The following is a 107285-nucleotide window of genomic DNA, read 5'->3' as shown; positions in this document are numbered from 1 at the left end:
CCCCCGTTTTCCGAAAAACAAAACACAAGAAAAAAGCATCAACCCCCAACAAAACACAACCAACCCTTTGTTGGCGGGAACCCCCCAACAAGCGCCCTTCTCCTCCCCCCTCCCCCCCGCCCCCGCCCCTCGGTGCCTCGCCTGCCGCACGCTCTCAGACCAGCGCGGGCTCCTTCTCCTGCGCCGGGTCCTCCGCCCCGCCCCCTTCCACGTGCTGGGCCGGCCGCCTGGGCAGCGCGAACATCAGCAGGAAGATGACGGCCAGCACCGCGGCCACCCACCCCAGCGCGTTCTGGAAGGCGTCCACGTAGGCGGGGCCGATGCGGGCGGGGGTGAGGTGGTCGCTCATCGTGCCGAAGAAGACCACCGACACCAGCCCGAGTCCGAGCGCGTTGCCCATCTGCTGCACGGTGTTGATGAGCCCCGACGCCGCCCCGGCGTGCTCGCGCGGCACCTGGGAGAGCACCGCGTCGGTCAGCGGCGCGACGATCAGGCCCATGCCGAGCCCCATCACGACCAGCGGCGGCGCCATCTGCCAGGACGTGATGGCGAGCCCGTAGCGCCCGGACTCCCAGACGTAGAGGAGCACCCCGGCCGCCATCACCAGCGCGCCCGCCTGGAGCACCTTGCGCCCGAAGCGCGGGACCAGCTTCTGCACCGAGATACCGGCGGCCGTGGACACGGCGATCGAGAACGGTACGCCGGTCAGGCCGGCCCGCAGCGGGCTCCAGCCGAGCCCGTACTGCAGGTACAGCGTCCACACCAGGAAGAAGATGCCGAGTGCGACGCCGAAGACGGTCTGCACGGCGATCCCGGCCGCGAAGCTCTTCACCCTGAACAGCGACAGCTCCACCAGCGGCGAGCCGTCCCGCGCGCTCTTGCGCCGCTCGTAGGCGACCAGGACCGCGAGGACCACGACCGACCCGGCCATGGAGAGGAACCCCCACAGCGGCCAGCCCAGCTCCTCGCCCCGGGTGAGCGGGTAGATCAGCATCAGCAGTCCGAGGGTGACCAGCGCGACCCCGACCAGGTCCAGCCGCAGGGCGCGCGGCGCCTTCGACTCCGTGATGAAGCGGCTTCCGAGGACGAGGCCCGCGATGCCGACCGGCAGGTTGATGAGGAAGATGGGCCGCCATTCGAGCCCGAAGAGGTTCCACTCGGTGAGCAGGGCGCCCAGCAGCGGACCGGAGACGGCCCCGAGTCCGACGATCGCGCCGAACAGCCCGAAGACCTTGCCGCGTTCGTGCGCCGGGAAGGTGGCGTGCACGATCGACAGCACCTGCGGCACCATCAGCGCCGCCATGCCGCCCTGGAGGATGCGGGAGGCGACCAGCATCTCCGGGTTGGCGGCGAGCCCGCACAGCGCCGAGGCCAGGGTGAAGCCGCCGATGCCGATCAGGAAGACCCGCTTGCGGCCGTGGATGTCGCCGAGCCGTCCGCCGGTGATCAGACCGGCCGCGAAGGCGAGGGCGTAACCGGCGGTGATCCACTGGATCTGGCTGAAGGAGGCGCCCTCGTCCTTCTGGATGGAGGGGATGGCGATGTTGACGATGGTGACGTCCACCAGGTCCATGAACGCCGCGGTCATCACGATCGCGAGCGCGAACCAGCGACGCCGGTCGCCCGCGGCGGGCACGGCCGGCGCGGCGGGCGCGGCGGGCGCGGCGGGCGGGACGGGAGCCGGGCCGAGGGCCGGGTCGGGGGTCTGCTTGAAGGTCATGGAAGGAACCTAGGGGGCCAGTAGGTCGGATCGTGTCCTAGATCTGAGGCATCCTCGGACGCATGACGACGGACACTCCAGCCCGGCTGCTGACGCTCCTCTCGCTCCTGCAGACGCCCCGCGAATGGCCTGGCGGCGAGCTGGCCGACCGGCTCGGGGTCTCCCGGCGCACGGTCCGGCGGGACATCGACCGACTGCGTGAACTGGGCTATCCGGTCCAGGCGACGATGGGTGCCGACGGTGGCTACCGGCTGGTGGCGGGCAAGGCGATGCCCCCGCTCGTCCTCGACGACGAGGAGGCGGTGGCCATCGCGGTCGGGCTGCGGGCCGGCGCGGGCCACGCGGTCGCGGGCCTGGACGAGGCCTCGGTGCGGGCCCTGGCCAAGCTGGAGCAGGTGCTGCCGTCCCGGCTGCGGCACCGGGTCACCACGCTCCAGTCCGCGACCACGCCGCTGACCAGCGGGGACGGGCCGAGCATCGCACCCGAGACGCTGACCGTGATGGCCTCGACGGTGGCCGGGCACGAGCGACTGCGGTTCGCCTACCGCGCGGCGGACGGCAGCGAGACGCGCCGCGTGACGGAGCCGTACCGGCTGGTGTCGACGGGACGGCGCTGGTACCTGGTCGCCTTCGACCTCGACCGGGACGACTGGCGGACCTTCCGGGTCGACCGGGTGAGCGAGCCCTTCGCCACGGGGGCGCGGTTCGCTCCGCGGGAGCTGCCGACCGGGGACGCGGCCGAATACCTACGGCACTCGATGCAGCGCCGCAACGACTCCTACGAGATCGCGGTCGTCTTCCACGCACCGGCCGAGACCGTCGCCTCACTGCTGCCCCACTGGCTGGGAACGCCGGAGGCGGTGGACGGCCACTCGGCGTGCCTGGTACGGGCCACGGTGTCCGGCTCGGTGGAGTGGATCGCGGCCCGCCTGGCGACGACCGGCCTGGAGTTCCGCGTCCGCGAACCGGCGCAACTGGTGGACTGCGTACGGGAGCTGGGCGCCCGACTGGGCCGGGCGGCGGGGGCCGACTGACCGGCGGCGGGGCGAGCCCCAGGTCTCACCCCTGTTCCGAGGCGCCGTCCCCCCACGCGAACCCCCGCAGCACCTCCAGGTTGAGCAGTGCCTGGTCGAGGGGGCTGCGCGTCTCCTGGGAGGACGACGACGCCCAGTGCTCCGTCGCGACGCGTACGGCCGCGCCCGCCACCGCGGCCGCGAAGTGCAGCCGGGGTGAGGCGGCCAGCCGTGCGGCAACGTTGTCGTCGCCGCCGGACATCCGCGCGGCCAGCGCCTCCACCAGCCCCCGCTCCGTGGAGTGGCAGACCTCCGCCCACACCTTGCGCAGGGCCGGACTGCCCTCGGCGAGGCGGATGAGGACGCGGGCCCACTCCCAGGAAGGCGCCGACACACCGGCGCCGGGGGTCAGCGTGTGCCGCACGGCGTGTTCCAGGGCCGCGGACGGGGGCAGTTCGGCCGGGGCCTCGCGCACCGCCCGCACCCAGCGCTCGGCGCCCAGGGCGTAGAGCGGGGCGACCGCCTCCTCTTTGGCGGCGAAGTAGCGGTAGAAGGTGCGCGGGGCGACGCCCGCCGCCTTGGCGATGTCCTCGGCCCGGGTGGCCCGCAGGCCCTGGCCGGCGAAGAGGCGGGCCGCCGCGCGGGCGATCTCCATCCGGGTCTCGGCCTTGCGCCGCTCGGTCAGGGAGACCGACCCGACCGGGCCGACCGGGCCGACCGGCGAAACCGACCCCGGTCCGGGGTCGGGAAGTGCTGGAACCGTGCTGCTCACTTCGGCAGGCTATGCCGCTGTGGCAGAATCTGCCATCCGGCGGGCCACCCCGGGGTTCAGGTTCGGGGTGGCCCGCCTTCCGCTCCGCCCCGGCTCGCGGCCGGCCTCGTGCTCGCAAAAGAAGGAGCCGGGCTGCGGCACCCCGGGGGGGAGGGGCGCCGAGCCCGGCTCGGGAAGTCCCGGCGCCGGGGGGAGTGCGTCGGGACCTGGTCCAGTGTGCTGCGGTGGTGGCGCGGTGCGGGTGCGGGGTCGTCGCCCGGCCGCTGACCGGGGGGCCCGAACGTCTTGTTCCCGGCCCCCGCGAGTTGAAGCAGCGTTGTACAGCCATGTTTGCGCGGGGTTCGACCACCGGCGTACGCCCCATCCGCCACGTCACGCCCCCGCGTCACGCGGCGGCCGGGCCGCACGCCCGGCCGTCGTCCGGGCCACGTTACGCCGCGGCCTCGAAGCCGGTGTCGCGGGCCAGCTTCTTCAGCTCCAGCAGCGCGTGCTTCTCGATCTGGCGGATGCGCTCACGGGTGAGGCCGTGCTCCTTGCCGACCTCGGTCAGCGTGCGCTCGCGGCCGTCGTCGATGCCGTACCGCATCTTGATGATGGAGGCCGTGCGCGGGTCGAGGCGGCCGATGAGGTCGTCCAGCTCCTCGCTGCGCAGCAGGGTCAGCACCGACTGCTCGGGCGACACCGCCGAGGTGTCCTCCAGCAGGTCGCCGAACTGGGTCTCGCCCTCGTCGTCCACCGACATGTTCAGCGAGACCGGGTCGCGGGCCCAGTCGAGCACGTCGGTGACGCGCTCCGGCGTCGAGCCCAGCTCGGCCGCGATCTCGGCGGGCTCCGGCTCGCGGCCGTGCTCCCGGTTGAACTCGCGCTGCACACGACGGATCCGGCCCAGCTCCTCCACCAGGTGGACGGGCAGCCGGATGGTGCGCGACTGGTCGGCGATGGAGCGGGTGATGGCCTGGCGGATCCACCAGGTCGCGTACGTCGAGAACTTGAAGCCCTTGCGGTAGTCGAACTTCTCGACCGCGCGGACCAGGCCGGCGTTGCCCTCCTGGATCAGGTCGAGGAGCGGCAGACCGCTGCGCGGGTAGCGGCGGGCGACCGCGACGACCAGGCGGAGGTTGGAGCGGATGAAGACGTCCTTCGCCCGCTCGCCCTCGTCGATCAGGGCCTGGAGTTCCTCACGGGTGGCGTCCGCCCCGGTCTCCTCGTACCCTTCGAGGACCTGCCGCGCGAACACACCCGCCTCGATGGTCTGGGACAGCTCGACCTCCTTGGCGGCGTCGAGCAGCGGTGTCCGGGCGATCTCGTCGAGGTACATGCCGACCAGATCGCGGTCGGCGAGCTCGCCGCCGTTCGCGCGGACGCTGGTTGCCGAGCCGGAGGTCTCGCCGGTGGCGGACTTACGACGGGCGACGGCACGGGTTGCCATGCGTGCTCCCTTGCGATGGTGGTTCAGCGGGTGGTCCGGTGGACGCCCTGGCGCCTTGCGGGGTTGTCTCCGTGTCCCCAGCCCCTCTCGGGACTCTCCTCGGGTGCCCTGCATCCGATGGAAACAACGACTGGAATCCGGACAGAATTCCCAACCCGTCCCTCAATTTTTCTGATCATGCAGTACCCTGTGCCGCCACACGAGGAGGGGCGATGCTGTCAGGAACTGCGGAGGTCCAGGTCAGACCGGGAGGCGAGGACGATCTCAAGGCCCTCACCGCCCTCTACAACCACTACGTATGTGAGACGCCCATCACGTTCGACACCGAACCGTTCACCCCGGAAGAGCGCCGCCCTTGGCTGCTCTCCCACCCTGAAGACGGCCCGCACCGGCTGAGGGTTGCCACGGACGCGGACTCGCAGGAGATTCTGGGGTACGCCACATCCAGCCCTTATCGCGCGAAGCCCGCCTACGCGACCTCCGTGGAGACCACCGTCTACGTCGCTCCGGGGGCCGGCGGCCGCGGCATCGGCTCGCTCCTCTACACGTCCCTCTTCGACGCCCTGGCCGGCGAGGACCTCCATCGCGCCTACGCGGCCGTCGCCCAGCCCAACGAGGCGTCCGCCCGGCTGCACGCGCGCTTCGGCTTCCGGCACGTGGGCACCTTCCGCGAGGTGGGCCGCAAGTTCGGGCGGTACTGGGACGTGGCCTGGTACGAGAAGCCCCTGCAGTCACGGTAGGCACGTGGCCGGGCGGGGGCGCGCCCCGCCCGCGCTCAGCCGAACTGCACCGACCGCTTGGCCAGCCCCATCCAGAACCCGTCGATCACCGACCGCCGCGAGTCCAGCTCACCGGCCGCGTCCGCCGCGCCCATGGCCACGAACAGGGGGGCGAAGTGCTCGGTGCGCGGGTGCGCGAGCCGTCCCGCCGGGGACTTGTGGGCGAAGTCGAGCAGCCCGTCCACGTCCCCGCCCTCCAGCGCGTGCCGCCCCCAGTCGTCGAACTCCGCGGACCACGAGGGGATGCCGCCCTGGCGCAGTGCGGCGAGGTTGTGGGTGAAGAACCCGGAGCCGATGATCAGCACGCCCTCGTCGCGCAGCGGCGCGAGCCTGCGGCCGATCTCCATGAGCCGCGCCGGGTCCAGGGTCGGCATGGAGACCTGGAGGACCGGGATGTCGGCGCCCGGGTACATCTCGACCAGCGGGACGTAGGCGCCGTGGTCGAGGCCGCGGTCGGGGACGTCCTGGACGGGCGTGCCGGGGGCGCGCAGCAGCTTGCGTACGGACTCGGCGAGCGCGGGGGCGCCGGGCGCTGCGTAGCGCACCTGGTAGTAGTGCTCCGGGAAGCCCCAGAAGTCGTAGACGAGGGGGACGGTCCGGGTGGCGCCGAGGGCGAGCGGGGCCTCCTCCCAGTGGGCGGAGACGACGAGGATCGCCTTCGGGCGCGGCAGGTCCGCGGCCCACGCGGCCAGTTCGCCGGGCCAGACGGGGTCGTCGGCCAGGGGCGGGGCGCCGTGGCTGAGGTAGAGGGCGGGCATGCGCTCCGGGGCGGCGGTCATGGCCACCTCCAATGCTTGAACTCTCAATCTTTACGTGCCACCAATCTACGCCCAGTTTGTTTAACATTCAAGGAATCGTTTCGTACAGTGGGACCCATGAACGACGAACCCCGTTGGCTCACCGCCGAGGAGCAGCTCGTCTGGCGCTCCTACATCGAGGCCGCCACCCTCCTCGAGGACCACCTCGACCGGCAGCTCCAGCGCGACGCGGGCATGCCGCACGTCTACTACGGCCTGCTGGTGAAGCTGGCCGAGTCACCGCGCCGGCGGCTGCGGATGACGGAGCTGGCCAAGTACGCGAAGATCACCCGCTCCCGGCTCTCGCACGCGGTGGCCCGCCTGGAGAAGAACGGCTGGGTCCGCCGCGAGGACTGCCCCTCCGACAAGCGCGGCCAGTTCGCCATCCTCACGGACGAGGGGTACGAGGTGCTGCGCCGGACCGCCCCGGGCCATGTGAACGCCGTACGCCAGGCGGTCTTCGACCGGCTCACCCCCGAACAGCAGAAGTCCCTCGGCGAGATCATGCGGATCGTCGCCGAGGGACTTCAGCCGAGCGAAGCGGGTGCGGACCTGCCCTGGCTGCGCTGAGCGCGCGGCCGGGGCAGGTCCGGGGGAACCGTGCGTACGGGGCGTCCCCTCCCCGTACGCACGGGTGGAACAGGGGCCCGAGCGGGTATCGGGTACGGCGTCAGTGGGCGACGACCGGCACCCGCAGCTCGTCCTCGGCCCCGTCGCCCGCGCCGGAACCGGCGACGGCGTTGCCGCTGCCCGGCCGCCCGGCGTTGACGAAGGTCAGGGCGATCGCGGACGCCACGACCAGGATGCCGACGGCGAACCAGATCGCGCTGGTGTAGCCCTGCACCTGGCCCTGCAGCTGGACCAGCTGCTGCTGCGAGCGGGAGGACGCGCCCCCGATGTGGTCGGCGATGTACGACGTGGTGGCCGAGGCGGCGATCGTGTTCAGCAGCGCCGTACCGATCGCACCGCCCACCTGCTGCGAGGTGTTGACCATCGCGGAGGCGACACCCGCGTCCCGCGGCTCCACGCCCATGGTGGCCAGGGACATGGCCGGCATGAACGCCGTACCCATGCCGAGACCGAGCAGGAGCATGCCGGGCAGCAGCACGGCGGCGTAGGAGGTGTCGACCTCCAGCTGGGTGAGGAACAGCATGCCGAGGGCGGCGACCAGGAAGCCGGGGCCCATCAGCAGCCGGGGCGCGACCCGCGTCATCAGGCGCGTGCCGATCTGGGTGGAGCCCGTGATCATGCCCGCGATCATCGGCAGGAAGGCGAAGCCGGTCTTCACCGGCGTGTAGCCCTTCACGATCTGCAGGTAGTAGGTCAGGAAGAGGAACAGGCCGAACATCGCGATGATGGCCAGACCCAGCGAGAGGTAGATCCCGCCCCGGTTGCGCTCGGTGATCACGCGCAGCGGCAGCAGCGGGGCCTTGACCCGGGACTCGACGAGCACGAAGGCCAGCAGCAGCACGGCCGAGCCGACGAACATGCCGACCGTCAGGGCGTCACTCCAGCCGTTGGACTCGGCGCGGGTGAAGCCGTAGACGAGCGCGACCAGACCGAGGGTGGACAGGATCACGCCGGGGATGTCGAGCGGCGAGCGGTTGCGGCCGCCCTTGGGCTCACGGATGACGAAGTACGCGCCGGCCGCGGCGACGATGGCGAACGGAACGTTGACGAAGAACGTCCAGCGCCAGTTCAGGTACTCGGTGAGGAAACCGCCGAGGATCAGACCCACGGCGCCACCGCCACCGGCGATCGCACCGTAGATGCCGAAGGCCTTGGCGCGCTCCTTGGCGTCCGTGAACATCACGGCGAGCAGCGAGAGCGCGGCGGGCGCGAGCAGGGCGCCGAAGACGCCCTGGAGGGCGCGGGAGCCGAACATCATCGCCTCGTTGGTGGCCGCGCCGCCCAGCGCGGAGGCGACAGCGAAGCCGGCCAGGCCGGTGACGAAGGTGCGCTTGCGGCCCCACAGGTCGGCTATGCGGCCACCGAACAGCAGCAGACCGCCGAAGGCGAGGGCGTAGGCCGTGACGACCCACTGCCGGTTGCCGTCGGAGATGCCGAGGTCCTGCTGTGCGGAGGGAAGGGCGATGTTCACGATGGTGGCGTCGAGGACCACCATCAGCTGGGCGAGCGCGATGAAGACCAGCGCTCTCCAGCGACCGGCGTCCGGGGCGTCGGCGACGCCGGAGGCCTTGACGGCTGCTTGAGACATGGGGATACCCACTTCGGACTTCGTGACGGAAAAAGACGAGAAAAGGGACGACTGAACCCACGCCGACGGCCCGCTGTCAGCCACATCGCTGACGGCTCGGCCTCGGTGACGGAACTGGTGGAACTGGTGGAACTGGTGGAACTGGCTGATCTGACAGATCTGGCTGACCTGACGGAACTGGCTGCTCTGGCGGAACTACTGGTCGCTGAACTACTGGTCGCAGGGCCGGCGCAGATCCTCCATAGTCACGGCCGCCCCCGGGAGGACGGAGCGGGCGGGAGCCCGCAGCCCGTCCAGGAACAGCTGCAGATGGCGATGGACGAACCGGTCGGCGCTCACGCACCCCGTACCGGCCGGAGGCCGGCTGAGCTGGGCCGCGGCGATCATCAGATCGCCCACACCCACGTCGTCGCGGAGCTGACCGGCCGCCTTCGCCCGGTCCATGACCTCGGCGACGAGCCGCTCGCACCGTCCGCGCGCCGCCTCCAGGTCGGGGTGGTGCTGGTCGAACGTGCTGGCCACCATGGGACACAGGGCGCTGATCCGCTCGTCGGCGGAGGCGTGCACGAAGCGCTCCAGCGCCTCGAACGCGTCACCGGTCTCCGCGAGGGCCAGTTCGGCCGCCCGAGCCGTACGGTCCATGACCGAGCAGACGACCTCGCGGACGAGGGCGTCACGGTCGGGGAAGTTGCGGTACACCGTGGCGTTGCCGACGCCGGCCCGGCGGGCGACGTCGTCGAGCGGCACGTCCGGCCCGTTCTCGACGAACATCTCCCGGGCGGCGGTGACGATCCGCTCCCGATTGCGCAGAGCATCGGCGCGCGGCCGGGCCACCTTGCGCTGATCGGGGATCGCGGTCTGCACGGCGTACTCCTTGAGGTCAGTGGTGTCTGTGAGGGTGTCGGTCACGGGTGTGACGACTGGGTTCACGATCCGGGGAGGGAATCCCCGTTTCGCTCGGACACAGGTCTAAACGGGGAAACGATCCCCGGTTATTTCCCGCTTCCGAAGAACTTTCCGGTGACCTGGGTCACATCGCGGTTCCGGCCCGTCCCCCGGTCGGCGGCTACCGGCGAGAAACCCACGATCGGCCGCTCCAGCGCGCGCCCGCCCACCCCTCGGCACAGGGTGAGCGCATGGGTGCAGCCGGTGTCGGGCGGCTGCCGTGGCCGGGGAGGTCCGCATGCAGCCGCCGCAGGCGCAGCCGCCGAGCCGTCGCATACGCCCGCGCAGACTGGCCGCGGCCGGGACCGTCGCCGTCCTGACCCTCGCGCTCAGCACCTCGGCCGGCACCGGCCGGCTCGCGCCCGGCACCTCGACCGCGGGCTCCGGCCCCGCCGCCCTCTCCCGCTCCTCCGTGCACGGTCCCTGCATGATCAGCGGCGGCGCCGAGATCCAGATGTCCGAGGGCGTGCCGACCTCGACCGGTTACGCCCGCTCGACCGGCACCGTCCGCGCCCTCAACCTGATGGTCGACTTCTCGGACGCGCCCGGCGAGGGCAACGCGCTCGACCGGTATGCGGAGTTCTTCCCGCAGACCGAGGAGTGGTTCCGCACCAGCAGTTACGGCCGCCTCGACTACCACCCCGAAACCCCGATCCGGGACTGGCTCAGGATGCCCAAGTCCTTCGCGGAGTACGGCATAGAACGCGGCGCCCCCTTCGAACCCGGCTACCGCAAACTGGTCCAGGACCTGGTCGCGACGGCCGACGCGAAGGTCGACTTCCGCTCGTACGACCTCCTGAACGTCCTGGTCACCCCGAACGCGGGCCCCTCCGCCCTGGACACGGTCCTGTCCGTGACCTTCGCCGGGAACCAGGAGGCCCCGGTCGCCGACGGCGTCCCGGTGGCCAACGCCTCCTTCGTCTACTCCCGCCAGGACGACGGCTCCGGCTCCTACGGCGAGACCGGCTACCGCGTACTCCCCCACGAGAACGGCCACGTCTTCGGCCTCCCGGACCTCTACACCCAGGAGGGCGGAGGAGCCGTCGGCCACTGGGACATCATGAGCGAGGACTGGGGCGCCAACAACGACCTCCTCGGCTGGCACAAGTGGAAGCTGGGCTGGCTCGACCCGTCCCAGGTGCACTGCGCCTCCGCGCCGGGGACGACGGAGTACACGCTGACGCCGCTGGCCCGCAAGGGCGGCGACAAGCTGGTCGTCCTCCCGCTGAGCGGCACGTCCGGCTACGCGGTCGAGCTGCGCACCCGCGAGGGCAACGACGAGACGGTGTGCCGGCCCGGCGTACTGATCTACAAGGTCGACGCGGACGTCGACACCGGCATGGGCCCGGTACGGGTCTACGACTCCCGGCGCGACAGCGGCGGCTGCACCCGCAGCCCCAACGTCCACGCCGAACTCTCGGACGCCACCTTCACCTCGGGCGAGACCTTCAAGGACCCGCGCAAGGGGGTCACGATCAAGGTGTCGGAGAAGGACGGAGAGGGAGACGTCCGGGTCCGCATCACCCGGAAGTGACGGAGGGGGCAGGGGGCGCCGGGGGTCGCCGGGGGCACCGAACGGGATCGGGATGCTCGGAGTGCTCGGGGTGGTATCGGGCTACCGTAGGCGACCTGCCGTGATCGCCGTTCCGGAGAGCCGATGCCCGCCCACACCACTCACGACGCCCCCCGTGACGGGGCCGCCACCGCACCGGCGGACACGGTCGCACGGGCCGAAGCAGTCGCACGGGCCGAAGCGGTCGCACCGGCGGAGGCGGTCACCCCACTCCTCCGCGGCATCGCCGTACTCCGCCGGCTGACCGGGGCGAGCGACGGCACCCTCAGCCTCAGCGCCCTGGAGAAGACCACCGGCCTGGCCCGCTCCACGGTCGACCGCCTCACCGCGACCCTCGCCCGCATGGGATACGTCCGCCTGGACGGCCGCGACGTGACCCTGGCCCCCCGCCTGATGGAACTGGGCAACGCCTATCTGGCCGCCCTCCGCCTCCCCACCCTGCTCTCCGCCCGCGCCGACGCCCTGGCCGACGAAATGGACGAGTCGGTGTCGTTGGCGGTCGGCGACCGGGACGGCATCCGCTTCATCCACCAGGCCACCCGCCGCCGCGCCATGTCCCTGAGCTTCCGCATCGGCGACCTGCTCCCGGCCGAACGCACGGCCCCCGGCCCCCTCTTCGCCACGGAGTGGACGGACCCGGACTGGCACCGCTGGCGGAGCCGCCGGGCCACGGACCCGGCGGACCGCACCTTCCCCGCCGTACCACCCCGCGAACACCTCACCCCCGACGAGGACTTCACCCTCCGCACGGCGAGGGCGGCAGCGGACGACTACGCACTGGACGACCAACTCATCGAACCGGGCCTGGTGGCGCTCTCGGTCCCCGTACGGGACCCCGGCACCGGCCGGGTGGCCTGCGTGGCGAGCGTGGTGAGCCACACCAGCCGCCACACGGCACCGGACCTGCGGACGACCCTGCTCCCCCGCCTGCGCGCGGCGGTCGTGGCGATGGAGGACGACCTGCGCACCGCCCCGCCGCCGGAACCGGGGCCGCCCCGGGCGGGCCTCGCCACCTGGACGGGCGCGTCCAAACAGGAACTGGGCCGGGAGTTCGTGGAGTCCCTCGCCCGCGGCCTGACCGTACTGACCGCCTTCGGCGAGGGCCGCTCCGCGCTGACCCTGACCCAGGTCGCGCAGGCGACCGGCCTGGCCCGCGCGACCGCCCGCCGGGCGCTCATCACCCTCGGCCACGCGGGCCTGCTGACCCCGGCCCCCGACCACACCTTCACCCTCACCCCCCGGGTCCTGTCCCTCGGCTTCCCACCCCTCTCCCGCACCTCCCTCCCCGAGATCGCCCAGCCCCACCTGACCGCTCTGGCCGACCGCGTCCACGAGTCGGCGTCCCTGGCCGTCCTGTCGGAGTCGGGCGAGGAGATCCAGTACACGGCCCGGGCGTCCACGACCCGCGTCCTGAGCGCCCGCGTCACGGTCGGCACCCGTCTCCCGGCCCGGGCGACGGCACTGGGCCACGTCCTGCTGGCCCTCCCCGAGGCCCGGACGCAGGGTTACGCCCTGGTCGACGAGGAGCTGGAGGCCGGCCTGCGCTCCCTCGCGGTCCCGGTACGCGACCGCACGGGGAGGGTGGTGGCGGCCCTGAACGTCGCGATGCACGCGGCCCGCCGCACGGCACTGTCCTGCCGCACGGAAATCCTCCCGGAACTGTCCCGGACGGCCACCCGCATCGAGGCGGACCTCGCGGTGGCGGGCCGCTTCGTCCACGTCCCCCCGACCTGACCCGCACCGACGCCCACCTCCACCTCCACCCCGGCCCCCGATCCGCTAACCTGTTGTCACCGCCGCCCAGCGACGGCACGCCTTCGTAGCTCAGGGGATAGAGCACCGCTCTCCTAAAGCGGGTGTCGCAGGTTCGAATCCTGCCGGGGGCACAGAGAAACACCTGGTGAGAGGCCCTTCCGTTCATCCGACGGGAGGGCCTTCGTCCTCGCGGCACACATATGGCACACGCGCGGCTGCGGGCAGAGGTGGGGGCTGCGCGAGATGTCCGCAAAGGACGAGCCGGCCCGACGCCGGTACGAGAAGCTGGGACGTCGGGCCTCAACCGTTGCTGTGCCGGAGAGGGGCCGTCAGGCGGCCAGGGCACATCGGTTTTGCTGGGGGTACTGATGGATGCCCCGGGTGGCGGCCGTCCGCCCGCCCGGTTGACCCACCAGAGGGAACCATACGTCCTGCGGGCGTGAGCGGTGGCTGGAAAGCACCGGTGGTCAACAGACTGGGAGCCACGTCTGCGCTCGTCGCCCGAGAACGGGTTACCCCGGCGGCGCGAGTCCCCTCGGCCTCAGGAGGTACGCCCCATGACGTTCAATCCGCTGGAACAACGGGGTATCCCGTTGGACCGCCAGGTACGCAACTGGCGTGAGCTGAACGTGGCTCCGATCGACCCGGACCACTGCGACCCGTACACCCGGTGCCGGATCATCACGATGAACGGGATCGAGGTGGAGGCGATCATGTTCAGCCACCAGCTCGCCCGGAACACTGTCGATCCGGAGGTCAAGCGGCAGCTGGCGCGGGTGCGCTACATCGAGGCGCAGCAGCAGAAGGTCGTGAACTGGCTGCTCCCGGGCGTCTCCTCGGTGCTGGAGACGACCATCGCGTACGAGCAGGTCGCGGTGGACCTGACGGCGTGGGTGGCTCGTATGGAGCCGGACCCCTACCTGAAGCAGGCGTACCAGTTCGGCGTGCTGGAGGACTTCGACCACCTGTACCGGTACGCGAACCTGTACGAGATGATCGAGCACCGCAAGGCGGAGTCGATCGTCGACGGACTGACCGAGGTCATGCCGGGACGGCCCACCAGGCTCCACCACCGCAATCCGGTCGACAACGTCCGTGACCCGTACGCCAAGGACGAGACGAACCCGCTGTCCAAGCTGCACGCGCTGACGATCATGTCGGCTGAGCAGCAGACCATGAACTTCTACATGAACACCGGCCCTACCTACATGGAGCCGATCGCCCGCCAGCTCTACCAGGAGATCGGGCTGATCGAGGAGGAACACGTCACCCACTACGAGTCCCTCGTCGACCCGGGTGAGACGTGGTGGGAGCAGCTCGTCAACCACGAGTACAACGAGTGCTACCTCTATCACTCCTTCATGGAGCAGGAGAGCGACCCCAAGGTCAAGGCGATCTGGGAGCTGCACCTGAACATGGAGCTGGAGCACCTGCACGCCGCCTGCGACCTGATGCGCCGCCACGACGGCCGCGACCCAGCCTCGGTGCTGGCCCCCGAGCTGCCCAACGTGCTCACCTTCGAACCGAACAAGGGCTACCTGCGCGAGCTGCTCGACACCCAGATGGACCTCACGACCCTGGGCGCGGGCTACGTACGGGAGGCGCACGAGCGGTTCGAGCAGATGCAGGAGCAGATTCACGGCGGCGAGGCGCCCCCCAGCGACCGGGTGATGACCGAGCACGACGAGATGTTCGGCCGCGAGTACCGCGTCCAGTCCGAGGGCGAGCACCCCGACCCGACGCAGCGTGAGAAGTAGGGAGGCCGGGATGTCCGAGCTGAAGACCCCGCACGCCGGAGACGACATGGCCGAGGACGACGACGTCGTCTCCCTGCTGATGCGCCAGCACGGCGACATCCGCAACCTCTTCGACGAGGTCGAGGCCACCGAGGGCGAGGAGCGCCGGGACGCCTTCCGGCGGTTGGTGCGGTTGCTGGCCGTGCACGAGACCGCCGAGGAGGAGGTCGTGCACCCCTTCGCCCGCAAGGGCTTCCCCGGCGGAGAGCAGGTGGTGAAGGACCGTCTCGCCGAGGAGAAGGCGGCCAAGGAGACGCTGGCCGCGCTCGACGAGATGGACACCGACGACCCGAAGTTCATGCCGCGGCTGCTCAAGCTGCGCAAGGACGTCCAGGCCCACGCGCGGGCCGAGGAACGCTACGAGTTCACCCACATCCGCCGCAGCACCGACGTCACCAGCCTTGCCTCGATGGCCAAGGCCATCAAGGCCGCCGAGGCGATGGCACCCACCCGCCCCCACCCGGGCGTCGAGTCCGGTGCGAAGAACATGGCCCTCGGACCGGTCGCCGCGCTCATGGACCGCACCAAGGACACCGTCCGCAAGGCCATGGGCAAGTAGGTCCGAAACAGCCGCGTCCCGGGCCGGGCCCACGAGCCCGGGGCACGCGATCTGCGGACGACACCGGATGACGTCACGCGCCTGTCGGCGTCTGTGCGGGACGCCGTCGACAAACTCGGTGCCTGGCTTCACCCCGGGCCACCGCGGCATACGTCCACCGCCCCTGGGCTGCATGTGATACTCCCGCAGCCCGCGGACGTCAGTCGCTGAGCGCCTGGCGGAGCGTTTCGCGGCAGTCGATCACGGCGTCGACACCCACGAGGCTCAGCGTGCGCATCACCGCCTCGCCGGGCGCGGCCAGACGCAGCCAACCGTCGGCCTCACTGACCTTACGGTGAGCGGCGATGAAGATGTTGATGCCGCTGGAGTCCATGAAGGTGACCTGACGCAGGTCGACCACGATCCGGGGACGGGGAGTATCGCAGGCGGCCAACGCCCGGCTGAGGATGTCGCCGGAGTCGTGATCGATCTCTCCGGCCAGTGACACCACGCGGACCCCGTCGGTGGCCGTGGCCACGACCGACAATCGGCCAGCCTTCTCGGCACGTTCGGTACCCGTCTTCTTCCCCTCCGCCATGCCAGTGATCCTGGCACACCCAGACCCTGCCAGGGCGTCACCCGGAGCGGCAGAGGCCCCTTCGACGTGTGGCGTAGGCGACAGGAATCGTGTGGCATGGCTTGCGGCAATCCGGGTATCGGGCGAGAAGTGCGAACGGGGGAGCAAATGACGGCAGTCGTGGCGGGACCACATCCGCTGCAGGAAAACGAGGCGGCGCTGGACGGCCGATCGGCCCATTTCGCCGTGGCGCTGGCCGGCGAGGGACCGTGCATCGCCCAAGCCCGTCACAAGGCAGCGGCCTTCCTCGCCCGTGCCCAGGCCGAGCACGGTCTGCCGGTGTCGCAACGGGCCACGGACCTCACGCAGTTGGTGGTCAGCGAACTGGTCACCAACGCACGCAAGTACTCACCGGGCCCGATACTGATGACCCTGCGCATCACGGGGGAGACGGTCGAGGTCTCGGTGTGGGACTCCGATCCGGTGCTGCCGGTGGCCCGCGCCGCGGATGCCGGCCGGGTGGGACAGCACGGTCTGGAGATCGTCATGGCCGTCGCCCAGAGCTTCGAGGCGCGGCGCGAGCCGGTCGGCAAACGCATCAGTGTAGGCGTAGCCCTCCTGGACGCACCCATCCTCGGAAGCGCTGCCGCCTGACACGGCCCCTCGTACGGGTCGCAGCCGGCCACCTGCACTCAGGAACCGGCGCGTGGGCCGGCGTGGCGGGCCAGGACCGCGTGCGGCTCTCCGAGCAGCGCCCCGGGCAGATCCGCACCCTGCGCGCGCTTGAGGAGGTACTCAGCCACGATGGAGAGTCTGGGCGTGCCGCCCGTGTCCGTTCAGCGGGCCAACGTACACAGTGCACCGCTGACGCCTGCCGCGCAGGCCAGCAGGGCCGATGCCCAGGCACCGTGGCGTCTGAGCAGGTCGCGTCGCAGTCGGAGGTACCGGGCCTCGTACTCCCGTCTCAGCTCCTCGGCACGGGCCAGGCTTGCCTCGAACATCTGGCGGGAGAGGCGGAGACGGTGGGCGACGTAGTACCGCGTGAGGTCCTCCGCCTGCGCGGTGGTCAGCCACGGGAGGGCATCGCAGAGGGTCTGCGCCTCCCGGTGCGCGGCGCGCCGGTGTTCCTGTGCCAGGAGGAAACCCTCCGCCTCCGCCGCGATGCTCGTCGTGGCGTCGGGAGACGGAGACGGATGACGGAGGTGTCGGCCCGTCATCTCCGGTCGCCCTTGTGACCGCTCGTGTCCAGCGCGTCGCGTTGCCCGGTGTTCTCCGCCTGGTCGAGGCCGGCGAGGCCGGGGTGGTGCAGGTCGAAGGCGGGGGACTCGGAACGGACCCTGGGCAGGGTGACGAAGTTGTGGCGGGGCGGCGGGCAGGAGGTCGCCCATTCCAGCGAGCGTCCGTAACCCCAGGGGTCGTCGACCTCGATCCGCTCGCCGCGCTGGGCGGTCTTCCACACGTTGTAGAGGAAGGGCAGCGTGGACAGGCCGAGGAGGAAGGCGCCGATCGAGGAGATGGTGTTGAGCGCGGTGAAGCCGTCGGCGGCCAGGTAGTCGGCATAGCGGCGGGGCATGCCCTCGGCGCCGAGCCAGTGCTGGACCAGGAACGTGGTGTGGAAGCCCACAAACAGCGTCCAGAAGTGCACCTTTTCCAGCCGGTGGTCGAGCATGGTGCCGGTCATCTTGGGCCACCAGAAGCTGAAGCCGCCGAACATGGCGAAGACGATGGTGCCGAAGAGCACGTAATGGAAGTGGGCCACGACGAAGTAGCTGTCGGTGACATGGAAGTCGAGCGGTGGCGAGGCCAGGAGGACACCGGTCAGGCCGCCGAAGAGGAACGTGACCAGGAAGCCGGCCGCCCACAGCATCGGCGGCTCGAACGACAGGGATCCCTTCCACATGGTGCCGATCCAGTTGAAGAACTTCACCCCGGTGGGGACGGCGATGAGGAAGCTCATGAACGAGAAGAATGGCAGCAGCACCGCGCCGGTGGCGAACATGTGGTGCGCCCACACCGTCACCGACAGGCCGGTGATGGCGATGGTGGCGCCGACGAGTCCCATGTAGCCGAAGATCGGCTTCCGGGAGAAGACGGGGATGATCTCGCTGATCACCCCGAAGAAGGGCAGGGCGAGGATGTACACCTCGGGGTGGCCGAAGAACCAGAACAGGTGCTGCCACAAAATCGCCCCGCCGTTCTCCGGGTCGAAGACGTGCGCACCGAACTGGCGGTCCGCCTCCAGCACCAGCAGGGCGGCGGCCAGCACGGGGAAGGCCAGCAGGACGAGCACCGAGGTCAGCAGCACGTTCCACGTGAAGATCGGCATGCGGAACATGGTCACGCCGGGCGCCCGCATGCAGATGATGGTGGTGATGAAGTTGACCGCGCCGAGGATGGTGCCGAACCCGGAGAGAGCCAGCCCCATGATCCACAGGTCGCCCCCGGTGTACGGGGTACGCTCACCGCCGCTGAGCGGTGGATAGGCGGTCCAGCCGAAGTCTGCGGCGCCCTGCGTGGTGAGGAAACTGCCGAGCACGATCAGGCCACCGAAGGCGAACAGCCAGTACGACAGCATGTTCAGCCTCGGAAACGCGACGTCCGGCGATCCGATCTGCAACGGCATGATCGCGTTGGCGAACCCGGCGAACGTCGGAGTGGCGAACAACAGCAGCATGATCGTGCCGTGCATCGTGAAGGACTGGTTGTACTGCTCCGTCGACACGATCTGGAGACCGGGCCGCGCCAGCTCCGCCCGCACCACCATGGCCAGCGCTCCCCCGATCAGGAAGAACGCGAACGACGTGATCAGGTAGAGGTGCCCGATCTTCTTGTGGTCCGTCGTGGTCAGCCAGGTGACCACGACGTGGCCTCGGCCACGGCGCTCGGCCACGGGGACGGGAGCCACCGGCTCGGTATGGGTCGCCATCACGTTCCTCACTCGGCGGAGCGCCTGGTGGTCGGCCGTTGGACGGCGACTGTCCGCCTCTCCGGCCCTGTGTCTCGGGCAGCGTGTGTCCAGCCCTCGTGGAAGGTAGTCCGCTCCGGTACGGGACCGCGCCCGCACCCAGCCGATCGCAGGCCGAACGGCCCCATCTTCCAGTCGGACGGGTGACGACGGGGCAGCGCTGAGTACCGGCCTCGGTGCCCGCAACCGTTTCGTCCGCGGGGCTACGGAAACCCGGCGCCGGACGGTGACCGCCGGGACACCGGAAGCGGAGGGCGTTCGATGAGGAAGCTGTGGTGGGCGGTTCCGGTCGCGGCCGTCGGGGCGGCGGCCGTACGGCGGTCCCGGCCGGCGCACCGGGCCGACGAGCGGGCGGGCGACCGCTGACTCACCGTGACGGTCAACCGGCCGCCCACGGACGTGGGGTCGGAGGGGAAGTTGCCACCGCCTCTGGACGAACTGGCGGAACGGATCGACGTGCGGATCCGGCCGGCGCCGGGCGACCGCGGCACGGAGCTGGCCGCGCGCTTCAAGGAACCCGATTCTGCCGCGTCGGCCTCCGTGCCCGCGCGGCTGGCCGGCCAGGACCCGCGTCAGGAGCTGCGGCGCGCGTTGCGCGACGCCAAGTCCCTGCTGGAGGCGGGTGAGGTGCTGCGGCCCGACACGCCGCCCACGACCCGCCCCACGCCGGGCGGCAAGCTGGTCGAACTGTTCACCCGCCGCTCCGGTGGGGAGGGAGTGCTGTGAAGGCGCTGTGCTGGCAAGGCGTGAACAAGCTGTCCGTCGAGCAGGTCCCGGACCCCGGAACGGCGCAACGACCAGGATGTCATCATGCGGCTGATCGCGGGCACCACCTGCGGCTCCGACCTGCACCTCATCGGCGGCTACATCCCGGCGAAGCGCGCCGGTGACGTGATCGGCCACGAGTTCGTTGGCGAGGTCGTCGAGACCGGCTCCGCCGTGCGCAGGCACAAGGTCGGCGACCAGGTTGTCGTCTGCTCCTTCGTCGGCTGCGGGCGCTGTTGGTACTGCGCCAACGACCTGTGGTCCCTGTGCGACAACACCAATACCAACCTGGGCATCGGCCAGGCCCACTTCGGCTACGAGACCGCCGGCGTCTTCGGCTACTCGCACGCCATGGGCGGCCTGCGCGACAGCCACGCCGAGTACGTCCGCGTGCCCTTCGCCGACTACGGCGCCTTCAAGGTCCCCGAGGGCATCGACGACACCAGCGCCCTGTTCGTCTCCGACTCCGTGCCCACCGGGTGGATGGGCGCGCGGGGCGGTCGCCGGGGGTGGGCTCGGCGGGGGCGGCGCCCAGCAGCAGTGCGGCGATGGCGTCGGACCGGATCACCGGGTCCGGCGGGGCCGCACGGGCCGCCGGGTCCGTCGCGGATGCCGGGTCCGGTGGCGCAGGGGCGGTGGCCACGTCGAGGGGGTGGCCTTGCGGGAAGGCGTCCCACAACCGGCGCTCATGGGCGTTGAGTTCGTCGATGCGCACGAGTGACGATCTTCCTGGTGCGGCTGCGTGCCGGACAACCCCGTATCCCTCCGCTCCGTCCGCCTCCCGCTCAGGCCGGGCGACGTGCCCCGCGGGTCAGGCGGAGGGCGGAGACCAGGAAGAAGACGCCGCCGAGGAAGGCGTAGCCCGCGAGGCTGCCCAGCGACGGGTCGTCGGCGCCGGCCTGCGTGACGAACGAGAGGCCGGCGAGCGTCGAGATGGCGCCGCTGACGATCATCGGCCACTGCCCGCCCAGGTGGCGGCGGACGGCGCCCGCGACGAGCTGGACGATGCCCGCAGTGACGGCCCACGCGCCCCAGACGCGCAGGACGGCCGGGATGCCCGAAGTCGCGGCGAGCGCCAGGGCCAGGACCGTCAGGGAGCTGATCGCGATGTTCGCGTACAGGAGGGTGACCGGGCCGCCGTTGGCCTTCGCCGACCGGACGTCGACGACCGCGGCCGCCACGTCGAACAGCGGGTAGACCAGCAGCAGTGCCGTGCTCAGCGGGCCCAGCTCGTCGGCGGTGGTGAAGAGCAGGGCGGCCCATACGGCGGCGAACGCGAAGCGGAGGAAGTACAGCTTCCGGAGGGTGACGGGGACGCTGGCGGGCGGAGCGGCGACAACGGTGTCCACGAGTGGGGCCTTTCGTGAGGCGTGCACGGAGAGTTGCAATGAGGTAGAACGTTCGGTCTCTTCACGCAGTCAACGGCCTCCCCGCCACCGCTGTCAAGACCGAACGTTCTACCTCGCCACCTTGGTACGGTGGCCGCATGAGTCCGAGCGCAGAAGCCCGCCCCACCTCCGCAGCGCGCGCCCGCCTGCTCGGCACGGCCACGAAGATCTTCTACGCCGAGGGGATCCACTCCGTCGGCATCGACCGGATCACCGCAGAGGCGCAGGTCACCCGGGCCACGCTGTACCGGCACTTCTCGGGCAAGGAGGACCTCGTCCTCGCCTACCTCGACCAGGCCGACCAGGGCATCCGGGGGCAGGTGGCCGCGGCCGTGGGCAGTACTCCGTCGGCCGTCGGGCGGGTCCGGGCCGTCGCCCGGTCCATCGTCGACGGGATCCGGTCTCCCGGTTTCCGCGGCTGCGCCTTCCTCAACGCCGTGGCCGAGTACCCCGACCCCGCCCACCCGGTGCACCGAGCGGTACTGGCCCACCGGCAGTGGTTCCTGGAGACCGTCACGGAGCTGCTGGCACGGGTCGGCGACAGCGACAGCGACAGCAGTGACCGCGACCGCGACGTGCCCGCCGACGCCGCCGGGCGGCACCTCGTCATGCTCCGGGACGGTGCGATGGCCGCCGGGTGCCTCTTCGATCCGGAGCTGGTCTCCGAGACCTTCCTGCACGGCGTGGAAGGGGTGCTGAGGGAGATCTCGGCACCCGTCCCGGAAGAAGGCTGAGGAAGTTCCGGAAAAAAATTCCGTCCGGCCGTCCCGCCGTGTCGAGAACGCGCGTCCCGCTCCGTCCCAGGGGTGAACGAGGCCACAATGGGCCGCATCAGCACCTAGGAGACGATCATGGCCAAGTACCTGCTGCTCAAGCACTACCGCGGCGCCCCGGAGGCGGTCAACGGCGTGCCGATGGACCAGTGGACGCCGGAGGAGATCTCCGCCCACGTGCAGTACATGCAGGACTTCGCGGACCGGCTCGAGAAGACGGGCGAGTACGTCGAGGGGCAGGCGCTCGCCCCCGAGGGGGCGTGGGTCCGGTACGACGGCGAGGGCAGGCCGCCGGTCACCGACGGGCCGTTCGCCGAGACCAAGGACCTCATCGCCGGCTGGATGGTGATCGACGTCGACAGCTACGAGCGCGCCGTCGAGCTGGCCGGGGAGCTGTCCGCCGCCCCGGGCGCGGGCGGGAAGCCGATCCACGAGTGGCTGGAGCTGCGTCCGTTCATGGGCGCGCACTCCACCGTCACGGAGTAGACCACCGATGGACGAGGCCCTGATCAGGAGCCTCACGCCCAGCGTGCTGACCGTCCTCGTCCGCCGCGGAGCCGACTTCGCGGCGGCCGAGGACGCGGTCCAGGAGGCGCTGGTCGAGGCGGTCCGCGGATGGCCGGACGATCCGCCGCGGGACCCCAAGGGGTGGCTGGTCACCGTGGCCTGGCGGCGGTTCCTCGACGCGGCCCGCGCCGACACCGCCCGCCGTCGGCGCGAGGACCGCGTCGAGGAGGAGCCGGTGCCCGGCCCGGCGCCCGACGTGGACGACACGCTCCAGCTCTACTTCCTGTGCGCGCACCCCTCGCTGACGCCGTCCTCTGCCGTCGCGCTCACCCTGCGCGCGGTCGGCGGGCTGACCACCCGGCAGATCGCCCAGGCGTACCTGGTGCCCGAGGCGACCATGGCGCAGCGGATCAGCCGGGCCAAGCGCACCGTCTCCGGCGTCCGGTTCGACCGGCCCGGCGATGTCGCCACCGTGCTGCGCGTCCTCTACCTCGTCTTCAATGAGGGCTACTCCGGTGACGTCGACCTCGCCGCCGAGGCGATCCGGCTCACCCGGCAGCTCGCGGCCTCGGTCGACCACCCGGAGGTGGCGGGGCTGCTGGCGCTGATGCTGCTCCACCACGCGCGGCGGGCCGCCCGGACCGCGCCCGACGGCAGTCTGGTGCCGCTCGCCGAGCAGGACCGCGGCCGGTGGGACACCGCGTCCATCGCCGAGGGCGTACGGATCCTGCAGGCGGCGCTCGCCCGGGACCGGCTGGGCGAGTTCCAGGCCCAGGCCGCCATCGCCGCCCTGCACGCCGACGCGCCCACCGCCGGGGAGACCGACTGGGTGCAGATCGTGGAGTGGTACGACGAGCTCGCGCGCCTCACCGACAACCCCGTCGTCCGGCTCAACCGCGCCGTCGCCGTCGGGGAGGCCGACGGCCCGCGCGCCGGACTGGCGGCGCTCGCCGCGCTGGACGACGCGCTGCCCCGCCACACCGCGGTGGCGGCGTACCTGCACGAGCGCGACGGCGACCTGGACACGGCGGCGCGGCTGTACGCCGAGGCGGCCCACAAGGCGCCCGACCTCGCCGAACGCGACCACCTCACGCGCCAGGCCGCCCGCCTCAACTCGCGTCGCCGGCAGGACCGTTGAACGGGCCGTCGGGGGCCGCCGGGCGCGCACCGGAATCGTTGGCAGCGGAGTCCGCCCCGGCCACCCGGCCGCCCGGGTGCCGCAGCGCGCAGACGTAGCCGGCCGCGAGGGCGACTGCCATGCCGTAGAAGACCCACTGGTTGGCCTCGGCGAAGTCGAGGCGGACGGCGGACATCGCGTCCCGCATGGCCGTCTGGGCCGGGCCGTCGCCCGTCGGGGTGCGGGCGTCCGCGTTGCCGGTGATCGCCTCCGTGACGTCCCGGGCCATGGAGTGCCGGGCGTCGGGCGGTACTCCGCGTGCGCCGAGGGTCTCCTCGACCCGGTCGGTCATGGAGTGCGTCAACAGGGTGCCGAAGACGGCCAGGCCGACGCTGGCGGCGTAGTTGCGGACGGTCTGGGTGATGCCGGTGACCTCGCCGTACGAGGAGTTGATCGAGCGGTTGACGGCGTCCGTCGACGCGGGGGCGAGGACGAAGCCGATGCCCGCGCCGGCGAGGGCGGCGTACGGCCACTGGTCGTGCATGGACAGGTCGGTGAGTTTGCCGGCCCACAGGGCGAAGCCGATGGCGCCGAGGGCGCAGCCGATGCGCATCGCGGGCCCGGCGCCCCGCTTGTCGAGGATGCGGCCGCCCCACTGGGAGGCGAGGGCGAACCCCGCGAAGAAGTACAGCAGGTACAGGGCGGCCTGGTTGGGCGAGGCGCTGAGCGAGACCTGGGCGTAGACCGAGGCGAAGAAGAACAGCGGGACGAACGCCAGCATGGCGAAGAAGAGCACCAGCGCGTCCACGGTGAAGGCGCGGTCGCGGAAGACCGCGAGGTTGACCAGGGGGTGGCGGGTGCGCAGTTCGTAGCGGCAGAAGGCGTAGAGGATCGCCAGGCCGCCCGCGATGCAGGCCCAGGTCGCCGCGTTGTCCCAGCCCCAGGCCGCCGACTGCTGGAAGCCGAGCACGCTCAGGCCCATGCCGGCGACGATCAGGAGGGCGCCGCGCACGTCCAGCGACTCGTCGCGCCGGCGGTCGGGGATGCCGGCCAGCGCGGTCAGCACCAGCGCCGCGATCGCCACGGGGACGTTGACCCAGAAGATCGCCCGCCAGGTCCACGCGGTGAGCCAGCCGCCGAGCAGCGGTCCCACGGCGGTCAGGGCGCCGGTGAGGCCGAAGAAGAGGGCGAGCGCGCGGCCCCGGCGCTCGACGGGGAACACCGCGACGACCACGGCGAGCGCGGCCGGGAAGAGCAGCGCGGCGCCCAGGCCCTGGACGGCGCGGAAGACGATGAGCCAGGTCAGCGCGTAGTCGCCGGAGGGTACGCAGCCGCACAGGACCGAGGAGAGGACGAAGACCAGGGTGCCGAGTACGACCACGCGGCGTGGGCCCCACAGGTCCGCCAGACGTCCGCCCAGGGCGAAGAAGGCTGCCAGGGCCAGCAGGTAGGCGTTGATCACCCACTGCATGCCCGTGGCCGACAGGCCGAGTTCGGAGACGATGTCGGGGGCCGCGATCGAGACGATCGTCTGGTCGATGAACGTCATCGCCACCGTGAACATCATGGCGGCGAGGGCCAGTGACTGGGAGGGGGCGCGGCGTCCGGCACCGGGCGTGCGCCCGTCCCGCTTCGTGTGCGTTCGGCTCACCCGGCCAGTCTGCGTCCGCCCCGGTGGCCGCGCATCCGCACGCCGGACCGCGCCCGCACGGCCCGTACGACACCCCTACGCCGGGCGTCCGTACTCCGCGAGGGCCGGGGTCAACAGGTCGAAGGCGCGGGGGGCCTCCCGTGCCAGCACCTCGGCGATCTCCGGGTTGGTGCGCCCCGCCAGGGTCAGTTCCTGGATGCGGGTGAACAGGACGCGGTGGACGCCGCCCAGCAGGGCCGCGGCCGTGCGGGGGGTGATGTCGTCGGGCGGGGCGTCCGTCGCGTCGGCCAGGGCCGCGGTCAGCGCCTCCTCCCGCCGGTCGTGGAGGCCGCGCAGGCACGAGGTGAGCGTGGGGCTGTCGGCGATCATGCGGGTGAAGGCCCGGCCGGCGAAGCCCGCGACCGGGTCCTGGGCCGCCACGGCCGCCAGGAAGGCGCGGCGCAGGGCCGTCAGGGGGGTCTCGTCGGTTCCGCGCGCCGTCACGGTGGTGGCCAGGGCGGCGACGAACTCGTCCTGGTGGTCCAGGGCCAGGTCCTCCTTGCGCGGGAAGTAGTTCGTCACCGTCTTCTTGGCGACCCGTGCGGCGTCGGCGATCTCGGCGATCGTCGTCTGCTCGAAGCCGCGCTCGATGAAGAGCCTGGTGGCGTGGTCGGAGATCAGCTGCCGCGTCTCGCGCTTCTTGGCCTCGCGCAGGCCCAGCACCGGTGCGTCGTTCGGGTCCATGGGCGAATCTTACCTCGGTAGTATTTTTATGTTGACGGTCAGAGTAGCCCTTGCGTAAACTTACCCTCGATGAATGAATTCAACGAGAGGTACGACAGCACCGACTCCGTACGCGAGTTCACCGTGAGCGACGCGGACGCCGGCCCCTACGCGCTCGCCGAGGGTCCGGACGGCGCCCTGTGGTTCACGCTCGTCCACCGGGGCGCCGTCGCCCGCAGAGACCCGGACGACGGGCGGGTCACCGTCCACCCGGTCGGCGACGGGCCGACCGTGATCGCGCCCGGACCCGACGGCGCCCTGTGGTTCACCGAGTACCGGACGCACCGCATCGGCCGGATCACCCCGGACGGCGACTACTCCTCCTTCGCGCCCCTCACGCCCGGGGGCGGGCCGTTCGGGATCACGGCCGGGCCGGACGGGGCCATGTGGTTCACGCTCTCCTCGGCCGACCGCGTCGGCCGCGTCACGGTGGAGGGCGACGTCACCGAGTACGCGGCGCCCGGCGCCTTCCCGTCCGCCCTCACCACCGGGCCGGACGGCGCCCTGTGGTTCACCCTCAACCAGGGCAACGCCGTCGGGCGGCTGACCACCGACGGCCACGGCACCGCGTACCCGCTGCCGACGCAGGGCGCCGCGCCGGTGGGCATCGCCGCGGGGCCCGACGGCGCCCTGTGGTTCACCGAGATCGGCGCCGGGCGGATCGGCCGGATCACCGTGGCCGGAGACATCACCGAGTACCCGCTCCCCGACCCCGGGGCCAAGCCGCACGCGGTGACGGCGGGGCCCGACGGGGCGCTGTGGTTCACCGAGTGGGGCAGCGGCCGGGTCGGCCGGATCACCGTCGACGGCCGCATCGCCTCGTACGCGCTCTCCCGTGCCGACAGCGAACCGCACGGCATCGCCGCGCACGGCGGCGCCCTGTGGTGCGCCCTGGAAACCGGCTCCCTGGCCAGAATCGAGGTCCCGTCCTGACCGGTCCCGCGCCCGCTCCGGATGCCGTCCCCGACCCCGGCGTGCTGCACCCCCTCGCGCAGCACCCGCGCGTCGTCCTCCTCAAGCCGCTCGTCACGGACGAGCGCATCCAGGTGGGCGACTTCACCTACTACGACGATCCCGACGACGCCACCGCCTTCGAGACCCGCAACGTGCTCTACGCCTACGGCCCGGAGCGGCTGATCATCGGCAAGTACTGCGCGATCGCCACCGGCACCCGGTTCCTGATGGCCGGCGCCGAGCATCCCACCATGGGCGTGTCGACGTTCCCCTTCACCATGTTCGGCGGCGCCTGGGGCGAGGCCACGCTCGATCTGGTCACCGGCATGCCCAGCCGCGGCGACACCGTCGTCGGCAACGACGTGTGGTTCGGCTACGGCGCCACCGTCATGCCCGGCGTGCGCATCGGCGACGGCGCGATCATCGCCGCCGGGTCGCTGGTCACCGCCGACGTACCGCCGTACACCGTGGTCGGCGGCAGCCCGGCCCGGCCGATCCGTACCCGGTACGACGCCGAGGACGTCGCGCGGCTGCGGCGGGCCGCGTGGTGGGACTGGCCGGTCGAGCTGGTCACCCGCCACGTACGGACGATCATGTCGGGCACTCCGGCCGAGATCGAGGCCGTCGCGGCGAAGGAGCGCCCCTGACCACCGGACGTCCCAGAGGAAGCCGCGCGGAGGGCCGCACGAAACACCCGACGCAGCACCCCACTGAAGGCCCCACGGAAGGAAGCACCCGCTTGACCGACTCGACGCACTCCCCCGCCTTCGACGCCGCCGCCGAGTTCGACCGGCAGGTCGCCGGCCTGATCGCGCTCGACTACCCGGCGCTGTCCGGCCGCACCCCCGACCGGTTCGCCGAACTGGTGGCGCCGCTGCGCGCCGAGGCCGTGGCCCGCACGGACTCCTCGGCGTACGCGGGGCCGGCGGGGTCCGGCGGCCACGAGCCCGCCGTCACCGGCCGGATTCCCTTCGTCCTGGTCGTCGGACGCGAACTCGCCCCGGTCGAACGGACCATGGCGCTGACCACGCTGCACGGCGGCCGACTGCCCGGCTTCGTCGACCACAGCTTCGAACCGGGCTCCCTGGAACGGTTCGTCGCCACCGAGTCGACCCGGCCGCCCGGACCGGACGGTGTCCACCTGCTGTTCGACGTCGAGCGCGGGGAGGAGTTCTGCGGGGTCGTGCCGGGTGACGCGCTGGCCACGGTCGCCGAGCGGGGGCGGACGCCGCTCACCGTCGAGGAGGGCATCGCCCTGCTGACCCACGTGCCGGAGGTCCTGGTCAAGAACAAGTGCTTCTCGCTGGGCGGTTCACGGTGCGGCGACCGCCGGGTCCCGGCGCTCTGGATCAGCAAGCGCGCCCCGAAGCTCGGCTGGTGCTGGGAGGGCAACCCGCACACCTGGCTCGGCATGGCGTCGGCCGGTGCGCGCCACGCCTGAGCACCGTCACGCCGGGGTGGTCCGGGGCTCGGGACCCTCGGGGCGCCGCCGTCCCCTGCCTGGTGGCGCAGCAGCATCGCCGCGTCGTCGTGGTGGGGTCCCGCCGCGTGCCGTACCGGGTCCCCGCGCAGGGCTTCCAGGGCGCGGTGGACGTCGGGGTCCTTCAGGAGGTGGGTGCGCTCGGCGAGCGGGTAGCAGCCGCCCGGGTCGGCAGCAACCCGCCGTCGGGCGCGTCCCGCCGGCTCGCGACCGTCAGTGTGAGCGTCACCGCGAGCGAGGCGAGCGCCATCACCGACATGGCCGTCGCCGGTGAGGTGAACTGGGCCACCGTGCCGGCCAGGGTCGCGGCGACGCCCTGCATGGTGAGCATCCCGGAGGAGTGCAGTCCGAGGGCGTGCCCGGAGAGTTCGTCGGGGGTCACGGCGATCAGGCGCTCCTGCTGCACCAGAGTCGCGCCGAAGCCCACGGAGGCCACGGCGACCAGGACGGCCGTCAGCGGCAGCGGCGGGCGCAGGAAGAGGACGAGGTACGGCGTGGCCAGCAGCGCCAGGAGGGGAACGCCGAGGCGCGGACGCAGCCGGGCCGGGAGCAGCCGGCCGACCGTCAGGTCCCCGGCCAGCATGCCCAGCGCGGCACAGGCGAACAGCGTGCCCGCGCCCCGGGGGTCGTAGGAGACGTACAGGGACTCGCAGCCGACGACGAGGCCGTTGGGGATCCACAGGGCCAGGTAGAGGTGGCGGCGCGGGCGGGCGGACCACAGCAGGGAGTTGGTGTGCCAGGTGGCCCGTACCGAGGGGCGGCCGGCGGTGCGCGGCGGGCGGCGGCTCAGCCGGAGGGCGAGGCCGGCGGCCGTGGCGTACAGACCGGCCGCGAGCAGCAGGCACAGGCGTGGTGACAGCACCGCCACCAGGACACCGCCGACCGCGTACCCGACGATCTGCAGGAGGCCGTGCATCATGTTGAAGAGTGAACGCCCCGTCAGATACCCGTCCTTGGACAGGATCTCGGTCAGCAGCCCCCAGCGGACCCCGCCGCCGACGGAGGCGATCAGGCCCTTCACGAGGACGATGGCGAGCATCGCCCACACTGGCAGGCCGGGCAGCGCGAGAGCCGCGGTGGTGACGGTGAAGGCCAGCGAGAGCCCCGCCAGCGTCGCCCGCGGTGGCAGCCGGTCGGCGGCGGAGAGAAAGAAGGTGGCGCCCAGCACCTGGGCGAGCGCCGGGCCGAACATGCTGACCGCGGAGAGCAGCGGCGAGTTCGTCGCCCGGAAGACCAGGGTGCCGAGGGCGAGGCCGCTCACGGTCTGGGCGGCCACGTTGGCGGCGGAGGAGAGGAAGAGGGGGCTGAACTCGGGGGTGCGGAAGAGGTCCGCGTAGCTTCTGCGGCTCGTGTCTGGCATGCGGGGAGTGTGGGGTGGACGTCGGACCGGCCGTTAATGTTTCGCCCGGACGCGAAAGGTGGCAGGGGAGGGGACCGCATGGGCTGGTGGGAGGTCAACGCCGACACGCTCGCCCGCAGCCGTTTCGTCGTCTCGCCGCTCGACGAGGCCCTCGCCTGCCTGAAGCTGCTGCACGCCGGGGTGGCCGGGCATCCCGGCGAACGGGCGTGGCTCGACGCCCACCGGCCCGCCCATCTGCGCCGGATGGCGGCCGACCCGGTGACCGCGCTGCTCGTCGACGCGGGTCTCGGCCGGGGATGGAACGCCGACTTCCTCACCCCCGCGCCGGTCGAGGGCCTCAGCTTCGAGGAGGGCGTGGCCCGGATCCGGGCGGCCCGCCCCGACGAGGCCCGCGCCGGCCTGTCCGTCTCCGTCGGAGGCCCGCTGCCGGCCGCCCTGGACCGCGACGACCTGCCGGAGCGGGCCGCCGCGCTCCTCGAGCAGGTCTGGGACGAGGCGGTACGGCCGGACTGGGACCGGCGCCGCCGGGTCCTGGAGGCCGACGTCGTCGCGCGGACCGCGCAGGTGAGCCGGGGCGGCTGGGCGACGGTGCTGGACGCGCTGCGGCCCGGCACCCGCTGGCTGGGCGACAACCGGCTCCAGATCAACCTGAACCCGTACCCGCCGCGCGAGCTGTCCGGGGCGGAGCTGATCCTCGTCCCGATCACCCCGCAGCGGCACGGCTGGGTGGCGTGGGAGGAGCCCGAGCGGTACGCGATGGTCTACCCGTGCGCGGGCGCCCTCGCGGACGACGGTGCCCGGCGCGCGCCCGCCGCCCTCGGCGCGCTGCTCGGCCCGGCCCGCGCGGGCGTGCTGACGCTGCTAGGCACCCCGATGAGCACCAGCCAGCTGGTCGGTGTGACCGGGCAGGGCCTCGGCTCGGTCGGACGGCATCTGCGGGTGCTCCTCGACGCGGGTCTGGTGGAGCGGCGGCGCGCGGGCCGCTCGGTGCTGTACTCGCGGACACCGGCCGGTGAGGTGCTCGTCGAGGCGGGCGGCGGGGGCGGTGGGGTGCCGGACTAGCATCCGGTGCATGACGACCTCACCGAACACGCGGAACGACGACAGCCTCCCCCTCGACGTCGAGATCGGCGCCCTCCAGGGCGGGGCCGCGGACCTCTCCCAGTACGCCGGCCGGGTCGTGCTGGTGGTCAACGTGGCCTCCAAGTGCGGACTGACCCCGCAGTACTCCGGCCTGGAGCGGCTGCACGAGCGGTACGCCGAGCAGGGGTTCACCGTGCTGGGCGTGCCCTGCAACCAGTTCATGGGCCAGGAGCCGGGCAGCGCCGACGAGATCGCCGAGTTCTGCTCGGCGACGTACGGGGTCACCTTCCCGATGACCGAGAAGATCGAGGTCAACGGGGCGGGCCGGCACCCGCTGTACGACCGGCTGACCGGCTTCTCGGACGCCGAGGGCCACAGCGGCGACATCCGCTGGAACTTCGAGAAGTTCCTGATCGGGCGGGACGGCAAGGTCGCCGCCCGCTTCTCGCCGCAGACCGAGCCGGAGGCGGCCGAGGTCGTGGCGGCCGTCGAGGAACGCCTCGCCGGTTGACCTTGCCCCTGGGGGAAGGCCCAGCGTCTCCGTCGCCGGGCGGAACGGCCGCCCGGCGACGGAGGATGACGGCGTGGACGACTACGCGGACGACTACGTGGGCGGCGGCGTGGACGAGGTGGGCGACGACGAGTTGCTGACCATCGGCGCGTTCGCCACGCGGGCCCGGCTGTCGGCCAAGGCCCTGCGGCTGTACGACCGGCTGGGCCTGCTGGCCCCCGCCCACGTGGACGAGGCCACCGGCTACCGCTACTACCGCGCCGGGCAGGCCGAACGCGCCCGGCTCGTGGCCCTGCTGCGCCGACTGGACATGCCGCTCGCGCGGATCGCAGAGGTGGTCGGCGCGGACGGCGACCGGGCGGCCGGTCTGCTCGACGTCTACTGGGCGGACGTGGAGGCCCGGCTGGCCGGGCAGCGCACGCTCGTCGCGTACCTCCGTGGACGGCTGACGGGAAGGGATTCCGACGTGTACGGAAAGTTCGCGGTCGAGACGGTGGACGTGCCCGAGCAGGTGGTGATCAGCGAGACCCGGCACACGCTGGCGAGTGAGCTGCCCGCGTGGATCGGTGCCTCGCTGGGCCGCCTGGAGGAGGCGGCCCGGGGCTGCGGGGGCGTGACGGCGGCGCCGTACGTCGTCTACCACTCGGACGTGTCGATGGAGAGCGACGGCCCGGCCGAGTCCTGCGTGCCGGTCGCCGACGAGGCGGCGGCGCGGGCCTGGAGCGAGGGGCGGGGGCGGGCCCGGCAGACGCGGGTGCGGGTGGAGCCGGCCGGGCGGCTGGCCTACACCCGGATCACCAAGGCGCAGGTGGCGTACCCGCAGATCCTGGCCGCCTTCGGGGCGGTGGAGGAGTGGATCGCCGCGCGGGGGCTGACGGTGGCGGGGCCGTGTCGCGAGGTGTACTTCGCCGACTGGGAGGCCGCGGGTCCCGAGGACCCGGTGTGCGACGTGGCGTTCCCGGTGAGCTGAGCTGAGCCGGCCGGCGGGCGCCCTCTCGGCAAGGTCGGCGAACTGGTCGAGAGGGCTCCGCCGGTGGTCCCGGCGGGTGTTGCGTGGCGCGCTACTCCTTGACCGACGTCACGAAGGCGGTCCACGCGTCGGCGGGGAACGCGAGGACCGGGCCGCCGGTCACTTTGGAGTCACGGACGGCGAGCGCCGCCACGACCGGTGACCGGACCTCGACGCACGCGCCGTTCCCTCCGGAGTAGGAGGACTTGGTCCACGATTCCTGGGCGCCCTGAAGAATTGCCATGTCTGCTCCGATGGCGAGTCGCGAGTGTGGTTTACGCCAATGACGTTTGATCTTTGGCGTGATCGACGCTACTCGCTGGCCCTCCCGCACGGAGCAGCCATTCACTCGACCGGGTGGCATATTCCAGATGAGTCTTCCGGTACATCGTGGCAGGGGTGTACTCTCCGCGTTCGCCCGGCTTCTCGGGCTTCAGCGGCTCAGGCGCGCGTATTCCTTCGCCACGTCCTCGATGCGCTGCCGCGACTGCTCCACGTTCAGGGCCTGGGCCCGCAGGTGCTCGTACATCACCGTGTACTTCTGCACGTCCGGCGCCTTCTCCAGGTACAGGTCGCTGGTCACGCCCTCGATGTACACCACGCTGGAGTCGGCCGTGTCGGCGAACTCCAGGATGGAGTACTGGCCGTTGATGCCGGGGTGCGCCCCGACGTCGAAGGGCAGCACCTGCACGGTGATGTGCGGCAGCTGGGACATCTCGGCGACGTGCTCCAGCTGCTCCCGCATCACCTGCCTGCCGCCCACCACCCGGTGCAGGCACGCCTCGTCGAGGACCACCCACAGCCGCAGCGGGTTGTGGTCGGCGGAGATGCGCTCCTGCCGCCGTATGCGGACCTGCACCCGTTTCTCCACGTCGGCGACCGACGTCTCGGGCAACGCGCCCTGGATGAGGGCCTCGGCGTAGGGCCGGGTCTGCAACAGGCCGGTGATGATCTGGGGTTCGTAGGTCCGCAGCGACTCCGCATCGGTCTCCAGGCCGATGTAGACGCTGTACGGGATGTCCCCGAAGGCGTGCCACCAGCCCTGCTGGCGCGAGTCCTTCGCCATCTGCATCAGCGAGTCGACGATCCGCTGGTCCTCGACCTCGTACACCCCGCACAGGTCGCGGACGTCCCGCTGGCTGATGCTGCGCCGGCCGTTCTCCAGGCGGCTGATCTTCGACTGCGAGACCAGCAGCCGCTCGGCGACCTCCTCGGCCGTCATGCCCTTGAGCTCACGGAGCCGGCGCAGCTCCTGGCCCAGCCGACGCCGCCTTACGGTGGGATTGACACTCGACGCCACGGGACGTGCACCTCCGGCTGCGTGACTCATCCTTGCCACTTTGTGTATCTGCTGCTGAGCAGACTGCCACCAAGGTGCTTTCTACCGCTGGGAAACGGTCGATATGCGCCGCGTACACGCCAGTTCGGAACGCCACCCTCACATGCGGCCGCGCGGGGTGGCGGAACCTTTCCGCGGTCCGGGTGGGCCGGACATGCGAATCGTTCCGCCGCCCCGCGCGGACCTGCGGCTCCCGTGACCGGGCTTGGGGACTGGCGGTGCGGCGGTGCTGTGGTGCGGTCGTGCTGTGATGCGGTGCTGTGGTGCGGTCTTCGGACCAGTGGCTAGTGGGCCACCGCTCGCGCCATGGATCCGTGGCGCGGTTGCGCCGGAACACCGCGGGCGGGTTCCGGGGCGGGCCTGCCCCCCGGTCCCGGGGCCTGGCGGCCGGCCGGGGCCGGACTGCGGCGTGGCTGTGCCGCAGCGCCGTTCTGGACGTCCATCACCGCGTGCGCCACCAAGCCGCCCATGGGGTCGTGCCTGATGAGGTCCCGCAGCCGGGACCGCGACGAGCGTCCTTCGTTGCCCGGATAGAGGTGCTTGCCGAGTCCGACCGCGTGGGCCAGCGCGGCGAGCGCAGCGGTCCGCGGGTCCGGCGGGACGCCGGTGCGGATCGCCGAGTCCAGCCGGGCCTTGATCTCCCTGCTGATCGCCGTGTCCGTCGCCTGGTAGCGAGTCGTCGGCAGCACCCCGCACATCTGGCCCTCCACGGCATGCACCATGCCGCATCGCTCCAGATGCGAGAGGTAGGTCTGGCGCAGCCCCAGGCGGGGCCCGCCAATCCAGTTGACCGCCCGTACGGGAGCGCCACGCCTTCGCAGCAACTCCAACGCGCAGTCCAGTGTTGGATCTCCTGTCGGCCGTGGGGCCACCACGGCGATACGATCCCCGTCTGGGGCTATCCGTCCGGCCAGCGCCAGCTCCACCAGCTGTGCTCCGGCCAGACCGAGGTCGAGCGACTGCGGCTGTGCGGTGGTACCCGTGGTCGGGTCCAACGCCAGCAGCAGAAGCTCCTCCGGAAGTGTTCTGCGGCTCCTGCCCATCCATGCCTCCCCGCGTGGATGACAGACAGGGTGACCCCTCTCACATTGGTCTGTCGAGGGTGCGTGACCGCTTCGTAGTGGAACCAGTAGGTATGTCGTTCTCGTCTACCGCGTGGGTTCCACCCGTACACAGGACACTGGTAAATGGTTTCGGTACGGGTTCGGTAGCGCGCACAGGACGTGCGGCGCATGGAGGAGGCATCGGTGGCGGGCGAGTCCCCCGACAGGTCGAAGCAGCGCGAGTCGTCGGAAGAACCGACGTCGGGGAGCGCGGGTCCGGTTCCCGAAGCCAGGACCGAGGCGAGCGAGCGGAGTGATCCGCGGCTGGCGGTGGCACGGGAGGACGCGAAGCGCTCCGCGGGGTCCGGCGCCGGGTCCCCTGGCGGCGTCGACACGGCGACCCGCGTGCTGTCGGTCCGCGAGACGGAGGCGGAGGCCTCCGGCGGCGGCGACGGGACGCCCGAGGCGGCCGACACGTCGTCGGACGCGTCCGAGGAGTCCGGGGGCGACCGCGTGGCGCCCGCCCCCGGCAACGACGGCCGGCTCCGGGACGCCGTCGCGGCCTGGGTGGCCACGGCGGACGAGCGCGCCGCCGCCAACGCACGGCTCGAAGACCCCCAGGACGCGGAGGAGCCGTCCCGGGACGACGACGAGCCCGGCGGCAAGCAGCAGACCGCCGAGGGCGCCAAGGACGCCCCACAGGCCGACGAGAGGCCCGAGGCCCCCGACGGCACCGCCGACACGGACTCGGCCAAGGACTCCGACGGCGACACGGCCACCGCCTCCGGCTCGGCTCCCGACCCGGACGCGACCCCGGACACGGACTCCGACCCGGCCTCGGGCACCGGCTCCGACGCGGGCACGGGCTCCGGCACGGGCACGGCTTCCGGGTCCGGCTCGGCTTCCGGGTCCCACGCGGACGCAGGCGCAGACCCGGACACGAGCTCCGACACGGCCTCGGGCTCCGGCTCGGGCATGGCATTGGGCCACGGCTCCGCTTCAGACGCAGACCCGGGCACGGGCTCGGGCTCCAACACCGGCACCGGCACATCTTCCGGGTCCGGCTCGGCTCCCCGCCCCGAGGCAAGTGCCGGCACAGACGCAGGCCCGGGCGCGGCTTCCCGCCCCGCATCCGGCCAGGAGGCAGACTCCGGCTCGGGCGCGGGCGTCGGCACGGGCACGGAGGAAGCCTCGGGCTCGGACGCCGTGTCCGACTCGGGCACAGGCTCCGGCTCGGGCCCGGCCCCGGACCCGAAGCCGGTCGCGGAAGCGGACCCGGAGGCCGGGTCCGGGCGGGACGACAGCGGCGACGACGGCGACACCGGCGGTGACGGTGACGGTGAGGCGCCGGTTGATCAGCCCACTGCTGTGTTCAAGGCGCCGCGGCCCGCCGTGGACCAGCCGACGACCATGCTGAAGCTGGGCGATGCCGCCGCCGCGGCCAAGAAGGCCGGGAAGGCCGGGAAGGCCGGACCGGGCGACGACGCCGAGCGGACCAGCAAGTTCGTGGCGCTGCGGAACCCGGACGACCCGGCGACCCGCAAGCCCCCGCCGGGCCAGACGCCCCCCGCCGACGCCCCCAAGGCGTCCCAGGCGCCCCGTCCCGGCACCACCACGGCCGTGCCGCACGTCGGGCCCGACCGGACCACCCAGCAGCCGCTGCCGCCCAAGCCGCCGCTCGACCTGCTGGCGGAGCTGACGAACACCCCGCCGCCGCCGGAGACGCCGCTGCGCACGACGGTGCGCCGGGTCAAGATCTGGACGCCGCTGGTCATCCTGCTGCTGATCGTCTTCGGCGTCGTGCAGTCGATGCGCCCGCTGCCCGCGCCCACCCTCGACCTCACGGCGCAGGACAGCTTCACGTTCGACGGCGGCAAGCCGGAGATCCCCTGGCCGTCCAGCGGGCAGGCCGCGCTCGACGTGCAGGGCATCGGCTCCTTCGGCTCGTCCGGCGACCAGAAGCCGGTGCCGATCGCGAGCGTGGCCAAGGTCATGACCGCGTACGTCATCCTGCGCGACCACTCGCTCAAGAGCGGCGCCGAGGGGCCGAAGATCAAGATCGACGGGGCGGCGGAGGAGCAGTCGGAGGCGGGTGACGAGTCGACCGTCCACGTCTACGAGGGCGACTCGATCTCCCAGCGCGAGGCCCTCAAGGCCATTCTGATCGCGTCCGCGAACAACGTGGCGCGGCTGCTCGCCCGCTGGGACGCGGGGTCCGAGAAGGCGTTCGTGGAGAAGATGAACGCCGCCGCGAAGGACCTCGGCATGACCAACACCACGTACACCGACCCGTCGGGGCTGAACAACACGACGGTGAGCACGGCCGTGGACCAGGTGAAGCTGGCCAAGGAGGCGATGAAGGAGCCCGCGTTCCGCGAGGTCGCCGCGATGATGTCGTACGACGACTACAAGGGTGTCAACCACTCCAACTGGAACCACCTGGTCGGCCACAACGACGTCGTCGGCATCAAGACCGGCACCACCACCTCCGCCCTCGGCAACCTCGTCTTCGCGGCGAAGAAGGAGGTCGGCGGCGAGACCCGGACCATCGTCGGTGCCGTGGTGCGCCAGCCGGCGGGCGGCGCGGACAACACCATCCTCGGTGCCGCGCTGGACTCCAGCGACAAGCTGATCCGGGCCGCGCAGGACACCCTGAAGTCGTCGACGATCCTGAAGAAGGGCAGCGTCGTGGGGTACGTCGACGACGGCCTCGGCGGCCGTACGCCGGTCGTCGCCACGCAGGACGTCAAGGCCGTCGGCTGGGCCGGGCTGACCGTGAAGCTGACGTTCACGGCGGACGAGGTGCCCCACACGGCGAAGGCCGGGACCAAGGTCGGCACGCTCACCGTCGGCGACGGCGGCACCAGCGGCGCGGTCAAGGTGCCGGTGGCCCTGCGGGACGACCTCGTCGAGCCGGCCCTGTCGGACAAGCTGACCCGCGTGGGCTGACGGACGGCCCGTCCGGGCCGCAGCGACGCCCCGTGCCCCCGCGGTCACCCGGCCGCGGGGGCCTTCGTGTCCTCGGCGGCGCCGCGGCCTCCCGCGGGGCCGCGAAAGGGAGGAGGCAACGGTGCACGGGCGCGTGCTAGCGTCGCCAAACGGGGCAGTCGCCGGTCGCGGGAACGGGACACGGCCCAAAGGAGAAGACGGGACACGGGGAGTGCCTTCAGGTGGCCACTGCGGAGCCGACACGCGCCGACGACGCCGATCCGGGTTCGGGAGCCGGCCCGCGACCACGGGTGCCCGCGCCGCGCAGGGACGACGGTGAGCCCCGTCCCGCCGGGCAACGGCCTGCCGAGCAGAAGCCGCCCTCGGCGGTGAACGCCGCCTTCCTCGCCCTGCGCGAGCGCATGCTGCGCCACCCGGTGCTGTCCGTGACCGCCCTGGCCGGGGTGCTCCACATAGCGTGGTTCTTCACGTTCGCGAACAGTGGCGGCGACCTGGCGGCGCAGGACGCGTGGGCCGAGTTCGTCGGCCGGCACCCGGACTCGGCGTACAACCTCGCCTGGTACGGCGGCATGCATCCGGTGTCGTACAGCGTGATCTCGCCGTACCTGATGTCGGTGCTCGGCGTGCGCACCACGATGATGATCGCGGGGACGGTGTCGGCCGGGCTGCTGACGATGATCCTGATCCGCAGCCGGGTGGTCCGCAATCCGCTGTGGGCGTCGCTGGCGGGCCTGTTCGCGCTGCTGGGCAACGCGGCGTCGGGGCGGGTGACGTTCGGGCTCGGCATGATGTTCGGCCTGGGCGCGGTCGCCGCCGTGTTCTGCTGGCCGTACCGCTGGCGGCACGAGCGCTGGGCCAAGGGGCTGTGCGCGGCGCCGCTGGCCGCGCTGTCCACCATGGCCTCGCCGGTGTCGGGCCTGTTCGTGGGACTGGTGGCGGTCGCCCTGTTCCTTCAGAAGCGCCGCCCGGGTGCCTGGGCGCTGGGCGTCGCGCCGAGCGTGGTCGTCGCGCTGTCGGCGGTGCTGTTCCCGTTCTCCGGCACGCAGCCGATGGGGTTCGGCTCGGCGGTGCTGCCGATCGTGTACGCGGGCCTGATCTACTGGTTCGTGCCGAGCACCTGGAAGACGGTGCGGATCACGTCGGCGGTCTACGGCCTGTCCGTGCTGCTGGTCTGGCTGATCAGCTCGCAGATCGGCTCCAACATCACGCGTCTGCCGATGCTGTTCGCCGGGGTGGCGCTGGTGGCGGCGCTGCCGTTCACGGCGGTGAAGTCGCGCAAGTGGTACGCGCTGGTGGTCTCGATCGTCGGCTTCGTGGGCTGGATCGGCTTCAAGTCGGCCGACGACATCGTGCACACCACGCCCGCCGCGTCCTGGGCACGCGAGCTGGCGCCGCTCGTCAACGAGTTGCAGGAGGTCGGCGCGGAGCAGGGCCGGGTCGAGGCCGTCCCGGCGCGCTCCCACCGGGAGGCCTCGGCGCTCGCGCCGTACGTGAACCTGGCCCGGGGCTGGACCCGCCAGGCGGACATGGAGCGCAACCCGCTCTTCTACGACGACACGCTCAACTCGGCGAACTACCACGAGTGGCTGAAGCGCTGGGCGGTGCACTACGTGGTGCTGCCCAAGGACGAACCGGACGGCGACGGCGGCAAGCGCGAGCGGGAGCTGCTGCAGCGCGGCCTGCCGTACCTGAAGCAGATCTGGGGCGACGCCAACTGGCAGCTGTTCCAGGTGACCGATCCGACGCCGCTGGCGGAGCCGGACGCGGTCGTCCAGCGGGCCGAGCAGGACGAGTGGGTGATCGACGTGCGGCGGCCCGGCCGCGTCCTGATCCGGATGCCGTACTCGCCGTGGCTGAGCCTCGTCGACGCCGAGGGCAACAAGCTCGAGCCGCCCCAGGAGACGGAGACCTCCAAGGACGCCCCGGAGGGCACGCCGAAGACGTACGAGAACGTCAACGGGTGTCTGACGGAGACCGAGGAGACCGCCGACGGCGACGTGTGGACGACGCTCGTCGCCCCCGAGGCGGGCACGTACCGGCTGGCCTCGCCGTACGGGCTGAAGCGGGGCACTCCGTGTCCGGACGAGCTGAGGTAGCGGACCGACCGGCCGCCGCGGGCCTCCTCCGCCGATGTTCACGTAGATGAACGCAGGTCAGTAAGCCGAACCTTTTTACTCCCTCTTGACCTTCCGCTTCCTTGTCGTGCCCGCGTCGTCGCACCCACGATGAGCGGGCACTTCGCGGCCTGCCACGCCCCTACCCCGCTCGTGCGAAGTGCCAACCAGCTGAGCGGAGTTCACAAGGCGGACCCCGGAAGGGGGCACATGAACGGTCTCGACTGGTCCGTGCTCATCGGCTACTTCGCCGTCATGGTGGCGATCGGTGTCTGGTCGCACAAACGCGTCGACGACGTCAGCGACTTCTTCACGGCCGGCGGCAAGATGCCGTGGTGGCTGTCCGGCATCTCGCACCACATGTCCGGCTACAGCGCGGTGATGTTCACCGGCTACGCGGGCATCGCCTACACCTACGGCGTCACGTCCTTCGTGACGTGGTCGTTCCCGATCGCGCTCGGCGTCGCCATCGGCTCCAAGCTGTTCGCGCCGCGCATCAACCGGCTGCGCTCACGGCTGCACGTGGCCTCGCCGCTCGAGTACCTCAAGAACCGGTACAACCTGCCCACCCAGCAGGCGCTGGCCTGGTCCGGCATGCTGCTGAAGATCGTGGACGTGGCCGCGAAGTGGGCGGCCATCGCCACGCTGCTGTCGGTCTTCACCGGCATCACGCTCAACCAGGGCATCCTGATCACCGGCGTCATCACGGGCATCTACTGCACGATCGGCGGTCTGTGGGCGGACGCGCTGACGGAGCTGGGCCAGTTCATCATCCAGCTGCTGGCCGGCGTCGCAATGTTCGTGGCCGTCGTCATGAAGCTCGGCGACCACGGCGGCTTCTTCGGCGTCTGGGACGAACCCGCCCTCCAGGGCCATGGAAAACCGCTGGTCGGCCCGTACGGGACGGTGTTCCTGCTGGCGTTCCTCTTCATCAAGCTCTTCGAGTACAACGGCGGCATGCTCAACCAGGCCCAGCGCTACATGGCGACGGCGAACGCCCGCGAGGCGACGCGGTCGGCGCGGCTGTCGGCCATCCTGTGGCTGGTCTGGCCGTTGGTGCTGTTCTTCCCGATGTGGATGTCGCCGCTGCTGGTGGAGTCGCAGAAGCCGGACGGTTCCGACTCCTACGCCCTGATGACCGAGCAGCTGCTGCCGCACGGGCTGCTCGGACTGGTCATCGTCGGCTTCTTCTCGCACACCATGGCCATGTGCTCCTCGGACGCGAACGCCATCGCGGCCGTGTTCACCCGTGACGTGGCGCCGGTGCTGTCGAAGCGGGCGCGCGGCTGGGGGCAGCGGTCCGGGCTGCTGGCGGCCCGGCTGACCACGGTGATCTTCCTCGGTCTTTCGATGGCGGTGGCGACGCAGGTCGACTCGCCGACGTTCAAGGACATCATCACCGTCGTGATCAAGTGGGTCGCCGGGCTGATGGGCCCGATCGCGATCCCGATGATGCTCGGTCTGCTGCGGCCCTTCCGCCGCTCGGGCCCGACGGCGGCGCTCACCAGCTGGGGTCTGGGCCTGGTCGCGTTCTGGCTGGTCAACTACCCGATCAACTGGAACGTGGACGGCGGGGTGCCCCTGGAGTACCAGGTCTCCGTCCCGCTGGCGGTCTCGCTGATCCTGTACATCCTGGTCGGCTACCTGAAGCCGGAGGACACCCCGGAGCGGCTGGCGATCATCGAGCGCGTCAACACGGACGGGGACGGCGACGCCTCCGGCGCGGCGGCCGCCGTCCCGGCGCCCGCGGGCGGGGTGGACGACGCGGTGGGGCGCAGCCGGGTGGGCGACTGAGCCCCCGCCCGGACGGCGTACGACCGGTGTCCGGCCGGTGGCCACGGTTCGTGGTCACCGGCCGCCCCGGTCAGCGCAGTTCCTGGATGCGGATCTGGTTGCCCGCCGGGTCCCGGAAGGCGCAGTCCCGGACGCCGTACGGCTGCTCGGTCGGCTCCTGGACGATCTCGGCGTGCCCGGCGCGCACCTTCTCGAAGGTGCCGTCGAGGTCCTCGGTGGCAAGGAGGAGCCACCCGTAGGTGCCCTTGGCCATCATCTCGGCGATGGTGCGGCGCTCGGCCTCGGTGATGCCGGGGTCCACGGCGGGCGGCGACAGGAGCAGCGAGACGTCCGGCTGGCCGGCCGGTCCGACCGTGATCCAGCGCATCTTGCCGTTCCCGACGTCCTTGCGGACCTCGAAGCCGAGGACGTCCCGGTAGAAGGCGACAGACGCCTCCGGGTCGTCGTGCGGGAGAACGGTGGTGTGAATGCTGATGTCCATGGCTGCCACGCTAGCCGCGGCCCACGGGGCGGCGCTTCTCGAAACCTGACCGTCGCCGCCGGGGTCTTCGTGGGGCCTACGCCCGCGGGTACCGCCTCAGCCACCCGGGGGACGAGCCCGCCGGGCCGTGCAGGGCGGGGCCCTGGGTCATCTCCATGGCGAAGTCGTCGGCCAGTTCCAGGAGGGTCGGGCGGCCCTCCAGTTCGGCCAGCCAGGCCGGGGGCAGGGCCGTCTCGCCGTGCAGGGCGCCGAGCAGGCCGCCGGTCAGGGCGCCGGCCGCGGCCGAGGGGCCGTCGTGGTTGACGGCGAGCCGCAGCCCGTGCCGTACGTCCTCGCCGACGAGGGCGCAGTACACGGCGGCGGCGACCAGGCCCTCCGCCGTACCCGCGCCGATCAGCCCGGTCACCCGGTCCGGGACCGGCAGCCCCTGCCGTACCGCGCCGAGGGCGTGCTGCAGGGCGTCCGTCACGGGCTCGTGTCCCGGCCGGGCGACGAGCAGCGCCAGGGCCCGCTGCACGGCGGCGTCCAGGCTCTCACCGCGCGCCAGCCCGTGCACGATCACGGCGTACGCGCCCGCCGCCAGGTAGCCGGTGGGGTGGCCGTGGGTCTGCGCCGCGCACTCCACGGCGAGCTGGGCGACCAGCTGCGGCTCCCAGCCGACCAGGAGCCCGAACGGCGCCGAGCGGGCGGCCGCCTCGGGGCCGCGCTCGCCGGGGTTCTTGGGCGACTCGGGGGTGCCCATCGTCTCGTCGCCGAGGCCGAGCAGCAGCGCACGCGGCGGGTCCCGGCGGACGTACAGCCACTCCTCGTGGGCCAGCCAGCCGTCGTCCTTGCGCCGCAGGTCGGGGCCCCAGTCGCGCTGGGTGGCGGCCCAGCGCCGGTAGGCCCGGTGCAGGTCGGTCGGCGGGTGCCAGGCGCCGGTGTCCCGCCGTACCTGGGCGCGGATCAGCCCGTCCACGGAGAACAGGGTGAGCTGGGTGAGGTGGGTGACGGCACCGCGCCTCCCGTAGGCGGCGGCGAGGTCGGACAGTCCCTCCGCGCCGTGCGCCTCCCGGATCGCGTCGAGGCCGAGCCCGGCGACGGGTGCGCCGAGGGCGTCCCCGACGGCCGCGCCGAGCAGCGTCCCGCGCACCCGGCTGCGGAAGTCCTGCTGCTCGGCACGCCCCCAGACGGCGCCGGCTGTCCCGCCCACCTGGACCCCCCCTCGGCACTGTCCGTATGTACGACGTCCAGCACTGTATGCGAACGGAAGTGGTCGGTCAGGGCCGGAACCGTGTGGAAACGTTCACGAGCCGGCACACACCGCGCGGCACGGGCGGGCGGCCGCGAAGGGCTCCCCCGCCACGGGAGGGGAGCCCGGAACGCTTCGAAGAGATCACGTTCGCGGACCCTACCTACTCGCGGGGTTCCGGGCTTGGGGATAGTGCTGCCATGACCAAGAACCCCCGCAGCACCCTGTTACTCGCCTCCACCGTGCTCACCGCGGTCCTCGCCCTCTACATCGCCCTCGTCGCCCTCGGGAACATCACCGACTTCGACAACAACCAGCAGTACGTGCGGCACGTCCTCGCGATGGACACGACGTTCAAGGACGACGACCTGATGTGGCGGGCGATCACGAGCAAGGGTCTCCAGGACACCGCCTACGTGGCGATCATCGTGTGGGAGACCGCGGCCGCGCTCGTGCTGATCTGGGCGACCTGGCTCTGGATACGCCGACAGCACGCTCCCGCACGGCGTTTCACCACGTACGGCACGCTCATGCTGATGCTGTTGTTCGGGGCCGGGTTCCTCGCGATCGGCGGGGAGTGGTTTGCGATGTGGCAGTCGGAGGACTGGAACGGGCTGGACGCGGCGACCCGGGTGCTCCTCTTCAGCGGCGTCGTGCTGATCGTGGCGCACCTGCCGTCCGGGGAGGCGGAGGCCACGAGACCACAGTGACCTACGCGACCACAGTGACCTAGGCGACCACGGTGACCGTCGTGCCCGACGTGCCGAAATCCCAGAGCGCGTCGCCGTCCGCCTTGGGCAGCCGTATGCCGCCCGTCTTGGCGCCGTCGGCGGGCGGCGGCGGGGAGGAGCCGTCCACGGCGTTGGAGAAGGCGACCCAGACGCCGTCCTCCTGGGTGAAGTACAGGATCTGCTCGATCCGCACCCCGTCGGAGCCGGTCGTCGGGTCCTGGCGGCGGGTGCCGACGCTGTACTTGCCGGGGTCGGGGTCGACCGTGCCCGGCCAGACCTTGAAGGACCGCCGGGTGGCGTCGCTGGCGTCGACCAGCCACACCCGGTCCTGGCCGACCGAGTAGACGACACGCCGTCCGGTGCCGGAGCCCTCCGGTACCGGGGCGGGCGCGGTCTCCTTCGGCGTGGGGTGCGCGTCCGCCGACGCCGACGGCTTCGGCTTCGTCGCCACGGCGGTGGGGTGGGGCCCCTGGTCCGCCTGCACGGCCAGGACGGTCACCGCCGCGATCGCGCCCACGGTCAGACCGGAGACCCACGCCCATGAGGGAAGTCGGGCAGGCACGGGCACGCATCTCCTCAGCTACGAGAACCCCGACACACCGGGGGCCCGATCATCGTACTGCGCGTCCGCCGCACCCCCGAAGCGCGCGCCCGCGCCCACCGCTCCTCAGTCCAGCACCGGCAGCAGCTGAGGCAGGTGCCCGTCCGAGTCCCGCGCCGCGCGCTGCCGCTCCTCGGGCACCGGGCCGTAGAGCGTGGTGCGCGGCTTCGCCGGGCGGCCCGCCGCGTCCGCGACCGCGATCAGGTCCTTGACGGACTTGTACGACCCGTAGGACGAGCCGGCCATGCGGGAGATCGTCTCCTCCATGAGGGTGCCGCCCAGGTCGTTGGCGCCGGAGCGGAGCATTTCGGCCGCACCCTCCGTGCCCAGTTTCACCCAGCTTGTCTGGATGTTGGGGATGTGCGGGTGCAGGAGGAGGCGGGCCATCGCCGTCACCGCGCGGTTGTCCCGGAGGGTGGGGCCGGGCCGGGCGATGCCCGCCAGGTACACCGGCGCGTTGGTGTGGATGAAGGGGAGCGTCACGAACTCCGTGAAGCCGCCCGTGCGCTGCTGGATCCCGGCGAGGGTGCGCAGGTGGCCCAGCCAGTGGCGGGGCTGGTCGACGTGGCCGTACATCATCGTGGAGCTGGACCGGATGCCCAGCTCGTGGGCCGTCTCGATCACCTCGATCCAGGTGGCCGTCGGCAGCTTGCCCTTGGTGAGGATCCAGCGGACCTCGTCGTCGAGGATCTCGGCCGCCGTGCCCGGGATCGAGTCCAGGCCCGCCTCCTTGGCCGCGCCCAGCCACTCGCGGATCGACATCCCGGTGCGGGTCGCGCCGTTGACGACCTCCATCGGCGAGAAGGCGTGCACGTGCATGCCGGGCACGCGCTCCTTGACCGCCCGCGCGATGTCGAAGTACGCCGTGCCGGGCAGGTCGGGGTGGATGCCGCCCTGCATGCAGACCTCCACCGCGCCCACCTCCCAGGCCTGTTGGGCGCGGTCGGCGACCTGGTCCAGGGAGAGCGTGTAGGCGTCGGCGTCCGTGCGGCGCTGGGCGAAGGCGCAGAAGCGGCAGCCGGTGTAGCAGACGTTGGTGAAGTTGATGTTGCGGGTGACGATGTACGTGACGTCGTCGCCGACCACCGACTTGCGCACGTCGTCGGCGACGGAGCACAGGGCGTCCAGCGCCGGGCCGTCGGCGTGCAGCAGGGCGAGGGCCTCGTCGTCCGTCAGCTTCGTGGGGTCGTCGGCCGCCGTGGCCAGCGCCGCCCGCACGTCGGTGTCGATGCGCTCGGGCGCCATGCCGGGGGCGGCGGCCTCGCGCAGGGCGCCCCAGTCGCCGTACACCTCGTCGAAGTCGTCGCGGCGGTCCGACGTACGGCCCTCGGTGTCGATGGTGGCGTGCAGATCGGTGCGGCCGGTGGCGGCGAACGCCTCGTCCGGCTCCTGCCACGCGTGCCCCTCGACCACCGCGTCCTCGCGGGCCAGGCCGGTCTCCGGGTCGGCGAGGGCCGCCACGTGCGGGCGCAGCCGCGGGTCCAGCCAGGGCTCGCCGCGCCGGACGAACTCCGGGTACACGCAGAGACGTTCCCGCAGCTCGAACCCGGCTGCCCGGGACTTCGCGGCGAGTTCCTCGATCTGCGGCCAGGGGCGCTCGGGGTTGACGTGGTCGATGGTGAGCGGGGAGACCCCGCCCCAGTCGTCGATGCCGGCGCCGATCAGCCGCTCGTACTCCGCGTCCACCAGGTTCGGCGGGGCCTGGAGGCAGGCGGACGGGCCCATGATGTGCCGGGCGACGGCGACCGTGGCGACCAGCTCGTCCAGTTCCGCGTCCGGCATGCCGCGCATCGCGGTGTCGGGCTTGGCGCGGAAGTTCTGGATGATCAGTTCCTGGACGCCGTGGTAGGCGCGGGAGACCTTGCGCAGGGCGAACAGGGACTCGGCCCGCTCCTCGTAGGTCTCGCCGATGCCGATGAGGATGCCGGAGGTGAAGGGGACCGAGGAGCGCCCGGCGTCCTCCAGGACGCGCAGGCGTACGGCGGGCTCCTTGTCCGGGGAGCCGTGGTGCGGGCCGCCGGGCTCGGACCACAGGCGGGTCGCGGTGGTTTCCAGCATCATGCCCATGGACGGCGCGACGGGCTTGAGCCGCTGGAAGTCCGTCCAGGTCAGGACGCCCGGGTTGAGGTGCGGGAGCAGCCCCGTCTCCTCCAGGATGCGGATCGAGATCGCGCGGACGTAGGCGATCGTGTCGTCGTACCCGTGCGCGTCCAGCCACTCCCTGGCCTCCGGCCAGCGCTCCTCGGGCTTGTCGCCGAGCGTGATGAGGGCTTCCTTGCAGCCGAGGGCCGCGCCCTTGCGCGCGATGTCGAGCACCTCGTCCGGCGACATGAACATCCCGTGGCCCGCCCGCCGCAGCTTGCCGGGGACGGTGACGAAGGTGCAGTAGTGGCACTTGTCCCGGCACAGCCGGGTCAGCGGGACGAAGACGCTCTTCGAGTAGGTGATGACCCCGGGCCGCCCGGCCGCCTCCAGGCCCGCGTCCCGGACCCGGGCGGCGGACGCGGTGAGGGCGTCGAGGTGCTCGCCGCGCGCCTGGAGCAGCACGGCGGTCTCGGACACGTCGAGGGCGACGCCGTCCCGGGCGCGTTTGAGGGCGCGACGCATGGAGTTCTCGGTGGGGCCGGTGGGGTCGGCGGGTCCGGTTCCGGAGGTCGCGGAAGTCGTCATCCTTCGAGCATACGAGCGCCGTGATCAAGCCGGGTGTCCCGTCACGGCCGCCCACCGCACGGTTCCCGGCCCTCTACGCGCCGAACCCCTTTCCTTGCCCGGGAGTTCACGGCTCAATACGAGGGTTGCACGCACCACCCCCTGCACCACCGATGTCATGTCACCGATGTCATGTCACCGACGACACTGGGAGCAGCAGCATGTGCGAGGACGACAACGGGCACGACCACGGGCACGACCGCGCCGGGATCGGCAGACGCGCGGTGTTCGCGACGGGAGCCGCCGCCGCGCTTACCTTGGGAAGCGTGAGCTTCGCCTCGGCCGCCCCCCGGGAACAGCGGACCAGAACCGTGCGCGGCACCCTGCCGCCCGGCTCCCCCGACTTCGTGTACGTCCCGGTCGAAGTCCCCCGGGGCGTGCGCGAGATCCACGTCGCCTACACCTACGACCGCCCCGCCGTCCCGGCCGGCACCCAGGGCAACGCGCTCGACATCGGCCTCTTCGACGAGCGCGGCACCGAGCTGGGCGGCCGGGGCTTCCGCGGCTGGTCGGGCGGGGCGCGCACGGAGTTCTTCGTCCGCGCGGACGAGGCCACCCCCGGCTATGTCCCGGGACCGGTGCGGGCGGGCACCTGGCACATCGCGCTCGGCCCGTACACGGTGGCCCCGCAGGGCCTGTCGTACGAGATCACGATCACGCTGACCTACGGCGAGCAGGACGACGCCCCGCGGCCGGTCTACCCGCCCGAGCGGGCCAGGGGGCGGGGCCGGGCCTGGTACCGGGGCGACTGCCACCTGCACTCCGAGTACTCCGACGGCCGCTACACCCTCGCCGAGATCGCGGAGCTGGCGCGGGCGGCCGGCCTGGACTTCATCAACTCCTCCGAGCACAACACGCACTCGGCGCACGCGCACTGGGCCGGCCTCGCCGGGGACGACCTGCTGATCCTGCTCGGCGAGGAGGTGACGACCCGCAACGGCCACGTCGTCGCCCTCGGCACCGACCCCGGCACCTTCGTCGACTGGCGCTACCGGGCCCGCGACAACCGCTTCGGCCGCTTCGCCCGGCAGATCCGCCGCGCCGGGGGCCTGGTCGTGCCGGCCCACCCGCACGCCACCTGCATCGGCTGCAACTGGAAGTTCGGGTTCGGGGAGGCGGACGCGGTCGAGGTGTGGAACGGCGCCTACACGCCCGACGACGAGGTGGCGCTGGCCGACTGGGACGGCATGCTGGTCGCCTCGGTGCGCGACGGGCGGCGGGACTGGATCCCGGCGATGGGCAGCAGCGACTCCCACCGCTCCCCCGACGTGATCGGCCGCCCGCAGACCGTCGTCCTCGCCGACGACCTGACCCGCGAGGCGATCCAGGAGGGCATCCGGGCGGGCCGGTCGTACGTGGCCGAGTCCTCCAAGGTGTCCCTGTCCTTCACCGCGTCCGGCGGCCGGGGCGAACACGCCGGGATCGGCGAGCGGCTGCGCGTGGCCGCCGACACCCCGGTCACCGTCCGCCTGGAGGTGACGGGCGCCCCGCGCTGCACGGTGCGCCTCGTCACGGACCAGGGCGTGCTGTTCACCGGCGGTCCGCTGCCGGTGTCCGGCGCGGGCGTGGTGGAGTGGCGCACGACCGCCTCGTACGCGGCCTACGTACGGGCGGAGGTGCGGCACGAGGCGGCGGCGGGCCCGGTGCCGGGCGCGCTGGCGGCGTTCACCAACCCTGTGTTCCTGGGGAGTTAGTCTCCAGGAACACCGGACCACCGGGGCTCCCGGACCGACCGCGGAGCCCCCGAGCGAGACGGAGCGCGGACCCACGATGCCGAAACCGCCGAACCCCGAGCGGAAGTACCGGACCGTCACGGCCTTCCAGCGCCGGCTGAACGCCGTCGTGCGCCGGCTGCCCGGCCAGACCCTCCTGGAGACCACCGGCCGCGTCTCCGGTCTCCCCCGCCGCACACCGGTCGGCGGCCGCCGGGAGGGCGACTCGTTCTGGCTGGTCTCGGAGTTCGGCGAGCGCTCGCAGTACATCCGCAACATCCGGGCCGACCCGCGCGTACGGGTGCGCATCCGGGGCCGCTGGTACCCGGGCACAGCCCACCTCCTTCCCGACGACGACCCACTGGCCCGGCTGCGCCGCCTCCCCCGCCTCAACAGCATGGCGGTACGGGCGATGGGCGTCGGAACGGGGCATCTGACGGTACGGGTGGAGCTGGAGGGGCAGGGGTAGGGAAGCTCATGAAGAACCTGTGATCGGCGTCTCCCACGGCTGACGTGGTCGGCATGAACAAGGCAAACTGACGTGGTTGCTCAGGATGTCTAGGGGGACGGCATGGACGGTGGACCGCGGGTTCCGGAGCAGCGGCGTCCCGGATTCCCGGCGGAAGAGGAGGAATCGGGCGCGCTGCGCTTCGGTGTGCTCGGACCGGTGCGCGCCTGGCGGGGCGGGGAGACGTTGGCCACCGGCTCCCCCCAGCAGCGCGCGCTGCTGGCCGCCCTGCTGCTGCGCGAGGGCCGTACGGCCACGGCGGCCGAGCTGATCGACGCCCTGTGGGGCGAGGAACCGCCGTCGCAGGCGCTGGCGGCGGTGCGCACCTACGCGTCCCGGCTGCGGAAGGTCCTCGACCCGGGCGTGCTGGTCAGCGAGTCGGGCGGGTACGCCGTACGGGGCCTGGCCGAGGGGGCGTTGGACCTGGCCGCGGCCCAGGAACTGGCCGCCCGGGCCGAGAAGGCCAGGGCCGCCGGGGACCTCTGCCACGCCCGTGACCTGCTGCGCCGCGCGCTGGCCCTGTGGGACGGCGAGGTGCTGGCCGGGGTGCCGGGGCCCTACGCCCAGACGCAGCGCGTCCGGCTCGACGAATGGCGGCTCCAACTCCTGGAGGCCCGCCTCGACATGGACCTCGAACAGGGCTGCCACGCCGAGGCGGTATCGGAGCTGACGGCGCTGACGGCGGCCCACCCGCTGCGCGAACGCCTGCGCGAGCTGCTGATGCTGGCCCTGTACCGCAGCGGCCGCCAGGCGGAGGCCCTCGCCGTCTACGCGGACACCCGCCGCCTGCTCTCCGAGGAGCTGGGCGTCGACCCGCGCCCCGGCCTCCAGGAACTCCAGCAGCGCATCCTCCGGGCCGACCCGGGCCTGGCCGAGCCCTCGGCCCCGGCCGCGGAGACGGCGACGGCGACGGTCCGTCCGGCGCAACTCCCGGCGACGGTGTCCGACTTCACCGGCCGCGCGGCCTTCGTCCGTGAGCTGAGCGGCGTACTGTCCGCGGCGTCCGGGGGGCCGGCGAGGGGCCGCGTGATGGCGGTCTCGGCGCTGGCCGGCATCGGCGGCGTCGGCAAGACGACCCTCGCCGTGCACGTCGCCCACGAGGCGCGGGCCGCCTTCCCGGACGGGCAGCTGTACGTCGACCTCCAGGGCGCGGGCGCGCGGCCCGCGGAGCCGGAGGCGGTGCTCGGCTCCTTCCTGCGGGCCCTGGGCACGGCCGACTCGGCCATCCCCGACTCCCTGGAGGAGCGCGCCGCCCTCTACCGCTCCGTCCTGGACGGCCGCCGCGTCCTGGTCCTGCTGGACAACGCCCGCGACGCCGCCCAGGTACGGCCGCTGCTGCCCGGCACGGACGGCTGCGCCGCGCTGGTGACGGCACGGGTGCGGATGGTGGACCTCGCCGGGGCGCACCTGGTCGACCTGGACGTGATGTCGCCCGAGGAGGCGCTGGCCCTCTTCACGAAGATCGTGGGCGAGGAGCGGGTCGCCTCGGAGCGGGAGGCGGCGCTGGACGTGGTCGGCGCGTGCGGCTTCCTGCCGTTGGCGATCCGCATCGCCGCGTCCCGGCTGGCCGCCCGCCGCACCTGGACCGTCTCGGTGCTGGCCGCGAAGCTGGCGGACGAACGCCGCCGGCTGGACGAGCTGCAGGCGGGCGACCAGGCGGTCGAGGCCACCTTCGAACTGGGCTACGGCCAGCTGGAACCGGCCCAGGCCCGCGCGTTCCGCCTGCTGGGCCTGGCCGACGGCCCGGACATCTCCCTGGCCGCGGCGGCGGCGGTCCTGGACCTCCCGGTGGAGGACACGGAGGACCTCCTGGAGTCCCTGGTGGACACCTCGCTGCTCGAATCGGCGGCGCCGGGCCGCTACCGCTTCCACGACCTGGTCCGCCTCTACGCGCGTGCGTGCGCGGAACGGGACGAGGACCCGCCGAGCGAGCGGGAGGCGGCGCTGTCCCGGCTGCTGGACTTCTACCTGGCGACGGCGGCGGGGGTTTTCGCCATCGAGCGGCCGGGTGACCGACTTGTCGATCACCTGGAGCCGACGCAGTACGCGGGGCTGGGATTCGGCGACCGGCAGGTCGCCCTCGACTGGCTGTACTCCGAGGCGAACTGTCTCCTGTCCTGCGCACGGCAGGCCCTCGGCACCGGCCGCCTTCGCCGCGGCGTGGACCTGATGTGGGCCGCGAAGGACCTGGGAGAGTCGGGGGCGAACTCGAAGCAGTACGAATCCGCCGCGCTCGCGGCCAGGGACGCTGCTCGGGCGGCAGGGGACCCGCGGGCAGAGGGCCGGGCCCGTACGGCACTCATCAACGTCCATCTGGTGGCGGGCCGGTACGACGACGCCGAGGACGAGGCGAGGCGGGCGATCCGGCTCGCGGATTCCGTGGGGGACCTCATCCCGCTCTACTGGGCCAGCAACGACCGCGGAATCATCGCTCTGATCCAAGGACGCAACGAGGACGCCGAGAAGCACCTGCTCACCGCCATCGAAGGATCGCGGGACGACGGAAACGCTCCGCTTGAGGCCAGTGCCCTGTGCAACCTCTCCCGCGTCCATCTCGCCATGGGGAACACCTCCAAAGCGGTCAGGCTCGCCCAGGAGGGCATCCGGATCTACGACCGGCTGGGCCTGACCCTGCGCCTCGCCAACGCCAGATACGCCCTCGGCCTGGCCTTCACGTCCGCCGGTCGCGAGACCGAGGCACTGGACGAACTGACCGAAGCACTGGGCATGTTCCAGGTAAATCGGCAGCGGCTCTGGGAGGGCACCACCCATTTCCGCATCGCGCAGGCCTACTTCGCCGCGCGCCTGCCGGCCAAGGCCGCCCAGCACGCCGAGCAGGCACTCGCAGTCGGCTGCATCGGAGGCGACCGGATGAGGGCCAACGTCCTGACCACCCTCGGCCAGTCCCTCGACGCGTTGGGCCAGGTGGACCGTGCGTGCGCCTGCTGGCGAGAGGCGCTGTCCCTCTACGAGCAGACCGGCGCCCCGGAGTCCGAAGGCGTCCGAGCGCTGCTCGCCCCCGCGGCCGCGGCCTGAGGTCCTCTCCTGGGCGTTCATCGAACGTTTATGCCTCGCTGCCAGGCTGAGCGCACCAATCCGTCGCGACGGGGGGCAGACGGGTTGCCGGGACTCACCACCTAGGGTGGGGGTCCACAGGGCCCTTGCCCGGCAATACTCGGGGGAGTTGCCGGGCAAGGGCGGCCGGAACAGCCACTCGAACACGGGGAGACCTCGCAGCATGAGCGACGCCGAGACGAAGCAGGGCGAAGAGATCACCACGCTGGACAACCACGCACCCACTCCGCCCGCGGACGACACGATCGTCACCCTCGACAACCACGCACCCACTCCGCCCGCGGACGACACGATCGTCACCCTGGACAACCACGCGCCCGCTCCGCCGGCCCTGGGGCTGGACGGCAAGTAGACCTCATCCCAGCGGGGATCGGCCGCGGCGGCGCGGAGGGGAGCCGCCGCGGCCGAGGTGTGTCCGGCGTCAGCCGAGGAGGGCCTGGGTGATCTGCCGGGTGGTCTGCGCGGCGACCCGGCGATCGGCGGCGGCGTGGGCGACGTGGGCGTTCAGGCCGGTGGCCAGGGCCCAGCCCCGGCCCCGCGTCCAGGTGGCGTCGTCCACGCCGAGCGCGTCGCGGAAGACGGCACGAGTCGCGGGCGACAGCAGGGTGAAGGCGATCACCAGGTCGCGGGCCGGGTCGCCCCGGCCGAGCCCCTCGAAGTCGATGACGGCGCTGGGGCGGCCGTCGACGGTCAGCACGTTCCCGGTGTGGAAGTCGCCGTGGAACCAGACCGGGGGCCGGTCCCAACCGGGGGCGGCCATCGCCTCGTTCCACAGGTCCGTGAGGGCCTTGGCGTTGAACTCGCCGTCGGTGTGGGCGATCGCCTCCCGCGTCGCGCGGTCCCGCTCGGACAGGGGGCGGCCGGTGAGGTCGTCCCCGGTGCGGCCCGCGGGGGCTTCGAACCGCTGCAGGGCGGTCAGGAATCCGGCCAGTTCCACGGCGGCGTCGGCAGAGTCGCCGAGCGCCGCCACGGTCGCCACCTCGCCGTCCAGCCAGCGGGACACCGCCCAGGGCCACGGATACCCGAGGCCGGGCTCGCCGACCGCCACGGGCACCGGGACGGCCAGGGGAAGGTGCGGGGCGAGCCGGGGAAGCCACCGGAACTCCTTCGCGGCCTGCCCGACGGCGCCCGCGTGGCGGGGCAGCCGGACGGCCAGTTCGTCGCCGAGCCGGTGGATCACGTGGTCGGAACCGGCCGGGTCGACCGGTTCGAGCGGGAGGTCCGACCACTGCGGGAACTGCGCGTGGAGCAGTCGCCCGACCAGCGTCGCGTCGATGCGCGGACCGGGGTTCGCCGGGGTCACAGCGGTGCCGCCACGGTGTGGTCCAGCTCGCAGTGGTCCGGGTCGGCGGAGCCGTCGTAGGGGACGCGGACCGCGGCCGTACCGTCCGCGGGGACGGTGACCTCCTCGGTGCCTTCGTCGATCGTCGTGCCGCCCGCGTCCTTGAAGAGGACCGTGACGGCGAACGTGTACGCGGTGGCGTTCGGGTTGGTGACCTCGACGGTGGACCACGGCTGGTCCTCCCTGACGCAGGTGACCAGGTTCAGGACGGCCGCCTCGGCCTCGGCGCTGCCGCCGGTGCCGCCGCTGCCCGTGTCGTCGCCGTAGGTGTCGTCGTCGTAGTCGTGGTAGCCGCTGCCGCCGGTGCCGTACGTGTCGTCGTCGTCCTTGTAGGCGTCGCCGCCGCCCGACGTGGACGACGAGGTGTCGTGGTCCTGGCCGGAGCTGCTGCAGCCGCCGCCCCCGTCGCCGCCGTGACCGTGGCCGTGGCGGCCGGTCGAGAAGCCGGTCAGGCTGAGGACCACCAGTGCCGAGATCGCCGTGAACCTGAGTGCTCGCCCCCGTGTCGTCATGAAGATCACGCTAGTGCGCGGATGTCACGGACACGTCACCGGCCGGGCACGGCCCCTCACGCCGTACGGCCGCGCCACGCTCACGTCGTACGAGCCGTCCCCGTGCCCTTCTCCGCATCCAGGGCGTACACGCAGCGGTCCTTGCTGCACGCGTACACGATGCCGTCGCGGACGACCGGGGAGCCGGTGATCTCGCCGCCGGTGGCGAGCTTCCAGCGCAGGCGGCCGTCGTCGGCCTTCAGCGTGTAGAGCAGGTGGTCCGTCGAGCCGAAGTGGATGCGGCCCTCGGCGACCGCGGGCGCGCCCACGATGTCGCCGCCCGCCTGGAAGCGCCACTTGGGGGTGCCGGTGACCGCGTCCAGCGTGTAGAGGCCCTTGCCGCTGCCCACGTGGACGTGTCCGGCGGCGACCAGGACCGGGTCGGTCGAGGAGCGGGCCTCGGTCGCGATGCGCCAGCGGTCGCGGCCGTCGGTGGCGTCGAGGGCGTAGACGGTGCCGAGGTAGTCGGCCAGGTAGACGCCGCCGCCGGTCACGGCCGGGCCCGGCACGAAGGTGGGCGGGGCCAGGAAGACCGCCGGGGCCTCGAAGTGCCAGCGGACGTGGCCGGAGGCGACCTCCAGGGCGAGGACCCGGGTGCCGGCCGCGACGTACACATAGCCGTCGGCGGCGTGGCCGAGGCGGACCGGGACGCCGCCGCAGGAGGCCGCGTCGCCGATCGGGTACGACCATCTCTCCTCGCCGGTACGGGCGTCCAGGGCGCGCAGGCGGGCGTCCTGCCAGACGTAGGCCGTGCCGTCGTGCAGCGCGGCGCCCGCCTCTGCGGACTCGAAGTCGCTCTGGGCGCCGGTGACCTCCCACAGCTTCTGCCCGCCCGACGCCTCCCAGGCCTGGACGCCGCCGCCGCGGGTGGCCGTGAGGACGGTGCCGCGGTCGGCCTGGAGCGAGTACACCCAGGCGTCCGTCTGGACGCGCCAGAGGTCGGCGCCCTCGCGGGCGTCCAGGGCGAAGAGGGTGGGTCCGTCGGAGGCGTGGATGCGGCGGTCCGCGACCGCCATCGACCAGGCGACGTCCCGGGTCTTGAAGCGGCGCCGTCCGGTGCCCACGTCCAGGGCGTGCACCTCGAAGGAGGTGACGTAGACCAGGTCCTCGGCGACCCGCGGCGTGCCCCAGACGTCGTTGGACATCCGGAACCGCCAGGGGCGCCACCCGGCCGGCGAGGCCTCCGGGGGCGCCGGGGACGACGGGGCCGGTACGGCGGGGTCGGCGCCGTTGACGCCGGGGCGCGGGCGGGACCAGGAGGCGGCGAGGGCGGACTCCGGCGGGGGCGCGGCGACGGCGGCGACGCGCATGTCGGCGACGCGCGGGCCGGGGCCGATGGGCACCGCCGCGCCGGGCAGCCGGACCGGCCCGCCGTCGGGGGCGCCGACGGGAGCGGGCACCGCCGGACCGTGCGCGGGCGGCGCCGGTACGACGGGGTCGTGCGCGGGCGGGGGCGGCGGCGCGTGGACGGGGGCGCGGGCGCCGGACGGGCCCGGGCCGCGGCCGCCGCCCGTGGTGGCGGGCTTGACCGCGGGGCGGCCGTTGCGGCGTCCCTCGATGAGGCCCACGGCCCGTTCGGGCAGCCACGCCGACGCCGTACCGCTGTCGTCGGAGCCGGAGCCGAAGAGGTGCGGGGCGAGCTGGGACTGGAGGTCGGCCGGGTTGGGGCGGCCGGTGGCCTCCATCTGCATGCAGGACTCGATGAGCGGACGCAGCTCGTCGGGCAGGCCCTCCAGGTCGGGGCCCTCGCGCAGCAGCATGAAGACCGTCTCGACCGGGTTGGCACCGTGGAAGGGCGGGTGTCCGGTGGCGGCGAAGACCAACATCGAGCCGAGCGAGAACACGTCGCTGGCCCCGGTGACGCTGCGGGAGTCCTTGGCCTGCTCCGGGGACATGTAGGCGGGGGTGCCGACGGCGACGTTCGTCATGGTCAGACGGGTGTTCGAAACGCCGGACGCGATACCGAAGTCGATCACGCGGGGGCCGTCCTCGACGACGAGGACGTTGGAGGGCTTCAGGTCGCGGTGGACCAGGCCCGCGCCGTGGATCGACTGGAGCGCCTCCGCGACACCGGCGGCCAGCCAGCGCACCGCCTGGGCCGGCAGCGGCCCGCACTCGTTCACTATCTCCTCGAGGGAGGGTGCGGGCACGTAGGCCGTGGCCAGCCACGGCACCGCGGCGCGGGGGTCGGCGTCGACCACGGCCGCCGTGTAGAAGCCGGAGACCGCGCGGGCCGCCTCGACCTCGCGGGTGAAGCGGACGCGGAACAGCTGGTCCTCCGCCAGTTCCGTGCGCACCGTCTTGATCGCCACGCGCCGCCCGGACGCCGAGCGCGCGAGATAGACCAGCCCCATGCCGCCGGCGCCGAGCCGGCCCAGCACCTCGAACGGCCCGATCCGCCGCGGATCGTGCTGCGTCAGCTGATCCACCACTTGCCTGCCACCTCCCCGTACGGGCCGCGCCACCCACATATGTACGCGACCGAAGTGCAGCGTCTCACCACCGCACCTCCGTGGCGCCACGCACCCCGATTCTTCCTGTCCGAGGCGCTGGTGGCGAACCTGGCGACAATCGGGGTGTCTAGCCTGATTCCGGGCAAAGAACCCTCACGAGACCGTTCCCGCCCCCGTTCGGGCTCGCGGCCGCCGCTCAGCGTCGCAGCAGCGCGAACGACGCCCCCTGGTCGTCCGAGACCACCGCCACCCGCCCGTACGACGTCCCGAAGGGCGGCACCCGCACCCGTCCGCCGCGCCGGGTCACCGCGGCGAGGGCGGCGTCCACGTCCTCGACCAGGAAGTGGACGAGGAAGTGCGGCGGCATCTCGGCGGGGAAGACGTCCGAGACCCGGGCGCGGCCGAAGTCCGGGGACGCGTCCGGGCCGAAGAGCGCGTCGTGGAACAGGTCGCCGTAGAAGGCGTTGGCAGCCTCCGTGTCCCGGGTGTACAGCTCGGCCCAGGCGAAGGTGCCCGGCTCGTGCCGGCGCCCGAAGCCGGTACGGCGGCCCGGCTGCCAGAGCCCGAAGACCGCACCGTCGGGGTCGGCGGCGAGGGCGGCGGTGCCCAGGTCGCCGACCGGGTGCGGCGGGATGACGACCTGACCGCCGCCCGCCCGGATCCGCGCGGCGAGCGCGGCGGCGTCCGGGGTGTGGAAGTACACGGACCACACGGTGGGCATCCGGCCGTCCGTCTTGCGGACCAGCGCGGCGACCGGCTCCCCGTCCAGGCACGCCCGTACGGACTTCCCCGCCGCCCGGTAGGGGTTCTCCCCGGTCTCCCCCTCCTCTTCCTCTTCCTCCTGGAAGGTCCAGCCGAACAGCCCGCCGTAGAAACGCCTGCCCGCCTCGACGTCGGAGAGCTGTGCGTCCACCCAGCAGGGGATTCCCTCCCGGCGGGCGGACGGACGGTCCGACGACTTCGGCGACCTCTTCTCGAATGCCCCGTTTTCGGCCATGCCGTCAAAGTAACCGCGTCGCCCGCACCGCGCAGACCAGGCACACCAGCCTCTCTCCGCGCTCACACCCCATTTGCAGTCGGCCGAATCGCGCTCGGATCACCCGTCGGTAAGCTGACGGCATGACAGGACAAGTGCGTACCGTCGACGGCCGCGTGGCCGGTCGACGTGGGCAGGCGACCCGGCAGAAACTGCTCGACTGCCTCAGCGAAATGCTCAGCTCCTCCCCCTATCGCGATGTCAAAGTCATCGATGTCGCACGCAAGGCGGGCACCTCGCCCGCGACCTTCTACCAGTACTTCCCGGACGTCGAAGGTGCCGTCCTGGAGATCGCCGAACGCATGGCCGCCGAGAGTTCCTCGCTGGCCGAGCTGACGGCGGGCCGTTCGTGGGTCGGCAAGGCCGGCTGGCAGACGGCACAGGAACTCGTCGACGGATTCCTGGAGTTCTGGCGGAAGAACGACGCGATTCTGCGCGTGATCGATCTCGGTGCGGCGGAGGGCGACAAGCGATTCGCCAAAATCCGCATGAAGATCCTTAACTCGGTGAATTCCTCCCTCTCGGATTCCGTCGCCGATCTCCAGGCAAAGGGCAAGGTCGACAAGGACGTGAACCCGGCGGCGATCGCCGGATCACTGGTCGTCATGCTCGCGGCCGCCGCCTCGCACCAGAAGGGCTTCTCCTCCTGGGGTGTGAAACAGGCGGAACTCAAGCCGCATCTCGCCCTGTTGACGTATCTCGGCATCACCGGAAAGAAGCCCACCAAGTAGTTCGCCGCGCGGCAGCCTGTCATCTCCGCTCCGCCGCGTCGCCGCCCGCCGCACTTGAGCAGATCTCCGGGTCTCCCGGTCTCCAGCAGCCCTCCAGACCTTTGCCGCCCCGTCGGCCGCCCGCTCGAACTCGGCGACCGTGCCCCGGCCCTCCGGCCGCTCCGGCACGACGTCCAGCGCCTCGAAGTTCAGCCTCGCGACGGCCTCGGCCGGGGAACAGCCGTCCACCCGGCCGACGTTGTGTTCAGCATCCAGAACCGACCCGCACAGCATCCGCATCCGCTGGAGGAGACCGCCGTGGCCCTGACCCGCGAAGAGCGTGAGACGTTCCTGGCCGAGCCGCACATCGCCGCGCTCGCGGTCGACGCGGGCGCGGGCCGTGCCCCGCTGACCGTGCCGATCTGGTACCAGTACGAGCCCGGCGGCGAGGTGTGGATCATGACGGGCCTCGACAGCCGCAAGAACGAGCTGATCAGCAAGGCGGGCCGGTTCTCACTGATGGTCGACCGGCTGGAGCCCACCATCCGCTACGTGTCGGTGGAGGGTCCGGTCGTCGAGACGGTCCCCGCGACGGAGGAGCAGCTGCGGGAGATCTCCGCGCGCTATCTCCCGGCGGAGAAGGTCGACGGCTACGTCGCCTTCGCCTCGGCGAACCACGGCGAGCAGGTCGTCGTCCGGATGCGCCCCGAACGCTGGGTCTCCTCCGATCTCGGCTCCGTATGACGCCCCGGCGCCCCTGACCGCACGACAATCGGGGTATGGGAACCGATCTTCACGAACTGCTGAGGTCGCTGCGGGTGTGGGACCCCGCGGTCACCGAACTGCCGTCCCTCGACCCGGCCGGCGCGCCCGGCGACCCGCTGGAGCTGTTCACCCGGTGGTTCGCCGAGGCGGTCGCGACCGGTGAACGCGAGCCGCACACGGTGTCGCTGGCGACGGCGGACGCCGAGGGCCTGCCGGACGCGCGCGTCGTGATGCTGCACGGCGCGGACGCGGACGGCTGGGCCTTCGCCACCCACGCCGACAGCCGCAAGGGCCGCCACCTCGCCGCCCGCCCGTACGCCGCCCTCGTCTTCTACTGGCCGGTGCTGGGCCGCCAGGTGCGGCTGCGCGGACCGGTCGCCGCCGCCCCGGCCGAGGAGGCGCGGGCCGACCTGCACGCGCGGTCGACCGGCGCCCTGGCCGCCGCGCTCACCGGCCGGCAGAGCGCGGAGCTGGGCTCGTCGGACGAACTGGCCCGCGCCTCCCAGGCGGCCTGGGAGCGGGCCGAGCGGGAGCCGGATGCCCCGGTGGCGTCCTGGACGCTGTACCGGCTGCGCCCCGACGAGGTGGAGTTCTTCCAGGGCGAGGCCCGTCGGCGCCACGTACGGCTGGCCTACCGGCGGACGGAGGACGGCGGCTGGGACCGGCGGCTGCTGTGGCCGTGAACCGCGCTCACCGCGCGCCGGGCGGCGTCGGCTCCTCGTCCGTCGCCAGGCGCGCGTGCAGGTGCACGTCCCGGAACGCGTCGTGCCGGCCGGCCGCGAACATCGCCTCACGCAGGGTCCCCTCGGCGCGGTAGCCGCTGCGCTCGGCGACCCGGCAGGAGGCGTCGTGGCCCACGGCGTGGCCCAGTTCCAGTCGATGCAGGCCGAGTTCGGCGTAGGCCCAGCTGGAGGCGAGGAGCAGGGCCCGGGTGGCGACGCCCCGGCCGCGGGCCTCGGGGAGCACCCAGTAGCCGACCCGGGCCACCTTCATCTGCCGGCTGATCTCGTTCAGACCGATGTGCCCCAGCGTCGTACCGCTCTCGTCGTCGGTGATCCGGAACGACGCCGACCTGCCGTCCGCCGCGTCCCGCGCCCGTCCCCGCAGCGACTCGCGGGCCCCGGCGAGGTCGGTCCACAGCTTGAGCGGCGTGTTCCAGCGCTGGAACTCGGGGTCCAGGCAGCCGCGCAGCCACGTCTCCGCGTCGGCGTCCGAGGCGGCGTCCCAGGCGCGCAGGCGCAGTCCGTGACCGCGGGGTTCGGAGTGGGCGAGGGACGCGTCGAGGGTGTACATGCGTGTGTGGGCCATCCGGCCATTCAAGCGGACCCGTCCCGGTCGTGACCGATCCGCAACCGATTCCGGTCTTGACCGAGACCCATCAAGCGGGGGCGCGATTACGCTCGCCGCATGGCCGACTCCACCGTGTCCGCTGAACCGCAGCGGCCCGCCCACCCCGCGGGCCTGCCCGTGTACGTCATAGGCGCCGGTCCCGGCGGTCTCGCCGTCGCCCAGGCGCTGCGCGCCCGCGGTCTGCGGGCCGTAATCCTGGAACGGGCCGAGGGCGTCGGCTCCTCCTGGCGGCGGCACTACGACCGGCTGCGACTGCACACCACCCGCCGCCTGTCGGCGCTGCCCGGCCTGCCGATGCCGCGCCGCTTCGGCCGGTGGGTGGCCCGGGACGACGTGGTGCGGTACCTGGAGAAGTACGCCGAGTACCACCAGCTGGAGATCGTCACCGGCGTCGAGGTCTCCCGCGTCGAGCGCACCCCCGACGGGACCGGCTGGCTGCTGCGCGCCTCCGGGGGCCGGGAGCTGACCGGCGCCGCGGTGGTGGTCGCCACCGGTTACAACCACACCCCGCGCGTGCCGGACTGGCCCGGCCGGGACACCTACACCGGCGCGTTCCGGCACGCCGCCGAGTACCGCTCCCCGGCCCCGTACGCGGGCCGGGACGTCCTGGTGGTCGGGGTGGGCAACACCGGCGCCGAGATCGCCGTGGACCTGGTGGAGGGCGGGGCCGCCCGGGTCCGGCTCGCCGTGCGCACGGCGCCGCACATCGTCCGCCGCTCGACCGCCGGGTGGGCCGCCCAGTACACCGGCATCCTGTGCCGGCGGCTGCCGGTCGCGCTGGTGGACCGGCTGGCGAGGCCGCTGGCCCGGATCAGCGTGCCCGACCTGTCGGCCCAGGGGCTGCCGCGCCCGGACACCGGGCTCTACAGCCGGGTGGCCGCGGGTGCCATCCCGGTGCAGGACGTTGGCCTGATCGACGCGGTGCGCTCCGGCCGGGTGGAGGTCGTCGCCGCGGTGGAGGGCTTCGAGGACGGCAAGGTCCTGCTGGCCGACGGCACCCGCGTCGCCCCCGACGCGGTGATCGCGGCCACGGGGTACCGGCGGGGGCTGGAGGGCCTGGTCGGACACCTCGGCGTCCTCGACGGCACCGGGCGCCCGGTCGCGCACGGGGGACGCACCCCGGCCGCCGCGCCCGGCCTGTACTTCACCGGGTTCACCAACCCGATCAGCGGGATGCTGCGCGAACTGGCGATCGACGCCGGCCGGATCGCCGGAGCGGTGGCGAAGCGGGAGGCGGGCCGCGTGTCGCGGCTGCCGGGCTAGTCGCGGGTGAGGATCTTCAGGTCACCGGCGTCCGGGTCGCCGAACCGCACGAACAGCTCGGGGTCCCGTTCGGTGCCGCCGATCGTCCAGTACGTCTGCCCGCCGCACTCGCCGTCGATACGCAGGAGGACGCCGTCACGGTCGGTGTCCATGAACTCGTAGTCCCCTTCGAGCGTCCACCTGCCGGTCCCGTCGCACACGGAGAAGTCGCCCGCATCCTCGACGCCGGACTGGGCCGGGACCCGGGCCAGCTCGGCCCGCCCGCCCGGGGCGAGCCGCAGTACGGCCCCGTCATCGCCCCGCCACTCCCCGGCGAGCTGCCCTGCGGACAGCCGCGGGGGTTCGTACTCGTCGGCCAGGGAGGCCGCCGACGCTCCGCACACCACGAGGAGGACGAGGCTCGCTCCCGCCGAACGGAGCCAGACGCCGCCTCCTGACCACGGTCGTCCGCGCAGGGAGTGGAGGACCAGCACCGGCAGGACGCCGACCCCGGCGAACCACGGGAGGGAATCGTCGACCGGCCACCCCCACAGCACGCTTCCCAGCACCGACCAGCCGGCGCCGATCACTACCGACCCGGCCAGGTGCCAGACCCACTCGGGGCCGGGGGCGGCGCGGGGCCGCAGGCGGGCCAGGGCCGCGGCGGGTGCGATCTGCACGGCCGCGTGGAGGAGGCCGACGAACGGCAGGATCAGCGGCACGCAGCAGACGCCCAGGTAGCCGCCGCCCCCGTAGCCGTAGTCGTCCCGGCCCGCCTCCATGGCGAACCACCACACCAGCCACACCAGCGGCACCTGCCCCGCGCACAGCGCGATCGCCCGGTTCCAGTCGTCGTTCGGCCGGGCGGGCCGCTTGCCCCCGCCGAGCTTCCCCGTCCTTCCCCACCCCATGCCCGGGAGCTTACGACTCGCTCATGACAGGGCCGCCACCGGAGCCGGGCGCCGCCGGATCACCAGCGCCATCAGGGCCGCCGCCGCGCACAGCGCCCCGGAGGCGACCCACACCACGTCGTAGGAGCCGAAGTGGTCGCGGGCCACGCCGCCGAGGAAGGCGACGAGGGCGGCGCCCACCTGGTGCGAGGCCAGCACCCAGCCGAAGACGATCGCGCTGTCGTCGCCGTAGTGCTCGCGGCACAGGGCGAGGGTGGGCGGGACGGTGGCGACCCAGTCGAGGCCGTAGAAGACGATGAAGAAGACCATCGGCGGATGGACGCTCGGCGCGAGCAGCATGGGGAGGAAGAGGAGGGACACGCCGCGCAGGGCGTAGTAGACGGCGAGCAGGCGGCGCGGTTCGAAGCGGTCGGTGAACCAGCCGGAGGCGATCGTGCCGGCCACGTCGAAGACGCCGATGACGGCGAGCAGCGAGGCCGCGGCGGTGATCGGCATGCCGTGGTCGTGGGCGGCGGGCACGAAGTGGGTCTGGATCAGGCCGTTGGTGGAGGCGCCGCAGATCGCGAAGCTGCCGGCCAGCAGCCAGAACGGGCCGGTGCGGACGGCGGAGAACAGGACCGCGAGGGTGCGGCGGGCGGCGCCGGGGACGGGCGCGGGCTTGGGTACGAACTCCTGGGCGCCGTACGGCTTCTGGCCGACGTCGGCCGGGTGGTCGCGCAGGAGGAGCCAGACGAAGGGGACGACGGCCAGGGCGGCGAGGGCGACGGTGACGGCCGCCGGGCGCCAGTCGTACGTCTCGACGATCCAGGACAGCAGGGGCAGGAAGATCAGCTGGCCGGAGGCGGAGGCGGCGGTGAGGACGCCGGTGACCAGGCCGCGCCGCTCGGTGAACCAGCGGTTGGTGACGGTGGCGGCGAAGGCCAGGGCCATGGAGCCGGAGCCGAGGCCGACCAGCAGGCCCCAGCACAGGATGAGCTGCCAGGCGGAGTCCATCCACACGGTCAGACCGGAGCCGACCGCGATCACCAGCAGGGCGACGGCGACGACCCGCCGGATGCCGAAGCGGTCCATCAGCGCGGCGGCGAAGGGCGCGGTCAGGCCGTAGAGGGCGAGGTTCACGGAGACGGCGGCGCCGATCGTGCCGCGCGACCAGCCGAACTCCTGGTGGAGCGGGTCGATGAGGATGCCGGGCAGGGAGCGGAAGGCGGCGGCGCCGATGATCGTCACGAAGGTGACGGCGGCGACCCACCAGGCGCGGTGCACGCGCCTGCGGCGGGCCGGCTCCCGCTGGTCCTCGGTCACTGCGGCGGCGTCGGTTGTCTGGGTCACGTCACAGAGTCTCCGAGCGGGACCGCCGTCGATCCAGTGGCCCGAAGGACAGCGTTCGCTAGGATCGGGCCATGGCCTCAGACACCCCCGGCGCTCCCCGCACCGCCGACCGCCCGCACCGCGTTGTCGTGCTCGCCCTCGACGGCCTGCTCCCCTTCGAACTGGGCATCGCGCAGCGCATCTTCGGCCTGGCCCGCGACGAGCACGGGCACCGGCTGTACGAGGTCGTCACCTGCTCGGTCCGCCCGCCGGGTCCGGTCGCCACGGACGCCGACTTCGAGATCCTGGTCGGGAACGGCCCCGAGGCCCTGGCCGCCGCCGACACGGTCGTGGTCCCCGCCTCCTACGAGCTGGGCCCCGTCTACGAGGAGGGCGTGCTGACCGGGGAACTGGCCGCCGCGCTGGCCCTGGTGCGGCCCGGCACCCGGCTCGTCGCGATCTGCACGGGCGGGTTCGTGCTGGCCGCCGCCGGGTATCTGGACGGCCGCCCGGCGACCACGCACTGGGCCTCCGCCGAGCACTTCCAGCGGCTGTTCCCGCGGGTGAGGGTCGACGCCGACGTGCTGTTCGTCGACGACGGCGACGTGCTCACCTCGGCCGGGGTCGCGGCCGGGATCGACCTGTGCGTGCACATCGTGCGCCGGGACCACGGCACCGCCGTCGCCAACGAGGTGGCCCGCCGCACCGTCGTACCGCCGCACCGGGACGGCGGACAGGCGCAGTACATCGAGCGGCCGGTGCCGGATCCGCAGCAGGCGTCCACGACGGGGGCCCGCGCCTGGGCGCTGGGCCGCCTGCACGAGCCGATCCAGCTGCGGGACATGGCCGCGCAGGAGTCGATGTCGGTACGGACCTTCACCCGCCGGTTCCGCGAGGAGGTCGGCGTCAGTCCCGGCCAGTGGCTCACCCGGCAGCGCGTCGAACGGGCCCGGCACCTGCTGGAGTCCACCGCGCTCTCCATCGACCAGATCGCCCGGGACGCGGGGTTCGGCACGGCCCAGTCGATGCGGCAGCACCTGCAGGCGGTGCTCGGGGTCACGCCGACGGGGTACCGGCGGACGTTCCGCGCGGAGTTGTCCACAGCCTGTGGAGAATGATCGGGGTCCGTCCCGAACTCGTCGGCCGGCGGCGCGGCGTTGTCCGCCCCGAGCACGGCATCCCGCGCCGCCGCCCGACTCCGGCGCTCCCGCCCGGCTCCCGTCACCCCCGAGGGAACCGCCGCCGACACGACCCACGCTCGTCGAGGGCTCCGTCACCGAGCCCTCGTCGTCCCCTCGCGGCGAATCGTTGCCTACAAGCGTGAGGAAGCGGTCACGATCCGTCAACCGGCAAGGGGAGTTTCCCCACGTGCGTCCCGTTTCGCCGGGACGCGCACGGAAGCACACCCCGGCGCACGGCCGTTACACCACTTCGTACGCGAATCCCTCGTACGCCGCCACCGCGCCGCCACCGCTCGCGCAGGCCGGCGGGGTCTCCTCGCCCGCGGCGCACCGGTCCAGTTCGCACCAGATGCGCTTGCCGGTGCCCTCCCGGCTCCAGCCCCAGCGGTCGGCGAGGCCGTCCACGAGGGCGAGGCCCCGGCCGCCCGTCGCCTCGCCGCCCGCACAACGGGGCACGGGGGCACGGTCGCTGGCGTCCTCCACTTCGAGGCGGACGGTGGCCTCCTCGGTCTCCTCGGTCACCGCGCCCGGCAGCACCAGCCGCAGTACCGCCGAACGCCCGGTGTGCACCACGGCGTTGGTGACGAGTTCGGAGACGAGCAGGACCAGCGTCTCCGCGAGTGGTTCATCGGCCCGTATCCCCGAACCGGCGAGCCGTGAACGCGCCCAACGCCGGGCACGCCCCACTTCCGAGGGGTCTGGACGGACCTCCAGCTGCACTTGAAGCACCTGCACCGCTCACACCATCCGAACCGGCGGACACAAAGGCTCGCGCCTCATGAGGGCCACGATCGTAGCCATTTCCAGCATGGCCAGAACAACGGCCGGGGCAGGGATCACGGACCGTGAATCCCCTGCGGGACAGCATGGTTGACGTACAGTCACGCCAACAAGCGCTTCGGGCATATTCCAGCGCGAAGGAGTACGCGTGCGGCATACTGTGCGACGCGCTTTCCGGGGAGTCGAACAGGCGGTGGCCGACGGCCGTCGCACCCTGCGCGGCAAGGCGCACACCGCCGGTTCCGGAGCCGCCCCAGGGGCAACTCCGGCACGGCTGGCGCTCGGGACCACTCGCATCCCCCACAAGGTACCGGAGTGTGGCACCGACTCCGGGCCGTGACGGACCACTCGGCGGACACAACCCGGTATCAACGCTCCGTGATGCCTTTCTGCCACGATCCGCGGCATCCGGGCGCGTGCTCCTCCGGTACGAGCTACTCGGGCACGGTGAAGTAGCGGGCGAAGGCCGGGACGATCTCCGCCTCCCCGACCTTGCCGTCGCCGTCCGTGTCGAGCGCGGCCGCGGCCGGCCCGGCCAGGTCCTCAGGCACGCCGAACGCGGTCAGCGCCCGCGCGGTGTCCGCGACGGTGGCCGCTCCGTCACCGTCGGTGTCGGCGACGGCGAGTGCGGCGTGCAGGAAGGGGCGGGCGATCTCGGCGAACCGGTCCGGCTTGTCCCGCAGCCGCTTGACCGCTCCGGTGACGAATTCCTCGCGGGTGATGCGCTGGTCGCCGTCCCGGTCGGCGATGCCGGCCAGGCCCTGCCAGAGCGCCTCGGCTCCGCCGTACAGGGCCTGCCCCCTGTCGGAGCGGGCGGCGACGCCGAACTCGGCGAGCAGGGCCTTGGCCGCCCCGCTGAAGTCGGAACGGTCGATGTGGCCGTTGCCGTCCTGGTCGAAGGTGGTGAACCGCGCGGCGATCCTGCGCTCGTACTCGCTGTTGACCATGGTTCTCTCCGGCCGCCTCACGTCGGTGTTCGGGGTACGTCTCGCCGGGAGCGTACGTCGGCGGGCGCCGCCGCGGACGGGACTTGCCGCGATGGGCCGCGACGCGCCGTGCCGCTGCCCTCGTTGTCGCCGCTGCCGCTGCCGCCGCGCGGCCTACGCGGACAGGGGCCGCGGCTCGTCCCCGGTCGCCGAGGCGAGGTCGGGGTGGCACTCGAAGAGCCGGCGCACGCCCAGCGCGCCGAGGACGCGGTTGACGTGCGAGCCGTCGACGGCGCCCTGGGCGGGCAGTATCAGGCGCAGCCTGCCCTGGCAGGAGCGGATGAGCCGCCGCGACGCGATGAGGACGCCGACCCCGCTGGAATCGCAGAACAGGACGTCGGAGAGGTCCAGGACGAGGCTGTGCCGCCCCTCCGCGACCTCGTCGTGCACACGCTGCCGCAGCACCGGTGACGTCACCAGGTCCAGTTCGCCCGACACCTGGAGCACGGCCCACTGGCCCCGCTCGCCGCCGGTCACGTTGAACGTCACCACCATGCCCTTCATCCGTCGGAACGTCTGGAACTTCCGGGATTCGCCCGAAACGGAAGCCGTACTTACGCTTCTTGGCGGCGCGCCTGCCCACCGGCCGTTCCCGCAAACGCCGCGGCGGAAACGGCGACCGGTCGAAAGTGGCTTGTTCCAGACGCTTTCGATCCTGTTCGATCGAATTCGGTCGCACGATAGAGGGTAGTCGAGGCGCATATCACCTCCGGCCGACCGGGGGCGCGCATTGGAACAAAGGGGCGTGCGCTGTCGGACGTGCCGACTACATTCGGGGAGAGCGTGGCCGCAGGCTGGGACCGAGGAGGGGGTGGAGGGACCGCATGGCGAAGAGGGACGCACCACTGCGCTGGGACCGCAAGATGCAGCAGCGGCTCGCGCGCGGCGAGGCCGCCGCCCTGGGCGAGCTGTACGACCGGTTCGCCTCGCTGGTGCACGGCCTGGCGCACCGCGTGCTCGACGACGAGCGGGCCGCCGACCACCTCACGCGCGACGTCTTCGCGCACGTCTGGGAGCATCCCGACGCCTACGACCCCCGGCAGGGCCCGCTGCGCACCTGGATCGCCACGCTCACCCACCGTTTCGCCGTCCAGCGGCTGCGCGCCACCGAGACGGCGGCCCTGGTACGGGGCGGGCCGGGCACCGCGGAGGAGCTGGAGACCAAGGTGCGGCGCGCCTCGGTCGCCGCCCGCGCCGACTACATCGTCCAGTCCATGCCGGCTCCGCTGCGCGCGGCGCTGGAGCTGGCCTACTTCCAGCGCCGCGACTACCGCCAGACCGCCGCCGACCTGGGCGTCACGGAGGACGAGGCCCGCCGCCGCCTCCGCCTGGGCCTCCAGCTCCTGTCCACCGCCCGCGACGCCGGCACCGTCCCGCACCCGCCCGGGGCTCCGCCCGAGTACGGGGGTGCGGCATGAAGGCGTACGACGAGGACGACGGGGACAGCGGGCACGACGAGAAGGGGGCAGCCGACGACGCGGACACCGGCACCGGCACCGGCACCGGCACCGGAGCGCGTATCCCGCTGCCCCGTGCCTCCGTCGAGGACGGCGGGCGGGTACTGCCCGACCCGCCGCCGGTCGCGATGGAGCACCAGGTGCTGACGTCGCTGCTCGGCGCGTGGGCGCTGGCCGCCTGCTCGGCGCAGGAGGCGGCGGCCGTCGAGGAGCACCTCGGGGAGTGCGAGGCCTGCGCCGAGGAGGCGCTGCGCCTGCGCGAGGCCGTCACGCTGCTCCAGCGGCCGGAGAGCCTCGATCTGGACCCCGCCCTGCGCACCCGGGTCCTGGACGGGTGCCTGGAGCGGCGTCCGCCCCGCATCCCGGTGCCCGAGTGGGCCACCCCCTACGACGCCGAGACCGCGCGCCTCGACGCGCTGCTCCAGGACTTCGGGGACGCCGAGTGGCACGCCCCGGTCCGGCTGCGCTGGTTCGAGGGCGACGGCGCCGCGAGCCGCCGCACCACCGTCGCCGGGGTCATCGCCCACCTGCTGACGGTCGACGGGACGGTCGCCGTCACCCTGGGCCTGGACGACCCGCTGGGCGACATCACCGCGCCCTCCCGGGCACCGGCCGCCCGCACGGAGGCGTACTGGCGGGCCTCGCACTACCCGCCCACCCGAGCGGTGCGAGCCCCCTGGCGTGAGCAGAGTCACAGCATCGTGCGGACCGTGGCGTTCACCGGCGACGCGGGCGGGCTGCCGGTCTCGTACGGCGACTTCGAGCTGCCGCTGCGGGACGCGATGCTGGACCGGGCGTTCGAGTGCTGGGTGCATGCGGAGGACATCGCCGAGGCGGTGGACTATCCGTACGCGCCGCCGTCCGCGCGCCATCTCAACGGCATGATCGACCTCGCGGCCCGAATGCTGCCGGGCGTCCTGGCGGCCCGCCGCCGGGCCGGTCTGGCCACGCCCGGCGACCGTCCGCACCTGGTCGCCGCGGGCGAGCCGGGACGCAGCCTGCGGCTGGAGATCGAGGGCTCGGGCGGCGGCGAGTGGCTGATCCCGCTGGACTCCCCCGGCGCGGTGGGCTCCGCCGACCACGAGGTGGCCCATGTCGCGCTGGACGGCGTGGAGTTCTGCCGGCTGGCGGCGGGCCATGTGCCTCCGGCGGAGGCGGCGGCCGGCCAGGTCGGCGACCGCGAGGCGATCCGCGACGTACTGTTCGCCGCGGCGAGCTTGAGCCGGATGTAGGGGGCGGTGGCCGTTCGCCGGCGGCTGCGGGTCTGTGGGGGGCTCGCGCAGTTCCCCGCGCCCCTTGAGGGACGTGCAGTGAACGCCCTTGAAGGGGCGCGGGGAACTGCGCGACACGCCACGAGGCACCCGCAGCCGCCGACGGGACAGAAGGCCCCGCCCCGCTAGGCGAACACCACCGTGCGGCGACCGTTGAGCAGAATCCTCCGCTCCGCATGCCACTTCACGGCCCGTGCCAGCGCCTGGCACTCCACGTCCCGCCCGATCGCCACCAGCTGGTCCGGCGTGACGTCGTGGCCGACCCGCTCGACCTCCTGCTCGATGATCGGCCCCTCGTCGAGGTCGGCCGTCACATAGTGCGCGGTCGCACCGATCAGCTTCACACCGCGCGCGTGCGCCTGGTGGTACGGCTTCGCGCCCTTGAAGCTCGGCAGGAAGGAGTGGTGGATGTTGATGATCCGGCCGCTGAGCGCCTTGCACAGGTCGTCCGAGAGGACCTGCATGTAGCGGGCCAGCACGACGAGTTCGACGTTCTCCTCGCGCACGATCTCCAGGACCCGGGCCTCGGCCTCCGGCTTGGTGTCCTTCGTCACGGGGATGTGGTGGAAGGGGATGTCGTAGGACCCCACCAGCTCCGCGAAGTCGGTGTGGTTGGACACCACGGCGGCGATCTCCACGGGCAGCGCGCCGATCCGCGCGCGGAAGAGCAGGTCGTTCAGGCAGTGCCCGAACCTGCTCACCATGAGCACGATGCGCATCTTCGCGTCGGCCCGGTTGATCTGCCAGTCCATGTGGAAGGCGTCGCCGATCGCGGTGAAGCTGGCGCGCAGCTTGTCCACGGTCACCGGCTCGCCGGCCGAGAAGTGGACCCGCATGAAGAACAGACCCGTGTCGTGGTCCCCGAACTGCTGGCTGTCCTCGATGTTGCAGCCGGTCATGAACAGATAGCTCGACACGGCGTGCACGATGCCCTGCTTGTCGGGGCAGGACAGGGTGAGGACGTACTGGTCGGCCGGGACGTCGGCCGAGGGGACGGCGGCGGAGGACTGCGCGTTCATGCAGCACAGGGTCCCATATCCGGCCCCACGGGCCGCGAGCCGTCCCGTCAGGCGGACCGGGTCAGGATCTGCAGCACCTCGAGCGTGCGCGGCTCCGTCTCCGGGTCCTCGCCGTCACTGGTGGCCAGCCGTACGTGCGCGTCGCGCGCCGCCCGTACCGCCTCCGGCCAGTCGGCGTGCTCCAGGTACGCGGTGACCGGCGCGTCCGGCCCCACCTGGTGCATGATCCGCAGGACCCGCAGCACGGCGGTGTCCACCAGCGCCGCCTCCTGCGAGTCGCGGAAGACCGTGCCCACGTACTTCTCGGCCGACCAGTGGTCCAGCCAGGTGTCCTCCACCAGGCGGTACACGGCGTCGGTGACGTCCCCGTAGCCGTCGACGCCGGCCAGCCAGACGTCCCGCTGGAAGGCGGGGGAGGAGAGCATGTGCAGCGCGGAGCGCACCTGGCTGCGCCAGCGCCACCACGGCATGTCGTTGAGTGGCATGCCGCCCATGGTGGAGGAGCGACGGCCGCGACGGGAAGAGTTCTCCGAACCTTGCACGGTCATCGATCCTACGTTCCTCTTCCCCGCCCCCTTCCGGCGCCCGCAATTCACCTCCGCGTCACCACGCGTTGACCGCAGGTCACTCCCGGGTTGGCCGGGTGACGGAATCGTGCGGGTACATGACCGGCAGGCGACCCATCCGCAGCACCCTCCCCGGCGGCCTCGGCGGCCGCTCCCGGGCCACCCGCACCGGCGCCCTGGCCGCGGGCGCGCTGGTGGCGTGCGCGTCACTCGCCGTCGGTTGCGGGGTCGTCCCCGGTGCCACGGGGGGCTCCGGGGCCGACCCGATCACCGTCATGACCTGGGCACCGCAGGACACCGGCGCCACCAACAAGCCCGGCATGCCCGCCCTGGCCCAGGCCTACGCCCGCTGGGTCAACGCCGAGGGCGGCCTGGGCGGCCGCAAGCTCAACGTCCTGACCTGCAACGACCACAACGACAGCGTGGCCGCCGCGAAGTGCGCCCGCCGTGCCGTCAAGGAGCACGCGGTCGCCGTCCTGGGCTCCTACAGCCAGTACGCCGACTCCTTCTTCCCCGTCCTGGAGGGCGCCCGCATCCCGTACATCGGCGGCTACGGCCTCACCAACGCGGAGTTCACCAGTCCGCTGTCCTACCCGGTCAACGGGGGCCAGCCGGCGCTGCTCGCGGGGCTCGGCAGCGCCCTCGCCGGGTCCTGCGGGCCGGTCTCGCTCGTACGCCCCGACACCATCGCGGGCGACCAGTTGCCCGCCCTGCTGGACTCGGGGCTGGTCTCGGGCGGGCACGAGCGGGCCCACGACCAGCGGGCGGCGGAGGACGCCACCGCGTACGACGACCAGTCCGCGCGGGCACTGGCGCGGGAGGGCACCGGCGGGGGCGAGCCGGGGTGCGTGGTGCCGGTCCTCGGGGACCGCACCGGCACGTTCATGGACTCCTTCCGGCGCGCCCGCGAGGACCACCCCGGCGTACGGACCGCGACCGTGCTCGGCAGCGTCGACCAGACGACGGTCAACGCGAGCGGCGGGGCGTCCGGCCCCTACGAAGGGGCGTACGTCACCGGCTGGTACCCGTCGGTGGGCGACCCGGCCTGGGACGGGATGAAGAAGCTGATCAAGGAGCAGGCGTTCGGCGACAACGACGTCGACGCGGCGGACGCCGGAGTGCAGACCACCTGGATCGCCTACACCGTGTTCAAGGAGGTCGTCGAGTCGCTCGGCGACGGCGAGGTGAGCGCCGACACCGTACGGCGGGCCCTCGACGACGGTCTGGAGGTCGGCACCGGCGGGCTCACCCCCGACCTGAGGTGGACGTTCGCCGACAAGCTGGCCTCGGTCGGCTTCCCGCGCCTGGTCAACGCCGACGTCACCCTCCAGGTCGTGCGGGAGGGCCACCTGGTCTCGGCCCGCCGGGGCGCCGTGGACACCACCCGCACCCTGCAGAACGCAGACGTGGCCTAGGGGGCGTCCGGCGGACCGGACGGGCTCACAGCTGGGTCGGTCGGCGTTCGGTCAGGCCGTACTTCTTGGCGATGGCGTTCCAGAGCGCCGCGGCCTTGGCCTTCTCCTTGCTGGCCGTGCCGCTCGCCCGGTTGGCCTCCGAGGGCTGGGTGGCGGCCTTGCCCTTCTTGCAGCCCTTCTTGCCGGCCGTCCGGTCGGCCCAGGCCGCGTAGTGGTTGTCGGCCGACGCGGAGGCCTGCCACGCCTTGGTGAGCGCGGTGGTCAGCTCGGTGTGCCGGGGCAGCTGGTCCACCGACAGCCGGGAGAGGCTGTCGACCAGCCCACTGCGCTGCTTGGCGGCCTCGCGCAGGTCCTTGGCCGCCTGGGACAGGTTGTCGCAGGTCTTCACGTCGCCCACGGCGTTGATCACCGTGGTGCGGCCGGTGCCGCTGTCGGCGAGCAGCTTGTCCAGCTCGACGGCCTGCTGCCGGACCGGGTCGGCGGACGGCGAGGCCGGGGCGGACGCGGACTCGGAGGCGGGGGCCGTGGCGGACACCGTCTGGTTGCCGCCCTTGTCCTCGTCCTCTCCCCCGCCGGCCATCATCGCGCCGGCGCCGACCCCGACGACGGCGATGCCCACGCCGACGGCCGCGAGGAGCGGCAGCCGCGAACCGCCGCGACCACCGCGGCCGCCCCGGCCGCCGCCGTCATCGTTCCCGCGCCGCCTGCCGCCACCGCCACCGGGACCGGGACCCTGCGGGGCGTACCCGGGCTGACCGCCGGGGTGCTGCGGCTGCGGCGCGTCGAACCGGGGCATCTGCTGGGTGGCCGAGGCCGGGCCGTCGGCGCCGGGCGCGCCGCGGAAGAGGTTGTCGAACTCGGCCGGCGGCTGACGCCCCTCGTCAGCGCCGGGCCCGGCACCGAACGGGCCGCCGGCCGGGCCGCCGGGCACGGGCGCGATGTACTGCGTGGCCTCGGCGTCCGGGTTGGGCGCGGGCGCGGGGGGCGCGGGGTACTGCGGTGCCTGGCCGAGGTACTGCGTCGACTCGGCGGCGTGCGGCTGCACGGGTCTCTCCGGAGGCAGCGCACCCGGCCCCGCGGGCGGGACCGGCGGTATGTACTGGGTGGCGCCCTCGTCGGCGGGCGGCACGACCGGCGGCAGGTACTGCGTCGCGCCCTGGTCGGCGGGCGGCAGCGGCGCGGCGCCCCCGCCGTGCTGCTGATACTGCTGGTGCTGGTGCTGGTGCTGGTGCTGGTGATGCTGGTGCTGCCCGTACGTCGGCTGTGCGCCGTAGGACTGGTCGCCCGCCGGTGTCCCGTACGACGGCGGCGGCGCGCCCTCCGGCGGCAGCGGGCCGGGTCCGGCCTGCGGCGGGAGGGCACCGGGGGCCTGTGCCGCGGCGTCCTGCGCGTGCGGCCAGGCCTGCGGCGCCGACGGCGGCGCGGACTGCTGCGGAGTCTCCGGGACGCCCCACGGCTGGGCGCCGGGCGGCGTGGGCCAGCTCTGGGTGGCGGGCGAACCCTGCTGCTGGTCGGGGCCCCAGGGCCGGTCCCAGGCCTGACCGCCGGGCGGCGCCGAGGCGGGCGTCGGGCCACCGGCCTGCGGGCCGACGGGAGTGCCGGCCCGACCGGGCAGCAAGGGCTCGCCGCCGTCCGAGGGCAGCACGATGCCTTCGCGCGCTTGCCGCGGCGAGGGCTCCTCGCCCTGTCCACTCTGCGTCACCGGGACTCCTACGAATGGGGGACCTTCGGAATCGTCGGCTCACGCTACCGGGTCCCCCGAGCCCACTGCCACGCCGCCCGGGACGTCAACTCCTTCCCTGTGACCGCAGTAACAAAACCAGGCCGCGGTGCGCTGTTGATGTCTCTTTCCGCTCACCGCGGCGGAGTTTCACGCGTGTTCACTCATCCGCGCCCCGTCCGTTCACGCCGCGGCCTGGAGGTCGAGCCGGGCACCGAACTCCCTGACCACGGCTTCTTCCCGGTACGGCTCGAGCCGGGCCTGGAAGTCGTCCAGATACTCGGCGCCCCGGTTCGAGCGCAGCGTCTCCAGCAGCTCCACCGCCTTCGTCGCCGTGTTGCAGGCCTGTTCGATCTCGCGCTGCTGCACCTGCGCCGTGGCCAACAGCACATGGCCGATGGCCCGCCTGCGTGCCCGTGACTCGGGGTGCCCGTCCAGGGACTGCCGCGCGTACCGGGCGGCCGCGTCCGCCTGCCCCAGGTCCCGGTGGCAGTGCGCCAACTCGTCGGCGAGGTAGGCCTCGTCGAAGTGCGCGATCCACACGGGGTCGTCGCCGGAGGCCGGATCGGCCGACTCCATCGCACCGACCGCCCGTCCGGCCGCCTCGTGGGCCGCCCGTACGTCGCCGAGGAGCGCGTGGCCGCGGGCCTCGGCCGCGTGGAACATCGACTCCGCGCGCGGCGTCACCCGCCCGCGTGCGCCCTCCTGCGCCGCCCGCGCCAACTGGGCGATCTCGCGCGGGTTTCCGAGCTGTGCGGCGAGGTGGCTCATGGAGGCGGCGAGGACGTACCCGCCGTAACCGCGGTCCCCGGCCGCCTGGGCGAGCCGCAGCGACTGGATGTAGTACCGCTGGGCGAGGCCCGGTTGGCCGGTGTCGACGGCCATGTATCCGGCCAGTTCGGTCAGACGCGCGACCGTGGCAAACAACTCCCGCCCGACCGCCTCCCGGTAGGAGCCGGCCAGCAGTCCGGAGACGACGCTGTTCAGGTAGTGCACGAGGACCGGGCGCACGTGCCCGCTGCCGTACTGGTGGTCCAGGTCCACCAGGGCCTGGGTCATCGCGCGCACGGCCGCCACGTCGGACTGGCCCACCCGCGGCCCCGCCGAACGCGACACCTGCGGGTCGGGGGCGGAAATCAGCCAGTCCCGGCTGGGCTCGACGAGCGCCGAGGAGGCGACGGAGGAACCGGACAGGAAGTCCCGGCGCCCCACGTCGCTTCGCCACAGCTCGCAGACCTGCTCGATGGCTCCCAGTACCGTCGGCGAGAACTGGAGGCCGATGCCGGACGCGAGGTTCTTGCCGTTGGCCATGCCGATCTCGTCGATCGTGACCGTGCGGCCGAGCTTGCGTCCGAGCGCCTCGGCGATGATCGCCGGTGCCCGGCCGCGCGGTTGCTGTCCGCGCAGCCAGCGGGCCACGGAGGTCTTGTCGTACCGCAGGTCGAGACCGTGCTCGACCCCGCACACGTTGACCCGGCGGGCGAGGCCCGCGTTCGAGCAGCCCGCTTCCTGAATGAGCGCCTGCAGTCGTTCGTTCGGCTGCCGCGCGACGAGAGGCCTTGCGGCCATGGCGTAACCCCCATGCGATCTCATGCGGTCTCGATGCTGTCCCGGCGGATCGTCGGACGAGAGAGATCCGGCCGTGAAGATCAATGCCCCGTCGATGTGCCGACAATGCGAGACTTGCGAAGCTTGCGAGGATTGCCGGGGTAACGGCCGACGCCGGCCCCCCTGCTGGCTACCCAGCTCCCGCGGTGAATCCTCCTGCGCGCCCCCGCCTGTGCACCCATGCGCCCCGAGTGCGGTGCCGATGCACCTCCCCCGCGCGCACGGCGCCCGTAACCCCCGGTGAGCGCGGGAGTTGAGACCCACGTGGAAGAGACCATCCCCGGCACCGAAGCCGCCCAGATCCCGCAGCAGCGCGGCACGTCGCTGCTGGAGACCGCCGTTCGCTACGCCGAGGAGCGTCACTGGGACGTGTTTCCCGGCACCTGGCTGGTGCCCGCCGACGGGGTGCAGCGCTGCTCCTGCGGCGACCCGGCGTGCGCCGCCCCGGGCGCGCACCCGGCGCGCGAGGACTGGGCGGCGCAGGCCACGGGCAGCGCGACCGTCGCCCGGCGGATGTGGCAGAAGCAGCAGGGGGCGTCGATCCTCCTGCCCACGGGGCGGACGTTCGACGCGATCGACGTGCCGGAGACCGCCGGCTTCCTGGCGCTGGCGCGGATGCAGCGGATGGAGCTGACGCTGGGGCCGGTGACGCTGGCGCCGGACCGGCGGATGCGGTTCTTCGTTCTGCCGGGTGCGGGGGCGAAGGTGCCGGATCTCGTGCGGCGGTTGGGGTGGTCGCCCCGGGTGCTCGATCTGGGCGTGCTCGGGGAGGGGTCGTATGTGGCGGCGCCGCCGACGCGGTTCGGGTCGTGGGGTGCGGTGCAGTGGGCCTGCCGGCCTACGGCCGCGAATCGGTGGTTGCCGGATGTGGAGGAGTTGATCTCGGCGTTGGCGTACGCGTGCGGCCGGGATCGTTAGGGGCGCCTTTTCGTCTGCCTGGTTGCTCGATTTCGGCGGCTGCCGGCTGAGTGTGGCTGATCGCGCCCCCCGGGGCGGAGCCGCATACCGACACAGTCCCGCCCCCCTTCGGGGCGCTGCTCCCCCGTAGGGTTCGTGGTGACGGAGGGAGACGTGGTGAGTAACAGCGCCGTGCGGGTGCGAGGGCTCTGGAAGCGGTTCGGGCAGCAAGTCGCCGTGGGCGGGATTGATCTGGAGTTGCCGGCCGGGAAGTTCATCGGGCTCGTCGGGCCCAACGGGGCCGGGAAGACCACCACGCTCTCCATGGTGACCGGGCTGCTGCGGCCGGACCAGGGGTCGGTCGAGGTCGTGGGGCACGACGTGTGGCGCGATCCGGTCGAGGTGAAGGCCAGGATCGGGGTGCTGCCCGAGGGGCTGCGGCTCTTCGAGCGGCTGTCGGGGCGTGAACTGCTCGGCTACACCGGCCGGTTGCGCGGACTGCCCGGCGAGGAGGTCGACAAGCGCGCCACCCAGCTCCTCGACGTGCTGGACCTCGCGGGGGCCCAGCACAAGCTGGTCGTCGACTACTCGACCGGCATGCGGAAGAAGATCGGCCTCGCCGCCGCGCTGCTGCACAATCCGGAAGTGCTGTTCCTGGACGAGCCGTTCGAGGGCGTCGACCCGGTCTCCGCGCAGACCATCCGGGGCGTCCTGGAGCGCTACACCGCCTCCGGCGCCACCGTCGTCTTCTCCTCCCACGTCATGGAGCTGGTGGAGTCGCTGTGCGACTGGGTGGCCGTCATGGCCGCGGGACGCATCCGGGCCACCGGGACGCTCGCCGAGGTCCGCGGCGGGGCGGCGTCGTTGCAGGAGGCGTTCCTGGAACTCGTCGGTGCGGGGGGCCGGGACGCCGGGTCGGACCTGGACTGGCTGGGCGGCGGGTCCCGATGAGTGCGCCGACCTCACCGGCCGCGTCGGTCCCGTCCGGCTCGTCGGGCCGTCCACCGGCCGCCTCCGCCGCGTCCGTCACGTCCGTCTTCGTCCGGCTGAAGCTGTCGCTGCTGCGCAACGGGCTGCGGCAGTCCGGCGGGCGGCGGGCCGCCTACCTCGCCTCCGCCGTCCTCGTGCTGCTCTTCGCCGCGCTCCAGCTGGTCGGCCTGATCGCACTGCGCGGGTACGCGCACGTGGACTCGCTGGTCGTGCTGCTCGCGGCGGTACTCGCGCTGGGCTGGGCGGTGATGCCGCTGTTCTTCCCCGGCGGCGACGAGACGCTCGACCCCACCCGGCTGGTGATGCTGCCGCTGCGGCCCGGCCCCCTGGTGCGGGCCCTGCTCATCTCCTCACTGGTGGGCATCGGGCCGCTGTTCACGCTGTGCATGTTCGCCGGTTCCGTGGTCGCGGTCGCGCACGGCGGGGCGGCGTACGCCGTCGGGGTCGTCGGCGCGGTCCTCGCGCTGCTGGTGTGCGTGACCCTGGCGCGGGCCGTCGCCGCCGCCAACGTACGGCTGCTGACCAGCCGCAAGGGGCGCGATCTCGCGGTGCTGAGCGGGCTGGTCGTCGCGGTGGGCGCGCAGCTCGTCAACTTCGGCGCGCAGCGGCTGGGTTCCTCGGGGCTGGGCGAGCTTGACCCGGTGGCCGACGTGGTGCGCTGGGTGCCGCCGGCGTCGGCGGTCGGCGCGATGGACGCGGCGAGCGACGGGTCGTACGGCATCGCGCTGGCCCAGCTGGCGCTGACGGCCGCGGCGCTGGGGCTGCTGCTGTGGGTGTGGGCCCGGCACCTGACGCGGCTGATGACGGCGCCCGACGGTTCCACGATCCAGAGCGACACCGGGACGGTGCGCGAGCGCGGCTCGGCCGGACTCGCCCGGTGGCTGCCGGCGGGCCGTACGGGCACCACCATGGAGCGCACCCTGCGTTATGTGTGGCGCGACCCGAAGACCAAGGCGGCGTGGGTGACGTCGCTGGCCATCGGTCTGATCGTGCCGGTGTTCAACGCCTGGCAGGGCACCGGCTCGGTCTACTTCGCCTGCTTCGCCGCCGGGATGCTCGGCATCCAGATGTACAACCAGTTCGGGCAGGACACGTCCGCGTTCTGGATGGTCGCGATGACGATCTCCTCGACCCGGGACGCCTACGTCGAACTGCGGGCCCGCGCGCTGGCGCTGCTGCTGATCACGCTGCCGTACGCCACCCTCGTCACGGTGCTGACCACCGCGATGCTCGACGACTGGCGGGCCCTGCCCGAGGCGCTCGGCCTGTCCTTCGCGCTGCTCGGCGCGATGCTGGCGACGGGCGCGTGGACCTCGGCGCGTTTCCCGTACTCCATCCCGCAGGAGGGGTACAAGAACGTCGCCCCGGGTCAGGTCGGGCTGGCCTGGGTCTCGATCTTCGGCGGCATGATCGGCGCGGCCCTGCTGTGCGCGCCGGTGATCGCGCTGACGATCTGGCTGAACGTGAGCGAGCGGGCGGGGGACGTGGGCTGGGTGCTGCTGCCGGTCGGCGCGGTGTACGGCGCGGCGCTGACGCTGCTGGGCCTGCGGCTGGCCGCGCCGCGCACGGCGGAGCGGCTGCCGGAGATCCTCGCGGCGGTCAGCAAGGGGTGACGGACCGGCCCGCCCGCACGCGGGCGGCGCACGGTCGGCGGGCGGGCGCTCAGGCGTCCCCCAAGGGTGCTCAGGCGTCCCCCAAGGGTGCTCAGGCGTCCCCGAGGGTGTTCAGGAACGGCTCGATGGCCGCCCGCCATGCCTCCGGCTGGTCGTAGTGGACGAGGTGGCCGGCGTCGGCGACCTCCGCGTACTGGCCGTTCGGCAGGACGCGGACCATCTCCTGGGCCTCGGCGCGGCCCAGTTCGCCGTCGAGGCCGCGCACGACCAGGGTGGGGCAGCGCACCTGGGCCAGCTCCTCCCAGTGGGCGTCGTAGACCCAGGTCTCGCGGGAGCGCAGCATCTGCTCGGGTTCGAAGACGGGGCGCCAGCCGTCCGGGGACTCGGCCATCACCTCGGCGTAGAACTCGCCGCGGGCCGGGTTCGGCCGCTCCACCCACGGATCGTCCTCGCCGAACCACTTGCGGACGTCGGCGAGCGTGGCGAAGGGGACCGGCCAGGCGCGGAACCATTCGGTCCAGGTGTGCTGGGAGGCGGCGCCGAGGGCGGAGGCCCGCATGTCGCAGATGATCAGGCCGCGGACCAGGTCGGGGCGTTTGGCGGCGAGCTGCCAGGCGGTCAGCGCGCCCATGGCGTGGCCGATGAGGACGGCCGGGCCGAGACCGAGCTGCTCCAGGGCGGCCTCGACGTCCTCGACGTACGCCTCCCTGGTGTAGGCGGCCCGCGGGGGCTTGTCGCTGCGGCCGTGGCCGCGCTGGTCGAGGGCGACCGCCCGGTGGCGGGCGGAGAGCCAGCGGGCCGTGGCGGCCCAGTGCGAGGCGCGGCCCATCAGGCCGTGCAATAACAGCACGCCGGGCAGATCTACCGCGCCGGACCCGGAGGAGGCCGGGTCGGGCGCCCGGTCGGTCTTGGGAGGGTCGCCGAACTCCCAGGCGGCGAGGCGTACGCCGCCCGCGCCGGTCACGTCGATGCGCCGCGCCATAGGTCCTGGCACCCCCAAGCTCCGCTCGGACCCGCCCGCCCTCGCGGGCCGGCCGTCCTGTGAACCGTGTCCTGCCTGCCGTGCAGAGTAGCCAACTTATCGAATACGCATTCGAAAGAGCCGTTTCGACGAGCAACACCCCTCATTCGAGTGACACCGCTCAGGGATTGATCGCCGCCGCCCAGGGGAGATCTTCAACGGGAGGCGGACCGCTCGGGGAAAACGGTCCGAGGGGATTGACCTTGAGAGCTCGGGGCTCCAGGTCAGCACAGGGGAGGACAGGCCCCGGCGCCGCACGGCGCCGGGGCCCTCTCCGTCTCTCCGGCACGCCCCTCCCCCTCTCCGGCCGGGCGACATCGCTGTCAGCCACGGGCCAAGAGCCCCTCACGTCCGCTGCCTCACGCCACAGCCTTGCACGCGAAGCGTCCGGCCGCTGCGATTCCGCGCACTGGGATCCCGAATCGACGGGCCCCGGCCGGCGGGCCCCTCCGGGGCGCGCGGTCAGCGCTTGGCGACGAACACGTGGGAGGCGGTGTCCGCCTCCAACTCGGCGGCCTCGCCGCCGCTGCCCACCAGCACGCCGCCCGCCGACTCGGTCACGCTCACCACCGAGCCGGGCTGCACCCCGGCCCGGCGCAGCGTGTACATCAGCTGCGCGTCCGTCTGGATCGGCTCGCCGATCCGGCGCACGACGACCGTCTTGCCCTCGATCCCCGGGTCGAGGTCGGCGAGGGACACCATGCCCTCGTCCAGGAACGGGTCGGCCCCGTCCGTCTCGCCCAGCTCCTCCAGGCCCGGGATCGGGTTCCCGTACGGCGACTCGGTCGGGTGCCGCAGCAGCTCCAGCACCCGGCGCTCGACCGCCTCGCTCATCACGTGCTCCCAGCGGCACGCCTCCGCGTGCACCTGCTCCCACTCCAGGCCGATCACGTCGACCAGCAGGCACTCCGCGAGCCGGTGCTTGCGCATCACGCGCGTCGCCAGCCGCCTGCCCTCGTCGGTCAGCTCCAGATGCCGGTCCGCCGCCACGGACACCAGCCCGTCACGCTCCATCCGCGCCACCGTCTGGCTGACCGTGGGACCGCTCTGGTCGAGCCGCTCGGCGATCCGGGCGCGCATCGGGACCACACCTTCCTCCTCCAGCTCCAGGATGGTGCGGAGGTACATCTCCGTGGTGTCGATCAGTCCGGACATACGTGCCCCTCGATGAGATTGCCGGAGGCTGAGGCCCACCGGCGCGTGCGCTGGCCCTGCCACCAATTCTGACGCATACCACCGACAACCGTGCCTCGCCGCGAAAAGCCGGGCCCGGCCGCGCCCGCCCGGGCCCTCCGCGCCGCCCCGACGCCGTATTGACACCGCGCTGGTCCAGACCGCACCGTGATCCGCGACGCAGCCACTCCGAAGGGGTCCCGCATGAGCGACCACAAGCCGGCCGGTCAGTTCCTCGACGCGGCGATCGACCTCCTGCGACGTGTCCGCGACGAGGAGGCGGACAGCGTCGAGGCGGCCGGCACGCTGCTCGCCGACACCGTGCTGAACGGCGGCCGGCTCTTCGCCTTCGGCGCCGGTCACTCCTCCCTCGCCGCCCAGGACGTCGTGTACCGCGCCGGCGGACTCGCCCTGATGAACCTGCTCGCCGTGCCCGGCGTCGTCGGCGTCGACGTGATGCCGGCCACGCTCGGCTCCGCCCTGGAACGCGTCGACGGCCTCGCGAGCGCCGTGCTGGACTCCTCCCCGCTGCGCGAGGGCGACGCCCTGGTGATCATCTCCCTCTCCGGGCGCAACGCCCTGCCGGTGGAGATGGCCATGAACGCCCGCGCCCTCGGCGTCCGGGTCATCGGCGTGACCTCGGTGGCCTACGCCGCCGAGACGACATCGCGGCACGCCTCGGGCACGTTCCTCAAGGACCACTGCGACGTCGTACTGGACTCCAAGATCGCCGTCGGCGACGCGGAACTCACCCTCGACACCGTCCCGGCGCCCTTCGCCCCCGCCTCCACGGTCGTCACCAGCGCCCTCATGCAGGCCATGACGGCGACGGCGGCCGCGACCCTCGCCGACCGCGGCGTCGAACCCCCGCTGCTGCGCTCGGGCAACGTGGACGGCGGCCACGAGTGGAACGGCCGGGTACTGGAGCAGTACCGGGACCGGATCTTCTACCGTCGCTGAGCGAATCCGGCGGCTCCCCCGGCTACGGCCGCTCCAGCGTGCCGGCCAGGTCCAGCGCGGTGGCGATCCGGACCGCCACGTCCTCGGCGTACATCGCGTCCGGCCGCTCGAAGGCGCTGCGTCCCGCGCCGCGCAGGAAGGTGACGACGCCCAGCGTCCGGCCGCGGCTGCGCAGCGCCGCGCACAGGCCGTGCACGGTGTCCTCCGGCCACTGGCGGGCCTTGGCCCACCGGCGCACCTGCTCCGCCGGGACCGTCCGCACACCGGCGCTGGCCCGCACCGAGCCCGCCCGCTCCACGCACTGCACGGCGGGGTGCCCCTCGCCGTAGCGCACCGGCATCCCGGCCGTACCGGACGGCACGCTGGGCCCGGGGGCGCCGGACGGGGTGGCCGCGACCCGCACCAGCCGCACCGGCTCGGCCGCGTCGGTGTCCGGCGTCGCCCCGCCCACCACCCGGTCGATCAGCGCGTGGTCGGCGAACCCGGCCAGCGCGAAGTCCAGGTGGACGATCGCGGCCTCCGCCGGGTCCTCGCACTCGGCCGCGGCACGCGCCGCCCGGTGCAGCTGGTTGGCCCGGAAGCGCAGCAGCGACGCCTCCTGCTCGCCCTGCTTCGACTCCGTGACGTCCTGGAAGAGCCAGCCGACGCCCAACGGCACCGGCTCCTCCGCGAGCGGCGAGGCCAGCCGCACGAACCCACTGCGCCAGCACCGGCGCCGCTCGCCCTCCGGCGTGCGCAGACTCACCCAGACCTCGGCGGGGCCGGGCGGCGCTCCCTCGGCCAGGACGTGCGTCAGCGCGTTCTCCAGCTCCTCCACGCCCTGGGCGAGCAGATCGCCGAGCGGCCGCCCCAGCACGGACGTGCGTCCGGCCCCGAGCGCCCGGGCGGCGTGCGCGTTGACCACGGCGGGGCGCAGGTCCACGTCCACCAGGACGACACCCCAGCTGGCGTCCTCCAGCAGCGCCTCGCTCAGCGCGATGGAGCGCTCCAGGTCGATCTGCGCGTGCACCTCGCTGAACGCGCAGTACACCCCGGCGGGCTTCCCGTCGGGACCGCGGACCGCCGCGGACTGCGTCCGCACCAGCACCCGGCCGCCGTCCTTGGTCAGCAGCGCGAACTCGTGCACCTGGCGGCCCGGCGCCCGCATCGCGGACAGCAGCCGGTCCTCCACCTCACCGGCGTCCGCGCTGCGCACGGCCCATCCGGCGAAGCCCTGCCGCCCCACGGCCTCGGCCGCGCTCCAGCCGAGGATCCGCTCCGCCTCGCGGTTCCAATGGGTCACGACCCCGTCCGCGTCGAAGGCGCACAGGGCCGCGTCCATGCCGTCGAGGAGCGCGGCCAACAGGTCCGCGCCGTCCCGCTCGGGCTGCTCCGGCTCGTCCGGACCCAGCTCGTCGGTGGTCCCACTACGCCGCGAAGCACTCACCTGGACCCCCTGCAGGCTGCGTCCGCCGTACCGTACGTCGGTTCGTTCACTGGCCTTCATTCAACTCGAACGTGATGCGGCACACACCGGGTTCCCGCAAGTTCGCGGAAATCGTTGTACTGCGGAAACTCGGCATAAGCCCCCGTCATGACGGGGGCGCGGCGGATCCGGACGGGCGGGCCCCGGCGAGCCTCAGGTCGACCCACTCCTCGCGCTCGCCGTCGAGCACGTACCGCTCCTTCTCCACGAACCCACGCGCCCCGGCGAATCGCAACCCGTCGTCGTTGGCCGCCAGCACCACGGTCTCCACCGCCCCGGCGTCCAGCTCGCGCGCGTGGGCCAGCCCCGCCTCGTAGAGCGCCGTACCGATCCCCCGGCCCCGGTACGCCGGCAGCACCCGCGCGATCACGGTCGCCGCCCGCTCCTCGCCCCCGGGCGGCCGCACGGTGGAGCAGCCGACGAGCACGTCCCCGAGATAGGCGTTGGCCAGCCGGTTGCGCCCGGCGCGCTCCCGCGCCTCGTCGAGGGTCATGGCGGCCGGCGGCACGATCACGTTGTGCACGTGCCGCCACTCCTCCACCATGGCGTCGCCGTCCACCGGCTCGATCCGCAGCGCCGAGCCCGCACCGGTCGCGACCGTCCCGCGCCGCGCGTACACCTCGATCTCGATGCGCATCCGCTCGTCCGCGAGCCCGCACACCATCATCGTCGCGGCCGGCCGCACCCGCCCGAACGCCCGCCGCAGCGCGGGCCAGCAGGGCTCGAAGTCCTCCCGCGCGGGCAGCAGGTAGCGCACCCGCACCACGTCCGCGAACGTGCACCCCGCCTCGGCCAGCGCCGCCCCGACGTTGCGCAGGCACTGCTCGGCCTGTTCCACCACGTCCTCGGAGATGGTCATCAACGCGTAGTCGAACCCGGTCGTCCCCGACACGTGCACCCAGTCCCCGTCGACGACGGCCCGGGCGTACCCGATCCGCTCCTCGAACGTCGACCCGCTGACTATCGCCCGCCTGACCGGCGGCTCCCCCAGTCGTTTCGTCATGGGCGAAACCGTAGGTGACCAGCGCAGACGCGTCCATGGGAGATCGACGACGAATCCATCCGGAAATTCGATTGATCGGCGGCCGACCGGTTCTTAGGGTGGGCGCTACACGAGAAGGGAGGTGGTTCGGCAGATGTATGAGAACCGGACGCGTGAGGTGGCTGCGGGCTAGCGGCCCGGCACCACACGGAGTGCGGCGCCGGACCAGCGCGTGAGTGAAGCGTGCAGCCGGCCCAATCCCAAGCAGTCACCCGACCCGCGAGTCGCCGGTACGTCCGGCCGGCTCCTCCACGGAGGAACCAGACTCGCGGGTCGCCTGCGTTCAGGGCCGGGGCGGTCAGCCCGCGATGTCGGAGTAGCCCTCGATCTCGCGCGGGTCGCGGGTGCCGGGGCCCACGTAGCGGGCGGAGGGGCGGACCAGGCGGCCGGTGCGCTTCTGCTCCAGGATGTGGGCGGACCAGCCGGCGGTGCGGGCGCAGGTGAACATCGAGGTGAACATGGGGGCCGGGACCTCCGCGAAGTCCAGCATGATGGCGGCCCAGAACTCGACGTTGGTGGCCAGCACCCGGTCGGGGCGGCGGGCATGCAGCTCGGCCAGGGCGGCCTTCTCCAGGGCCTCGGCGACCTCGTAGCGCGGGGCGCCCAGTTCGCGGGCGGTGCGGCGCAGGACGCGGGCGCGCGGGTCCTCGGCGCGGTAGACGCGGTGCCCGAAGCCCATGAGGCGCTCACCCGCGTCGAGGGTCTTCTTGACGTAGCCCTCGGCGTCGCCGGTGCGCTCGATCTCCTCGATCATGTGCAGGACGCGCGAGGGGGCGCCGCCGTGCAGCGGGCCCGACATGGCGCCCACGGCTCCGGAGAGGGCGGCGGCCACGTCCGCGCCGGTGGAGGCGATGACGCGGGCGGTGAACGTGGAGGCGTTCATGCCGTGCTCGGCGGCGGAGGTCCAGTAGGCGTCGACGGCGGCGACGTGCTTGGGGTCGGGCTCGCCGCGCCAGCGGATCATGAAGCGTTCGACCACCGACTCGGCCTTGTCGATCTCGCGCTGCGGGACCATCGGCAGGCTCTGGCCGCGCGCGGACTGGGCGACGTAGGACAGGGCCATGACGGCGGCGCGGGCGAGGTCGTCGCGGGCCTGTGCGGCGTCGATGTCCAGGAGGGGTTTGAGGCCCCACGCCGGGGCGAGCATCGCGAGGGCGGACTGGACGTCGACCCTGATGTCGCCGGAGTGCACGGGGATGGGGAAGGGCTCGGCGGGCGGCAGGCCGGGGTTGAAGGCCCCGTCGACGAGCAGGCCCCAGACGTTGCCGAAGGAGACGTGCCCGACCAGGTCCTCGATGTCGACGCCGCGGTAGCGAAGGGCGCCCCCCTCCTTGTCGGGTTCGGCGATCTCCGTCTCGAAGGCGACGACTCCCTCTAGCCCGGGTACGAAGTCGGACATCAGGCGGCTCCTCGTGATCAGTGGTGTACGGCGACCTGGGCGGAGACGGTGCGGCGCCTCCATGGATCCACGGTCGTGTCCCGACTCGCGGTCCCGGCGGTCATCCCTGTGATGCCCCGTACGGCCGTCGGTCATCCGGCCGGAGCGGGACCAAGCACCATATCTCCGGGTGTCAGGTTTGGGGAGTGGGTGCGGCACTCGGTGCCACCCCGGTCGGGTGGTGGAGCGGATACGGCAGGATGGGCGGCGTGACCGATCGCGAAGCCGATTCCGGCCTCCCCGCCGCCTCAGTCCCCTTCGATCTCGCCTCGATGCGCAAGCAGTACCGGGCCGAGGGGCTGTCCGAGACCGAGCTGGCGGCGACGCCCGTCGAGCAGTTCGCGCGCTGGTTCAAGCAGGCGGCGACGGACGGCGGGCTGTTCGAGCCGAACGCCATGGTCGTCTCCACGGCGGACGAGCGGGGGCGGCCCAGCTCCCGCACGGTGCTGCTGAAGCACTTCGACGAGCAGGGGTTCGTCTTCTACACCAACTACGACTCCCGCAAGGCGCGCGAGCTGGACGCGAACCCGTACGTCTCGCTGCTGTTCCCCTGGCACCCGATGGCCCGGCAGGTCGTGGTCACGGGCGTCGCGCGCCGCACCGGGCGGGACGAGACCGCCGCGTACTTCCGGACCCGGCCGCACGGCTCCCAGCTGGGTGCCTGGGCGAGCGTCCAGTCCTCGGTGGTGGCGGACCGCCGTGCTCTGGACGCGGCGTACGCCGAGCTGGCGGCGCGGTACCCGGAGGGCGAGCAGGTGCCGGTGCCGCCGCACTGGGGCGGGTTCCGGGTGGTGCCTCAGGCGGTGGAGTTCTGGCAGGGCCGCGAGAACCGGCTGCACGACCGGCTGCGGTATGCGGCGGAGGACGGCGGGGGCTGGCGGGTGGAGCGGCTGAGCCCGTAATCCGGTGACAGATCGCTGGCGGCGGGACTAAAATGCTTGCATGGCTACGATCCACGTGAGGGACGTCCCGGAGGAAACCCTTCGGACGTTGAAGACGAGGGCCGCGCGAACCGGACAGTCACTGCAGTCCTACGTCCTGCAACTGCTCGCCGGTGAGGCGGCGACCCTGACCCCGGCCGAGGCGGCGCTCGAGGCGCGGGCGATCGCCTCGCGCGGACGGGTCACCGCGGACGACGTCACCGATGCCCTCCACGACCTGCGTGAGGCCCGCGCGTGAGCGTGCTCGTTCCGGACACCTCCGCGCTCGTGGAGTTCCTCGTCGGCGGCGACGCACTCGCCGAACGGGTGCGGTCTTACGTCACGGACCACCGCCTGGCCGCGCCGCACGCCGTCGACCTGGAGTGCGCTTCGGTACTGCGCGGCCTCGTGCGGGGCGGGAAGCTCCCCGAGGACGAGGCCGAACGCGCCCTCCACCTCCTGGGGCGCATGCAGCTCAAGCGGTACGACCATGCTCCGCTGCTCCCCCGCATCTGGGAACTGCGGCACAACATGTGGCCGTACGACGCCTCGTACGTGGCGCTCGCCGAAACGCTGGACGCCGAGCTCGTCACCGTGGACGCCAAGTTCGCCGGAGCTCCGCACATCCGCTGCAGGCTGAGCAACCTCCGCACCGCCTGACCGGCCGCCTCAGGCCAGCGCCGCGTCCAGCAGCCGCGCCCACTGCTCCACCACCCGTTCCCGCCGCGCCCCGTCGTCGGTGAGGAGGTTGGCGAGGCCCAGGCCGCGGGCCATGTCCAGGAGGCCCTGGACGGTTTCGCGGGCGCCGGGGCGGGTCTCGTCGGCGCCGAGGAGGTCGACGGCGATGCGGTGGCTCTCGCGGCCGACGCGGGCCTCCAGCTCGGTGACCCGGCCGCGCAGCTGCTCCTCGTTGGAGGCGGCCACCCACAGGTGCAGGGCGGCGCGGAAGAGCGGGCCGGTGTAGAGGTCGACGAGGGCGGCGACCACCGCGCGCCGGTCGTCGGCGGCGGCGCCCTCGGGGAACAGGGCGCGCAGCGCCTCGGAGCGTTCCTCGGCGACGTACTCCACGGCCGCCGTGAAGAGGTCCTCGCGGGTCGGGAAGTGGTGCTGGGCGGCGCCGCGGGAGACTCCGGCGTGTTCGGCGACGACGGAGACCGTCGACCCGGCCCAGCCGCGTTCGGCGAGACAGGCCACGGCGGCTTCCAGGAGCCGCTGCCGGGTGGCCCGGCTCCGGTCCTGCTTGGGAACGCGCTCCGCGCGGTCGGCCGTGTTCACGGCGCCGCTCACACCACCCATTCCGGATCCCGTCGTTCGAGGAAGGCCGTCATCCCCTCGCGGGCCTGCGGGGAGGCGAACAGCCGGGCCGAGAGCGCGGTCAGGTCGGCCGCGTCCCGGTCGAAGGCCTCCAGCACCCTAGCCGTGAGCAGCCGTTTCGTCTCGGCCAGACCCTGCGGTGAGGCACGGCGCACACCGTCGAGGACGGGTTCGAGTACGGCGTCCACGTCGTCGCCCGCCGCGGTGACCAGGCCGATGCGGGCGGCCTCGGCGGCGTCGAAGCGCTCGCCGGTGAGGTAGTAGCGGGCCAGCGCGCGGGGGTCGGTGCGCGGCAGCAGGGTCAGGGAGACGACCGCGGGCGCCACGCCGATGCGGACCTCGGTGAAGGCGAAGGTCGACTCCGTGGACGCCGCCGCGATGTCGCAGGCGGCGACCAGGCCGAGGCCGCCCGCGCGGACGTGTCCGGCGACGCGGGCGATCACCGGTTTCGGCACCTCGGCGATGTGCCGGAGCAGGCCGACGAGGGCGTCCGGGGCGGGCGGGTCGCGCAGGTCGGCGCCGGCGCTGAAGGTGGTGCCGGTGTGGGTGAGGACGACGGCGCGGACGCCGGGGTCCTCGGCCGCGCCGGTGAGGGCGGCGGCCAGGTCGGCGACGAGGGCGGCGGACAGGGCGTTGCGGTTGTGCGGGGAGTCGAGGGTGAGGATCTCGACGCCCCGCGCGCGTGTGCGGTCGACGTGGGCGGTCGGGGTCACCGCTGCTCCCTCAGTTGTCGGCGGAGGATCTTGCCGGACGCGGCGCGGGGGACGGCGTCGACGAAGGTGACCCTGCGGACGCGTTTGTAGGGGGCGACGCGTTCGGCGACGTACATCATGATCTCGCCCTCCGCGAGGCCCGGTGCGGCCGGCTGGCGTACGACGAAGGCGTGCGGTACTTCGTTGCCGTCGTCGTTGTAGGCGCCGACGACGGCCGCGTCGGCGACACCGGGGTGGGTGAGCAGGAGCGCCTCCAGTTCGGCGGGGGCCACCTGGAAGCCCTTGTACTTGATCAGTTCCTTGACGCGGTCGACGACGAACAGCCAGCCGTCGCTGTCGGCGTGTCCGACGTCGCCGGTGTGCAGCCAGCCGTCGGTGTCGATCATGGCGGCGGTGGCGTCGGGGCGGCCCAGGTAGCCCTTCATGATCTGGGGCCCGCGGATGAGGATCTCCCCGGACTCGCCCGCGGGGAGGTCCTTGCCGGGGTCGGTGAGGGAGACGATGCGCATCTCGGTGCCGGCGATGAGTTTGCCGACGCTGCCGGGCGGCGCGTCGGTCATGGCGTCCAGGGGGACGACGTGGGTGCCCGGGGACAGTTCCGTCATGCCGTAGGCCTGGCCGACGGGCGGCAGGCCGAGCCGCCGGGAGCAGGCGGCGGCGAGGCGCGCGTCCAGCGGGGCGGCGGCGCTGACGATGTACTTCAGCGAGGACAGGTCGTAGTCGGCGACCAGGGGGTGCTTGGCGAGGGCCAGGACGATCGGCGGGGCGACGTACAGGCTGGTGATGCGGTGGTTCTGGATGGCGGCGAGGAACTGCTCCAGGTCGAAGCGGGGCAGGACGACGACGGTGGCGCCGAGCCTGAGTGGGGCGTTCATCAGGGCGGTCAGGCCGTAGATGTGGAAGAACGGCAGCACGGCGAGGACGCGGTCGCCGGGCGCGGCGGGCATCGCCGGTTCGAGCTGGGCGAGGTTGGTGGCGATCTGCCGGTGGGTGAGCATGACGCCCTTGGGGGTGCCGGTGGTGCCCGAGGAGTACGGCAGGGCGGCGACGTCCTCGGCCGGGTCGATCGCGACGGACGGTTCGGGCGCGGCCGAGGCCAGCATGTCGACGAGTGAGCGGTGGCCGGGCGCGCTGTCGCAGACCAGGATCTCCTGGACGCCGCCCGCGAGTTCGGCGGCCCGGCGGGCGGTGGCCAGGAGCGGTGAGACGGTGACGATCCAGCGGGCCGCGCAGTCCTTCAGCTGCTTGGCGAACTCCTCCGCCGTGGCGAGCGGGTGCACCGTGGTGACGGAGGCTCCCGCGCGCGTGGCGGCGTAGAAGGCCAACGGGAAGGCGACGGTGTTGGGGCTGTGCAGAGCGAGGACGTCGCCCTTGCGCACGCCGGTCTCGGCGAGGGCGGCGGCGACGCACCGGTGGAACCGGTCCACCTGCTCGTAGGTGAGGGTGGTGCCGTCGGTGCCGTCGATCAGCGCCGGGGCGCTCCCGAAGGCGGCGGCCCCGCCGAGCACCGCGTCGTGGATGGGCAGGTCGACGGGCGGGACGTCTGCGTACTCGCTGCGGAACACGGTTCCTCCAACGCCGCTCGGAAACGGCCTAGTACGGCTAGTACGACTTGGGCAGGCCCAGGGTCTGGTGGGAGACGTAGTTGAGGATCATCTCCCGGCTCACGGGGGCGATACGGGCGACGCGCGACGCCGTGATCAGCCGGGCGAGGCCGAACTCGCGAGTGAGGCCGTTGCCGCCGAGGGTGTGCACGGCCTGGTCGACGGCCTTCACGCAGGCCTCTCCGGCCGCGTACTTGGCCATGTTGGCGGCCTCGCCCGCGCCGACGTCGTCGCCCGCGTCGTAGAGGTGGGCCGCCTTCTGCATCATCAGGCGGGCGAGTTCGAGGTCGATGTGCGCCTGCGCGAGGGGGTGCGCGATGGCCTGATGGGCGCCGATGGGCGTCTTCCAGACGGTGCGCTCGCGGGCGTACTCGACGGCTTTCGCGAGAGCGTGGCGGCCCATGCCGATCGCGAAGGCGGCCGTCATCACGCGCTCGGGGTTGAGGCCGGCGAAGAGCTGGAGGAGGCCCGCGTCCTCGTCGCCGACCAGGGCGTCGGCGGGGAGGCGTACGTCGTCCAGTGTCAGCTCGAACTGCCTCTCCACGGCGACCAGTTCCATGTCGATGGGACGGCGCTCGAAACCCGGGGCGTCGCGCGGGACGATGAACAGGCAGGGCTTGAGACTGCCGGTGCGGGCGTCTTCGGTGCGGCCGACGATCAGGGTGGCGTCGGCGATGTCCACGCCGGAGACGAAGACCTTGCGTCCGGTGAGGATCCAGTCCCCGGTGGCCGCGTCGCGGCGGGCGGTGGTGGTGATGCGGTGGCTGTTGGAACCGGCGTCGGGTTCGGTGATGCCGAAGGCCATGAGGCGGGTGCCGTCGGCGAGTGGTGGGAGCCACTCGCGCTTCTGTTCCTCGGTGCCGAAGCGGGCGATGACGGTGCCGCAGATCGCCGGGGAGACGATCATCATGAGGAGGGGGCTGCCCGCGGCGCCCATCTCTTCGAGGACGAGGGAGAGTTCGGTGATGCCGGCGCCGCCTCCGCCGTATGCCGCCGGCAGGTTGACGCCTATGTAGCCGAGCTTGGCTGCGTCTTGCCAGAGGCGGGTGTTGTCCTCGGGGTTGGTGGTGTGGGGGTGGGTCCGGGCGAAGGTGGATACCGCTGCGCGGAGGGACTTGTGCTCTTCGGATTCGAGGAGGGGGGTCATCTCTGTGCTCCTTCGGGTGCGGGCTTCGTCGTGGTTACTCGCGCAGTTCCCCGCGCCCCTGACCGGCGTCTCCCGCTACCACGGCCAAGAGGGCGCCGACCTCCACCTGCCGTCCAGGAGCCACCGGTAGCGCGGTCAGCTGCCCCGTCACCGGGGCCGTGATGCGGTGTTCCATCTTCATGGCCTCCAGCCACAGCAACGGCTGGCCCGCCTGGACGGTGGTGCCCTCGGTCAGGCCCTCCGCGACGCGGACGACCGTGCCCGGCATGGGGGCCAGGAGGGAGCCGGGGGCGTGCTCGGTGGCGGGGTCGGGGAAGCGGGGCAGCGCGGTCAGTGCGGTGGCGTTGACGTGGATCCGGTCGCCGTGGCGGGCGATGTCGAAGCGGCGTCGGACGCCGTCCGTTTCGAGGACGACCCGGTCGGCGTCGGCGTGGACGACGCGGACGCCGTCGGCGGTGAGGCCGGTGCGGGTGTGGTGGTAGCGGACCTCGTGTTCCTCGCCCGCCATGGCGTAGCGCTTGACCTGCGGTTGCGAGGGCAGGTTGCGCCAGCCGCCGAAGCGGCCCGCGCGGGTGCTCGCGTCGGCGAGGGCCGCAGCGAGCGGGGCGAGGGGGTCGGGGGCCGACTCGGTGAGGGCGGCCAAGTGGCGGTCGTAGAAGCCGGTGTCCATGCGGCCGGAGGTGAACTCCTCGTGGCGCAGGGAGCGGACGAGCAGGTCGCGGTTGGTGACCGGGCCGTGGATCGCCGCCCGTTCCAGGGCGCCGGCGAGGCGGCGGACGGCCTCCGCGCGCGTGGGTGCGTGGGCGACCGCCTTGGCGAGCATCGGGTCGTAGTGGACGCCGATGTCGTCGCCGTCGGTGAAGCCGGTGTCCAGGCGGATGCCGTCGGGCACGGTGAGGCGGTGCAGGCTGCCGGTCTGCGGGGCCCAGCCGTTCGCCGGGTCCTCGGCGTACAGGCGGGCCTCGACGGCGTGGCCACGCGCGCGCGGGGGATCGTTCTCGAGGGCGTGGCCTTCGGCGATCCGGAGCTGGAGGGCCACGAGGTCGATGCCGAAGACCGCTTCCGTGACGGGGTGTTCGACCTGGAGGCGGGTGTTCATCTCCAGGAAGTGCGCCTTGCCGTCGGCGACGAGGAACTCGACGGTGCCCGCGCCGACGTAGTCGACGGCGCGGGCGGCGCGAACGGCGAGGTCGTGGAGTTCGGCGGTGAGTCCGGCGGTCAGGCCGGGTGCCGGGGCCTCCTCGATCACCTTCTGGTGGCGGCGCTGGAGGGAGCAGTCGCGGGTGCCGAGCGCCCAGACGGTGCCGTGGGTGTCGGCGAGGACCTGCACCTCGACGTGGCGGCCGTTCTCCAGATACGGCTCGACGAAGACCTCGCCGTCGCCGAAGGCGCTCGTGGCCTCCGCGCGGGCGGCGGTCAGTGCCGCGTCGAGGCCGGCGAGGTCGCGTACGACGCGCATGCCGCGTCCGCCGCCGCCCGCCGCGGCCTTCACCAGCACCGGCAGGTCGGCCTCGGTGACGTCCGTGAGGGGCGCGATGCCCATGAGTTCCTTGGCGCGGGTCTTGGACGCCATCGCCTCGATGGCCTCGGGCGGCGGTCCGATCCACACCAGGCCCGCGTCCCGCACGGCGCGCGCGAAGTCGGCGTTCTCGGAGAGGAAGCCGTAGCCGGGGTGGACGGCGTCGGCCCCGGCGGCGACGGCGGCCTTCACGATCAGGTCGCCGCGCAGGTAGGTGTCGGCGGGGGACGCGCCCGGCAGGCGTACGGACGCGTCGGCCACGCGCGCGTGGAGGGCGTTATCGTCGGCGTCCGAGTGCACGGCGACGGTCCGGATTCCCCACGCGTGGCAGGTGCGGAAGACGCGGCAGGCGATCTCGCCCCGGTTGGCCACCAGTACGGAAGCAATCATGTGGTTCCTCACATCCGGAAGACGCCGAAGCCGCCGCGCGCGCCCTCGTAGGGGGCGGTGTGGAGGGCGGACAGGCACAGGCCGAGGACGGTGCGGGTGTCCCGCGGGTCGATGACGCCGTCGTCGTAGAGCCGCCCGGACAGGAACATGGGCAGCGACTCGGACTCGATCTGCTGCTCCACCATGGCGCGCAGGGCGGCGTCGCCCTCGTCGTCGTACGGCTGTCCCTTCGCGGCGGCGGACTGGCGGGCGACGATGGAGAGCACGCCGGCGAGCTGCTGCGGGCCCATGACGGCGGACTTGGCGCTGGGCCAGGCGAAGAGGAAGCGGGGGTCGTAGGCGCGGCCGCACATGCCGTAGTGGCCGGCGCCGTACGAGGCGCCCAGCAGGACGGACAGGTGGGGGACGCGGGAGTTGGAGACCGCGTTGATCATCATGGCGCCGTGCTTGATGATGCCGCCCTGTTCGTACTCCTTGCCGACCATGTAGCCGGTGGTGTTGTGGAGGAACAGGAGCGGGATGTCGCGCTGGTTGGCGAGCTGGATGAACTGGGCGGCCTTCTGCGACTCCTCGCTGAACAGGACGCCCTGGGCGTTGGCGAGGATGCCGACCGGGTAGCCGTGCAGGCTCGCCCAGCCGGTGGTCAGGCTGGTCCCGTACAGCGGTTTGAACTCGTCGAAGTCGGAGGCGTCGACGATCCGGGCGATCACCTCGCGCGGGTCGAAGGGGGTCTTGAGGTCGCCGGGGACGATGCCGAGGAGTTCCTCGGGGTCGTACTTGGGCGGCTCGGCCAGCGGCGGGTCGGCGTACGCCTTGCGGTGGTTGAGGCGGGCGACGACGCGGCGGGCCTGGCGCAGGGCGTCCGGTTCATCGACGGCGAAGTGGTCGGCGAGGCCGGAGGTGCGGGCGTGCATCTCGGCGCCGCCCAGCGACTCGTCGTCGCTCTCCTCACCGGTGGCCATCTTGACCAGCGGCGGCCCGCCGAGGAACACCTTGGCGCGCTCCTTGACCATGATCACGTGGTCGGACATGCCGGGGATGTAGGCGCCCCCGGCGGTCGAGTTGCCGAAGACGACGGCGACGGTGGGGATTCCGGCCGCCGACAGCCGGGTGAGGTCCCGGAAGATCGCGCCGCCGGGGATGAAGATCTCCTTCTGGGAGGGCAGGTCGGCGCCGCCGGACTCGACGAGGCTGATGCAGGGCAGCCGGTTGGCGAGGGCGATGTCGTTGGCGCGCAGGGCCTTCTTCAGCGACCAGGGGTTGCTGGCGCCGCCGCGCACGGTCGGGTCGTTGGCGGTGATCAGGCACTCGACGCCCTCGACGACGCCGATGCCGGTGACGAGCGAGGCGCCGACCGTGTACTCGCTCCCCCAGGCCGCCAGCGGGGACAGTTCCAGGAAGGGCGTGTCGGGGTCGAGGAGCAGTTCGACGCGCTCGCGGGCGAGGAGCTTGCCGCGTTTGCGGTGCCGGGCGACGTACTTCTCGCCGCCGCCCGCGAGGGCCTTGGCGTGTTCGGCGTCCAGGTCGGCGAGTTTGGCGAGCATCGCCTCGCGGTTGGCGCGGTGGTCGGGGTCGGTGGGGTCCAGGGCGGAGGCGAGGACGGTCACGGCAGGACCTCCGGGGCGGGGGCGTACGGCGGGACGGTCACAGCAGGCTCTCCGGGATGTCCAGGTGCCGGGCGCGCAGCCATTCGCCGAGCGCCTTGGCCTGCGGGTCGAAGCGGGCCTGCGCGGCGACGCCCTCGCCGAGGATGCCCTCGACGACGAAGTTGAGGGCGCGCAGGTTGGGGAGCTGGTGCCGGGTGACGGGCAGGTCGCGGGCCTCGGGGATCAGCTCGCGGAAGCGGTCGGCGGTCAGCTCGTGGGCGAGCCAGCGCCAGGCGTCGTCGGTCCGCGCCCACACGCCGACGTTGGCGTTGCCGCCCTTGTCGCCGCTGCGGGCACCGGCGACGAGTCCGAGGGGGGCGCGGCGGACGGGTCCCGGCGGGAGCGGCGGCGGCAGGGGCGGTTCCGGTACAGGTGCGAGGACGGCGGTGTCCTGGGCCGGGGGTGGCGCCACGGTCACGCGCCGCCCGTCATGGAGGACGGCCACATGGTCGACGGCCCCATGGGGGACGTACACATCCTCGAAGACCCCATAGGGCGCGCCCTTCCCGGGTGGCGCCAGCACATGGAACCCGGGGTAGCCGGCCAGGGCCAGTTCGATCGCGGCGCCGCTCAGCGCCCGCCCGACGACCTGCTGGTCGGCGTCCCGGACGACGAGCCGCAGCAGGGCGCTGGCCGTCTCCTCGGTGGGGGCGTCGGGCCGGTCGGTGCGGACCAGGTCCCAGCGGACGTCGGTGATCTTGCCGAGGGCGGGTTCCAGCTGGGCCCGGGCCAGGTCGGCCTTGGCCTCGATGTCCAGGCCGGTGAGGACGAAGGCGACCTCGTTGCGGAAGCCGCCGAGGCGGTTGAGGCCGACCTTGAGGGTGGGCGGCGGTGCCTCGCCGCGCACGCCCTCGACGCGGACGCGGTCGGGTCCCTCCTGGCCGAGCCGTACGGTGTCCAGCCGGGCGGTGACGTCGGGTCCGGCGTACCGGGCGCCGCCCGTCTCGTACAGCAGCTGGGCGGTGACGGTGCCGACGTCGACGAAGCCGCCGGTGCCGTCGTGCTTGGTGATGACCGAGGTGCCGTCGGCGTGCAGTTCGGCGAGCGGGAAGCCGGGCCGCCGTACGTCGCCGTCCTGGAAGAAGGCGTAGTTGCCGCCGGTCGCCTGCGCCCCGCACTCCAGCAGGTGCCCGGCGACGACCGCGCCCGCGAGCCGGTCGTACTCCGTGGGCTCCCAGCCGAAGTGCGCGACGGCGGGCCCGGTGACCAGCGCGGCGTCGGTGACGCGGCCCGTGACCACCACGTCCGCGCCGGCCCGCAGGCATGCGGCGATGCCGAAGCCGCCGAGGTAGGCGTGCGCGGCCAGTGCTCCCGGGTGGGCGGCGGTGAGGTCGTCGCCCTCGACGTGCGCGACCCGCACCGGGATGCCGAGCCGCTCGGCCAGTGCCCGTACGGCGTCGGCGAGTCCGGCCGGGTTGAGGCCGCCCGCGTTGGCGACGATCCGCACGCCCCGCTCGTGGGCGAGCCCGAGGCACTCCTCCATCTGCCGCGGGAAGGTGCGGGCGTATCCGGCGCCGGGGTCCTTCAGCCGGTCCCGGCCCAGGATGAGCATGGTCAGCTCGGCGAGGTAGTCGCCGGTGAGGACGTCCAGCTCGCCGCCGGTGAGCATCTCGCGCATGGCGGAGAAGCGGTCGCCGTAGAACCCGGAGGCGTTGCCGACGCGGAGCACGCTCACCGGGACTCCCCCTGCGGCGGGCGCCCGGCTCCGGGCGGTCCGGCGAAGGCCTGGGCGATGTCCAGCCAGCGGTCGGCGTCCGGGCCCTCGGCGGTGAGGGCGAGATCGGCGCGGTGGGCGCGCTGGGTGGCGAGGAGGCAGAAGTCGAGCGCGGGGCCGGTGACGCGCTGCGGGGCGTCCTCGGGGCCGTACGTCCACAGGTCGCCGCCCGGTCCGGTGAGTTCGACGCGGAAGGGCTCGGCGGGCGGGGTGAGTCCGTGGGCGGCGTAGGCGAAGTCCCGGGCGCGGACGCCGATGCGGGCGACGTGCCGCAGGCGGTCGGTGGGCGGGCGGGACACGCCGAGGGTCGCCGCGATGTCGAGGCCGTGCGCCCAGGTCTCCATCAGGCGGGCGGTGGCCATGGAGGCGGCGGCCATGGGCGGGCCGTACCAGGGGAAGCGGGCACCGGGGGCGGCGGCGCGCAGTGCCTCGTCGAGGGCGGTGCGGTCCTGCCGCCAGGCCGTCAGCAGCGCGGCGGGCTCCTGCTCCGCCCCCTCCTCGGCGCCCTCGTCGACGTATCGGTCGGGCGCGGCGAGGGCCTGCTCGACCAGTGCCTTGAACCCGTCCTCGTCGGTGACGGCGACCAGGGCGGCACGGTCGGTCCAGTTCAGGTGCGCGATCTGGTGGGTGATCGTCCAGCCGGGCGCCGGGGTGGCCAGCCGCCAGTCCTCCGGTCTCAACCCGGCGACCAGGGCGTCGAGTTCCTCGCCCTCCTCGCGCAGGTCCTCGATCACGGGCGTCGGGTCGGACACGGTCGCTCCCCTCGGGCACGGCGATGTGCGGCGCGGTGTGGGGAGGAGCATGGCAGGGCGGCAGGTAACAATCAAGCACGCTTGCATGATTTTGACCGAGGGCGGCCCCCAGGGCCTCGCCGCCCCGGGGCGCTCACCGCGTCCGTTATCTCACTCCGCCGGCCAGACCGTCAGGTCCATGGCGAGGAAGCCGATGTCCGGCAGGGCGGTCGACTTCGTCTGGATGACCATCAGCGCGATGTCGCCGTTGCGGTGCTTGACGCAGATCTCGCTGCCCGCCGCCTTGTCGGCGAGCAGGAGCGTGCGGGAGGCATCCGTCTCGGAGGTCAGCTGACGGCACGTCTCGTATGTGGCGCCGGGGCCGAGGGCGTTGTGCACCATGACGCTGGTGTCGCTCGTCAGCTCGCAGCCCGCGTTCTGGCAACCGAAGCGGATGTCTCCCTTGCGGTCCTTGCTCTCCTCGCCGTCGTGCAGGATCAGCGAGTTGTCGTGGGTCAGCAACGGGGTGAGGTGGACGTGGGCCTGCGGAGCAGTGGCCCCGGCCGTGCGACCGTCGGCTCCCGTGTCCGACGCGCCGCCGGACGAGCGGGCACCCGGCCCGGCCGACGACGCGGCGGCCTCTCCGGCCGACGCCGACCCCTCCGCCACCGGACGAGGTGTACCGGACACGGAATCAGACGGCGCGTCAGACGCCGAGCGGGACGCCGCCGCGGAGGCGGCCGCGTCCCGGGCCCGGTCGATGCCGCGTCCCGCCGCGTCCAGGAGCACCGACCCCGCCGCGATCAGCAGGCCGCACGCGACGACGGCGGAAGCCGATACCAGGACGGCGCGTCTCCTGCGCCGCTTCCGCTCCTCCGGCCCGGTGGGCCGCTGCGGCACGGTCGGTCCCCACGGTCCGGCGGCGCCCGGCCAGGGCGCCGGGGCGGTTCCCTGTGGTACGGCCACCGGCTGCGGGGCGGTCCACGGCGCCGTGTGCACCGCGGTCGGGCCCAGGGCAACGAGCGGAGCCGCGGCGGTCGCCGGTCCGGTGGCCGCGACCGGCGGCGGCACCGTCACCGGCGGCCCGGCGATCTCCCGCCACACGGCCGGACCGGTTTCCTCCGCGCCGTCCCGGCCCAGCTCCCGGCGGCACCATTCGACGACCTCCGCCGGGGTGGCCCGTTCCTCGGGGTCGGCGGCCAGGCACCGGCCGAGCAGGCCGCGCAGGCGCTCGGGCAGCCCGGACAGGTCGGGCTCCGAGTGGACGATCCGGTACAGCACGGTGGCGGCCGGGCCGTCGCCGTACAGCGGCTTGCCCAGTGCCGCGAAGGCGGCCGTCTGCCCGAGCGCGAAAACGTCGGTGGCCGCCGTGATCTCACCCGCGGACGCCTGCTCGGGGGCCATGTACTGGGGCGTGCCGATGGTGGCGCCCGTGGCGGTGTGCGCGGTGCTGTCGGCGGCGAGCGAGATGCCGAAGTCGATGACCCGGGGCCCGTCGGCGGCCAGCAGTACGTTCGCCGGCTTGAGGTCCCGGTGCACGATGCCCGTGTCGTGGATGGCCTGCAGCGCCTCGGCGACCCCCGCCATCAGCCACAGCACCGCGGGTACCGGCAGCGGCCCGCTCCGGGCGACGGCTCCCGACAGGGAGGGCCCGGGCACGTACAGCGTGGCCAGCCAGGGCGGGGCGCCGTCCGGGTCGGCGTCGATCAGTTCGGCGGTGTAGGCGCCCTTCACCCTCCGGGCGGCCTTGATCTCCCGGCCGAAACGCCGCCGGAAGGTCGCGTCGTCGGCCAGTTCCGACCGTACGACCTTGAGGGCCACGGGCCGGCCGCCCCGGGTGTGCGACAGGTAGACCCGGCCCATGCCGCCCGCTCCGAGCCGTGCCGCGAGTCGGTAACCGGCCACCGTGCGCGGATCGTCGTCCTGCAAGGGCTGGAAGACCTCGGCCGTGTGATTCATCGGTTCCCTCCCCGTGATCCCGATGAGCTGACCAGGTACGCAGCCTATGCGGTGCGACCGTCACCGGGCTCCGGAGGGGGCACCCTCCCACGCGGCCCCGCGGTCATCCGTCCGTCAGCGCGGCGAACTCGGCGTCGGCCCGCTCGGTGACGAGCGCGAGGACGCGGCCGGCGGCGGCCAGGTCCTCGGCGGGTATCCCGCCCCAGATGCGGGCGCTGACGGGCGCGACCGCCGCGCCGACGGCGGCGAGCAGTTCGCGCCCGGCGTCGGTGGCGGGCAGGCACGCGCCGTCCGCGGCCAGCAGCCCCTTGTCCAGCAGCTCGTCGACGAGGGTCCGGATGGCGGCCGGAGCGGCCTTGAGGATGCCGCGCACCTCGGCGACGAGTTCGTCCGGCGTCGGCGGGGTCTGGGCGGTGGCCGCGGCACGCAGGACCATGTGCTGCTGGAAGGTGACGCCGTGCCGGGCCAGGATCTGCTCCAGCACCCCGCGGGCGGCGTAGTGGGCCAGGCCGAGGGCACGGGCGTCCGCCGGCGGCGCGTCCGTGGTCGCCGCGTCGGCCGTGGGTGTGGTGGGCGTGGTGGTGGTCATGACGTTGTCCTCCGGGTGCTCTCGTCGTTCGGTACGGGTGGAGCGAGAGGTGCGTCGAGCAGGGTCGTCAGTTCGTCGGTGAAGGCACGCGTCCGTGCGGCGTCGAGGCCGCCGAGCGGTTCCAGCAACCGCTGGAGCAGTTCCCGGACCACCGTGACGGCCTCCCGCGTGACGGACTCGCCCCGTTCGGTGAGAGCGAGCTGCACGGCCCGCGGGTCACGGGGGTCCCGGGTGCGCTCGATCAGCCCCGCCGCCTCCAATGCTCGCGCCAGCTTCGAGACGTACAGCGCCTCCAGGCCCGTGTGGTCGGCGAGCCTGCGCTGACTGGGCCGCTCACCGGCGCGCTGCATGCCGTACAGCGAGGCGACCACCGAGTACTGGGCGTGCGTGAGGCCCAGGGGAGCCACCGCGCGGTCGACGGCGACCCGCCACTTGTTGGCGAGCCGCCACACGAGGAAGCCGGGCGTCGCGTGCCGTGAATCCTTGCTCATGGGAATACAGTACATGGCTACTATGTACATGGCTACTAATGACCCACCGTGACGGGCGTCCGTCGGCGGGACGACGCCTAGGACGGCTCGGGAAGCGTCGCCATCTTCCGCCGCCCCACCTGGGTCCGCACCGCGCCCATGCTCGCCACGACGACCAGCGCGACGGCGGCGGACTGGGTGGCGGTCAGGGCCTGGTCGAGGATGAGGAAACCGGCTGCCGCGGCGATGGCGGGCTCCAGACTCATGAGGACGGCGAAGGTCGGCGCGGGCAGGCGGCGCAGGGCGAGCAGTTCGAGGGTGTAGGGCAGGACGGAGGAGAGCAGGGCGACCCCGGCGCCCAGCGCGAGCGTCACCGGATCGATCAACTTCGCGCCCGACTCGACGACACCCAGCGGCAGGAACAGCAGCGCTCCGACCGCCATCGCCAGGGCCAGTCCGTCGGCCTGCGGGAAGCGGCGTCCGGTGCGGGCGCTGAAGACGATGTACGCCGCCCACATGGCGCCCGCCGCCAGGGCGAAGGCGGCACCGGCCGGGTCGAGGCCGTCGAAGCCGCCACCGCCCAGCAGGAAGACGCCCGCCAGGGCGAGCGCGGCCCAGAGCAGGTTGACCGCGCGGCGGGAGGCGACCACGGACAGGGCGAGCGGGCCGAGCACCTCCAGGGTGACGGCGGGGCCGAGCGGGATGCGGTCGACGGCCTGGTAGAAGAGGCCGTTCATCCCCGCCATGGCGATGCCGAAGACGACGACCGTGCCCCAGTCGGCCCGGGAGTGTCCGCGCAGCCGGGGCCGGCACACCACGAGCATGACGACGGCGGCCACGGCCAGCCGCAGGGTCACCACGCCGAGCGCTCCGGCCCGCGGCATCAGGCTCACCGCCAGCGCGGCACCGAACTGCACGGAGACGCCACCGGCGAGGACCAGGCCGACCGGGCCGAGGGCACCGAACCGTCCGCCCGGCGCACCGTCCGGCACGGACGCGTGGCCGACGGCGGGCGCGGCGGCCGGGGACGAGGTGCCGGGGGTGGCGCTGGGGGTACTCACGGGGGCTCCGGGACGGTGTGCGGGTGGGCGGCGTTCAGCATGCTGCACTGCACGGTCCAGCATAATGGACTCTGTCAGGCATGTAGTGCTTTTACGCAACTGTCAGGGCCGGGGCGTACGGCTGTCAACGCCCGTCCGCCAGGCGAGCCGGGACCGCCCGGTCCCGGCCGCGGAGCGAGCGGGTACCGTCCACCGGGTGAGCCGACTCCTGACCCGCCTCTGGCGCCTGCTGCGCCCCGTCCAGAGCCGCCTGATGTGGCTGGTGAACGCCAAGTTCGTGGTCGGTGTGACCGGCGTCGTACGGGACGGCGAGGGGCGGGTCCTGCTGCTGAAGCACCGGATGTGGGCGCCGGGCCGCCAGTGGGGTCTGCCGAGCGGCTTCGCGCACAAGGGCGAGGACTTCCGGCAGACCGTCGTCCGGGAGGTCAGGGAGGAGACCGGCCTCGACGTGGAGGTGGGCCGGCTGGTCATGCTGAACAGCGGCCTGCGCACCCGCCTGGAGGTGGCGTACGAGGCCCGGCTGGTCGGCGGCGAGCTGCGCCTGGACCCGTTCGAGATCCTGGAGGCCCGCTGGTGCCGCCCGGACGAACTCCCCGAGGACGTCCAGCCGGTGTGCCGCCCGCTGGTGCGGGGCGAGACAGTGCCCTGAGCACCGGTGGTGGAAACGGTGTCACAGCGACCGCGAAGTGATCCGGCCGACGCGCCACGGCGCCCGTGCCCCGGCCGATGGGGGAGTCCCGGCAGTGCTTTTCGACGTCACCCGCGCCGAACTCGTCGACGTCTTCGGCGAGTCCCGGCTCGCGACCCTGCCCGCCGCCGCCTTCCCGCCCCTCGCCGCGGACACCGAGGGCGCCCGCATCCTGCGGACCGTCGGTGTCCCCACCGGGACGCTCTGGCTGCGTGAGCCGGACGAGGACACCGGACGGCTGCCCGCGGTCGGGTCCGTCGTCGACACCGGGGACTTCGACGACGCCCCGCCGGACGCGGACGACTGGCCCGTCTTCGGCTGGCTCCTCAACGCCCACCTCGCCCTCGACCCGGGCTCCGGCAAGGTGTACGCCTTCGACGCCGACGCGGAGACCGTGCGGGAACTGCACACGGACGTCTCCTCCCTCGTCCGGGTCGCCGTCCGGTTCCAGCGCCTGCTGGCGGAGTTCACCTTCGACGGCGACGACGAGGAAGCAGGCTTCGAGCGGCTCGACCGCGAGGTCGAGCGCATCCGCCGGGAGACGAGCCGCATCGACCCGCTCCCCTTCCGGGACGAGGAGGACGAGGAGACGGTCTGGTCGGTGGTCGGCGAGGAGATCGCCATGGGCCGGCGCTTCGAGGACGGCAGCCCGGGGGCCCGCTCGCTCTACGGGTGATCACCCCGACGCGCCCACCGGATCCCGCTCGACCGGACCGCCGCCGGTCACCCCATGCTCTTGGCGCCGTCCAGGGACTCCCGGATGATGTCGGCGTGACCCGCGTGCTGGGCGGTCTCGGCGACGATGTGCATCAGCACCCGGCGCGCCGACCACTCGGCGCCGGCCTCGAACCACGGCGCCTTCGGCAACGGCTGCGTGGCCCCCAGGTCGGGCAGCGTGGCGACCAGTTCCTCGGTCCGGCGGGCCACCTCGGCGTAGTCGTCCAGCACACCGGCCAGCGTCTCGCCGGGCAGCATCTTGAACTCGTCGTCCCGCCGGGCCCAGTCGGCCTCGGTCATGGCGGTGAAGTCACCCATCGTGGAGGGGCCGTCCACGATGAAGCCGGCCCAGTTCCGCTCGACCGCGGTGACGTGCTTGATCAGGCCGCCCAGGCACAGCTCACTGGCGGTGGTCCGCAGCCCGGCCTGCTCGTCGGTGAGGTCACGGGTGGTGAACCGCAGGAAGTGCCGGTGCTTGGCCAGCGTCTCCAGCAGGTCCGCGCGCTCGCCGGTGAGGGCCGGGGCCTCGGTCGGCTCGCGGGGGGTCGGCTCGCTGGTGATCGATGCGTCGGTGGTCATGGTCTCCGCCTTCCGGTGTCCTGCTCCGTCGGTCGAGGACCACGCTATGGACCATGTAGGTCGGTTCAGGTCCTACATGGCGGCGCTTTTCGAGGCAGGCCGGAACCGGAAGCAGCCGCAAGGGACGGGCTGCCTAGTGGGCCAGCTCCCCGCCGCCCAGCAACAGGCCCAGCCCCTCGGTGTCGTCGAAGACGTCCCCCGACAGCCGGGTCACGCCCGCGGTGGAGGGACCCTCCGCGGTACCCGGCAGCAGGTGGACGACTCCGTCCACCGTGTCGCTCCCCGGCGCGGTCACCACGAGGTCGGCGTGTCCGTCGCCGTCGAGGTCGGTGAGGCCCACGGCGCCGCCGAAGTCGGCGTCCCCGCCCGGCGTGGCGTCCAGATCGTCCCCGTCGAACAGCCGGGCGCCCGCACCGCTGAGCCCGTCCGGCCCGCCCTCCAGGTACAGCACCTGCTCCGGTCCCGGCTCTCCGTACACGTCCCACCGGGGAGCCCCGGCGACCACGTCGGCGTACCCGTCGCCGTTGACGTCGCCCGTGTCCAGGCCGGTGAAGGCGGCGTCCTCGTCCTGGGGTTCCTCGCCGGGTACGCCCGGGGTGTCCCGGTCGACGGTCGTCGTCCTCTCCCCCGGGCCGGTCTTCGACCCGTAGACCACCGTCACCGAGCTGCGGCTCGCGTCGCCGCCCCGGGGACTGAGGACCAGGTCGTCGGTGCCGTCCCCGTCCACGTCGCCGATCGCCCCCTCGCCCGCGTCGGGGAGCCGGGTTCCCTCGGGCTGCGTGAAGCCGGCCCGGCCGCCGCGCAGGTAGCTCACCGGCTGGTTCCTCTCGCGCCAGGGCACCTCGGGTCCGGTGTCGGCGTCGTGGAAACTCACCAGGTCGTCGACGCCGTCGCCGTCGAGGTCACCGGCGAGGAGGTCGTCGTAGTTCGCGGCGGCGACGTCCGGGGCGGGACGGCGCGGGGCGGGGACGCGGCCCGTCCCGGCGGGGGTGCCGTCCCGCCCGAAGGGCCCCTTGAGCAGCCCCTTGTCGGAGCCGAGCCCGAAGACCAGGTCGGGGTGCCCGTCCCCGTCGAAGTCACCGGCGACGAGCTGCTCGTCCAGGATCGGGTCGTCGCCCCAGGCGACGTGGCTGCCGTCCGTCCCCGGCACCCGGACGGCACGCGAGAGCCCGTCCTCGGACCCCCACAAGATGATCACGCTCGGCTTCCAGTCGAAGACCGAGGCGGCGAGGTCGGTGTACCCGTCCCCGTCGAGATCGCGGGCCACGACATCGGTCCCGAAGAAGGCCTCGTCCCGGTTGCCGCCCGGTATCCCGGGGTCGTCCTGCGTCAGGTACTGGCAACGGGCGATCCCCGTCCCGTCCCCCGCCCCGTACGCGACCTCGATGCTCCCCCCGCCGGCCCCGTCCGCCACGCTGCCCATCGAGCCGAGGGCCAGGTCGGGGTGCCCGTCCCCGTCGAAGTCGGCGGCACCGTCCGGCACGGGTGCGGAGGCCGCGGTGCCGCGGGCGCCACATCCGTACGGCGCGGCGATGTCCACCGGCCCGCCATCGGCGATCACCACCCCCGCGGCGACCGCCAACGCGACGACGGCCGCACCGCCCCCGATCACCCACGGCCGCTTGCCACCCCGCCGCCGTGACGCCGCCTCCACCTGATCGCCCGAACCGTCCATACGAACGATCACGCGTCGACCGCTCCACCCGGTTCCGCCACCTCAGCCGGGCCGACGCCCAACGGCCAACAGATGCGAATGGGGCTGAACTGATCCCACGGTGCCATCCGGGACGCCGGGGATCAGTCTCCGGGCCTACGCCCAAGTACCGCTCAGTGCTGACGCGTTGGGCGGTGCCCGGCGCCTAGCTTCGGCTGCATGTCCGAGAGAGCAAGCACCTCACGCAGGACCGTTCTGACCACGCTGCTCGCGGGAGCCCTGTCCGTCCCCCTCCTGGGAGCCGCGCCCGCGTCGTCGGCTCCCGCCGCAGCGCTGGAGCTGCCCACCCCCACCGGTCCCCGCCCCGTCGGCCGCCGCACCCTGCACCTCGTCGACCGGCACCGCACCGACCCCTGGATGCCGGCGGCGCGCGGGAGGGAGCTGATGGTGTCCGTGTCCTACCCGGCACGCTCGTCCGGCGGGGCCTCGGCGGGGTACATGACCGAGAGCGAGGCGCAACGGCTCCTGGAGGTCAAGGGACTCGCCGGGGTCGTACCGGCCGCGACGGTCGCGGGCACGCGTACGCACGCGCAGGTCGACGCGCCCCCTGCGCCGGGGCGCTTCCCCCTGGTCCTGCTGTCCCCCGGCTTCTCGATGCCGCGCACCACGCTCACCTCGCTCGCCGAGGAGTTGGCGGCTCACGGTTACGTCGCCGCCGCCGTGGACCACGCCTACGAGTCCGTCGGCACGGAGTTCCCCGGGGGTCGGGTCCCGCCGTGCGCGGCCTGCGACCGCGTCGGCGTCGATGTCGAGGAGGCGACCGTCGTGGAAGGCCGGGCGGCGGACCTGTCCTTCGTGATCGACGAGCTGACCGGCCGCCGGAGAGCGGGGGCGCTGGCGCGCGTGATCGATCCGCGCCGTGTCGGCATCGCCGGGCACTCGATCGGCGGAGCGGCCGCCATGGCGACGATGGAGGCCGACCGCCGGGTGCGGGCGGGGGTCAACCTGGACGGGGGCTTCTTCGTACGGGACGCGGGGGCCGGGCTCGGACGACGCCCGTTCATGATGATCGGCGC

General features: G+C 72.9%; 98 protein-coding genes and 1 tRNA gene (1 of these 99 running past the window's edge). 46 read left to right on the top strand and 53 right to left on the bottom strand.

Annotation, left to right across the window (positions count from 1 at the left end):
* Positions 1-154: 154 nt before the first annotated feature.
* Positions 155-1720 carry an MFS transporter gene (locus tag ACZ56V_RS29770; protein WP_468946515.1) on the bottom strand — a complete coding sequence of 522 codons (1566 nt, stop codon included), beginning with the start codon at positions 1718-1720 and terminating at the stop codon, positions 155-157.
* A gap of 62 nt (positions 1721-1782) precedes the next feature.
* Between ACZ56V_RS29770 and ACZ56V_RS29765 the strand changes: the two genes are divergently transcribed.
* Complete coding sequence (locus ACZ56V_RS29765) at positions 1783-2754, top strand: helix-turn-helix transcriptional regulator (protein ID WP_398918593.1); 972 nt, start codon at positions 1783-1785, stop codon at positions 2752-2754.
* A gap of 25 nt (positions 2755-2779) precedes the next feature.
* On the opposite strand, the gene ACZ56V_RS29760 is transcribed toward ACZ56V_RS29765, so the two are convergent.
* Both ACZ56V_RS29760 and ACZ56V_RS29755 read right to left on the bottom strand, forming a co-directional pair.
* On the bottom strand, positions 2780-3505 hold the full coding sequence (locus tag ACZ56V_RS29760; RefSeq protein WP_468946510.1) for a TetR/AcrR family transcriptional regulator: 726 nt from the start codon (positions 3503-3505) through the stop codon (positions 2780-2782).
* A 430-nt stretch (positions 3506-3935) separates the two neighbouring features.
* Positions 3936-4934 carry a sigma-70 family RNA polymerase sigma factor gene (locus ACZ56V_RS29755; RefSeq protein WP_030190975.1) on the bottom strand — a complete coding sequence of 333 codons (999 nt, stop codon included), beginning with the start codon at positions 4932-4934 and terminating at the stop codon, positions 3936-3938.
* A gap of 215 nt (positions 4935-5149) precedes the next feature.
* Between ACZ56V_RS29755 and ACZ56V_RS29750 the strand changes: the two genes are divergently transcribed.
* Complete coding sequence (locus ACZ56V_RS29750) at positions 5150-5674, top strand: GNAT family N-acetyltransferase (RefSeq protein ID WP_398918601.1); 525 nt, start codon at positions 5150-5152, stop codon at positions 5672-5674.
* A gap of 35 nt (positions 5675-5709) precedes the next feature.
* Here the strand turns inward: ACZ56V_RS29750 and ACZ56V_RS29745 are convergent, their stop codons facing one another.
* A complete protein-coding gene (locus ACZ56V_RS29745; protein WP_468946507.1) occupies positions 5710-6492 on the bottom strand; it encodes a dioxygenase family protein in 783 nt (260 codons plus the stop codon).
* A 96-nt stretch (positions 6493-6588) separates the two neighbouring features.
* On the opposite strand from ACZ56V_RS29745, the gene ACZ56V_RS29740 reads away from it, so the two are divergent.
* The gene (locus tag ACZ56V_RS29740) at positions 6589-7080 is read left to right on the top strand and encodes a MarR family winged helix-turn-helix transcriptional regulator (RefSeq protein WP_007388762.1); all 492 of its coding nucleotides are present in this window, start codon (positions 6589-6591) and stop codon (positions 7078-7080) included.
* 100 nt (positions 7081-7180) lie between these two features.
* Here ACZ56V_RS29740 and ACZ56V_RS29735 read toward each other — a convergent pair whose 3' ends face one another.
* Complete coding sequence (locus tag ACZ56V_RS29735) at positions 7181-8728, bottom strand: MFS transporter (RefSeq protein WP_468946503.1); 1548 nt, start codon at positions 8726-8728, stop codon at positions 7181-7183.
* Positions 8729-8938: 210 nt separating this feature from the next.
* Entirely contained in the window at positions 8939-9592 is a 654-nt protein-coding gene (locus tag ACZ56V_RS29730) for a TetR/AcrR family transcriptional regulator (RefSeq protein WP_398918599.1), read from the bottom strand.
* A 319-nt stretch (positions 9593-9911) separates the two neighbouring features.
* Here ACZ56V_RS29730 and ACZ56V_RS29725 point away from each other — a divergent pair, with 319 nt between their 5' ends.
* The 5 genes from ACZ56V_RS29725 (at position 9912) to ACZ56V_RS29705 (ending at position 15356) form a co-directional block, all read left to right on the top strand.
* Positions 9912-11207, top strand: a complete 1296-nt coding sequence (locus tag ACZ56V_RS29725; protein WP_398918585.1) for a M6 family metalloprotease domain-containing protein — start codon at positions 9912-9914, stop codon at positions 11205-11207.
* A 123-nt stretch (positions 11208-11330) separates the two neighbouring features.
* Positions 11331-12980 carry an IclR family transcriptional regulator domain-containing protein gene (locus ACZ56V_RS29720; protein WP_468946500.1) on the top strand — a complete coding sequence of 550 codons (1650 nt, stop codon included), beginning with the start codon at positions 11331-11333 and terminating at the stop codon, positions 12978-12980.
* Between the two features lie 79 nt (positions 12981-13059).
* A tRNA-Arg gene (locus ACZ56V_RS29715) sits at positions 13060-13132 on the top strand.
* Positions 13133-13558: 426 nt separating this feature from the next.
* Positions 13559-14758, top strand: a complete 1200-nt coding sequence (locus ACZ56V_RS29710; RefSeq protein WP_358742401.1) for a hypothetical protein — start codon at positions 13559-13561, stop codon at positions 14756-14758.
* 10 nt (positions 14759-14768) lie between these two features.
* Positions 14769-15356 (top strand): hemerythrin domain-containing protein, encoded by a 588-nt coding sequence (locus ACZ56V_RS29705; protein WP_468946497.1) that lies wholly within the window; start codon positions 14769-14771, stop codon positions 15354-15356.
* A 199-nt stretch (positions 15357-15555) separates the two neighbouring features.
* Here ACZ56V_RS29705 and ACZ56V_RS29700 read toward each other — a convergent pair whose 3' ends face one another.
* A complete protein-coding gene (locus ACZ56V_RS29700; RefSeq protein ID WP_468946495.1) occupies positions 15556-15933 on the bottom strand; it encodes an STAS domain-containing protein in 378 nt (125 codons plus the stop codon).
* 147 nt (positions 15934-16080) lie between these two features.
* Between ACZ56V_RS29700 and ACZ56V_RS29695 the strand changes: the two genes are divergently transcribed.
* Positions 16081-16566: an ATP-binding protein gene (locus ACZ56V_RS29695; protein ID WP_468946492.1), complete on the top strand. Its 486-nt coding sequence runs from the start codon at positions 16081-16083 to the stop codon at positions 16564-16566.
* A 182-nt stretch (positions 16567-16748) separates the two neighbouring features.
* Here ACZ56V_RS29695 and ACZ56V_RS29690 read toward each other — a convergent pair whose 3' ends face one another.
* Positions 16749-17129 (bottom strand): hypothetical protein, encoded by a 381-nt coding sequence (locus ACZ56V_RS29690; RefSeq protein WP_468946490.1) that lies wholly within the window; start codon positions 17127-17129, stop codon positions 16749-16751.
* Positions 17126-18838, bottom strand: a complete 1713-nt coding sequence (gene ctaD, locus ACZ56V_RS29685; RefSeq protein ID WP_468946487.1) for an aa3-type cytochrome oxidase subunit I — start codon at positions 18836-18838, stop codon at positions 17126-17128. The genes ACZ56V_RS29690 and ctaD overlap by 4 nt, the downstream gene beginning before the upstream one ends.
* 456 nt (positions 18839-19294) lie before the next feature.
* On the opposite strand from ctaD, the gene ACZ56V_RS29680 reads away from it, so the two are divergent.
* The gene (locus ACZ56V_RS29680; RefSeq protein ID WP_468946484.1) at positions 19295-19603 is read left to right on the top strand and encodes an SRPBCC family protein; all 309 of its coding nucleotides are present in this window, start codon (positions 19295-19297) and stop codon (positions 19601-19603) included.
* Between the two features lie 84 nt (positions 19604-19687).
* The gene (locus ACZ56V_RS29675; RefSeq protein ID WP_468946481.1) at positions 19688-20341 is read left to right on the top strand and encodes an alcohol dehydrogenase catalytic domain-containing protein; all 654 of its coding nucleotides are present in this window, start codon (positions 19688-19690) and stop codon (positions 20339-20341) included.
* Positions 20342-20427: 86 nt separating this feature from the next.
* On the opposite strand, the gene ACZ56V_RS29670 is transcribed toward ACZ56V_RS29675, so the two are convergent.
* Entirely contained in the window at positions 20428-20991 is a 564-nt protein-coding gene (locus ACZ56V_RS29670; RefSeq protein ID WP_398918576.1) for a hypothetical protein, read from the bottom strand.
* 137 nt (positions 20992-21128) lie between these two features.
* On the opposite strand from ACZ56V_RS29670, the gene ACZ56V_RS29665 reads away from it, so the two are divergent.
* The 3 genes from ACZ56V_RS29665 to ACZ56V_RS29655 all read left to right on the top strand — a co-directional run bounded on the left by ACZ56V_RS29665 (position 21129) and on the right by ACZ56V_RS29655 (position 23448).
* Positions 21129-21764, top strand: coding sequence for a TetR/AcrR family transcriptional regulator (locus ACZ56V_RS29665; RefSeq protein ID WP_467379617.1), 636 nt, complete (start codon positions 21129-21131; stop codon positions 21762-21764).
* A 117-nt stretch (positions 21765-21881) separates the two neighbouring features.
* Positions 21882-22289, top strand: coding sequence for a YciI family protein (locus ACZ56V_RS29660; RefSeq protein WP_398918572.1), 408 nt, complete (start codon positions 21882-21884; stop codon positions 22287-22289).
* 7 nt (positions 22290-22296) lie between these two features.
* Positions 22297-23448, top strand: a complete 1152-nt coding sequence (locus ACZ56V_RS29655; RefSeq protein WP_468946478.1) for an RNA polymerase sigma factor — start codon at positions 22297-22299, stop codon at positions 23446-23448.
* On the opposite strand, the gene ACZ56V_RS29650 is transcribed toward ACZ56V_RS29655, so the two are convergent.
* Positions 23420-24994, bottom strand: coding sequence for an MFS transporter (locus tag ACZ56V_RS29650; protein WP_468946533.1), 1575 nt, complete (start codon positions 24992-24994; stop codon positions 23420-23422). The genes ACZ56V_RS29655 and ACZ56V_RS29650 overlap by 29 nt on opposite strands.
* 159 nt (positions 24995-25153) lie before the next feature.
* Positions 25154-25801, bottom strand: coding sequence for a TetR/AcrR family transcriptional regulator (locus tag ACZ56V_RS29645; protein ID WP_468946475.1), 648 nt, complete (start codon positions 25799-25801; stop codon positions 25154-25156).
* Between the two features lie 69 nt (positions 25802-25870).
* Here ACZ56V_RS29645 and ACZ56V_RS29640 point away from each other — a divergent pair, with 69 nt between their 5' ends.
* The 3 genes from ACZ56V_RS29640 (at position 25871) to ACZ56V_RS29630 (ending at position 28235) form a co-directional block, all read left to right on the top strand.
* Positions 25871-26773 (top strand): Vgb family protein, encoded by a 903-nt coding sequence (locus ACZ56V_RS29640; RefSeq protein WP_468946473.1) that lies wholly within the window; start codon positions 25871-25873, stop codon positions 26771-26773.
* Positions 26770-27441, top strand: a complete 672-nt coding sequence (locus ACZ56V_RS29635; protein ID WP_467379840.1) for a CatB-related O-acetyltransferase — start codon at positions 26770-26772, stop codon at positions 27439-27441. The genes ACZ56V_RS29640 and ACZ56V_RS29635 overlap by 4 nt, the downstream gene beginning before the upstream one ends.
* A 92-nt stretch (positions 27442-27533) precedes the next feature.
* Entirely contained in the window at positions 27534-28235 is a 702-nt protein-coding gene (locus tag ACZ56V_RS29630; RefSeq protein ID WP_467379609.1) for a DUF5701 family protein, read from the top strand.
* Between the two features lie 163 nt (positions 28236-28398).
* Here ACZ56V_RS29630 and ACZ56V_RS29625 read toward each other — a convergent pair whose 3' ends face one another.
* A complete protein-coding gene (locus tag ACZ56V_RS29625) occupies positions 28399-29634 on the bottom strand; it encodes an MFS transporter (RefSeq protein WP_468946471.1) in 1236 nt (411 codons plus the stop codon).
* A 78-nt stretch (positions 29635-29712) separates the two neighbouring features.
* Here ACZ56V_RS29625 and ACZ56V_RS29620 point away from each other — a divergent pair, with 78 nt between their 5' ends.
* The 3 genes from ACZ56V_RS29620 to ACZ56V_RS29610 all read left to right on the top strand — a co-directional run bounded on the left by ACZ56V_RS29620 (position 29713) and on the right by ACZ56V_RS29610 (position 32198).
* Complete coding sequence (locus ACZ56V_RS29620; protein WP_468946469.1) at positions 29713-30696, top strand: ArsR/SmtB family transcription factor; 984 nt, start codon at positions 29713-29715, stop codon at positions 30694-30696.
* Between the two features lie 10 nt (positions 30697-30706).
* A complete protein-coding gene (locus ACZ56V_RS29615) occupies positions 30707-31228 on the top strand; it encodes a glutathione peroxidase (RefSeq protein ID WP_468946466.1) in 522 nt (173 codons plus the stop codon).
* Between the two features lie 73 nt (positions 31229-31301).
* Entirely contained in the window at positions 31302-32198 is an 897-nt protein-coding gene (locus tag ACZ56V_RS29610) for a MerR family transcriptional regulator (protein ID WP_468946463.1), read from the top strand.
* 91 nt (positions 32199-32289) lie between these two features.
* Here ACZ56V_RS29610 and ACZ56V_RS29605 read toward each other — a convergent pair whose 3' ends face one another.
* The 3 genes from ACZ56V_RS29605 to ACZ56V_RS29595 all read right to left on the bottom strand — a co-directional run bounded on the left by ACZ56V_RS29605 (position 32290) and on the right by ACZ56V_RS29595 (position 34619).
* Entirely contained in the window at positions 32290-32481 is a 192-nt protein-coding gene (locus ACZ56V_RS29605) for a DUF397 domain-containing protein (protein ID WP_059301326.1), read from the bottom strand.
* A 189-nt stretch (positions 32482-32670) separates the two neighbouring features.
* The gene (locus ACZ56V_RS29600) at positions 32671-33537 is read right to left on the bottom strand and encodes a helix-turn-helix domain-containing protein (protein ID WP_356359357.1); all 867 of its coding nucleotides are present in this window, start codon (positions 33535-33537) and stop codon (positions 32671-32673) included.
* Between the two features lie 323 nt (positions 33538-33860).
* Positions 33861-34619, bottom strand: a complete 759-nt coding sequence (locus ACZ56V_RS29595) for a GOLPH3/VPS74 family protein (RefSeq protein ID WP_356359359.1) — start codon at positions 34617-34619, stop codon at positions 33861-33863.
* A gap of 189 nt (positions 34620-34808) precedes the next feature.
* On the opposite strand from ACZ56V_RS29595, the gene ACZ56V_RS29590 reads away from it, so the two are divergent.
* The 3 genes from ACZ56V_RS29590 to ACZ56V_RS29580 all read left to right on the top strand — a co-directional run bounded on the left by ACZ56V_RS29590 (position 34809) and on the right by ACZ56V_RS29580 (position 41476).
* On the top strand, positions 34809-37568 hold the full coding sequence (locus tag ACZ56V_RS29590) for a D-alanyl-D-alanine carboxypeptidase (RefSeq protein ID WP_468946458.1): 2760 nt from the start codon (positions 34809-34811) through the stop codon (positions 37566-37568).
* A gap of 221 nt (positions 37569-37789) precedes the next feature.
* On the top strand, positions 37790-39664 hold the full coding sequence (locus tag ACZ56V_RS29585) for an MFS transporter (RefSeq protein ID WP_468946455.1): 1875 nt from the start codon (positions 37790-37792) through the stop codon (positions 39662-39664).
* 228 nt (positions 39665-39892) lie between these two features.
* Positions 39893-41476, top strand: coding sequence for a sodium:solute symporter family protein (locus tag ACZ56V_RS29580; RefSeq protein ID WP_356359365.1), 1584 nt, complete (start codon positions 39893-39895; stop codon positions 41474-41476).
* A gap of 70 nt (positions 41477-41546) precedes the next feature.
* On the opposite strand, the gene ACZ56V_RS29575 is transcribed toward ACZ56V_RS29580, so the two are convergent.
* Both ACZ56V_RS29575 and ACZ56V_RS29570 read right to left on the bottom strand, forming a co-directional pair.
* Complete coding sequence (locus ACZ56V_RS29575) at positions 41547-41957, bottom strand: VOC family protein (protein ID WP_398918553.1); 411 nt, start codon at positions 41955-41957, stop codon at positions 41547-41549.
* A gap of 76 nt (positions 41958-42033) precedes the next feature.
* Positions 42034-43149 carry an ADP-ribosylglycohydrolase family protein gene (locus ACZ56V_RS29570; protein WP_398918551.1) on the bottom strand — a complete coding sequence of 372 codons (1116 nt, stop codon included), beginning with the start codon at positions 43147-43149 and terminating at the stop codon, positions 42034-42036.
* A 239-nt stretch (positions 43150-43388) separates the two neighbouring features.
* Here ACZ56V_RS29570 and ACZ56V_RS29565 point away from each other — a divergent pair, with 239 nt between their 5' ends.
* Positions 43389-43898, top strand: coding sequence for a DUF2165 domain-containing protein (locus ACZ56V_RS29565; protein WP_398918549.1), 510 nt, complete (start codon positions 43389-43391; stop codon positions 43896-43898).
* Between the two features lie 19 nt (positions 43899-43917).
* On the opposite strand, the gene ACZ56V_RS29560 is transcribed toward ACZ56V_RS29565, so the two are convergent.
* Positions 43918-44481, bottom strand: a complete 564-nt coding sequence (locus ACZ56V_RS29560; protein ID WP_398918547.1) for a hypothetical protein — start codon at positions 44479-44481, stop codon at positions 43918-43920.
* A 105-nt stretch (positions 44482-44586) separates the two neighbouring features.
* Positions 44587-47190 (bottom strand): bifunctional FO biosynthesis protein CofGH, encoded by a 2604-nt coding sequence (locus tag ACZ56V_RS29555; protein ID WP_468946450.1) that lies wholly within the window; start codon positions 47188-47190, stop codon positions 44587-44589.
* Between the two features lie 200 nt (positions 47191-47390).
* On the opposite strand from ACZ56V_RS29555, the gene ACZ56V_RS29550 reads away from it, so the two are divergent.
* The 4 genes from ACZ56V_RS29550 to afsS all read left to right on the top strand — a co-directional run bounded on the left by ACZ56V_RS29550 (position 47391) and on the right by afsS (position 52876).
* Complete coding sequence (locus tag ACZ56V_RS29550; RefSeq protein WP_468946447.1) at positions 47391-48923, top strand: CehA/McbA family metallohydrolase; 1533 nt, start codon at positions 47391-47393, stop codon at positions 48921-48923.
* A 76-nt stretch (positions 48924-48999) separates the two neighbouring features.
* On the top strand, positions 49000-49410 hold the full coding sequence (locus tag ACZ56V_RS29545; RefSeq protein WP_398918543.1) for a nitroreductase/quinone reductase family protein: 411 nt from the start codon (positions 49000-49002) through the stop codon (positions 49408-49410).
* A gap of 102 nt (positions 49411-49512) precedes the next feature.
* Positions 49513-52485: an SARP-family global regulator AfsR gene (gene afsR, locus ACZ56V_RS29540; protein ID WP_467379588.1), complete on the top strand. Its 2973-nt coding sequence runs from the start codon at positions 49513-49515 to the stop codon at positions 52483-52485.
* 202 nt (positions 52486-52687) lie between these two features.
* Positions 52688-52876 carry a regulatory protein AfsS gene (gene afsS, locus ACZ56V_RS29535; RefSeq protein ID WP_356359383.1) on the top strand — a complete coding sequence of 63 codons (189 nt, stop codon included), beginning with the start codon at positions 52688-52690 and terminating at the stop codon, positions 52874-52876.
* Positions 52877-52945: 69 nt separating this feature from the next.
* Here the strand turns inward: afsS and ACZ56V_RS29530 are convergent, their stop codons facing one another.
* From ACZ56V_RS29530 to kbpA, 4 genes are all read right to left on the bottom strand, one after another.
* Positions 52946-53827: an aminoglycoside phosphotransferase family protein gene (locus ACZ56V_RS29530; protein ID WP_398918537.1), complete on the bottom strand. Its 882-nt coding sequence runs from the start codon at positions 53825-53827 to the stop codon at positions 52946-52948.
* Complete coding sequence (locus tag ACZ56V_RS29525) at positions 53824-54378, bottom strand: hypothetical protein (protein ID WP_398918535.1); 555 nt, start codon at positions 54376-54378, stop codon at positions 53824-53826. Before ACZ56V_RS29525 ends, ACZ56V_RS29530 begins: the two co-directional genes overlap by 4 nt.
* Positions 54379-54458: 80 nt before the next feature.
* Positions 54459-56849 carry a protein serine/threonine kinase AfsK gene (afsK, locus tag ACZ56V_RS29520; protein ID WP_468946441.1) on the bottom strand — a complete coding sequence of 797 codons (2391 nt, stop codon included), beginning with the start codon at positions 56847-56849 and terminating at the stop codon, positions 54459-54461.
* Between the two features lie 217 nt (positions 56850-57066).
* A complete protein-coding gene (gene kbpA, locus ACZ56V_RS29515; RefSeq protein WP_468946438.1) occupies positions 57067-57867 on the bottom strand; it encodes an AfsK-binding protein KbpA in 801 nt (266 codons plus the stop codon).
* Between the two features lie 134 nt (positions 57868-58001).
* On the opposite strand from kbpA, the gene ACZ56V_RS29510 reads away from it, so the two are divergent.
* From ACZ56V_RS29510 to ACZ56V_RS29500, 3 genes are all read left to right on the top strand, one after another.
* A complete protein-coding gene (locus ACZ56V_RS29510) occupies positions 58002-58637 on the top strand; it encodes a TetR family transcriptional regulator (protein ID WP_104636391.1) in 636 nt (211 codons plus the stop codon).
* A gap of 297 nt (positions 58638-58934) precedes the next feature.
* A complete protein-coding gene (locus ACZ56V_RS29505) occupies positions 58935-59360 on the top strand; it encodes a pyridoxamine 5'-phosphate oxidase family protein (RefSeq protein WP_468946435.1) in 426 nt (141 codons plus the stop codon).
* A 35-nt stretch (positions 59361-59395) separates the two neighbouring features.
* On the top strand, positions 59396-60064 hold the full coding sequence (locus ACZ56V_RS29500; RefSeq protein WP_468946432.1) for a pyridoxine/pyridoxamine 5'-phosphate oxidase: 669 nt from the start codon (positions 59396-59398) through the stop codon (positions 60062-60064).
* A 7-nt stretch (positions 60065-60071) separates the two neighbouring features.
* On the opposite strand, the gene ACZ56V_RS29495 is transcribed toward ACZ56V_RS29500, so the two are convergent.
* Positions 60072-60689: a GNAT family N-acetyltransferase gene (locus ACZ56V_RS29495; protein WP_468946429.1), complete on the bottom strand. Its 618-nt coding sequence runs from the start codon at positions 60687-60689 to the stop codon at positions 60072-60074.
* Positions 60690-60788: 99 nt separating this feature from the next.
* On the opposite strand from ACZ56V_RS29495, the gene ACZ56V_RS29490 reads away from it, so the two are divergent.
* Complete coding sequence (locus ACZ56V_RS29490; RefSeq protein WP_468946427.1) at positions 60789-61994, top strand: flavin-containing monooxygenase; 1206 nt, start codon at positions 60789-60791, stop codon at positions 61992-61994.
* On the opposite strand, the gene ACZ56V_RS29485 is transcribed toward ACZ56V_RS29490, so the two are convergent.
* Positions 61991-62884: a hypothetical protein gene (locus tag ACZ56V_RS29485; protein WP_468946424.1), complete on the bottom strand. Its 894-nt coding sequence runs from the start codon at positions 62882-62884 to the stop codon at positions 61991-61993. The two genes, ACZ56V_RS29490 and ACZ56V_RS29485, sit on opposite strands and share 4 nt — an antisense overlap.
* A 21-nt stretch (positions 62885-62905) precedes the next feature.
* Positions 62906-64213 carry an MFS transporter gene (locus ACZ56V_RS29480; RefSeq protein WP_468946422.1) on the bottom strand — a complete coding sequence of 436 codons (1308 nt, stop codon included), beginning with the start codon at positions 64211-64213 and terminating at the stop codon, positions 62906-62908.
* Positions 64214-64284: 71 nt separating this feature from the next.
* On the opposite strand from ACZ56V_RS29480, the gene ACZ56V_RS29475 reads away from it, so the two are divergent.
* The gene (locus ACZ56V_RS29475; RefSeq protein ID WP_398914668.1) at positions 64285-65310 is read left to right on the top strand and encodes a GlxA family transcriptional regulator; all 1026 of its coding nucleotides are present in this window, start codon (positions 64285-64287) and stop codon (positions 65308-65310) included.
* 303 nt (positions 65311-65613) lie between these two features.
* On the opposite strand, the gene ACZ56V_RS29470 is transcribed toward ACZ56V_RS29475, so the two are convergent.
* The 3 genes from ACZ56V_RS29470 to ACZ56V_RS29460 all read right to left on the bottom strand — a co-directional run bounded on the left by ACZ56V_RS29470 (position 65614) and on the right by ACZ56V_RS29460 (position 67634).
* Complete coding sequence (locus tag ACZ56V_RS29470; RefSeq protein WP_398914703.1) at positions 65614-66093, bottom strand: ATP-binding protein; 480 nt, start codon at positions 66091-66093, stop codon at positions 65614-65616.
* Positions 66094-66587: 494 nt separating this feature from the next.
* Positions 66588-67100, bottom strand: coding sequence for a calcium binding protein CalD (calD, locus tag ACZ56V_RS29465; protein ID WP_356359407.1), 513 nt, complete (start codon positions 67098-67100; stop codon positions 66588-66590).
* A gap of 153 nt (positions 67101-67253) precedes the next feature.
* Positions 67254-67634, bottom strand: a complete 381-nt coding sequence (locus tag ACZ56V_RS29460) for an STAS domain-containing protein (RefSeq protein ID WP_104636406.1) — start codon at positions 67632-67634, stop codon at positions 67254-67256.
* Between the two features lie 329 nt (positions 67635-67963).
* Between ACZ56V_RS29460 and ACZ56V_RS29455 the strand changes: the two genes are divergently transcribed.
* Together ACZ56V_RS29455 and ACZ56V_RS29450 are read left to right on the top strand one after the other, a co-directional pair.
* Complete coding sequence (locus ACZ56V_RS29455) at positions 67964-68557, top strand: sigma-70 family RNA polymerase sigma factor (protein WP_356359409.1); 594 nt, start codon at positions 67964-67966, stop codon at positions 68555-68557.
* The gene (locus ACZ56V_RS29450) at positions 68554-69828 is read left to right on the top strand and encodes a zf-HC2 domain-containing protein (protein WP_468946417.1); all 1275 of its coding nucleotides are present in this window, start codon (positions 68554-68556) and stop codon (positions 69826-69828) included. Before ACZ56V_RS29455 ends, ACZ56V_RS29450 begins: the two co-directional genes overlap by 4 nt.
* A 164-nt stretch (positions 69829-69992) precedes the next feature.
* Here ACZ56V_RS29450 and purU read toward each other — a convergent pair whose 3' ends face one another.
* Complete coding sequence (gene purU, locus ACZ56V_RS29445; protein ID WP_468946414.1) at positions 69993-70886, bottom strand: formyltetrahydrofolate deformylase; 894 nt, start codon at positions 70884-70886, stop codon at positions 69993-69995.
* Positions 70887-70933: 47 nt separating this feature from the next.
* Entirely contained in the window at positions 70934-71434 is a 501-nt protein-coding gene (locus tag ACZ56V_RS29440) for an SCO4402 family protein (protein ID WP_104636404.1), read from the bottom strand.
* Positions 71435-71550: 116 nt separating this feature from the next.
* Between ACZ56V_RS29440 and ACZ56V_RS29435 the strand changes: the two genes are divergently transcribed.
* A complete protein-coding gene (locus tag ACZ56V_RS29435; protein ID WP_468946411.1) occupies positions 71551-72867 on the top strand; it encodes an ABC transporter substrate-binding protein in 1317 nt (438 codons plus the stop codon).
* Positions 72868-72892: 25 nt separating this feature from the next.
* Here the strand turns inward: ACZ56V_RS29435 and ACZ56V_RS29430 are convergent, their stop codons facing one another.
* Positions 72893-74569 carry a hypothetical protein gene (locus ACZ56V_RS29430; RefSeq protein WP_468946408.1) on the bottom strand — a complete coding sequence of 559 codons (1677 nt, stop codon included), beginning with the start codon at positions 74567-74569 and terminating at the stop codon, positions 72893-72895.
* A gap of 201 nt (positions 74570-74770) precedes the next feature.
* A complete protein-coding gene (locus tag ACZ56V_RS29425) occupies positions 74771-76156 on the bottom strand; it encodes a transcriptional regulator (protein ID WP_467379563.1) in 1386 nt (461 codons plus the stop codon).
* A gap of 303 nt (positions 76157-76459) precedes the next feature.
* On the opposite strand from ACZ56V_RS29425, the gene ACZ56V_RS29420 reads away from it, so the two are divergent.
* The 3 genes from ACZ56V_RS29420 (at position 76460) to ACZ56V_RS29410 (ending at position 79695) form a co-directional block, all read left to right on the top strand.
* Positions 76460-77113, top strand: coding sequence for a bifunctional DNA primase/polymerase (locus tag ACZ56V_RS29420; protein WP_398914659.1), 654 nt, complete (start codon positions 76460-76462; stop codon positions 77111-77113).
* A gap of 138 nt (positions 77114-77251) precedes the next feature.
* Positions 77252-78043 carry an ABC transporter ATP-binding protein gene (locus ACZ56V_RS29415; protein WP_468946403.1) on the top strand — a complete coding sequence of 264 codons (792 nt, stop codon included), beginning with the start codon at positions 77252-77254 and terminating at the stop codon, positions 78041-78043.
* Positions 78040-79695, top strand: a complete 1656-nt coding sequence (locus ACZ56V_RS29410; RefSeq protein WP_398914658.1) for a transporter — start codon at positions 78040-78042, stop codon at positions 79693-79695. The genes ACZ56V_RS29415 and ACZ56V_RS29410 overlap by 4 nt, the downstream gene beginning before the upstream one ends.
* 91 nt (positions 79696-79786) lie before the next feature.
* Here the strand turns inward: ACZ56V_RS29410 and ACZ56V_RS29405 are convergent, their stop codons facing one another.
* Positions 79787-80677 (bottom strand): alpha/beta fold hydrolase, encoded by an 891-nt coding sequence (locus ACZ56V_RS29405; RefSeq protein WP_467379561.1) that lies wholly within the window; start codon positions 80675-80677, stop codon positions 79787-79789.
* 501 nt (positions 80678-81178) lie between these two features.
* Positions 81179-81871, bottom strand: a complete 693-nt coding sequence (locus tag ACZ56V_RS29400; protein ID WP_104635278.1) for a metal-dependent transcriptional regulator — start codon at positions 81869-81871, stop codon at positions 81179-81181.
* Positions 81872-82093: 222 nt separating this feature from the next.
* Between ACZ56V_RS29400 and ACZ56V_RS29395 the strand changes: the two genes are divergently transcribed.
* Positions 82094-82849, top strand: coding sequence for an SIS domain-containing protein (locus tag ACZ56V_RS29395; protein ID WP_356359431.1), 756 nt, complete (start codon positions 82094-82096; stop codon positions 82847-82849).
* Between the two features lie 22 nt (positions 82850-82871).
* Here ACZ56V_RS29395 and ACZ56V_RS29390 read toward each other — a convergent pair whose 3' ends face one another.
* The 3 genes from ACZ56V_RS29390 to ACZ56V_RS29380 form a co-directional block, all read right to left on the bottom strand.
* Complete coding sequence (locus ACZ56V_RS29390; RefSeq protein ID WP_398914654.1) at positions 82872-84275, bottom strand: PAS domain-containing protein; 1404 nt, start codon at positions 84273-84275, stop codon at positions 82872-82874.
* A 145-nt stretch (positions 84276-84420) separates the two neighbouring features.
* Positions 84421-85317, bottom strand: a complete 897-nt coding sequence (locus ACZ56V_RS29385) for a GNAT family N-acetyltransferase (RefSeq protein WP_468946397.1) — start codon at positions 85315-85317, stop codon at positions 84421-84423.
* A 337-nt stretch (positions 85318-85654) separates the two neighbouring features.
* Positions 85655-86755, bottom strand: a complete 1101-nt coding sequence (locus ACZ56V_RS29380) for a citrate synthase 2 (RefSeq protein WP_398914651.1) — start codon at positions 86753-86755, stop codon at positions 85655-85657.
* 239 nt (positions 86756-86994) lie between these two features.
* On the opposite strand from ACZ56V_RS29380, the gene pdxH reads away from it, so the two are divergent.
* Genes pdxH through ACZ56V_RS29365 form a run of 3 tightly spaced genes read left to right on the top strand, consistent with a single transcriptional unit; the run spans position 86995 to position 88374 of the window.
* On the top strand, positions 86995-87696 hold the full coding sequence (gene pdxH / locus ACZ56V_RS29375; protein ID WP_468946528.1) for a pyridoxamine 5'-phosphate oxidase: 702 nt from the start codon (positions 86995-86997) through the stop codon (positions 87694-87696).
* 40 nt (positions 87697-87736) lie between these two features.
* Positions 87737-87973 carry a FitA-like ribbon-helix-helix domain-containing protein gene (locus ACZ56V_RS29370; RefSeq protein WP_398914649.1) on the top strand — a complete coding sequence of 79 codons (237 nt, stop codon included), beginning with the start codon at positions 87737-87739 and terminating at the stop codon, positions 87971-87973.
* Positions 87970-88374, top strand: a complete 405-nt coding sequence (locus ACZ56V_RS29365; protein ID WP_398914647.1) for a type II toxin-antitoxin system VapC family toxin — start codon at positions 87970-87972, stop codon at positions 88372-88374. The genes ACZ56V_RS29370 and ACZ56V_RS29365 overlap by 4 nt, the downstream gene beginning before the upstream one ends.
* Before the next feature lie 9 nt (positions 88375-88383).
* Here the strand turns inward: ACZ56V_RS29365 and ACZ56V_RS29360 are convergent, their stop codons facing one another.
* The 12 genes from ACZ56V_RS29360 to ACZ56V_RS29305 all read right to left on the bottom strand — a co-directional run bounded on the left by ACZ56V_RS29360 (position 88384) and on the right by ACZ56V_RS29305 (position 102571).
* The gene (locus ACZ56V_RS29360; RefSeq protein WP_398914645.1) at positions 88384-89010 is read right to left on the bottom strand and encodes a TetR/AcrR family transcriptional regulator; all 627 of its coding nucleotides are present in this window, start codon (positions 89008-89010) and stop codon (positions 88384-88386) included.
* Positions 88998-89741: an enoyl-CoA hydratase family protein gene (locus ACZ56V_RS29355; RefSeq protein ID WP_468946392.1), complete on the bottom strand. Its 744-nt coding sequence runs from the start codon at positions 89739-89741 to the stop codon at positions 88998-89000. The genes ACZ56V_RS29360 and ACZ56V_RS29355 overlap by 13 nt, the downstream gene beginning before the upstream one ends.
* Complete coding sequence (locus ACZ56V_RS29350; RefSeq protein WP_468946389.1) at positions 89738-91306, bottom strand: 4-coumarate--CoA ligase family protein; 1569 nt, start codon at positions 91304-91306, stop codon at positions 89738-89740. Before ACZ56V_RS29350 ends, ACZ56V_RS29355 begins: the two co-directional genes overlap by 4 nt.
* Before the next feature lie 37 nt (positions 91307-91343).
* Positions 91344-92492: an acyl-CoA dehydrogenase family protein gene (locus tag ACZ56V_RS29345; RefSeq protein ID WP_398914639.1), complete on the bottom strand. Its 1149-nt coding sequence runs from the start codon at positions 92490-92492 to the stop codon at positions 91344-91346.
* A 34-nt stretch (positions 92493-92526) separates the two neighbouring features.
* Entirely contained in the window at positions 92527-94401 is a 1875-nt protein-coding gene (locus ACZ56V_RS29340) for an acetyl/propionyl/methylcrotonyl-CoA carboxylase subunit alpha (protein ID WP_468946386.1), read from the bottom strand.
* Positions 94402-94409: 8 nt separating this feature from the next.
* Positions 94410-96008, bottom strand: a complete 1599-nt coding sequence (locus ACZ56V_RS29335; protein WP_468946384.1) for an acyl-CoA carboxylase subunit beta — start codon at positions 96006-96008, stop codon at positions 94410-94412.
* A gap of 37 nt (positions 96009-96045) precedes the next feature.
* A complete protein-coding gene (locus ACZ56V_RS29330) occupies positions 96046-97722 on the bottom strand; it encodes an acyclic terpene utilization AtuA family protein (RefSeq protein ID WP_398914634.1) in 1677 nt (558 codons plus the stop codon).
* The gene (locus ACZ56V_RS29325; RefSeq protein ID WP_468946382.1) at positions 97719-98513 is read right to left on the bottom strand and encodes a TIGR03084 family metal-binding protein; all 795 of its coding nucleotides are present in this window, start codon (positions 98511-98513) and stop codon (positions 97719-97721) included. Before ACZ56V_RS29325 ends, ACZ56V_RS29330 begins: the two co-directional genes overlap by 4 nt.
* A 150-nt stretch (positions 98514-98663) precedes the next feature.
* The gene (locus ACZ56V_RS29320) at positions 98664-100451 is read right to left on the bottom strand and encodes a serine/threonine-protein kinase (RefSeq protein WP_468946379.1); all 1788 of its coding nucleotides are present in this window, start codon (positions 100449-100451) and stop codon (positions 98664-98666) included.
* Between the two features lie 103 nt (positions 100452-100554).
* Positions 100555-101040, bottom strand: coding sequence for a hypothetical protein (locus ACZ56V_RS29315; RefSeq protein WP_467379542.1), 486 nt, complete (start codon positions 101038-101040; stop codon positions 100555-100557).
* Positions 101037-101531, bottom strand: coding sequence for a MarR family winged helix-turn-helix transcriptional regulator (locus tag ACZ56V_RS29310; RefSeq protein ID WP_398914626.1), 495 nt, complete (start codon positions 101529-101531; stop codon positions 101037-101039). The genes ACZ56V_RS29315 and ACZ56V_RS29310 overlap by 4 nt, the downstream gene beginning before the upstream one ends.
* A gap of 77 nt (positions 101532-101608) precedes the next feature.
* Positions 101609-102571: an EamA family transporter gene (locus tag ACZ56V_RS29305; protein ID WP_398914624.1), complete on the bottom strand. Its 963-nt coding sequence runs from the start codon at positions 102569-102571 to the stop codon at positions 101609-101611.
* Between the two features lie 196 nt (positions 102572-102767).
* On the opposite strand from ACZ56V_RS29305, the gene ACZ56V_RS29300 reads away from it, so the two are divergent.
* Complete coding sequence (locus ACZ56V_RS29300; RefSeq protein WP_398914622.1) at positions 102768-103220, top strand: NUDIX hydrolase; 453 nt, start codon at positions 102768-102770, stop codon at positions 103218-103220.
* A 94-nt stretch (positions 103221-103314) separates the two neighbouring features.
* Positions 103315-103935, top strand: coding sequence for an SUKH-4 family immunity protein (locus ACZ56V_RS29295; RefSeq protein ID WP_468946374.1), 621 nt, complete (start codon positions 103315-103317; stop codon positions 103933-103935).
* Between the two features lie 47 nt (positions 103936-103982).
* On the opposite strand, the gene ACZ56V_RS29290 is transcribed toward ACZ56V_RS29295, so the two are convergent.
* Positions 103983-104555 carry a DinB family protein gene (locus tag ACZ56V_RS29290; RefSeq protein WP_467379539.1) on the bottom strand — a complete coding sequence of 191 codons (573 nt, stop codon included), beginning with the start codon at positions 104553-104555 and terminating at the stop codon, positions 103983-103985.
* 133 nt (positions 104556-104688) lie between these two features.
* A complete protein-coding gene (locus tag ACZ56V_RS29285) occupies positions 104689-106242 on the bottom strand; it encodes a VCBS repeat-containing protein (RefSeq protein WP_468946371.1) in 1554 nt (517 codons plus the stop codon).
* A 186-nt stretch (positions 106243-106428) separates the two neighbouring features.
* On the opposite strand from ACZ56V_RS29285, the gene ACZ56V_RS29280 reads away from it, so the two are divergent.
* Positions 106429-107285: the 5' portion of an alpha/beta hydrolase family protein gene (locus ACZ56V_RS29280; protein WP_468946369.1), read on the top strand. The gene runs 304 nt beyond the window's last position; only the first 857 of its 1161 coding nucleotides appear in the window; it begins with the start codon at positions 106429-106431; the stop codon falls past the right edge of the window.

The sequence above is a fragment of the Streptomyces sp. NPDC034099 genome, assembly GCF_055575415.1.
This window is presented reverse-complemented; position numbering and strand designations above follow the sequence as displayed.

Bases quoted from the DNA above. Each gene is read 5' to 3' on its own strand.
- ACZ56V_RS29345 (WP_398914639.1), bottom strand. From the start codon at position 92,492: ATGACCCCCCTCCTCGAATCCGAAGAGCACAAGTCCCTCCGCGCAGCG.
- ACZ56V_RS29650 (WP_468946533.1), bottom strand. From the start codon at position 24,994: ATGATGTTCACGGTGGCGATGACGTTCATCGACCAGACGATCGTCTCG.
- ACZ56V_RS29315 (WP_467379542.1), bottom strand. From the start codon at position 101,040: ATGACCACCACCACGCCCACCACACCCACGGCCGACGCGGCGACCACG.
- ACZ56V_RS29705 (WP_468946497.1), top strand. From the start codon at position 14,769: ATGTCCGAGCTGAAGACCCCGCACGCCGGAGACGACATGGCCGAGGAC.
- ACZ56V_RS29735 (WP_468946503.1), bottom strand. From the start codon at position 8,728: ATGTCTCAAGCAGCCGTCAAGGCCTCCGGCGTCGCCGACGCCCCGGAC.
- ACZ56V_RS29320 (WP_468946379.1), bottom strand. From the start codon at position 100,451: ATGAATCACACGGCCGAGGTCTTCCAGCCCTTGCAGGACGACGATCCG.
- ACZ56V_RS29700 (WP_468946495.1), bottom strand. From the start codon at position 15,933: ATGGCGGAGGGGAAGAAGACGGGTACCGAACGTGCCGAGAAGGCTGGC.
- ACZ56V_RS29290 (WP_467379539.1), bottom strand. From the start codon at position 104,555: ATGACCACCGACGCATCGATCACCAGCGAGCCGACCCCCCGCGAGCCG.
- ACZ56V_RS29690 (WP_468946490.1), bottom strand. From the start codon at position 17,129: ATGACGGGCCGACACCTCCGTCATCCGTCTCCGTCTCCCGACGCCACG.
- ACZ56V_RS29500 (WP_468946432.1), top strand. From the start codon at position 59,396: ATGGGAACCGATCTTCACGAACTGCTGAGGTCGCTGCGGGTGTGGGAC.
- ACZ56V_RS29450 (WP_468946417.1), top strand. From the start codon at position 68,554: ATGAAGGCGTACGACGAGGACGACGGGGACAGCGGGCACGACGAGAAG.
- ACZ56V_RS29660 (WP_398918572.1), top strand. From the start codon at position 21,882: ATGGCCAAGTACCTGCTGCTCAAGCACTACCGCGGCGCCCCGGAGGCG.
- ACZ56V_RS29710 (WP_358742401.1), top strand. From the start codon at position 13,559: ATGACGTTCAATCCGCTGGAACAACGGGGTATCCCGTTGGACCGCCAG.
- ACZ56V_RS29435 (WP_468946411.1), top strand. From the start codon at position 71,551: ATGACCGGCAGGCGACCCATCCGCAGCACCCTCCCCGGCGGCCTCGGC.
- ACZ56V_RS29410 (WP_398914658.1), top strand. From the start codon at position 78,040: ATGAGTGCGCCGACCTCACCGGCCGCGTCGGTCCCGTCCGGCTCGTCG.
- ACZ56V_RS29440 (WP_104636404.1), bottom strand. From the start codon at position 71,434: ATGACCGTGCAAGGTTCGGAGAACTCTTCCCGTCGCGGCCGTCGCTCC.
- ACZ56V_RS29675 (WP_468946481.1), top strand. From the start codon at position 19,688: ATGCGGCTGATCGCGGGCACCACCTGCGGCTCCGACCTGCACCTCATC.
- ctaD (WP_468946487.1), bottom strand. From the start codon at position 18,838: ATGGCGACCCATACCGAGCCGGTGGCTCCCGTCCCCGTGGCCGAGCGC.
- ACZ56V_RS29360 (WP_398914645.1), bottom strand. From the start codon at position 89,010: ATGGGTGGTGTGAGCGGCGCCGTGAACACGGCCGACCGCGCGGAGCGC.
- ACZ56V_RS29310 (WP_398914626.1), bottom strand. From the start codon at position 101,531: ATGAGCAAGGATTCACGGCACGCGACGCCCGGCTTCCTCGTGTGGCGG.
- ACZ56V_RS29720 (WP_468946500.1), top strand. From the start codon at position 11,331: ATGCCCGCCCACACCACTCACGACGCCCCCCGTGACGGGGCCGCCACC.
- ACZ56V_RS29475 (WP_398914668.1), top strand. From the start codon at position 64,285: ATGGCCTCAGACACCCCCGGCGCTCCCCGCACCGCCGACCGCCCGCAC.
- ACZ56V_RS29770 (WP_468946515.1), bottom strand. From the start codon at position 1,720: ATGACCTTCAAGCAGACCCCCGACCCGGCCCTCGGCCCGGCTCCCGTC.
- ACZ56V_RS29460 (WP_104636406.1), bottom strand. From the start codon at position 67,634: ATGGTGGTGACGTTCAACGTGACCGGCGGCGAGCGGGGCCAGTGGGCC.
- ACZ56V_RS29625 (WP_468946471.1), bottom strand. From the start codon at position 29,634: ATGCCAGACACGAGCCGCAGAAGCTACGCGGACCTCTTCCGCACCCCC.
- ACZ56V_RS29455 (WP_356359409.1), top strand. From the start codon at position 67,964: ATGGCGAAGAGGGACGCACCACTGCGCTGGGACCGCAAGATGCAGCAG.
- ACZ56V_RS29640 (WP_468946473.1), top strand. From the start codon at position 25,871: ATGAATGAATTCAACGAGAGGTACGACAGCACCGACTCCGTACGCGAG.
- ACZ56V_RS29550 (WP_468946447.1), top strand. From the start codon at position 47,391: ATGTGCGAGGACGACAACGGGCACGACCACGGGCACGACCGCGCCGGG.
- pdxH (WP_468946528.1), top strand. From the start codon at position 86,995: ATGGGCGGCGTGACCGATCGCGAAGCCGATTCCGGCCTCCCCGCCGCC.
- ACZ56V_RS29340 (WP_468946386.1), bottom strand. From the start codon at position 94,401: ATGATTGCTTCCGTACTGGTGGCCAACCGGGGCGAGATCGCCTGCCGC.
- calD (WP_356359407.1), bottom strand. From the start codon at position 67,100: ATGGTCAACAGCGAGTACGAGCGCAGGATCGCCGCGCGGTTCACCACC.
- afsR (WP_467379588.1), top strand. From the start codon at position 49,513: ATGGACGGTGGACCGCGGGTTCCGGAGCAGCGGCGTCCCGGATTCCCG.
- ACZ56V_RS29605 (WP_059301326.1), bottom strand. From the start codon at position 32,481: ATGGCAATTCTTCAGGGCGCCCAGGAATCGTGGACCAAGTCCTCCTAC.
- kbpA (WP_468946438.1), bottom strand. From the start codon at position 57,867: ATGGCCGAAAACGGGGCATTCGAGAAGAGGTCGCCGAAGTCGTCGGAC.
- ACZ56V_RS29525 (WP_398918535.1), bottom strand. From the start codon at position 54,378: ATGACGACACGGGGGCGAGCACTCAGGTTCACGGCGATCTCGGCACTG.
- ACZ56V_RS29565 (WP_398918549.1), top strand. From the start codon at position 43,389: ATGACCAAGAACCCCCGCAGCACCCTGTTACTCGCCTCCACCGTGCTC.
- ACZ56V_RS29545 (WP_398918543.1), top strand. From the start codon at position 49,000: ATGCCGAAACCGCCGAACCCCGAGCGGAAGTACCGGACCGTCACGGCC.
- ACZ56V_RS29765 (WP_398918593.1), top strand. From the start codon at position 1,783: ATGACGACGGACACTCCAGCCCGGCTGCTGACGCTCCTCTCGCTCCTG.
- ACZ56V_RS29405 (WP_467379561.1), bottom strand. From the start codon at position 80,677: ATGGCGCGGCGCATCGACGTGACCGGCGCGGGCGGCGTACGCCTCGCC.
- ACZ56V_RS29580 (WP_356359365.1), top strand. From the start codon at position 39,893: ATGAACGGTCTCGACTGGTCCGTGCTCATCGGCTACTTCGCCGTCATG.
- ACZ56V_RS29590 (WP_468946458.1), top strand. From the start codon at position 34,809: ATGGAGGAGGCATCGGTGGCGGGCGAGTCCCCCGACAGGTCGAAGCAG.
- purU (WP_468946414.1), bottom strand. From the start codon at position 70,886: ATGAACGCGCAGTCCTCCGCCGCCGTCCCCTCGGCCGACGTCCCGGCC.
- ACZ56V_RS29745 (WP_468946507.1), bottom strand. From the start codon at position 6,492: ATGACCGCCGCCCCGGAGCGCATGCCCGCCCTCTACCTCAGCCACGGC.
- ACZ56V_RS29695 (WP_468946492.1), top strand. From the start codon at position 16,081: ATGACGGCAGTCGTGGCGGGACCACATCCGCTGCAGGAAAACGAGGCG.
- ACZ56V_RS29385 (WP_468946397.1), bottom strand. From the start codon at position 85,317: ATGACGAAACGACTGGGGGAGCCGCCGGTCAGGCGGGCGATAGTCAGC.
- ACZ56V_RS29575 (WP_398918553.1), bottom strand. From the start codon at position 41,957: ATGGACATCAGCATTCACACCACCGTTCTCCCGCACGACGACCCGGAG.
- ACZ56V_RS29725 (WP_398918585.1), top strand. From the start codon at position 9,912: ATGCAGCCGCCGCAGGCGCAGCCGCCGAGCCGTCGCATACGCCCGCGC.
- ACZ56V_RS29620 (WP_468946469.1), top strand. From the start codon at position 29,713: ATGGGCTGGTGGGAGGTCAACGCCGACACGCTCGCCCGCAGCCGTTTC.
- ACZ56V_RS29400 (WP_104635278.1), bottom strand. From the start codon at position 81,871: ATGTCCGGACTGATCGACACCACGGAGATGTACCTCCGCACCATCCTG.
- ACZ56V_RS29490 (WP_468946427.1), top strand. From the start codon at position 60,789: ATGGCCGACTCCACCGTGTCCGCTGAACCGCAGCGGCCCGCCCACCCC.
- ACZ56V_RS29425 (WP_467379563.1), bottom strand. From the start codon at position 76,156: ATGGCCGCAAGGCCTCTCGTCGCGCGGCAGCCGAACGAACGACTGCAG.
- ACZ56V_RS29595 (WP_356359359.1), bottom strand. From the start codon at position 34,619: ATGGGCAGGAGCCGCAGAACACTTCCGGAGGAGCTTCTGCTGCTGGCG.
- ACZ56V_RS29755 (WP_030190975.1), bottom strand. From the start codon at position 4,934: ATGGCAACCCGTGCCGTCGCCCGTCGTAAGTCCGCCACCGGCGAGACC.
- ACZ56V_RS29655 (WP_468946478.1), top strand. From the start codon at position 22,297: ATGGACGAGGCCCTGATCAGGAGCCTCACGCCCAGCGTGCTGACCGTC.
- afsS (WP_356359383.1), top strand. From the start codon at position 52,688: ATGAGCGACGCCGAGACGAAGCAGGGCGAAGAGATCACCACGCTGGAC.
- ACZ56V_RS29370 (WP_398914649.1), top strand. From the start codon at position 87,737: ATGGCTACGATCCACGTGAGGGACGTCCCGGAGGAAACCCTTCGGACG.
- ACZ56V_RS29380 (WP_398914651.1), bottom strand. From the start codon at position 86,755: ATGTCCGACTTCGTACCCGGGCTAGAGGGAGTCGTCGCCTTCGAGACG.
- ACZ56V_RS29645 (WP_468946475.1), bottom strand. From the start codon at position 25,801: ATGGACCCGAACGACGCACCGGTGCTGGGCCTGCGCGAGGCCAAGAAG.
- ACZ56V_RS29495 (WP_468946429.1), bottom strand. From the start codon at position 60,689: ATGGCCCACACACGCATGTACACCCTCGACGCGTCCCTCGCCCACTCC.
- ACZ56V_RS29615 (WP_468946466.1), top strand. From the start codon at position 30,707: ATGACGACCTCACCGAACACGCGGAACGACGACAGCCTCCCCCTCGAC.
- ACZ56V_RS29485 (WP_468946424.1), bottom strand. From the start codon at position 62,884: ATGGGGTGGGGAAGGACGGGGAAGCTCGGCGGGGGCAAGCGGCCCGCC.
- ACZ56V_RS29740 (WP_007388762.1), top strand. From the start codon at position 6,589: ATGAACGACGAACCCCGTTGGCTCACCGCCGAGGAGCAGCTCGTCTGG.
- ACZ56V_RS29665 (WP_467379617.1), top strand. From the start codon at position 21,129: ATGAGTCCGAGCGCAGAAGCCCGCCCCACCTCCGCAGCGCGCGCCCGC.
- ACZ56V_RS29555 (WP_468946450.1), bottom strand. From the start codon at position 47,190: ATGACGACTTCCGCGACCTCCGGAACCGGACCCGCCGACCCCACCGGC.
- ACZ56V_RS29395 (WP_356359431.1), top strand. From the start codon at position 82,094: ATGAGCGACCACAAGCCGGCCGGTCAGTTCCTCGACGCGGCGATCGAC.